General features: G+C 72.1%; 114 protein-coding genes, 2 tRNA genes and 1 riboswitch (2 of these 117 only partly in view). Of the genes, 85 read left to right on the top strand and 31 right to left on the bottom strand.

What is annotated here, in order from left to right; translation table 11 throughout:
- Positions 1-1674, bottom strand: the 5' portion of a protein-coding gene (locus WHN02_RS26480) for a hypothetical protein (RefSeq protein ID WP_434741345.1). The gene continues 240 nt to the left of window position 1, outside the view; only the first 1674 of its 1914 coding nucleotides appear in the window; it begins with the start codon at positions 1672-1674; the stop codon falls past the left edge of the window.
- 216 nt (positions 1675-1890) lie between these two features.
- Here WHN02_RS26480 and WHN02_RS26475 point away from each other — a divergent pair, with 216 nt between their 5' ends.
- The 8 genes from WHN02_RS26475 (at position 1891) to WHN02_RS26440 (ending at position 11709) form a co-directional block, all read left to right on the top strand.
- A complete protein-coding gene (locus tag WHN02_RS26475; protein WP_434741344.1) occupies positions 1891-3876 on the top strand; it encodes a TIGR03960 family B12-binding radical SAM protein in 1986 nt (661 codons plus the stop codon).
- Between the two features lie 205 nt (positions 3877-4081).
- Positions 4082-4777: a TIGR03936 family radical SAM-associated protein gene (locus tag WHN02_RS26470; protein ID WP_434744084.1), complete on the top strand. Its 696-nt coding sequence runs from the start codon at positions 4082-4084 to the stop codon at positions 4775-4777.
- A 130-nt stretch (positions 4778-4907) separates the two neighbouring features.
- A complete protein-coding gene (locus tag WHN02_RS26465; protein ID WP_434741343.1) occupies positions 4908-8174 on the top strand; it encodes an Rne/Rng family ribonuclease in 3267 nt (1088 codons plus the stop codon).
- 114 nt (positions 8175-8288) lie between these two features.
- Positions 8289-8756: a hypothetical protein gene (locus WHN02_RS26460; RefSeq protein WP_434741342.1), complete on the top strand. Its 468-nt coding sequence runs from the start codon at positions 8289-8291 to the stop codon at positions 8754-8756.
- Positions 8757-8976: 220 nt separating this feature from the next.
- A complete protein-coding gene (gene rplU / locus WHN02_RS26455; RefSeq protein ID WP_350898950.1) occupies positions 8977-9291 on the top strand; it encodes a 50S ribosomal protein L21 in 315 nt (104 codons plus the stop codon).
- A gap of 11 nt (positions 9292-9302) precedes the next feature.
- A complete protein-coding gene (rpmA, locus tag WHN02_RS26450; RefSeq protein WP_350898952.1) occupies positions 9303-9560 on the top strand; it encodes a 50S ribosomal protein L27 in 258 nt (85 codons plus the stop codon).
- Between the two features lie 127 nt (positions 9561-9687).
- A complete protein-coding gene (gene obgE / locus WHN02_RS26445) occupies positions 9688-11157 on the top strand; it encodes a GTPase ObgE (RefSeq protein ID WP_434741341.1) in 1470 nt (489 codons plus the stop codon).
- Positions 11158-11259: 102 nt separating this feature from the next.
- A complete protein-coding gene (locus tag WHN02_RS26440) occupies positions 11260-11709 on the top strand; it encodes a GNAT family N-acetyltransferase (RefSeq protein ID WP_434741340.1) in 450 nt (149 codons plus the stop codon).
- 51 nt (positions 11710-11760) lie between these two features.
- On the opposite strand, the gene WHN02_RS26435 is transcribed toward WHN02_RS26440, so the two are convergent.
- The 3 genes from WHN02_RS26435 to WHN02_RS26425 form a co-directional block, all read right to left on the bottom strand.
- Positions 11761-12252, bottom strand: coding sequence for a DUF4383 domain-containing protein (locus WHN02_RS26435; RefSeq protein ID WP_434741339.1), 492 nt, complete (start codon positions 12250-12252; stop codon positions 11761-11763).
- A 5-nt stretch (positions 12253-12257) separates the two neighbouring features.
- Entirely contained in the window at positions 12258-13568 is a 1311-nt protein-coding gene (locus WHN02_RS26430; RefSeq protein ID WP_434741338.1) for a cytochrome P450, read from the bottom strand.
- A gap of 102 nt (positions 13569-13670) precedes the next feature.
- Positions 13671-13889, bottom strand: a complete 219-nt coding sequence (locus WHN02_RS26425) for a DUF397 domain-containing protein (RefSeq protein ID WP_434741337.1) — start codon at positions 13887-13889, stop codon at positions 13671-13673.
- Between the two features lie 66 nt (positions 13890-13955).
- Between WHN02_RS26425 and pepN the strand changes: the two genes are divergently transcribed.
- From pepN to WHN02_RS26380, 9 genes are all read left to right on the top strand, one after another.
- A complete protein-coding gene (pepN, locus tag WHN02_RS26420; protein ID WP_434741336.1) occupies positions 13956-16475 on the top strand; it encodes an aminopeptidase N in 2520 nt (839 codons plus the stop codon).
- Positions 16476-16567: 92 nt separating this feature from the next.
- On the top strand, positions 16568-17167 hold the full coding sequence (gene nadD, locus WHN02_RS26415) for a nicotinate-nucleotide adenylyltransferase (RefSeq protein WP_434741335.1): 600 nt from the start codon (positions 16568-16570) through the stop codon (positions 17165-17167).
- Positions 17168-17273: 106 nt separating this feature from the next.
- Complete coding sequence (gene rsfS, locus WHN02_RS26410) at positions 17274-17681, top strand: ribosome silencing factor (protein ID WP_434741334.1); 408 nt, start codon at positions 17274-17276, stop codon at positions 17679-17681.
- Complete coding sequence (locus WHN02_RS26405; protein WP_434741333.1) at positions 17678-18313, top strand: histidine phosphatase family protein; 636 nt, start codon at positions 17678-17680, stop codon at positions 18311-18313. Before rsfS ends, WHN02_RS26405 begins: the two co-directional genes overlap by 4 nt.
- 81 nt (positions 18314-18394) lie before the next feature.
- Positions 18395-19288 carry a DegV family protein gene (locus WHN02_RS26400; protein ID WP_434741332.1) on the top strand — a complete coding sequence of 298 codons (894 nt, stop codon included), beginning with the start codon at positions 18395-18397 and terminating at the stop codon, positions 19286-19288.
- Between the two features lie 104 nt (positions 19289-19392).
- Positions 19393-20274 carry a helix-hairpin-helix domain-containing protein gene (locus WHN02_RS26395; protein WP_434741331.1) on the top strand — a complete coding sequence of 294 codons (882 nt, stop codon included), beginning with the start codon at positions 19393-19395 and terminating at the stop codon, positions 20272-20274.
- Entirely contained in the window at positions 20271-22640 is a 2370-nt protein-coding gene (locus tag WHN02_RS26390) for a ComEC/Rec2 family competence protein (protein ID WP_434741330.1), read from the top strand. The genes WHN02_RS26395 and WHN02_RS26390 overlap by 4 nt, the downstream gene beginning before the upstream one ends.
- A 111-nt stretch (positions 22641-22751) precedes the next feature.
- Positions 22752-23738: a DNA polymerase III subunit delta gene (holA, locus tag WHN02_RS26385; RefSeq protein ID WP_434741329.1), complete on the top strand. Its 987-nt coding sequence runs from the start codon at positions 22752-22754 to the stop codon at positions 23736-23738.
- Complete coding sequence (locus WHN02_RS26380) at positions 23735-24196, top strand: hypothetical protein (RefSeq protein ID WP_434741328.1); 462 nt, start codon at positions 23735-23737, stop codon at positions 24194-24196. The genes holA and WHN02_RS26380 overlap by 4 nt, the downstream gene beginning before the upstream one ends.
- 278 nt (positions 24197-24474) lie before the next feature.
- Here WHN02_RS26380 and rpsT read toward each other — a convergent pair whose 3' ends face one another.
- Positions 24475-24741 carry a 30S ribosomal protein S20 gene (gene rpsT, locus WHN02_RS26375; protein ID WP_350899953.1) on the bottom strand — a complete coding sequence of 89 codons (267 nt, stop codon included), beginning with the start codon at positions 24739-24741 and terminating at the stop codon, positions 24475-24477.
- A gap of 149 nt (positions 24742-24890) precedes the next feature.
- The gene (locus WHN02_RS26370) at positions 24891-25895 is read right to left on the bottom strand and encodes a phosphotransferase (protein ID WP_434741327.1); all 1005 of its coding nucleotides are present in this window, start codon (positions 25893-25895) and stop codon (positions 24891-24893) included.
- A gap of 90 nt (positions 25896-25985) precedes the next feature.
- Here WHN02_RS26370 and WHN02_RS26365 point away from each other — a divergent pair, with 90 nt between their 5' ends.
- The 4 genes from WHN02_RS26365 (at position 25986) to WHN02_RS26350 (ending at position 29886) form a co-directional block, all read left to right on the top strand.
- Positions 25986-26522 (top strand): DUF4240 domain-containing protein, encoded by a 537-nt coding sequence (locus tag WHN02_RS26365; protein ID WP_434741326.1) that lies wholly within the window; start codon positions 25986-25988, stop codon positions 26520-26522.
- 114 nt (positions 26523-26636) lie between these two features.
- Positions 26637-28514, top strand: coding sequence for a translation elongation factor 4 (gene lepA, locus WHN02_RS26360; protein WP_434741325.1), 1878 nt, complete (start codon positions 26637-26639; stop codon positions 28512-28514).
- A 206-nt stretch (positions 28515-28720) separates the two neighbouring features.
- Positions 28721-28999, top strand: coding sequence for a GlsB/YeaQ/YmgE family stress response membrane protein (locus tag WHN02_RS26355; protein WP_350895039.1), 279 nt, complete (start codon positions 28721-28723; stop codon positions 28997-28999).
- 245 nt (positions 29000-29244) lie between these two features.
- Positions 29245-29886: an MOSC domain-containing protein gene (locus WHN02_RS26350; RefSeq protein WP_434741324.1), complete on the top strand. Its 642-nt coding sequence runs from the start codon at positions 29245-29247 to the stop codon at positions 29884-29886.
- Between the two features lie 114 nt (positions 29887-30000).
- Here WHN02_RS26350 and WHN02_RS26345 read toward each other — a convergent pair whose 3' ends face one another.
- The 3 genes from WHN02_RS26345 to WHN02_RS26335 form a co-directional block, all read right to left on the bottom strand.
- A complete protein-coding gene (locus WHN02_RS26345) occupies positions 30001-30903 on the bottom strand; it encodes a phytanoyl-CoA dioxygenase family protein (RefSeq protein WP_434741323.1) in 903 nt (300 codons plus the stop codon).
- A 254-nt stretch (positions 30904-31157) separates the two neighbouring features.
- Positions 31158-32018, bottom strand: a complete 861-nt coding sequence (locus WHN02_RS26340; RefSeq protein WP_434741322.1) for a hypothetical protein — start codon at positions 32016-32018, stop codon at positions 31158-31160.
- Between the two features lie 172 nt (positions 32019-32190).
- Positions 32191-32988, bottom strand: coding sequence for an enoyl-CoA hydratase-related protein (locus WHN02_RS26335; RefSeq protein WP_434741321.1), 798 nt, complete (start codon positions 32986-32988; stop codon positions 32191-32193).
- 12 nt (positions 32989-33000) lie between these two features.
- On the opposite strand from WHN02_RS26335, the gene hemW reads away from it, so the two are divergent.
- Positions 33001-34230: a radical SAM family heme chaperone HemW gene (gene hemW, locus WHN02_RS26330; protein ID WP_434741320.1), complete on the top strand. Its 1230-nt coding sequence runs from the start codon at positions 33001-33003 to the stop codon at positions 34228-34230.
- 24 nt (positions 34231-34254) lie between these two features.
- On the opposite strand, the gene WHN02_RS26325 is transcribed toward hemW, so the two are convergent.
- Positions 34255-34989 (bottom strand): DUF4870 domain-containing protein, encoded by a 735-nt coding sequence (locus WHN02_RS26325; protein ID WP_434741319.1) that lies wholly within the window; start codon positions 34987-34989, stop codon positions 34255-34257.
- Between the two features lie 206 nt (positions 34990-35195).
- On the opposite strand from WHN02_RS26325, the gene hrcA reads away from it, so the two are divergent.
- From hrcA to ppk2, 4 genes are read left to right on the top strand one after another with little or no spacing between them, the layout of a single operon-like run.
- Positions 35196-36218, top strand: coding sequence for a heat-inducible transcriptional repressor HrcA (hrcA, locus tag WHN02_RS26320; RefSeq protein ID WP_434741318.1), 1023 nt, complete (start codon positions 35196-35198; stop codon positions 36216-36218).
- A gap of 56 nt (positions 36219-36274) precedes the next feature.
- Positions 36275-37414, top strand: a complete 1140-nt coding sequence (gene dnaJ / locus WHN02_RS26315; RefSeq protein ID WP_434744083.1) for a molecular chaperone DnaJ — start codon at positions 36275-36277, stop codon at positions 37412-37414.
- A gap of 1 nt (position 37415) precedes the next feature.
- Complete coding sequence (locus tag WHN02_RS26310) at positions 37416-38150, top strand: 16S rRNA (uracil(1498)-N(3))-methyltransferase (protein WP_434741317.1); 735 nt, start codon at positions 37416-37418, stop codon at positions 38148-38150.
- A gap of 51 nt (positions 38151-38201) precedes the next feature.
- A complete protein-coding gene (gene ppk2, locus WHN02_RS26305) occupies positions 38202-39113 on the top strand; it encodes a polyphosphate kinase 2 (RefSeq protein WP_434741316.1) in 912 nt (303 codons plus the stop codon).
- A gap of 81 nt (positions 39114-39194) precedes the next feature.
- Here the strand turns inward: ppk2 and WHN02_RS26300 are convergent, their stop codons facing one another.
- The gene (locus tag WHN02_RS26300) at positions 39195-39953 is read right to left on the bottom strand and encodes an SDR family NAD(P)-dependent oxidoreductase (protein ID WP_434741315.1); all 759 of its coding nucleotides are present in this window, start codon (positions 39951-39953) and stop codon (positions 39195-39197) included.
- 148 nt (positions 39954-40101) lie between these two features.
- Here WHN02_RS26300 and WHN02_RS26295 point away from each other — a divergent pair, with 148 nt between their 5' ends.
- The 10 genes from WHN02_RS26295 to WHN02_RS26250 all read left to right on the top strand — a co-directional run bounded on the left by WHN02_RS26295 (position 40102) and on the right by WHN02_RS26250 (position 48256).
- Positions 40102-40452, top strand: coding sequence for a histidine triad nucleotide-binding protein (locus WHN02_RS26295; protein ID WP_350895028.1), 351 nt, complete (start codon positions 40102-40104; stop codon positions 40450-40452).
- Positions 40453-40638: 186 nt separating this feature from the next.
- Complete coding sequence (locus tag WHN02_RS26290) at positions 40639-41697, top strand: PhoH family protein (RefSeq protein ID WP_434741314.1); 1059 nt, start codon at positions 40639-40641, stop codon at positions 41695-41697.
- A gap of 57 nt (positions 41698-41754) precedes the next feature.
- Positions 41755-42228: an rRNA maturation RNase YbeY gene (ybeY, locus tag WHN02_RS26285; protein WP_350895026.1), complete on the top strand. Its 474-nt coding sequence runs from the start codon at positions 41755-41757 to the stop codon at positions 42226-42228.
- A complete protein-coding gene (locus WHN02_RS26280; RefSeq protein WP_434744082.1) occupies positions 42204-43616 on the top strand; it encodes a hemolysin family protein in 1413 nt (470 codons plus the stop codon). Before ybeY ends, WHN02_RS26280 begins: the two co-directional genes overlap by 25 nt.
- Entirely contained in the window at positions 43609-43992 is a 384-nt protein-coding gene (locus WHN02_RS26275) for a cytidine deaminase (protein WP_434741313.1), read from the top strand. The genes WHN02_RS26280 and WHN02_RS26275 overlap by 8 nt, the downstream gene beginning before the upstream one ends.
- A gap of 46 nt (positions 43993-44038) precedes the next feature.
- Positions 44039-44938: a GTPase Era gene (gene era, locus WHN02_RS26270; RefSeq protein ID WP_434741312.1), complete on the top strand. Its 900-nt coding sequence runs from the start codon at positions 44039-44041 to the stop codon at positions 44936-44938.
- 168 nt (positions 44939-45106) lie between these two features.
- Entirely contained in the window at positions 45107-46222 is a 1116-nt protein-coding gene (locus WHN02_RS26265; protein WP_434741311.1) for an acyltransferase family protein, read from the top strand.
- Between the two features lie 54 nt (positions 46223-46276).
- Entirely contained in the window at positions 46277-47104 is an 828-nt protein-coding gene (recO, locus tag WHN02_RS26260) for a DNA repair protein RecO (RefSeq protein WP_434741310.1), read from the top strand.
- A 32-nt stretch (positions 47105-47136) separates the two neighbouring features.
- Complete coding sequence (locus WHN02_RS26255; protein ID WP_434744081.1) at positions 47137-47931, top strand: isoprenyl transferase; 795 nt, start codon at positions 47137-47139, stop codon at positions 47929-47931.
- 139 nt (positions 47932-48070) lie between these two features.
- Positions 48071-48256 carry a hypothetical protein gene (locus WHN02_RS26250; protein ID WP_350895020.1) on the top strand — a complete coding sequence of 62 codons (186 nt, stop codon included), beginning with the start codon at positions 48071-48073 and terminating at the stop codon, positions 48254-48256.
- A gap of 165 nt (positions 48257-48421) precedes the next feature.
- On the opposite strand, the gene gndA is transcribed toward WHN02_RS26250, so the two are convergent.
- On the bottom strand, positions 48422-49864 hold the full coding sequence (gene gndA, locus WHN02_RS26245) for an NADP-dependent phosphogluconate dehydrogenase (RefSeq protein ID WP_434741309.1): 1443 nt from the start codon (positions 49862-49864) through the stop codon (positions 48422-48424).
- Between the two features lie 350 nt (positions 49865-50214).
- On the opposite strand from gndA, the gene WHN02_RS26240 reads away from it, so the two are divergent.
- Positions 50215-50511 (top strand): hypothetical protein, encoded by a 297-nt coding sequence (locus WHN02_RS26240; protein WP_434741308.1) that lies wholly within the window; start codon positions 50215-50217, stop codon positions 50509-50511.
- 97 nt (positions 50512-50608) lie between these two features.
- Here WHN02_RS26240 and WHN02_RS26235 read toward each other — a convergent pair whose 3' ends face one another.
- The 3 genes from WHN02_RS26235 to WHN02_RS26225 form a co-directional block, all read right to left on the bottom strand.
- Positions 50609-51409, bottom strand: coding sequence for an energy-coupling factor transporter transmembrane component T family protein (locus tag WHN02_RS26235; RefSeq protein WP_434741307.1), 801 nt, complete (start codon positions 51407-51409; stop codon positions 50609-50611).
- Entirely contained in the window at positions 51396-52850 is a 1455-nt protein-coding gene (locus WHN02_RS26230; protein ID WP_434741306.1) for an ABC transporter ATP-binding protein, read from the bottom strand. Before WHN02_RS26230 ends, WHN02_RS26235 begins: the two co-directional genes overlap by 14 nt.
- Positions 52851-52930: 80 nt before the next feature.
- Positions 52931-53521, bottom strand: coding sequence for an ECF transporter S component (locus WHN02_RS26225; protein ID WP_434741305.1), 591 nt, complete (start codon positions 53519-53521; stop codon positions 52931-52933).
- Positions 53522-53594: 73 nt separating this feature from the next.
- Positions 53595-53701, bottom strand: a riboswitch (TPP riboswitch).
- Positions 53702-53935: 234 nt separating this feature from the next.
- Here WHN02_RS26225 and WHN02_RS26220 point away from each other — a divergent pair.
- The 4 genes from WHN02_RS26220 (at position 53936) to WHN02_RS26205 (ending at position 57316) form a co-directional block, all read left to right on the top strand.
- Positions 53936-55063 (top strand): permease, encoded by a 1128-nt coding sequence (locus tag WHN02_RS26220; protein WP_434741304.1) that lies wholly within the window; start codon positions 53936-53938, stop codon positions 55061-55063.
- Positions 55060-55824, top strand: coding sequence for a TIGR03943 family putative permease subunit (locus tag WHN02_RS26215; RefSeq protein WP_434741303.1), 765 nt, complete (start codon positions 55060-55062; stop codon positions 55822-55824). The genes WHN02_RS26220 and WHN02_RS26215 overlap by 4 nt, the downstream gene beginning before the upstream one ends.
- A gap of 28 nt (positions 55825-55852) precedes the next feature.
- A complete protein-coding gene (locus WHN02_RS26210) occupies positions 55853-56677 on the top strand; it encodes an alpha/beta fold hydrolase (protein ID WP_434741302.1) in 825 nt (274 codons plus the stop codon).
- 147 nt (positions 56678-56824) lie between these two features.
- On the top strand, positions 56825-57316 hold the full coding sequence (locus WHN02_RS26205) for a DUF6328 family protein (RefSeq protein WP_434741301.1): 492 nt from the start codon (positions 56825-56827) through the stop codon (positions 57314-57316).
- A 165-nt stretch (positions 57317-57481) separates the two neighbouring features.
- Here WHN02_RS26205 and WHN02_RS26200 read toward each other — a convergent pair whose 3' ends face one another.
- From WHN02_RS26200 to WHN02_RS26170, 7 genes are all read right to left on the bottom strand, one after another.
- On the bottom strand, positions 57482-58087 hold the full coding sequence (locus WHN02_RS26200) for a hypothetical protein (protein WP_434741300.1): 606 nt from the start codon (positions 58085-58087) through the stop codon (positions 57482-57484).
- 116 nt (positions 58088-58203) lie between these two features.
- Positions 58204-58605 (bottom strand): Fur family transcriptional regulator, encoded by a 402-nt coding sequence (locus WHN02_RS26195; RefSeq protein WP_434741299.1) that lies wholly within the window; start codon positions 58603-58605, stop codon positions 58204-58206.
- On the bottom strand, positions 58602-58901 hold the full coding sequence (locus WHN02_RS26190; protein ID WP_350895010.1) for an ArsR/SmtB family transcription factor: 300 nt from the start codon (positions 58899-58901) through the stop codon (positions 58602-58604). The genes WHN02_RS26195 and WHN02_RS26190 overlap by 4 nt, the downstream gene beginning before the upstream one ends.
- Before the next feature lie 42 nt (positions 58902-58943).
- A complete protein-coding gene (locus WHN02_RS26185) occupies positions 58944-59810 on the bottom strand; it encodes a metal ABC transporter permease (RefSeq protein WP_434744080.1) in 867 nt (288 codons plus the stop codon).
- Positions 59811-59812: 2 nt separating this feature from the next.
- A complete protein-coding gene (locus tag WHN02_RS26180; RefSeq protein ID WP_350895046.1) occupies positions 59813-60574 on the bottom strand; it encodes a metal ABC transporter ATP-binding protein in 762 nt (253 codons plus the stop codon).
- Positions 60571-61623, bottom strand: coding sequence for a metal ABC transporter substrate-binding protein (locus WHN02_RS26175; protein ID WP_434741298.1), 1053 nt, complete (start codon positions 61621-61623; stop codon positions 60571-60573). Before WHN02_RS26175 ends, WHN02_RS26180 begins: the two co-directional genes overlap by 4 nt.
- Positions 61624-61769: 146 nt before the next feature.
- Positions 61770-62027: a hypothetical protein gene (locus WHN02_RS26170; RefSeq protein WP_434741297.1), complete on the bottom strand. Its 258-nt coding sequence runs from the start codon at positions 62025-62027 to the stop codon at positions 61770-61772.
- Between the two features lie 56 nt (positions 62028-62083).
- On the opposite strand from WHN02_RS26170, the gene WHN02_RS26165 reads away from it, so the two are divergent.
- Positions 62084-62431 (top strand): antibiotic biosynthesis monooxygenase family protein, encoded by a 348-nt coding sequence (locus WHN02_RS26165; protein WP_350895007.1) that lies wholly within the window; start codon positions 62084-62086, stop codon positions 62429-62431.
- Positions 62432-62452: 21 nt separating this feature from the next.
- Here the strand turns inward: WHN02_RS26165 and WHN02_RS26160 are convergent, their stop codons facing one another.
- Positions 62453-62662 carry a hypothetical protein gene (locus WHN02_RS26160; RefSeq protein WP_434741296.1) on the bottom strand — a complete coding sequence of 70 codons (210 nt, stop codon included), beginning with the start codon at positions 62660-62662 and terminating at the stop codon, positions 62453-62455.
- A 47-nt stretch (positions 62663-62709) separates the two neighbouring features.
- Here WHN02_RS26160 and WHN02_RS26155 point away from each other — a divergent pair, with 47 nt between their 5' ends.
- The 3 genes from WHN02_RS26155 to dusB all read left to right on the top strand — a co-directional run bounded on the left by WHN02_RS26155 (position 62710) and on the right by dusB (position 66025).
- Positions 62710-63156, top strand: a complete 447-nt coding sequence (locus WHN02_RS26155; protein ID WP_434741295.1) for an Rv0361 family membrane protein — start codon at positions 62710-62712, stop codon at positions 63154-63156.
- A 116-nt stretch (positions 63157-63272) separates the two neighbouring features.
- Entirely contained in the window at positions 63273-64652 is a 1380-nt protein-coding gene (locus WHN02_RS26150; RefSeq protein WP_434741294.1) for a glycine--tRNA ligase, read from the top strand.
- A 281-nt stretch (positions 64653-64933) separates the two neighbouring features.
- Positions 64934-66025, top strand: a complete 1092-nt coding sequence (dusB, locus tag WHN02_RS26145; RefSeq protein WP_434744079.1) for a tRNA dihydrouridine synthase DusB — start codon at positions 64934-64936, stop codon at positions 66023-66025.
- Between the two features lie 15 nt (positions 66026-66040).
- Here dusB and WHN02_RS26140 read toward each other — a convergent pair whose 3' ends face one another.
- Positions 66041-66286, bottom strand: coding sequence for a GntR family transcriptional regulator (locus WHN02_RS26140; RefSeq protein WP_434741293.1), 246 nt, complete (start codon positions 66284-66286; stop codon positions 66041-66043).
- A 340-nt stretch (positions 66287-66626) separates the two neighbouring features.
- Here WHN02_RS26140 and WHN02_RS26135 point away from each other — a divergent pair, with 340 nt between their 5' ends.
- Both WHN02_RS26135 and WHN02_RS26130 read left to right on the top strand, forming a co-directional pair.
- The gene (locus WHN02_RS26135; RefSeq protein ID WP_434741292.1) at positions 66627-67151 is read left to right on the top strand and encodes a DivIVA domain-containing protein; all 525 of its coding nucleotides are present in this window, start codon (positions 66627-66629) and stop codon (positions 67149-67151) included.
- A 107-nt stretch (positions 67152-67258) separates the two neighbouring features.
- Positions 67259-67807 (top strand): GNAT family N-acetyltransferase, encoded by a 549-nt coding sequence (locus WHN02_RS26130; protein WP_434741291.1) that lies wholly within the window; start codon positions 67259-67261, stop codon positions 67805-67807.
- Here WHN02_RS26130 and WHN02_RS26125 read toward each other — a convergent pair.
- The gene (locus tag WHN02_RS26125; protein ID WP_434741290.1) at positions 67753-69498 is read right to left on the bottom strand and encodes a beta-N-acetylhexosaminidase; all 1746 of its coding nucleotides are present in this window, start codon (positions 69496-69498) and stop codon (positions 67753-67755) included. The two genes, WHN02_RS26130 and WHN02_RS26125, sit on opposite strands and share 55 nt — an antisense overlap.
- 302 nt (positions 69499-69800) lie before the next feature.
- Here WHN02_RS26125 and ppdK point away from each other — a divergent pair, with 302 nt between their 5' ends.
- Positions 69801-72536, top strand: a complete 2736-nt coding sequence (ppdK, locus tag WHN02_RS26120) for a pyruvate, phosphate dikinase (protein WP_434741289.1) — start codon at positions 69801-69803, stop codon at positions 72534-72536.
- A gap of 55 nt (positions 72537-72591) precedes the next feature.
- On the opposite strand, the gene WHN02_RS26115 is transcribed toward ppdK, so the two are convergent.
- Positions 72592-73089, bottom strand: coding sequence for a roadblock/LC7 domain-containing protein (locus tag WHN02_RS26115; RefSeq protein WP_434741288.1), 498 nt, complete (start codon positions 73087-73089; stop codon positions 72592-72594).
- A 694-nt stretch (positions 73090-73783) separates the two neighbouring features.
- Here WHN02_RS26115 and WHN02_RS26110 point away from each other — a divergent pair.
- From WHN02_RS26110 to WHN02_RS25960, 31 genes are all read left to right on the top strand, one after another.
- Positions 73784-74467 carry a GntR family transcriptional regulator gene (locus WHN02_RS26110; RefSeq protein ID WP_434741287.1) on the top strand — a complete coding sequence of 228 codons (684 nt, stop codon included), beginning with the start codon at positions 73784-73786 and terminating at the stop codon, positions 74465-74467.
- Complete coding sequence (locus WHN02_RS26105; RefSeq protein ID WP_434741286.1) at positions 74464-75426, top strand: tripartite tricarboxylate transporter substrate binding protein; 963 nt, start codon at positions 74464-74466, stop codon at positions 75424-75426. The genes WHN02_RS26110 and WHN02_RS26105 overlap by 4 nt, the downstream gene beginning before the upstream one ends.
- The gene (locus tag WHN02_RS26100; RefSeq protein ID WP_434741285.1) at positions 75426-75914 is read left to right on the top strand and encodes a tripartite tricarboxylate transporter TctB family protein; all 489 of its coding nucleotides are present in this window, start codon (positions 75426-75428) and stop codon (positions 75912-75914) included. The genes WHN02_RS26105 and WHN02_RS26100 overlap by 1 nt, the downstream gene beginning before the upstream one ends.
- Positions 75915-75919: 5 nt before the next feature.
- Positions 75920-77443: a tripartite tricarboxylate transporter permease gene (locus tag WHN02_RS26095; protein ID WP_434744078.1), complete on the top strand. Its 1524-nt coding sequence runs from the start codon at positions 75920-75922 to the stop codon at positions 77441-77443.
- Positions 77440-78462, top strand: coding sequence for an exo-alpha-sialidase (locus WHN02_RS26090; RefSeq protein WP_434741284.1), 1023 nt, complete (start codon positions 77440-77442; stop codon positions 78460-78462). Before WHN02_RS26095 ends, WHN02_RS26090 begins: the two co-directional genes overlap by 4 nt.
- Positions 78459-79337 (top strand): dihydrodipicolinate synthase family protein, encoded by an 879-nt coding sequence (locus WHN02_RS26085; RefSeq protein WP_434741283.1) that lies wholly within the window; start codon positions 78459-78461, stop codon positions 79335-79337. Before WHN02_RS26090 ends, WHN02_RS26085 begins: the two co-directional genes overlap by 4 nt.
- Before the next feature lie 34 nt (positions 79338-79371).
- Positions 79372-81006 carry a fucose isomerase gene (locus tag WHN02_RS26080; RefSeq protein WP_434741282.1) on the top strand — a complete coding sequence of 545 codons (1635 nt, stop codon included), beginning with the start codon at positions 79372-79374 and terminating at the stop codon, positions 81004-81006.
- On the top strand, positions 81006-82505 hold the full coding sequence (locus tag WHN02_RS26075) for an FGGY-family carbohydrate kinase (RefSeq protein WP_434741281.1): 1500 nt from the start codon (positions 81006-81008) through the stop codon (positions 82503-82505). The genes WHN02_RS26080 and WHN02_RS26075 overlap by 1 nt, the downstream gene beginning before the upstream one ends.
- A gap of 128 nt (positions 82506-82633) precedes the next feature.
- A complete protein-coding gene (locus WHN02_RS26070; RefSeq protein WP_434741280.1) occupies positions 82634-83878 on the top strand; it encodes a deoxyguanosinetriphosphate triphosphohydrolase in 1245 nt (414 codons plus the stop codon).
- Between the two features lie 60 nt (positions 83879-83938).
- Positions 83939-84796: a siderophore-interacting protein gene (locus tag WHN02_RS26065; protein WP_434741279.1), complete on the top strand. Its 858-nt coding sequence runs from the start codon at positions 83939-83941 to the stop codon at positions 84794-84796.
- 91 nt (positions 84797-84887) lie between these two features.
- Positions 84888-86561 (top strand): BCCT family transporter, encoded by a 1674-nt coding sequence (locus WHN02_RS26060; protein WP_434741278.1) that lies wholly within the window; start codon positions 84888-84890, stop codon positions 86559-86561.
- A 132-nt stretch (positions 86562-86693) separates the two neighbouring features.
- Positions 86694-88568, top strand: coding sequence for a DNA primase (gene dnaG / locus WHN02_RS26055; protein WP_434741277.1), 1875 nt, complete (start codon positions 86694-86696; stop codon positions 88566-88568).
- Between the two features lie 12 nt (positions 88569-88580).
- On the top strand, positions 88581-89117 hold the full coding sequence (locus WHN02_RS26050; RefSeq protein WP_434744077.1) for a hypothetical protein: 537 nt from the start codon (positions 88581-88583) through the stop codon (positions 89115-89117).
- Positions 89118-89184: 67 nt separating this feature from the next.
- A complete protein-coding gene (locus WHN02_RS26045) occupies positions 89185-90117 on the top strand; it encodes an ABC transporter ATP-binding protein (protein ID WP_434741276.1) in 933 nt (310 codons plus the stop codon).
- A gap of 3 nt (positions 90118-90120) precedes the next feature.
- The gene (locus tag WHN02_RS26040; RefSeq protein ID WP_434741275.1) at positions 90121-90918 is read left to right on the top strand and encodes an ABC transporter permease; all 798 of its coding nucleotides are present in this window, start codon (positions 90121-90123) and stop codon (positions 90916-90918) included.
- A 9-nt stretch (positions 90919-90927) separates the two neighbouring features.
- Positions 90928-91737 carry an ABC transporter permease gene (locus WHN02_RS26035; protein WP_434741274.1) on the top strand — a complete coding sequence of 270 codons (810 nt, stop codon included), beginning with the start codon at positions 90928-90930 and terminating at the stop codon, positions 91735-91737.
- An 85-nt stretch (positions 91738-91822) separates the two neighbouring features.
- On the top strand, positions 91823-93076 hold the full coding sequence (locus tag WHN02_RS26030) for a YihY/virulence factor BrkB family protein (protein WP_434741273.1): 1254 nt from the start codon (positions 91823-91825) through the stop codon (positions 93074-93076).
- Positions 93077-93436: 360 nt separating this feature from the next.
- Positions 93437-94615 (top strand): ROK family protein, encoded by a 1179-nt coding sequence (locus WHN02_RS26025; RefSeq protein WP_434744076.1) that lies wholly within the window; start codon positions 93437-93439, stop codon positions 94613-94615.
- Positions 94612-96180, top strand: coding sequence for a sugar ABC transporter ATP-binding protein (locus WHN02_RS26020; protein ID WP_434741272.1), 1569 nt, complete (start codon positions 94612-94614; stop codon positions 96178-96180). The genes WHN02_RS26025 and WHN02_RS26020 overlap by 4 nt, the downstream gene beginning before the upstream one ends.
- The gene (locus tag WHN02_RS26015) at positions 96177-97307 is read left to right on the top strand and encodes an ABC transporter permease (protein ID WP_434741271.1); all 1131 of its coding nucleotides are present in this window, start codon (positions 96177-96179) and stop codon (positions 97305-97307) included. The genes WHN02_RS26020 and WHN02_RS26015 overlap by 4 nt, the downstream gene beginning before the upstream one ends.
- A gap of 129 nt (positions 97308-97436) precedes the next feature.
- Complete coding sequence (locus tag WHN02_RS26010) at positions 97437-98480, top strand: substrate-binding domain-containing protein (protein ID WP_434741270.1); 1044 nt, start codon at positions 97437-97439, stop codon at positions 98478-98480.
- 53 nt (positions 98481-98533) lie between these two features.
- On the top strand, positions 98534-99715 hold the full coding sequence (locus WHN02_RS26005) for a Gfo/Idh/MocA family protein (protein WP_434744075.1): 1182 nt from the start codon (positions 98534-98536) through the stop codon (positions 99713-99715).
- Between the two features lie 419 nt (positions 99716-100134).
- Positions 100135-101301, top strand: coding sequence for an inositol-3-phosphate synthase (locus WHN02_RS26000; protein WP_434741269.1), 1167 nt, complete (start codon positions 100135-100137; stop codon positions 101299-101301).
- The gene (locus WHN02_RS25995) at positions 101285-102232 is read left to right on the top strand and encodes an SCO3242 family prenyltransferase (RefSeq protein WP_434741268.1); all 948 of its coding nucleotides are present in this window, start codon (positions 101285-101287) and stop codon (positions 102230-102232) included. The genes WHN02_RS26000 and WHN02_RS25995 overlap by 17 nt, the downstream gene beginning before the upstream one ends.
- A complete protein-coding gene (locus WHN02_RS25990) occupies positions 102229-103137 on the top strand; it encodes a sugar phosphate isomerase/epimerase family protein (protein WP_434741267.1) in 909 nt (302 codons plus the stop codon). Before WHN02_RS25995 ends, WHN02_RS25990 begins: the two co-directional genes overlap by 4 nt.
- On the top strand, positions 103134-103733 hold the full coding sequence (locus tag WHN02_RS25985) for an EboA domain-containing protein (RefSeq protein ID WP_434741266.1): 600 nt from the start codon (positions 103134-103136) through the stop codon (positions 103731-103733). Before WHN02_RS25990 ends, WHN02_RS25985 begins: the two co-directional genes overlap by 4 nt.
- Positions 103733-104584, top strand: a complete 852-nt coding sequence (locus WHN02_RS25980) for a TatD family hydrolase (protein ID WP_434741265.1) — start codon at positions 103733-103735, stop codon at positions 104582-104584. The genes WHN02_RS25985 and WHN02_RS25980 overlap by 1 nt, the downstream gene beginning before the upstream one ends.
- Complete coding sequence (eboE, locus tag WHN02_RS25975; RefSeq protein WP_434741264.1) at positions 104584-105771, top strand: metabolite traffic protein EboE; 1188 nt, start codon at positions 104584-104586, stop codon at positions 105769-105771. Before WHN02_RS25980 ends, eboE begins: the two co-directional genes overlap by 1 nt.
- Positions 105768-107183 carry an alkaline phosphatase family protein gene (locus WHN02_RS25970; RefSeq protein WP_434741263.1) on the top strand — a complete coding sequence of 472 codons (1416 nt, stop codon included), beginning with the start codon at positions 105768-105770 and terminating at the stop codon, positions 107181-107183. The genes eboE and WHN02_RS25970 overlap by 4 nt, the downstream gene beginning before the upstream one ends.
- Positions 107180-108250 carry a polyprenyl synthetase family protein gene (locus WHN02_RS25965; RefSeq protein WP_434741262.1) on the top strand — a complete coding sequence of 357 codons (1071 nt, stop codon included), beginning with the start codon at positions 107180-107182 and terminating at the stop codon, positions 108248-108250. The genes WHN02_RS25970 and WHN02_RS25965 overlap by 4 nt, the downstream gene beginning before the upstream one ends.
- Before the next feature lie 323 nt (positions 108251-108573).
- Entirely contained in the window at positions 108574-109584 is a 1011-nt protein-coding gene (locus WHN02_RS25960) for a sugar phosphate isomerase/epimerase family protein (RefSeq protein ID WP_434741261.1), read from the top strand.
- A 161-nt stretch (positions 109585-109745) separates the two neighbouring features.
- Here the strand turns inward: WHN02_RS25960 and WHN02_RS25955 are convergent, their stop codons facing one another.
- A complete protein-coding gene (locus WHN02_RS25955; RefSeq protein ID WP_434741260.1) occupies positions 109746-110138 on the bottom strand; it encodes a hypothetical protein in 393 nt (130 codons plus the stop codon).
- A 331-nt stretch (positions 110139-110469) separates the two neighbouring features.
- On the opposite strand from WHN02_RS25955, the gene WHN02_RS25950 reads away from it, so the two are divergent.
- The 3 genes from WHN02_RS25950 to WHN02_RS25940 all read left to right on the top strand — a co-directional run bounded on the left by WHN02_RS25950 (position 110470) and on the right by WHN02_RS25940 (position 112194).
- Positions 110470-110542: transfer RNA gene (locus WHN02_RS25950), tRNA-Asn, on the top strand.
- A 176-nt stretch (positions 110543-110718) separates the two neighbouring features.
- Entirely contained in the window at positions 110719-111957 is a 1239-nt protein-coding gene (locus WHN02_RS25945) for an NAD(P)/FAD-dependent oxidoreductase (protein WP_434741259.1), read from the top strand.
- 160 nt (positions 111958-112117) lie between these two features.
- Positions 112118-112194, top strand: a tRNA-Ile gene (locus WHN02_RS25940).
- Positions 112195-112322: 128 nt separating this feature from the next.
- Here WHN02_RS25940 and WHN02_RS25935 read toward each other — a convergent pair.
- The gene (locus tag WHN02_RS25935) at positions 112323-112697 is read right to left on the bottom strand and encodes a type II toxin-antitoxin system VapC family toxin (RefSeq protein ID WP_434741258.1); all 375 of its coding nucleotides are present in this window, start codon (positions 112695-112697) and stop codon (positions 112323-112325) included.
- A complete protein-coding gene (locus tag WHN02_RS25930; RefSeq protein WP_434741257.1) occupies positions 112694-112948 on the bottom strand; it encodes a type II toxin-antitoxin system Phd/YefM family antitoxin in 255 nt (84 codons plus the stop codon). The genes WHN02_RS25935 and WHN02_RS25930 overlap by 4 nt, the downstream gene beginning before the upstream one ends.
- Before the next feature lie 115 nt (positions 112949-113063).
- On the opposite strand from WHN02_RS25930, the gene WHN02_RS25925 reads away from it, so the two are divergent.
- Positions 113064-113318 carry a FitA-like ribbon-helix-helix domain-containing protein gene (locus WHN02_RS25925; protein WP_434741256.1) on the top strand — a complete coding sequence of 85 codons (255 nt, stop codon included), beginning with the start codon at positions 113064-113066 and terminating at the stop codon, positions 113316-113318.
- Positions 113300-113716 carry a type II toxin-antitoxin system VapC family toxin gene (locus WHN02_RS25920; protein ID WP_434741255.1) on the top strand — a complete coding sequence of 139 codons (417 nt, stop codon included), beginning with the start codon at positions 113300-113302 and terminating at the stop codon, positions 113714-113716. The genes WHN02_RS25925 and WHN02_RS25920 overlap by 19 nt, the downstream gene beginning before the upstream one ends.
- Before the next feature lie 17 nt (positions 113717-113733).
- Here WHN02_RS25920 and WHN02_RS25915 read toward each other — a convergent pair whose 3' ends face one another.
- Both WHN02_RS25915 and WHN02_RS25910 read right to left on the bottom strand, forming a co-directional pair.
- Positions 113734-114039 (bottom strand): MazG-like family protein, encoded by a 306-nt coding sequence (locus tag WHN02_RS25915; protein WP_434741254.1) that lies wholly within the window; start codon positions 114037-114039, stop codon positions 113734-113736.
- An 85-nt stretch (positions 114040-114124) separates the two neighbouring features.
- The gene (locus WHN02_RS25910; RefSeq protein WP_434741253.1) at positions 114125-114403 is read right to left on the bottom strand and encodes a hypothetical protein; all 279 of its coding nucleotides are present in this window, start codon (positions 114401-114403) and stop codon (positions 114125-114127) included.
- Positions 114404-115082: 679 nt separating this feature from the next.
- On the opposite strand from WHN02_RS25910, the gene WHN02_RS25905 reads away from it, so the two are divergent.
- Positions 115083-115343, top strand: the beginning of a protein-coding gene (locus WHN02_RS25905) for an ROK family protein (RefSeq protein WP_434741252.1). 828 nt of this gene lie beyond the right edge of the window; only the first 261 of its 1089 coding nucleotides appear in the window; the start codon lies at positions 115083-115085; its stop codon lies off the right edge, out of view.

Here is a 115343-nt window from a genome sequence, read left to right as displayed (position 1 = left end):
CCCTTCGGCGTCACTCTCCGGGGTCGGCCGGAAGCCGGTGCCCCCGATCACCGTCACCTGCTTGCCGGCCTGGTCGGTGTACCGGCCGCTGAAGGTGTCCTCGGTCAGCCAGTTGGCCCTGCTGATCTCGGCCTCCATCTCGCGCACCGAGTCGTCGGCGTCGCGCAGCCGCAGGTCGGCGACCTCGGCGGGCAGGTTGGCGTTGGCAGGGTACTGGTCCCAGGCGGGCTTGCCGAAGTAGAGCGGGCAGCCGCAGCAGCAGGCCACCGTCAGCAGGAACGTCGTCAGCATCCGCAGCGGCCACCGGCGTCGTCGGCGGCGCGGGGGAGGAGCGGGCGGGCCGGGTGGCCGGTGGTCGCCCCCGGGGTGCCTCGGTGGCGGTGGCGGGGGCGGTGGCGACACCGGACGCGGTGCGGGCGACACCGGCGGGGGTACGGAGACCGGCCGGGCGGCCGGCGGCGGGGACGACACCGGATGCACCGGGGCGGACCCCGTACGCGGTCGCGGCACCGCAGGGCCGCTCTGCGCCGGCGGGTAGGGCCAGGGCTCGGCGGGCCGGTACGGGTACTGCGGTTCGTCGGCCGCCCTCGTCGACGGGTGCCGGTCGGACCCGGTCGACGGGTACGGGTACGCCTCGGCACCGGTGTGCCGGTACGCCTCCGGCGGGGTGCGTGGGTAACCCTCCGGTGGGGTGCGCGGGTACGCCTCCGGCGGGGTGTGCGGCGGTGGGGACGGCGGCTCGGACCAGGACTGTTCCGGCGTCGCCGGGCGCTGCGGACCCGGATCCTGAGCGGCGGGGAAGTGGGTGGTCGGGGGCAGGGCGGGGTACCCGGTCGACGGCAACTGCCAGCCGCTGGTGTCCGCACCCGCCCACGGGTCCACCGGGGTCAGCTCCTCCACCGGGGTCTGCTCGGGCGGCGGGGCCTGCGGGCGCGGCGGGGTCGGGGGCGCAGGCGGCGGGGTCGGCCTGACGGACTCCCAGAACCGGCGTCGCGGGGTCGGCGGGGGGACGGCGGCGGAGCCGCTCACCCGGCCGCCGTGCAGTTCCTCGGGCGGCCCGTCCCACATCCGGGTCCGCGGCATCCCCGGGTCCTCGGTGGCACCGGCGTCGGGCGTCCCGGTCACGACGGTCCGGTCGGGTCCGGCACCGGACGTGCCGTCTGGAACGTTCCGGCCCGTTCCGGCATCGGAGGCGCCGGTTGGGGTGTTCTGGCCTGGTCCGACGCCTGATGGGCCGGTCGGGGGGGTCTGGTCCGGTCCGGCGTCGGCCACGCCGCCGTCGGTGGCGGGTGGTCCGGCCGGAGCGTCGACCTGCCGGGTCGCCTCGGGACCGACGTCCACCCGGGTCGCGTCGGCGACCGGCTCGGGACCGTCGGTCGGCGTTCGCGGCTCGGGACCTCCGTCGGGAGGCTCGGGCAGGTCGTCGGACGGCGTGGGCGGCTGGTCGGTGCGGTGCGCCGGACCGGCAGGCGGGACGTTCTCCTGCCCGGACGGGGTGGGGTGGGCGTCCACCGTCGGCAGTTCCCGGGTGCCCTGCGGCCCGGTACGGGAACCGTCGGTCGGTGGTACGGGGGTCGGCGGCGGACCGTCGGCGGCCGCAGGATCGCGGCCCGGACCCGTCACCGGGGTGGCCCCCTCCGCCGGCCGGTCGGATTCCGGCTGCGGCTGCGGCATCGCGGCAATCTCCTCTCGCGCCGGTTGCGAGGTTAGTACCGGCGTGCCAGAGCCACGAACCCGCCCGTCCGCCCGCCGGGCCGTACCCCTGCCGTCCAGGGCAACTGCATCCGACCGGCCCGCCGACGCCGGTCAGGGTCGCAGTCGGTGCCTCACCCGTCACGGGTCAGCGGTGCGGCGTGATGCCCGGTGGGTGGGCGCGTACCCTTGGGGTCCATGAGCGTCCCGTCGACCACGCCGCGCCCTGTCGCGACGAACTCCGTCTGGCCCCGTCTGGAGCCGCTGCTGCCCCAGGTGACCAAGCCCATCCAGTACGTCGGTGGCGAGTTGGGTGCGGTGGTCAAGGGCTGGGACGAGGCGACCGTCCGGTGGGCGTTGATGTATCCCGACGCCTACGAGGTGGGGCTGCCCAACCAGGGCGTGCAGATCCTCTACGAGGTGCTCAACGAGCTGCCCGACGTGCTGGCCGAGCGGACGTACGCGGTCTGGCCGGACCTGGAGGCGTTGATGCGCGCCCACGGGGTTCCGCAGTTCACCGTTGACGCGCACCGTTCGGTGCGGGACTTCGACGTGTTCGGTGTCTCGTTCGCCACGGAGCTGGGCTACACCAACCTGCTCACCGCCATCGACCTGGCCGGCGTACCGCTGCTGGCGGTCGACCGGACCGACGCCGACCCGGTGATCGTGGCCGGTGGGCACGCGGCGTTCAACCCGGAGCCGATCGCCGACTTCGTCGACGCCGCAGTCCTCGGTGACGGCGAGGAGGCGGTGCTGGAGATCACCGCGATCGTCCGGGAGTGGAAGGCGGAGGGGTCCCCGGGTGGCCGGGACGAGCTGCTGTTGCGGCTGGCCCGCACCGAGAGCGTCTACGTGCCCCGCTTCTACGACGTCGACTACCTCCCGGACGGCCGGATCCAGCGGGTGGTGCCGAACCGGGCGGACGTGCCGTTCCGGGTGCACAAGCGCACGACCATGGACCTGGACGCCTGGCCGTACCCGAAGAAGCCCCTGGTGCCGCTCGCCGAGACGGTGCACGAGCGGTACGCGGTGGAGATCTTCCGGGGCTGCACCCGGGGGTGCCGGTTCTGCCAGGCGGGCATGATCACCCGTCCGGTACGGGAGCGGTCGATCACCACCGTGGGCCAGATGGTGCAGCAGGGGCTGGAGTTCTCCGGCTTCCACGAGGTGGGCCTGCTGTCGTTGTCCTCGGCCGACCACTCCGAGATCGGTGACATGTGCTCGGGCCTGGCCCAGCAGTACGAGGGGACCAACGTCTCGCTGTCGTTGCCCTCGACCCGGGTGGACGCGTTCAACATCGACCTGGCCCAGGAGTTGTCCCGCAACGGTCGACGGACCGGCCTGACCTTCGCCCCGGAGGGCGGGTCGGAGCGGATCCGGCGTGTGATCAACAAGATGGTCTCGAAGGAGGACCTGATCCGGACGGTGGTCACCGCGTACACCAACGGATGGCGGCAGGTGAAGCTCTACTTCATGTGCGGCCTGCCCAGCGAGACCGACGAGGACGTCCTCGAGATCGCCGAGATGGCACACGAGGTGATCCGGGCCGGTCGGGCGGCGACCGGGTCGAAGGACATCCGCTGCACCGTCTCGATCGGCGGGTTCGTGCCGAAGCCGCACACCCCGTTCCAGTGGGCCCCGATGGACCGGCCGGAGGTGATCGACGGTCGACTCAGGCTGCTCAAGCAGGCGATCAACGCCGACCGGTCGCTGGGCCGGGCGATCGGCTTCAGGTACCACGACGGTGAGCCGTCCCTGATCGAGGGCCTGCTGTCGCGGGGGGACCGCCGGGTCGGGGCGGTCATCCGCCGGGTCTGGGAGAACGGCGGCCGGTTCGACGGCTGGAGCGAGCACTTCTCGTTCCGGCGGTGGGCCGACGCCGCCGACGAGGTGCTGCCCACCTTCGGCGTGGACCTGGACTGGTACACCACCCGGGAGCGGGAGGAACTGGAGGTCCTGCCCTGGGACCACCTGGACTCCGGCCTGGACAAGGACTGGCTCTGGCAGGACTGGCAGGACGCCATGAGCGAGTACGAGCAGGACGACTGCCGGTGGACCCCGTGTTTCGACTGCGGCGTCTGCCCGTCGATGGACACCGAGATCCAGATCGGCCCGACCGGCCAGAAGCTGTTGCCGCTGACCCCGGTCGACGGCAACGGTATGAAGGTTCCCAGTCACCCCTGACATCACCCACCAGCCACCGTCCCGTACCCCTCGCGGTCGGTCTTCGGGTGTGTGCGTCGGGCCGACGCGTGCGCCGACGCCGCCCGTGACGACCGGTGTGACGGGCCGAACGAGGAGCACGACGATCAGCAGGAAACCACAACCGGAGGGCGGCCAGGCACCGGTCGTCCAGAAGGTCCGGATCCGGTACGCCAAGCGGGGGCCGCTGCGCTTCACCTCGCACCGTGACTTCGCCCGGGCCTTCGAGCGGTCCCTGCGCCGGGCGGGTGTGCCGATCGCCTACTCCCAGGGGTTCACCCCGCACCCCAAGATCTCGTACGCGAGCGCGGCCCCCACGGGTGTGGCCAGCGAGGCCGAGTACCTGGAGATCGGACTCCGGGCGCCGGTGGAGCCGGAGGCGTTGTGTCGGGCGCTCGACGCGGCGCTCTCGCCGGGGCTCGACGTCCTGGAGGCCGTGGTGGCCGGCGGGGGCAGTCTTGCCGATCGGATCGAGGCGTCGCACTGGCGGATCGAGTTGCCGGGTGTCGACCCGCAGGTGTTGGAGAAGGCGGTGGCCGCCTTCACCGCCGCCGACGAGGTGCTGGTCGAGCGGATGACCAAGCAGGGACGCCGGACGTTCGACGCCCGGGGTGCGGTGATTCGGATGGATACGGCGGGTCCGGTGGCGACGCCTTCCGTGGACGCGGCCGTACCGTGTGCGATACTCGAACTGGTCGTACGGCAGGTCACCCCCTCCGTCCGACCCGATGACGTCCTTAGCGGCCTCCGCGTGGTGGCCGACCTGGAGCCGCCGGTGTCACCACGGGTGACCCGCCTGGCGCAGGGCACGCTGACCGCGCAGGGTGCGATCGTGGATCCGTTGGAAGCGGACCGCGACAGGGCAACCATCGGCGAGCACTGACCGACGGTCGGAGCTCGATGTAGGCAGACTTCGGCGGTCGTGCACGTTGCGCGCTCGCGGAAAACTTTTGCGGCGACCCTGCGTGGCAGCGCTCACCCGCGCCCGGGGTAGCCAGAACTGGAGAACGTCCATGCTCGAGAACGAGCCCGAGGGCAGCGAACGGACCGGTTCGGAGCCGGCCGACGAGCTCGCCGACGACCCCACCACCGACACCACCGACGGTTCCGCCGAGGCGGCCGTCCCGGCCGACGACGGTGACCCGTCGGGTGAAGCGGAGACCGAGAGTCGGACCCTGACCGGTGCGGCGGAGATCGGTGCACCGAGCGCCGCCGACGAACCCGCCCCACCCCGACGGACGCGGGCCACCCGACGCCGGGCCACCCCGGTCAGTCCGGCGGAGCAGACCGACGCCCCGGTGGAGGCCTCCACCGGGACCGGGTCACCCAGCGGCGAGTCCCCCCAGGCGGAGGTGTTCGCCCCGGTCACCGGTGACCTGGAGTCGATGCCGAAGACCCCGCGCCGCCGCCGCAAGACCACCACGACCCAGAAGGCCACCGAGGAGCCGCTGGTCGCCACCGGGGCGGAGGAGGCCTCCGCGGAGGTCGTACCGCCGGTGAAGGTGACCCGTACCCGTCGGAAGAAGGCCGCGGCGCCGGCCGAGACGCCGCCCGACCTGGACGTGACGCAGACCGGCACCGCATCGACCGAGCCGGCCGCCGCCCTCGCGCCGTCCGACGAGCCGTCGACCGTCGAGCAGCCCGTCGGCGAGACGCCGACCGAGGTGTCGACGGCCGAGCAGACCACCGGCGAGACGCCGGCCGAGGCGACCGCTGCGGTGACCCGGCCCCGGACCCGTCGGACGCGCACCACCGGCGCACAGAGCCGGGCCGGTGAGGTTTCCCCGGGCGCCGACGTCGCAGCCCCGGCCGAGGCGGCCCCCGCCGCCGTCGACGTGCCGACCGCTACCGGCCCCGCCGAGCCGCCGGCACCGGCCGGGGAGGCCGTGCCGCCGACCGGGACCGTCGAAGCAACACCCGAGCCCGAGCCGCGGGCCCGTCGACGCCGGGCCGCGCTCTCCGCCCCCACCGTCCTGTTCATGGCCCCGCAGCCGGAGGAGGTCCCCCCGCCGCGGGTGGTCGAACAGCCGCCGACGCCGGTCGAGCCGACGCCGGTCGCCGAGGAACCGGCCGAGCCGACCCGTCGCCGTCGCCGGGGTCGTCGTGACACCGAGCCTGCCGAGGCCGTGGAGACCGCCGAGGTCGTCGAGGAGCCGACCGAGGAGGAGTCCGAGGAGACCGACGAGGACGAGGACTTCGACGAGTCCGCCTCCGGTCGGCGTCGGCGTCGGCGTGGACGCCGGGGTCGGGGCCGGGGCAAGGGCGGGGCCGACGACAACGAGGACGAGGACTCCGACGAGCCGGCCCAGGCCGAGTCCACGGAGTCCACCGAGTCCGACGCCGAGGAGGGCGACGACGAGGAGGAGGACGGTGGCGACGGGCTGACCCGGCGCCGTCGTCGCCGTCGTCGCCGGGGCTCCGGCGAGGCGGAGGGGGTCAGCGACGACGGTGTGCCGACCGTGGTCAAGATCCGCGAGCCCCGCAAGGCCGTCGACGAGGTGCAGGGGGTCTCCGGATCCACCCGGCTGGAGGCCAAGCGCCAGCGTCGCCGGGACGGCCGGGAACAGCGCCGGACCCGTCCACCGATCCTGAGCGAGTCGGAGTTCCTGGCCCGCCGCGAGGCGGTGGACCGGCAGATGGCGGTACGCCAGCGCGGTGACCGGACCCAGATCGCCGTCCTGGAGGACGGGGTCCTGGTCGAGCACTACGTCACCCGGAACTCCTCCGGCACCATGGCCGGCAACGTCTACCTGGGCAAGGTGCAGAACGTCCTGCCCAGCATGGAGGCGGCCTTCGTCGACATCGGCCGGGGGCGCAACGCCGTCCTGTACGCCGGTGAGGTGAACTGGGACACCACCGGTCTGGAGGGTCGGGCCCGCTCGATCGAGCAGGCGCTGCGCTCCGGCGACTCGGTGCTGGTGCAGGTCACCAAGGACCCGATCGGGCACAAGGGTGCCCGGCTGACCAGCCACGTCGCGCTCTCCGGTCGGCACCTGGTCTACGTGCCGAACGGCAACGCCTCCGGGATCAGCCGCAAGCTGCCGGACACCGAGCGCAAGCGGCTGCGGGACGCGCTCAAGAAGCTGGTTCCCGACGGTGCCGGGGTGATCGTCCGTACCGCCGCCGAGGGGGCGAGCGAGGACGAGCTGGCCCGCGACGTCAAGCGCCTCCAGGCCCAGTGGGAGGACATCCAGGCCAAGGCGACCGAGGGCGGTGCCCCGGTGCTGCTGTACGAGGAGCCCGACCTGGTCATCCGGGTGGTCCGGGACCTGTTCAACGAGGACTTCCGTGAGCTGGTCATCGAGGGCGACGAGGCGTACGGCATGGTCGAGTCGTACCTGTCGCACGTCTCGCCGGACCTGGTGACGCGGCTGCGCCGGCACGCCGGGACGACCGACGTCTTCGCCGAGTACCGCATCGACGAGCAGATTCTCAAGGGGCTCGACCGCAAGGTCTTCCTGCCCTCCGGCGGTCACCTGGTGATCGACCGGACCGAGGCGATGACCGTCGTCGACGTCAACACCGGCAAGTACACCGGTGCGGGCGGCAACCTGGAGGAGACGGTCACCCGCAACAACCTGGAGGCCGCCGAGGAGATCGTCCGTCAGCTGCGGCTGCGGGACATCGGTGGCATCGTGGTGATCGACTTCATCGACATGGTCCTGGAGTCCAACCGCGAGCTGGTGCTGCGCCGGCTCACCGAGTGCCTGGGCCGGGACCGGACCAAGCACCAGGTCACCGAGATCACCTCGCTCGGGCTGGTCCAGATGACCCGTAAGCGGATCGGCGCGGGGCTGCTGGAGGCGTTCAGCGAGACCTGCGAGTGCTGCAAGGGCCGGGGCCTGATCATGCACACCGAGCCGGTGCCGGAGAAGCCCCGCTCGGGTGGGGGCGGCGGTGGTGGCGAACGCGACCGGGTGAAGGCCGTCGCGTCGACCGTCACCACCCCGGCCGAGTCGACGGGTGGTGGCTCGTCCCGCCGCAAGGGTCGGCGGGGTGCCCAGTCGGAGCGGACCGTGGTCGAGGTGGCCGAGCCCGCCGAGACGACCGAGGCCGTCGGCACCGACGCCGGGTACCACGACACCATGGGGTACGACCTGTCCCGCTACGAGACGGAGACCCCGGCGGCCGTCGACGTCGCGGACGCCCAGACCGGCGAGTCGGCCCGGCTCGCCGCCCCTGACGACCCGGACGCGCTCGGCGACGGCGAGGTCGAGTCGGACGGCAACGGTCGGCGTCGGTCGCGCCGGGGCGGCACCCGGCGGCGTACCCGCCCGTGACCGACGGTCGAAGATCGTGACAGGGCCCCTTCTCCGCTACCGCGGGGGAGGGGCCCTGTCGTATCGTCCAACCCCGTCCACCGGCCTGACCGGTCACCCCGGCTAGGAGAACTCATGCGTCGCCTGATCGCCACCACCGTTGCGCCCCTCGTCCTGCTCGCCGTGGCCGGCTGCACCGACTCCGGTTCCGGCCCGCCGGACTCCGCCGGTGCCTCCCCGGCCGCCCCGGCGGCGAGCCTGCCGTCGGTGGGAGCCAGCGCCTCCGAGGTCTGCACGGCCGCTCAGCGGGCCGGGTCGTCGGCGGTGCAGACGTACGTCGACGAGCTGGGCCTGATGATGGCCGCGACCGGTGCCGACGACACCTCCGGGGCGCAGGCCGCCCGGCAGCGGGCCGAGGAGGCCCTGACCGGCTGGCGGACCACGTTGCGGGAGCTGTCCACCAGGGCGACCGATCCGCCGCTGAAGACCCTGCTCACCGACATGGCCGACGAGGTCGAGGCGAAGGGTGCCGACGTCGACGAGCTGGACGAGACCGAGCTGGACCGGCTCCAGCAGCGCCTGGATCAGCTCTGCCGCAAGTAGGGCGGCCGGGCCGGAAACCGGCCGGGCCGAGCGCCGATCCGGGCCGCCGGGCCGACCAGGGGGTGGGCGGTTTGGGTGTCCGGCCACCGATGGCGTAGGCTATCTTGCGGCGCACTTTGGTGTGCCGAGTTCTCGCTGCCCGGGCCGCCGTGCCCACACCACCGGCGTGCCGTGGCGGGAACGACCGCCAGCAGCCTCAACGACAGGGAGTCCGCCTCCGATGTACGCGATCGTCAAGACCGGCGGCAAGCAGTACAAGGTCGCCGAGGGCGACGTGATCGAGGTCGAGAAGCTCGTCGGTGCCCCCGGCGACGCGGTGCAGCTCACCGCGGTGCTCCTCGTCGACGGTGACGACCTGGTGACCGACGCGACCAAGCTTGCCGAGGTCGCGGTGTCCGGCGAGATCGCGGCCCACACCAAGGGCCCGAAGATCCGGATCCACAAGTTCAAGAACAAGACCGGCTACCACAAGCGCCAGGGTCACCGCCAGCCGTTGACCCAGGTCAAGGTGACCGGCATCTCCAGCGGGAAGTAGGTCGTCCTCAGATGGCTCACAAAAAGGGTGCGTCCAGCTCGCGTAACGGCCGTGACTCAGCGGCTCAGCGGCTCGGCGTGAAGCGCTTCGGTGGTCAGGTGGTCAGCGCGGGTGAGATCCTCATCCGGCAGCGGGGCACCAAGTTCCACCCCGGTGACCTGGTCGGCCGTGGCGGCGACGACACGCTCTTCGCGCTGGCGCCGGGCTCGGTCCTGTTCGGTACCAAGCGCGGTCGCAAGACCGTCAGCATCGTACCGGCGCAGCAGTAGTTTTCCGGCGAAGCGGGCCGCGGACCTGGGGTCCCGGCCCGCTTCGGCATTTCCGGCGGTACGGCGGACTCCTCTGACCGGGCCGGTTCGCGCACGTGGGGCCTGACCCCGAGGAGAGGATTGCGACGTGACGACGTTCGTTGACCGGGTCGTCCTGCACCTGCAGGCCGGCGACGGCGGGCACGGTTGTGTCTCGGTCCACCGGGAGAAGTTCAAGCCCTTCGGCGGCCCGGACGGGGGCAACGGCGGGCACGGTGGCAGCGTCTCCCTCGTGGTCGACCCGCAGGTGCACACGCTGCTCGACTTCCACTTCAGGCCGCACGTCAAGGCCGAGAACGGCAAGGGTGGCGCGGGCTCGAACCGGGACGGCGGCAACGGCCGGGACCTGGTCATCAAGGTTCCCAACGGCACCGTGGTCCAGACCGCCGACGGGACCGTCCTGGCCGACCTGGTCGGCGTCGGCACCACCATCGAGGTGGCCCGGGGTGGCCGGGGTGGCCGGGGCAACGCCTCGCTCGCCAACGCCCGGCGCAAGGCACCCGGCTTCGCCGAACTGGGCGAGCCCGGGGACCGGCTCGACGTGGTGTTGGAGCTCAAGAGCGTCGCCGACGTGGGGCTCGTCGGGTTCCCGTCCGCCGGCAAGTCGTCGCTGATCTCCGTTCTGTCGGCGGCCAAGCCGAAGATCGCCGACTACCCGTTCACCACGCTGGTCCCCAACCTCGGGGTGGTCCGGATGGACAACCACACCTTCACCGTCGCCGACGTGCCGGGGCTGATCCCCGGTGCGGCCACCGGCAAGGGGCTGGGGTTGGAGTTCCTGCGGCACATCGAGCGGTGCGCGGTGCTGGTGCACGTGATCGACACCGCCACCCTGGAGCCCGGTCGGGACCCGGTCGCCGACATCGACGCCATCGAGGCCGAACTCGCCGAGTACGGCGGGCTCGACGACCGCCCCCGCCTGGTCGCCCTGAACAAGATCGACGTGCCGGACGGGCGGGACCTGGCCGACATCGTCCGACCCGACCTGGCCGCCCGTGGCCTGAAGATCTTCGAGGTATCCGCCGCCACCCGCGAAGGGCTCAAGGAGCTGACGTACGCGATGGCCGAACTGGTGGAGCAGTTCCGGTCGGCGACCCCGGTGGAGGAGCCGACCCGGATCGTGATCCGGCCCAGGGCGGTCGACGACGCCGGGTTCACCATCGAGGCCCAGGCGGACGGGTCGTTCACCGTACGGGGTGACCGGCCGGAGCGCTGGGTGCGGCAGACCATGTTCGACAACGACGAGGCGGTCGGATACCTGGCCGACCGGCTGGCCCGGCTCGGGGTGGAGGACCAGCTCAAGAAGGCCGGTGCCGAACCGGGCGACCTGGTCCGGATCGGGGACCGGGAGTTCGACTGGCAGCCGACGCTCTTCGCCGGCGAGGAGTTCGTGCCCGGCAACCGGGGCACCGACCGTCGACTGGAGGAGCAGCCGACCCGGCAGTCGGCAGCGGAGCGGTTGGCAGCCCGCAAGGCCCGTCGGCAGCGCCCCGCCGACGAGGCGGAGCCGACCGGGGACCCGGACGCGGAACCGACGTCTGACGACGACGGAGAGTGATCAACAAGCCGGTCGGGTGCGACCCCGGGTGGACCATTCGTCGCCGTTATGGGGACGGATGCCGGAAACCTTCGCGAAATCCACGCCACCTACCGTGACCGAATGCTGATCGAGTCCCGCCCCGCCACCGACCCGGAGATCCTGGCACTGGTCACCGCCCAGCAGTACGAGCTGCGAGTCGCCGACGGCGGGTTGGACGGCCAGGTCACTGTGACCCGTGACGACATCGACTACCTGGTCGCCGTGGTCGGTGGGCGGGTGGTCGCCTGCGGCGGGATCCAGCGGCTCGACGCGGTGACCGGGGAGCTGAAGCGGATGTACGTCCGACCGGCGTACCGGGGCCGGGGCGTGGCCCGGGCGCTGCTGGTCGCGGTGGAGGAACTGGCCTTCGGTCGGGGCTACCAGACCCTCTGCCTGGAGACCGGGACGTACCTGCCGGCAGCGATCGGGCTCTACACCTCCTGCGGGTACGAGCCGATCCCGGTCTACGGCGAGTACGTCGACAACCCGTACAGCGTCTGCTTCGCCAAGCGCCTGCCGGTGGCGGCCTGACAGCAGGCGGGGCGTCTGCGGTCGGGGGTGTGGTTCGGCCGTCGGCTGCCGTCAGGGGCGGTCGAGGGGCCGGTCGAGCGTCCCCCCGGTGGCACCGGCTCCGGCGGAGAGCAGCAGCCCCAGTAGCACCATGCCCAGGCCGAGCCCGAGGTGCAGGAAGTTGTCGGCACCGTTGACCGGCAGGAAGTTCGCCGGCTGGTCCGCGTCGTGCTCCACCACCAGCCCGTACAGCCAGAGCAGCAGGTAGACGGCACCACCGGCGGTCAGGTACACCCGGGATCCGGCCACGGTACGGGCGAACAACAGCCCCACCAGCCCGAAGACCAGGTGCACCGCGTTGTGCAGGATCGACACCTGGAACACCCCGAGCAGCTTCGCCCCGGACTCGTGCCCGGCGAAGGTCATCTCGTCGTACCCGGTGGTGACGCCGGGCACGAAGCCGAGGATGCCGACGAGCACGAAGACCCCGGCCACCGTGACGGCGGCGGCCCGAATCCGGGACCGACCCACTGTCGGGGAGTGCCCGCGCCTACCCCGCCCCATCGACGTCACCTCCGCGATCCATCCTGAACCTCGTCGACGTCGGGCGCAGAGGAACGGCGAACACGGGGCGTGCCGGTACCCCGTACGCCGGTGAGCACGAAGCCGCTCGGCGGCAGGGTCGGTACCCGGCGCAGGTTCACCCTCAGGTTCTGCGGCGGTACGTCGTACCGGATGGCCTCGGTCAGGGTGGTCACCGCCCGCTTCATCAGCTCGATGGTGATCCACTCACCGGCGCACCGGTGTCCGGCGAGGTGCTCCCCGCCGCCCTGGGCGACGAACGCGTACCTGTCGCCTCGCCAGTTGGCGAACCGGTCGGGTCGGAACCGGTCCGGCTCCGACCACAGATCCGGGTGGTGGTTCGTGCCGTACAGGTCGAGCAGGACCCGCCGACCCCGGGGGAAGTGGTAGCCCTGCCAGTCGAAGTCACGCCGGACCCGGGCGGCCACCACCGGGAAGAAGGGGTAGAAGCGGCGTACCTCCTGGACGAAGCACTCGGTGGCCTCCTCGCTCTCCCGGACCCGCTGCCGCCACTGCGGGTTCTCGTGCAGGGCGAGGGCCGCGAAGACGACGTACCGGTCCACCGCCACCGTGGGGCGCAGGAGGTTGAGCAGTTCGACGGCGGCGATCCGGCGGGGCAACAGGCGTCCGTGCCGGTCGCGGTGCGCGGCGACGGCGGCCAGGGCGCTGCCCGGCGGTGCCGGCAGCGCCCCGGTGCGGGTCCGCTCGACGACGTCGGCGAGCCACCGTTCGGCCCGGCGGCGGGCGACCAGGCCGCGCCAGTGCCGGGGTCCGAGCGCCGCCGGGGCGGCGATCATCGCGTGCAGGTCGGCGGTACGCCGGTCCACGGCCGACGGGGCCAGGGGGACGCCCACCCAGGCGTGGACCGCCCGGGTGAGCATCCGTGCCACCTCGTCGCGCAGCACCACCCGTCGGGTGCGTTCCCAGACCGGGATCCGGGCCTGCCACTCGTCGTCGAAGAGCTGACCCAGGTGCCGGAGCGCGGACGGGGTCATCAACGACATGAACATCGCCTTGCGGTTGCGGTGGGCCGGGCCGTCCAGCCCCTGCACCCCGCCGACGCCCAGCAGGGTCCGTTGGCCGCGTCTCGGGGTGGCACCGTGCCGCTCGAACCGGTCGGTGTCGTAGAACAACACGGCACCGGGGCGCCCGCGCAGGCAGATGGTCCGCTCCAGCAGCAACCGGGTCTGGAACACGTCGCTGCCGATCCGCTCGCAGCGGTCGCCGATGAACCGGTATCCCTCACGGAGGAACGCGAGGCTGCTCTCCGGGCTGGGATCCGCCGGGATCATGGCCATCCGATCCTCCTGACGCGCGGGTGACCGGAGTTCCGGCCGGCCGAGCGGCTCGGCCGCGGGGGTCTACCCCGGTCCGGGCCGGGCAATCCCCTTCGCGGTGATTCAGTCCAGGTCGAACTCGCCGTCCTGTGCCCCGGCGACGAAGGCGTCCCACTCGGCCTGGGTGAAGACCAGCACCGGGCCCTCCGGCTCGGCCGAGTTGCGCATCCCGATCAGGTCGTCGACGAAGGCCACCTCGACCGCGCTGTCGGAGTTGTCCCCCTCGGCGCGCTGCCAGACCGCCCGGGAGAGGTCGAAATCGCCCTTGGGGTGGTGACTCATCGTTCGTCCTCCATCATGAAGCGTGATGGGGAACGCGTTCGGTTCCCCATCGGGCAGGATAAGCGGATGTCGAGCCTGACCCGTGTAGAGGCGACCGCGCGTGGCGCGTTGATTACCGTCACGTCCTACCAGGTGGACATCGACCTCACCGGGGACGGGGACCGGTTCCGGTCCCGGGTGACCATCCGGTTCCGGGCGCGACCGCAGGCCGAGACCTTCGTCGAGGTCCGGCCCGCGAGACTGCTGACGGTACGCCTCAACGACACCGACCTCGATCCGGCGACGTTGACCGACAACCGGCTGCCCCTGCCCGGCCTGCAGGTCGAGAACACGCTCACCGTCGAGGCGGAGATGGCGTACTCGAACACCGGCGAGGGGATGCACCGGTTCGTCGATCCGGCCGACGGTGAGACGTACCTCTACGCGATGTCCTTCCTCGACGAGGTGCAGCGCATCTTCGCCGCCTTCGACCAGCCCGACCTCAAGGCACCTGTCACCCTGTCGGTCACCGCCCCGCCGAACTGGACCGTCGCGGCGAACGGGGCGCTCGCCGCCAACCCGTCCCCCGGGCGGTGGGAGTTCGCCCCGACCGAGCCGATCGCCACGTACCTGTTCTCCCTGGTGGCCGGGGCCTGGCACGTCCGGCGGGACAGCCACGACGGGATCCCCCTGGCGGTCTACTGCCGGCGTTCGCTCGCCGGGTACCTGGACGCCGACCTCGACGAGGTCCTCACCGTGACCCGGCAGTGCCTGGACCGGTTCCACCAGCTCTTCGCCGAGCGCTACCCGTTCGGCAAGTACGACCAGGCGTTCGTACCCGAGTTCAACGCCGGGGCCATGGAGAACCCGGGGCTGGTCACCTTCCGCGACGACTACGTGTTCCGGTCGGTGGTGACCGAGGCGGAGCGGGAACGCCGGGCGACCACGATCGCGCACGAGATGGCCCACATGTGGTTCGGTGACCTGGTCACCATGCGGTGGTGGGACGACCTGTGGCTGAACGAGTCGTTCGCCGAGTACCTCGGGACCCGGGTCACCGCCGAGGCGACCCGGTTCGACAGGGCCTGGACCACCTTCGCCCTGCGGCGCAAGGCCTGGGGTTACGCGGCCGACCAGCGCCCCTCCACCCATCCGGTGGCCCCGCAGGAGGTGACCGACGCGGCCGAGGGACTGCTCAACTTCGACGGCATCTCGTACGCCAAGGGCGCGGCCGTCCTGCGGCAACTGGTGGCCTGGCTCGGCGACGACGCCTTCCTCGCCGGGCTGAACGCGCACTTCGCGGCCCACCGCTTCGGCAACGCCACCCTCACCGACCTGCTGGCCAGCCTCGGTGGGGCGAGCGGGCGGGACCTGACCGGCTGGGCCGAGGTGTGGCTGCGTCGGGCGCAGGTCAACACCGTACGGGCCGTGGTCGCAGTGGACTCCGGGGGCCGGTACGTCGGGGCGAAGCTGGTGCAGACCGCCCCCGCCTCCCATCCGGTGCTGCGTCCGCACCGGATCCGGGTCGGTCGGCACCACGCCGACGGCACCGTGATCCAGGACGAACTGGATCTCGACCCGGCGGTCGACGGTGGGGAGACGGTCCTCACCGGCCTGGTCGGTGCCCCTGCGCCCCGGCTCCTGCTGCCCAACGACGGGGACCTCACCTTCGCCAAGGTCAGGCTCGACCCGGCCTCGGTGGACGCCCTGCCGTCGGTCCTGCCCACGCTGGCCGACCCGCTGAGCCGGGCGGTGGTGTGGGGGGCGGTGCTCGACGGGGTGATCGACGGCGAACTCCCCGTCGCCGACCTGGTCCGGCTGGTCGAGGTGGCGTTGCCCGCCGAGACGGAGGTGGCGATCGTCGAGGACGTCCTGAGGCTCGGTCGTTCGCTGCTGGACCGCCATCTGGAGCCCGACGCCCGGGACGCGGCGTCGGCGGTGACGGCGGGCACCTGCGAACGGATCATGTCGGACGCCCCGCCCGGCGGGTCCGTCCAGTTGGCCGCCGCGCACGGACTGATCGCCGTCGGCACCGACGCGGACCTGCTGGCCGGTTGGCTGGCCGGGCGGCAGGTGCCGGCGGGGCTGACCGTCGACGCGGAGCTGCGTTGGGCGGTGCTGCGTCGGCTGGTGGTCCTCGGCGCGGCGGGGGCGACCGAGATCGACCGGGAGGCGGCGGCCGATCCGAGCGCCAACGGTGCCGAGTGGGCGGCCCGGTGCCGGGCCACGCTGCCCGAGGTGGCGGCGAAGGAGACGGCGTGGGAGATCATCACCCGGGACACCGATCGGTCCAACCGTCTCGTGGAGGCCGCCGCCAAGGGTTTCTGGGCCCCCGAGCAGGCGGACCTGACCTCGGTCTACGTCGAGCGGTACTTCACCGACATGCCGGCTGCGGCGCGGCGGCGTACCCCGTGGGTGGCCGAGGAGGTCGCCCACCTCGCCTATCCCCGCTACGCGGTGGCGCAGAGCACCAGGGAGTCGGCCGCGGCGCTGCTGGCCCGCGACGACCTGACCCCCGGTCTGCGCCGGGTGGTGGTCGACGAGGACGACGACCTGCGCCGGGCGCTGCTGGCCCGGACCGCGTCGGCAACGATCGTGGCCGTCTGACGGGGGACCCTCGGGTGGGGCGCGGGTCACCGCGGGTGGCCGGTCCGGGTGCCCGGGGTCGGTACGCCGGACACGGCGCCTACGATCATCGGGTGGCGGAACACAACCGACGAGTCGGGATCATGGGCGGCACCTTCGACCCGATCCACCACGGTCACCTGGTGGCGGCCAGTGAGGTGGCGAACCGGTTCGGGCTCGACGAGGTGGTGTTCGTGCCCACCGGGCAGCCCTGGCAGAAGGCGGACACCCCGGTCAGTCCGGCCGAGGACCGGTACCTGATGACGGTGATCGCCACCGCCTCGAACCCGGACTTCCGGGTCAGCCGGGTCGACGTCGACCGGGACGGGCCGACGTACACCGTCGACACCCTGCGGGACCTCCAGGCCGAGTACGGGCCGGACGCCCAGTTGTTCTTCATCACCGGGGCGGACGCGTTGGGGCGGATCCTGTCCTGGAAGAACCTCTCGGAGATCTTCGAGCTGGCCCATTTCATCGGGGTGACCCGGCCCGGTTTCCAGCTCACCGACGACCACCTGCCGGCCGACACGGTCAGCCTGGTCCAGGTGCCCGCGATGGCCATCTCGTCGACCGACTGCCGCGCTCGGGTCACCCGGGGCGAACCGGTGTGGTACCTGGTCCCGGACGGTGTGGTGCAGTACATCGCCAAACGGGGCCTGTACCAGGAGAAATAGCTGCCCGTACGGGGCCTTCGCCCCGATATGTGGGTAAATCGGGCGCGTCGGTACGGCGCGGCGTGTGAGACGCTTGAAGCCTCGCACGGTTGATCGAAGGAGAACGGTGACAGTTTCCGAACGCGCTCACGAGCTGGCGATCGCCGCCGCCCAGGCCGCTGCCGACAAGAAGGCGCAGGACATCGTCATCATCGACGTGGGCGACCAGCTCGCCATCACCGACGCGTTCGTGCTCGCCGCCGCACCGAACGAGCGTCAGGTGCAGGCGATCGTCGACGCGATCGAGGAGCGCCTGCTCGGCCTGCCGGAGAAGGCCAAGCCGGTCCGGCGCGAGGGCGAGCGGGGCGGACGGTGGGTCCTCCTCGACTACGTCGACATCGTGGTGCACGTCCAGCACACCGAGGAGCGCGAGTTCTACGCCCTCGACCGGCTCTGGAAGGACTGCCCGACCATCCCGTTCGTCGACCGCGACCTGGTCGACGCGGAGGCGTCCGGCACCACCACCGGCGAATGACCCGGCTGATCGTCTGGCGGCACGGCAACACCGAGTGGAACGCCGCCGGACGGGTCCAGGGGCAGACCGACGTACCCCTCAACGACCGGGGCCGCGACCAGGCCCGCGCGGCTGCCCCGCTGCTCGCCGCGCTGCGCCCGGACGCCATCGTCTCCAGCGACCTCACCCGCGCCGCCGACACCGCCGCCGCCCTCGCCGCCCTCACCGGCCTGCCGGTTCGCGCCGACGCCCGGCTGCGCGAGCGGTGCTTCGGCCGGTGGCAGGGGCTGCTCCTGAGCGAGCTGGCCGAACACCACCCCGACGGGTACGCCCGTTGGCGGGCCGCCGACCCCGACCCCGACCCGGGGGCCGAGGTGGAGAGCCTCGACGACCTCGGCGCACGGGTCGGCGCGGCGCTCCGGGAGGCGGCCGACGCGGTGCCCGGCGGCACGATCGTGGTGGCCACCCACGGTGCCGCCGCCCGGCAGGGTTGTGGTCACCTGCTCGGCTGGGACCACGTGGTGCTCCGGGCGATGGGCTCCCTGCAGAACTGCCACTGGAGCGAGCTGCGTCGAAACGACCTGCGGGGGTGGCACCTGCGGGCCCACAACGTCGGGTCGGTCAACGCGACGGTCCCCGCCGAAGCCGTCTGAGTCGAGAAGTCGCGGCCGGCCCCCTCCGCCCGGGTCGGCCGCCCCCGGCGGGCCGTCGCCGCATCGACTAGCGTGCCGGTCATGCCCGTCGCGGTCGTCACCGACTCCACCGCCTGCCTCCCGCCCGAACTGGTCGAGGCCCACCGGATCACCGTCGTGCCGCTGACCGTGGTGCTCAACGGCGCCGAAGGGCTGGAGGGCGTCGAGACGTTCCCCGCCGACGCGGTCCGGGCACTCAGCGCCCGCCGGGTGTCGGTCAGCACCTCCCGGCCGTCGCCGGACCAGTTCGCCCGGGTCTACCGGGACCTGCTCGACGCCGGGGCGGACGCGGTGGTGTCGCTGCACCTGTCGGCCGGGCTCTCCGGCACCGTCGAGGCGGCCCGGCTCGCCGCCGCCGAGGTGGACCCGGACCGGGTCGTCGTGGCCGACTGTCGCTCCACCGGCATGGGCCTGGGCTTCCCGGTGCTGGCCGCCGCCGTCGCCGCCGAGAGGGGCGCCGACCCGACCGGGGTACGCCGGGCCGCCCTGGACACCGTCCAGCGGACCACCAGCTTCTTCTACGTCGACACCCTGGAGTTCCTCCGCCGGGGCGGGCGGATCAACGCCGCCGAGGCGCTGCTGGGCACCGCCCTGTCGGTGAAACCGATCATGCACCTCGTCGACGGGACGATCGCGGTCCGGGACAAGGTGCGTACCGGCAGCCGGGGGGTGACCCGACTCGTCGAGTTGGTGGCCGAGGCGGCCGGCGACGACGACGTGGACGTCGCCGTGCAGCACCTCGCCGCCGCACACCGGGCCGAGGTGCTGCTCGACGCGCTCAGGGTCCGCCTCGGCGACCGGGTGCGGCATGCGTACCTCGGTGAGGCGGGGGCGGTGCTCGCCGCGCACGCCGGACCGGGGATGGTCGGGGTGGCGGTCCTTCGGCTGGCGGCACCGACCGACGAGGCGGCTGAACTGCCCGTACCCGAGCCCTAGCACAGAACCGGCATGATCAGGCGGTTGTCCACAGCCGCCCGTTCGTCCACAGCCGACGACCGTCCGGTCCCCGGAATCCGCAGGGGGAACCTAGCGTCGCCGGCGTGACCGACGACGAGGACACGCGTACGCACCGGCGCCTGTGGCGACTGTTCGATCCGGTACGGGAGCCGTCGGATCCACCGGGCCACCACCGTCGGTTCCCCGACACCCGGCGGTGGGAGGTGGACTTTCCGGCGGCACCGGTGCCCGGGCCGGCGACGCGTCAGCCAGCCGACGAGCGGGGCGATCCGGACTCCGACGAACCGCCGCCGGTGCCGCCCGTTGCGCGGCTGCCCGGACCGGACGCCTTCGACCCGGGCCGACGCGGCGTGCGTGCGCTGGCCGTCGTCGCCGTCCTGGTGGTGCTCGGCGCCGGGTTCTGGACCTGGCGGTCCCGCCCGCAGGCCGAGCCGGTGCAGCCGGTGGTGAGCGCGGCGGTGCCCGAGGAGTCCCAGGTGGGCGCAGCGGAGGGGACGCCGGCCGGTGAACTGGTCGTCGCCGTCGCGGGCAAGGTACGCCGTCCCGGCCTGGTCCGGGTGCCCGCCGGGTCCCGGGTCGCCGACGTGGTGTCGGCGGCCGGTGGCGCCCTGCCGGGGGTGGACCTGTCCCTGCTCAACCCGGCTCGCAAGGTCACCGACGGGGAACTGCTCCTGGTCGGGGTCGTCCCGTCCCCGGGCCAGCCGGTGCCACCGGGGGTCGCCGGTCAGCCCGGCGGTGCCGCCCTGCCCGGCGGGGCGGTCGGCGCGCCCGGCGCTCCGGTCAACCTGAACACCGCCACCCTCGCCGAACTCGACGCGTTGCCCGGGGTCGGTCCGGTGCTCGCCCAGCGGATCCTCGCCCACCGAGAGCAGCAGGGCGGGTTCCGTTCGGTCGGTGACCTGCGTCAGGTCGACGGGATCGGGGACGCCCGGTACGAGCAGCTCAAGGAACTGGTGACGGTATGAGCGGCCCGGCCGATCCGGCGGCACCGGACCTGCGGCTGGCCGGACTGGCGGTGGCCGCCTGGCTGACCGCCCTGGCCGGGCTCCACCTCACCGCGACGACGATGCTGCTCGTCGCCGGGGCGGCGGCGGGGCTGGCCACCGTCACCGCGCTGCACCTCACCGGGTTCCTGGGGCGGCCGGGTCGGTCGCTGCGCCGGTACGGGTGGATCACCGTCGGCGTCCTGCTCGGCGTGCTCTGTGGGGCGACCGCCACCGCCGCCCGACTCGGGGTACGCGACGCCGAGGCGATCCGGTCCCTGGTCGACGAGCGTGCCAGGGTCACAGTCGAGCTGACCGTCCGCGACGATCCCCGTCCGGTCCGCAGCGTCCCCGGACGGCCGGTGACCCTGCTGGTGGCGGCCGATCTCGTCACGTTGACCGGCCCGGACGACAGGCGGGTGAGGGCGGCGGCCCGGCTGGTGCTGCTGGTCCCCGAGGACGGATGGCGAGGGTTGCTGCCGGGGCAGCGGGTGACCGCCGAGGGGAGGCTGGCCGAACCCCGGGGTGGCGACCTGACGGCGGCGGTGGTGATGGTGACCGGGCCGCCCCAGCGGGCACACGGGCCGCCCCCGTGGTTGCAACGCGCCGCCGGTGTCCTGCGGGCCGGGCTGCAACGGGCCTGTGAGCCGTTGCCGGACGAGCCGGGTGGGCTGTTGCCCGGCCTGGTGGTCGGGGACACCAGCCGGTTGCTGCCCACTGTCGAGGAGGACTTCCGCGCCACCGGCATGACCCACCTGAACGCGGTCTCCGGTTCCAACGTGGCGATCGTCGTCGGTGCGGTGCTGTTGCTGGCCCGGTGGAGCCGGGCCGGTCCGGTCCTGGCCACCGGGCTCTGCGCGGTCGCCCTGATCGGCTTCGTGATACTGGTCCGCCCCTCGCCGAGCGTGGTCCGCGCCGCCACGATGGGGGCGATCGGGCTGGCCGCGCTCGCCGCGGGACGGCCCCGGGCGGCGTTGCCCGCACTGGCGGCGGCGGTGACGGTCCTGGTGGTGGTCGATCCCGAGCTGGCCGGGGACGCCGGGTTCGCGCTCTCCGTGCTGGCCACCGGCGGGCTTCTGCTGCTCGCCCCGCGGTGGCGGGACGGGTTGCGTCGTCGGGGGGTGCCGGGCGGGCTGGCCGAGGCGCTGGCGGTGCCGGCGGCGGCGCAGTTGGCCTGCGGGCCGGTGGTGGCCGGACTGTCCGGCACGGTGAGCCTGGTGGCCGTGCCGGCGAACCTGCTCGTGGTGCCGGCCATCGCACCGGCCACCGTCCTCGGGGTGGTGGCCGCGATCGTGTCCCCGGTCTGGCCGGCCGGGGCGCAGTTCGCCGCCGGGCTGGCCGGTTGGCCCGCCTGGTGGATGGTGGTGGTGGCCCGGTACGGGGCACGCCTGCCCGGCGGGAACCTGCCCTGGCTCGGCGGGCCGGCCGGGGGCCTGCTCCTGGCGGTCCTGACGGTGGCCCTGCTGGTCGCCCTCCGGCGGCCGGTACTGCGTCGACTGGTGGCGGTGTCGACGGTGGCGGTGGTGGTGGGCACCCTGCCGGTCCGGCTGGTGCCCGGTGGGTGGCCCCCGCCGGGCTGGGTGGTGGTGGCCTGCGAGGTGGGGCAGGGGGATGCCCTGGTGTTGCCGGTCGCCCCCGGGCAGGCGGTGGTGGTCGACGCCGGCCCGGATCCCCGGGCGGTGGACGACTGTCTGCGCCGACTCGGCGTACGGGAGGTGGCCCTGCTGGTCGTCAGTCACTTCCACGTCGACCACACCGCAGGAGTCGGCGGGGTCTTCCGCAACCGCCGGGTCCACGCCGTCCGTACCCCGGCGTGGCCGGAGCCGGCGTCGGGTCGGGAACTGGTCCGGGCGGCGGTGGGCGGGGTGGGGATGCAACCGGCGACAGCGGGTTGGACCTGGCGGGCCGGGGCGGTGGAGCTGACGGTGGTCGGTCCGCCGTACCCGATGCGCGGCACCCGGTCGGACCCGAACAACAACTCGGTGGTCCTGCGGGCCGTGGTGGCCGGGGTGAGCATCCTGCTGGTCGGGGACGCCGAGACCGAGGTGCAGCGGGCCCTCCTGGAGCGTCCACCGCCGGGCGGGCTCCGGGCCGACGTGTTGAAGGTCGCCCACCACGGCTCGGCCTACCAGGAACCGGCCTTCCTGGACGCCGTCGACCCGAGGGTGGCGCTGGTGCCGGTGGGGGCGGGCAACGACTACGGCCATCCCAGCCCGGTGGTGCTCACCCGGCTCGGGCGGGGTGGGGCCCGAGTGATGCGGACCGACACCGACGGGGATGTGGCGGTGGTGGGGCGGGGCGGGATGTCGGTGGTGGCGCGGGGACCGGACACCCGGGAGCAGTCATGACTTGCGGGCTTTAATAGTCAGTCGAGTCAAATGTCTGGATTTGCGCTGAGTGCGGGGTCCACCGTGGTCGACCCGACGAGCAGGGTCGACCCACCCGTCGGGCGTGCGAATATGGGCGGCGTGACCGCCAGCCCCGCTCCCATTCTGCTCGTACTCGGCGACGAGGAGCTGCTCGCCACGCGCGCCGTCTCCGAAGCCGTCGCGTCGGCCCGCGACGCCGACCCCGACGTGGACGTCCGGGAGTACCAGGCCGGTGTGCTCACCCCCGGCGAGATCGCCGAGATGCTCAGCCCGTCGCTGTTCGGCGGTCGCCGGCTGCTCATCCTCCGCGCCGGTCAGGACGCCCGCAAGGACCTGGCCACCGCGCTGTTGGCGTACGCGAAGAACCCCGACCCCGAGGTCCAGCTCGTGGTGCAGCACCTCGGGGGGGCCAAGGGGAAGTCCTTCGCCGACGGTCTGCGCACCGCCGGTGCGACGGTAGTGCCCGCCGCGAAGCTCAAGGGGGTCAAGGGTGACCGGGAGCGGGTGGCCTTCGTCCGGGAGGAGATCCGCCGGGCCGGTGGCCGGTGCCTCCCGGAGGCCGCCGAGACCCTGATCGGTGCCGTCGGCAACGACCTTCGGGAACTCGCCGCCGCCTGCGCCCAGTTGATGGCCGACACCGACGGCACGATCGGGGTGGAGACGGTCTCCCGGTACTACCGGGGGCGGGCCGAGGTGAGCGGGTTCACCGTGGCCGACGCCATGATGGTCGGTGACGTGCCCGCCGCGCTGGAGGCGCTGCGCTGGGCACTGCACGTCGGGGTCGATCCGGTGCCGATCGCCGATGCCCTCGCCGACGGGGTGCGAACCGTCGCCCGGGTGGCCTCCGCCGGGCGGGGTAACTCGTACCAGCTGGCGAGCAGCCTGGGTATGCCCGCGTGGAAGATCGAGCGGGCGCAGCGGCAGAGCCGGGGGTGGACGCCCGAGGGGCTGGTCCTGGCGATGCAGGCCGCCGCCGAGGCGAACTCGGCAGTCAAGGGCGGCGCGGACGATCGGGCGTACGCGCTGGAACGGGCGGTCTTCGCGGTCGCCGCCGCCCGGCAGGACGGAGCCAGATGAGCGAGGCCACCCGTACGGACTGGACCGGCACGTCAGCCGACGAGGAGCAGCTCCGGCCCCTCTACGCCCGTCTACTCGGACTGCGCTTCGTCAACCCGGGTGGCGTGCTCTGCTTCCTGTTCTTCGAGGGCGCTGTCGCTCTCGCCGCCCTCCTGACCCTCGCCGAGCTGGTCGACTGGTGGTCCGTGCTGATCCTGCCCGCCGCTGTGGCGTTGATGGTCAAGCTCAACGACATGGTGGCCGAGGCGGTGGTCCGGTCGGCGGCGCTCGTCCCCGAGCAGGAGCGGGACCGGTTCCGTCGACAGATGCAGCCGGTGGTGGGCCGGATCCGGGTCGACTGCTCACCCAGGGTGGTGCCGGGCGTCGTCGTCGGGGCCGAGACGGCCCGCACCGACGAGCAGCGGCGGATCACCCACCGGCCATCGTCACCGACGGCGGAGAGCCACCCGGACCGGTAACCGTTCCCGGCGGTCTCGACCCGGTCTCGGCGGTATCAATCCGTTCCCGGCGGTCTCGACCGGTCCGGCGGTATCGGCCCGTTCCCGGCGGTCTCACCCCGGTCCGGCGGTTTCGGCCCGGTCTGGTCTCACCCCGGTCCGGCCGGTTTCGGCCCGGTCTGGTCTCACCCCGGTCCGGCGGTATCGACCCGGGGGAGCAGGCAGGGTCGTGGACGCCGAAAATCCCCGGGAGACATGCTCCTCGGGGACTCGGTCGGGTCTGTGGTCGAGTCGCCGACTCAGGCGGCGAGCGACTCCACGCGCTTCGCGATCGCGGACTTGCGGTTCGCGGCCTGGTTGGCGTGGATCACGCCCTTGCTGACGGCCTTGTCCAGCTTGCGCGAGGCGTCGCGCAAGAGGGTGTTGGCCTTCTCGACGTCACCGGTCTCCGCAGCCTCGTGGAACCTGCGAATGGCGGTCTTCAGCGACGACTTGACCGACTTGTTCCGCAGCCGGCGCTTCTCGTTCTGCCGGTTGCGCTTGATCTGGGACTTGATGTTCGCCACGCGACAGCCTCGTCTTGATAGCTCGGGTTGGTCTGTTTGCTGCGCGCGACGAGCATGCGTCATCGCTGCGCGAATGGTCAGGCTACCAGGTCGCCCCGGACGAGCCAAAACGGCTCGGCGTCGACCTCCTCGGGGGCGCCGTAAGTCGGCTACCAGCCCTGCCGGGCGGTCAGCCAACCGAGGGCCTGCTCGCCGCTGCGTCGTTTGTGCGCCACCAGGCCGGACGGGGCGGTCGGCGGCAGGGCGTCGGCCCCGGTGAGGAAGTATCCGGCCAGCGCGGCCAGGGTGACGTCCAGGGTGTCCGGGGCGGCCCCGACCGCCGCCGGATGGGTGGCGAAGAGGGTGTCGGCGTCCAGCCCTGCGGCGTACGCGCTGAGCAGGAGGGTCACCAGGTCGAACCAGGCGGGGCCGTGACAGAGCCAGGCCCAGTCGGCGAACCAGACCCGACCGTCCGCCCCCAGCAGGACGTTGTCCGGGCGGAGGTCGCCGTGGATCAGGCCGGTGGCCTCGGCGGCGTACCCGGGGAGCCGGGACTCCAGGGCCACCAGGTCGGCCAGGCGGCCCCGGGTCAGGGCGGGCGACCGGGGCATCGGCTCCCGGCCGGCGGCCACCTCGGCCCACCAGAGGATGTCCTCCCGAGCCAGGTCGGCCAGGTGCGGCAGGCCCAGCCCGGTCGGTTCGGCAGGTGGTGCGGCGAGGGCGGCGGCGACCGAGGCGTACCCGTCGAGGGTGGCGCGGAGTTCGGCCGGATCCCAGGGCTGCCGGGGGGACCGGCCGTCCACGGCGGCCAGGCAGATCGCGTACCACCCGGCCGCCTGGAGGGTCCAGCGCGGCCGGGGCACCGGCAGGCCGGGCGGGAGCCGGGCGGCGAGGTCGGCCTCGCGGGCGTACCCGATGGCGACGTGCCGGTCGCCGACCAGGTCGGCGGCCTTGACGAAGACCCGGTCGCCGGCGGCGGTGGTGAGCAGTCCGGCGAAACCCGTGGTGAAGCCCCCCTCGGCGGTACGGGCCTCGACCACCGGGGAACCGAGTCGGGCACCGATCGCCTCGCGCAGCGTCACCGGCAGCGCCGACCAGGGCGGCCGGGGCGGTGTCGACCAGGACGGCCGGGGACCGGGCGCGGCGTCCGGCGGGACCGAGGAGGTGGGGGGCACCGGTCCATGGTGCGCCGAACCACGACGTCGGGCACGTCGACACCGCGTGGCGGGGAAGCCTGTCGGACGGTTCTGTCAGACTGCCACCCCATGAGGACCGACGACTTCTGGCAGCTGATCGACGAGGCGCACGCGGCGGCCGGTGGGGAGGCCGAGGCGGTGGCGGCGGGTGTCCTCGCCCGGCTCGCCACCCGGACCCCGGAGGAGATCGTCGGGTACGCCCACCACCAGAAGCGGGTGCTCGCCGCCTCCTACCGGGTCGACCTGTGGGGTGCGGCGTACATGATCAACGGGGGTGCCTCGGACGACGGCTTCGAGTACTTCCGGGGCTGGCTGATGACCCAGGGGCGGGCGGTCTTCGCCCGGGCCGTCGGCGAACCGGACTCCCTGGCCGAGCTGCCGCAGGTCCGGGCCGCCGCGCTCAGCGGGGAGGAGTTCGAGTGCGAGACGATGCTCGGGGTGCCCTGGGACGCGTACCTGAAGGCCACCGCCACCGACATGCCGACGGACCCGGACCCCGTGCCGGTGCCCGACCTCAACGAGTTCTGGGACTTCGACGACGAGGAGGAGGCCCGCCGCCGGCTGCCGAAGCTGGCCGCGCTCTTCGCCGAGCCGCCTGCGGAGTGACCGCCGACCGGCGGGCGTGCGGAGCGCTCCGACCGCGCCCGCCGGAGCATGGGAGCATAGGGGGAGGCCGGTGTACGCCGGCCCGATCACGTCAGCCGACCAGAACGGACCGCTGTGCCACCGAAGCTCGATTCCGGCGCGAACGCTCCTGGTGCCACCGACCCGGGGCGCATCCGGAACTTCTGCATCATCGCCCACATCGACCACGGAAAGTCGACCCTGGCCGACCGGATGTTGCAGCTCACCGGTGTGGTCGACCCCCGGCAGATGCGCGCCCAGTATCTCGACCGAATGGACATCGAGCGCGAGCGCGGCATCACCATCAAGAGCCAGGCGGTCCGGATGCCGTGGACCATCAGGGAGGGCGACCGGGCCGGTGAGACGGCGGTCCTCAACATGATCGACACTCCGGGGCACGTCGACTTCACCTACGAGGTGTCCCGGTCGTTGGCGGCCTGTGAGGGTGCCGTCCTGCTCGTCGACGCGGCGCAGGGGATCGAGGCGCAGACCCTGGCGAATCTCTATCTGGCGATGGAGAACGACCTGCACGTGATCCCGGTGCTCAACAAGATCGACCTTCCGGCCGCCCAGCCGGAGAAGTACGCCGAGGAGTTGGCCCACCTGATCGGCGGTGACCCGGCCGACTGCATCCGGGTCTCGGGCAAGACCGGGGACGGCGTCCCGCACCTGTTGGACGAGATCGTCAGGCAGTTCGTCCCGCCGGTCGGCGAGGCGGAGGCCTCGGCCCGGGCGATGATCTTCGACTCGGTCTACGACGTGTACCGGGGCGTGGTCACCTACGTCCGGGTGGTCGACGGGCACATCAGCGCCCGGGACCGGATCAAGATGATGTCCACCGGGGCGGTGCACGAGCTGCTGGAGATCGGGGTGATCTCGCCGGAGATGGTGAAGGCCGACGCGCTCGGTGTCGGCGAGGTGGGTTACCTGATCACCGGGGTGAAGGACGTCCGGCAGTCCCGGGTCGGTGACACGATCACCATCAACACCCGACCGGCCACCGAGGCCCTGGGCGGGTACAAGGACCCGAAGCCGATGGTCTACTCGGGGCTCTACCCGATCGACGGCTCCGACTACCCGAACCTGCGGGACGCCCTCGACAAGCTCAAGCTCAACGACGCCGCCCTGACCTACGAGCCGGAGACGTCCGGGGCGCTCGGCTTCGGTTTCCGCTGCGGCTTCCTCGGCCTCCTGCACCTGGAGATCATCCGGGAGCGGCTGGAGCGGGAGTTCAACCTCGACCTGATCTCGACCGCGCCGAACGTGGTCTACCGGGCCGTCACCGAGGACGGTGAGGAGATCACCGTCACCAACCCCAGCGAGTACCCGACCGGCAAGATCGCCGAGGTGTACGAGCCGGTGGTCCGGGCCACCGTCCTCACCCCAAACGACTACGTGGGCGCGGTGATGGAGCTCTGCCAGGGGCGGCGGGGCAGCCTGCTCGGCATGGACTACCTCTCCGCCGACCGGGTCGAGCTGCGGTACACCCTGCCGTTGGCGGAGATCATCTTCGACTTCTTCGACCAGCTCAAGAGCCGGACCAAGGGGTACGCCTCGCTGGACTACGAGCCCTCCGGCGAGCAGTCCTCCGACCTGGTGAAGGTGGACATCCTTCTGCACGGCGACCCGGTCGACGCGTTCAGCGCCATCGTGCACAAGGACAAGGCGTACACCTACGGGACCACGATCGCCGCGAAGCTGCGCAGCCTCATTCCGCGCCAGCAGTTCGAGGTGCCGATCCAGGCCGCCATCGGCAGTCGGGTGATCGCCCGGGAGACCATTCGGGCGATCCGCAAGGACGTGCTCGCCAAGTGCTACGGCGGCGACATCAGCCGCAAGCGCAAGCTGCTGGAGAAGCAGAAGGAGGGCAAGAAGCGGATGAAGATGGTGGGCCGGGTGGAGGTTCCCCAGGAGGCCTTCATCGCCGCCCTCTCCTCCGACGGCGGCGACCAGAAGTCCACCGGCAAGAAGTGACCCGCCCGGGTCGATGACGAGTCCGACGGCCGGGGTCGCCCTCACCGAGGGGGTGACCCCGGCCGTCGCGTGTCCAACCACGAGCACGGGCCGGGTCGATGGGTTCCCGGTCACTTCCGTGTCGGACATCGGTTTGAGTTTTCGATGGGTCGGGAACTGTGGGGTCACGACAGCAAGCGACCCCCAAATACTGAAGGAGAACGGCCGTGACCGTCATCGGAATCATCACCGCGCTCATCGTCGGCCTGATCGTTGGTGCGCTGGGCCGTTTGGTCGTCCCGGGCCGCCAGAACATGCCGATCTGGCTGCACATGCTCATCGGTGTCGGTGCCGCACTTCTGGGCACCGTGCTCGCCCGGGCACTCGGCCTGGCCACCGGTAGCGCGTTCAACCTGGGTGAGTTCGTGGTCCAGGTACTGCTCGCCGCTGCCGCGGTGGCGCTGGTCGCCGGTGTCGGCGGTCGTCGTCGCGGGGTCACCCGGTAAGTAGTGGTAACGCCGAAGGGCGCCCGACCGGATCCGGTCGGGCGCCCTTCGGCGTGCTCGCCCCACAGACCACCGGTCCGCGTCCGTGGAGGCCGCCCACGGGGCCGACCCGGAGCCCGTCGGGGTGGAGGCCGTTCGTGGGGAACCGACCCGCGCCCGTCGGGGTGAGGCCGTTCGTGGGGAACCGACCCGCGCCCGTCGCGGTGGAGGTCGGCGCGGGTGGGCGTGCCGTTAGGCTGGCCCTCATGACGGGCACACTGGTGGCGGTGAACCTCGCGGTGGTGACCGAGGCGGCGTGGGCGGGGGACGCCAGTGGCCGTACCGGCATCGACAAACGGCCTGTCGGCGGGCGGGTGGCGCTGCACACCGAGGGCGTGATCGGGGACTTCATCGGCGAGCGGGCCCACCACGGCGGCCCCGAGCAGGCGGTGTACGCCTACGCCGAGGAGGACGCCGCCTGGTGGTCGGCCGACCTCGGCCGCGACCTGACTCCCGGCTGCTTCGGGGAGAACCTCACCACCTCCTCTGTCGACGTGACAGGGGCGGTGATCGGGGAGCAGTGGCTGATCGGTTCCGCGCTGCTGCAGGTCACCAAACCGCGTACGCCGTGCCGTACCTTCGCCGGGTTCTGGGGGGTGCCGGATCTGATCAAGCGGTTCACCGCACGGGCCACCCCGGGCGCGTACCTGCGGGTGCTGCGCGAGGGTGAGGTCGGTGCGGGCGACCCGGTGCAGGTCGTGGCCCGCCCCGACCACGGGGTGACGGTCGGGGAGGTGTTCCGGGCGGTCAGCGGTGAACCGGAGCTGCTGCCCCGGCTGCTCGACGCCCCGGAGCTGCCCGAATCGGTGGCGGCGAAGGTCCGTCGTCGACTGGGCCACCCCGGCTGACCGACGGCGGCGGCCTCCGCCATGCCGGCTGACCGACGGCGGCGGCCTCCGCCACCTACGAGGAAGGGCCCCGTCGTCGCAGGACGCGACTGGCAGGGGCCCCGACTCATCGGATCAGCGCAGCCAGGGGACGCTGCGGTCGAGCCGACCGCGCTCCTTGAGCTCCTTGCGCAGCGGGATCTCGTCGTCGACGTACCCGTTCCAGTTGATGCCCCAGTAGTTCGCGGTGTGCGTACCCTCGCCGCAGAGCTGACGCTGCACCGGCGACCGGTTGGCCCACCACTCGCCCTCGGTGTCGATGTGCAGCTCGTCGAGGGGTCGGATCCACCGGTAGGTGTAGCCGACGAAGAGCATCTTGCGGGTCACGTTCGACAGGTTCGTCGAGCGGGAGTGCCACTGTCGACGGTCGAAGATGAACGCGTCACCCGGGTTCGCGGTGATCTCCACCGTGCCCTCCGGGTCCGGGTTGTGCACGGTCAGGTCGTCCGGGCGGGGCAGCGAGTTCCACAGGTGACTGCCGGGGATGACCTTGGTGGCTCCCCGACCGGTCTCCGAGAGGTCGGACAGGACGTACGCGACCTTCAGCGAGAACATCGGCCGGGGCAGGTTCGGGTCCATCGTCTCCGGGTCGGAGTTCTGCCGGTACCCGTCCTGGTGCCAACCCCAGTACGGCTTCTCCGGCTCCGCCGCCGGCGGGGTGACGTCGAGGTGGTTGTGGTGGGTGTAGATGTTCCAGCCGGCCAGTCCCCACATGTAGGGGAAGGCGATCGGGTGGGTGAGCAGCTCGCCGAAGAGCTCGTCGCGCTCCAGGAAGCCCAGCAGGTGCAGGGTGCCGTCCTTGGTCGTGTTGCCCTTGGACTTCTCCTCGGCGTAGACCCGGTCGACGGCCTCTTCCAGAGCGGCCCGGTGGTCCTCCGTCAGCACGTTGCGCAGGAGCAGGAAGCCCTGGTCGTGGAACTCCTTGCGGTCGGTGTCGCTGATCGGTTCGTAGCCGGTCCGGCCCTCGTAATCGAACACCTCGTCGTACCCCTCCCCATGAGGTGAAACCATTTCTGGCACAGGCCGCCGATCGTAACTCGCGGTGGCGAGAGCGGGCCAAGGGCCGTAGGTCCCCTACCGAATCCGCCACTGACCAGCGGCGATCCCTCAACTGCGGTAGGTGAGGGGCCGAAACTGCGGCAGGTGCGGGGGAGAACCGAAATGCAACCTGTGCGCCAGGTGTCGGGTGTGCGCGGTTGTGCGGGTGCTGCGGAACCCCGGACGAGGGGGAATCAGACGTCGCCGAAAACCTCGGCGAGGACCCGACCCGCGGCGTCGCCGCCGTCGTCCACCGTCTTCCACCCGCCCTGCTTCGCGGTCCACTCCAGGCCGGCGAAGCGGACCCGCTTCACCCCGTGGTCGTTGGCGTGCGCGACCAGCCAGTGCGCGTACCGCCAGCCGTCGCGCTCGTCGTCGGCCGGCACGGCGAGCCCGGTCAGGTCGGCCGGGGACTCGGTGCCGGGCAGTCCCCAGTCGAGGTTGAGCCCCTCGGTGAGCGCCGCCGCCGCGGCCTGACCCCGCATCACCGGTTCCGTGCCGGTGGTGCAGGACACCGCCCCGGTCGCCTCGCCCAGCAGGGCGCGGGTGAGCACCTCCGAGTCACCGGCCCACTTCTCGTACGCCTCGGGGAAGGCCGACCGTTGGACGGCCTGGGCGGCGTCGGTGACCCGCATCTCCTCCCAGCCCCTGACCTTCTTCAGCGCGGCGTAGAACCGGCGGGCCGCGTACCGGGGATCCTGGATCTCGGTCGGGGTGCCCCAACCCTGGCTGGGACGCTGCTGGAACAGGCCCACCGAGTCCCGGTCCCCGCCGGTCAGGTTGCGCAGGCTGGACTCCTGGTAGGCGGTGGCCAGCGCGATCACCACGGCGCGTTCCGGCATCCCGCGCTGGGCGCCGATCGCGGCGATGGTGGCGGCGTTCGCCATCTGCTGCGAGTCGAGACCGACCTGTCCGTCGGCCTGCACCGTGCAGCTGCGGCCCGCGAACGTGACCCGCATCTGCCCGACCTGACGGGCCACGAACCAGATCCCGAGTACGGCGACGACGGCCAGGACGACTCCGCTTGCCACGACTGCCCGAGTTCGCACCCGCACCCCCTGTTCGACAGTTCGACAAGAGTACGTCGCCGTGAGCGAGGAACCGCCGGTTCAACCAGATCGTCACTTTCCGTGTTCATGTCGCAGTCACGGAGTTCCCGTCGGTGGGCAGCCGGAAACGTCGTCCCCTCGGTCAGACCCGGTGAACCAGGTCAGACGGGTGAACCGGTCAGGCCGGTGGGTCGGTCGAGGCGGGAACCCATTTCGCATCCCGCTTCTCCCGGAAGGCCCGCACCCCCTCGCGCCCCTCGGCCGAGAGGAAGTACCCGGTCGACAGCTCGGAGAGGGTGGTCAGCTCGGCCCGCAGGTCGGCCGGGGCCGGTCGGGACAGCAGCTGCTTCGTGCCGGCCAGCGCCCCGGGTGCCCCACGGACCAGCGAGGCGCAGAACCGGGCCACCGTCGCGTCCAGCTCCCCGGCCGGGACGGCGGTGGTGACCAGGCCGACCTCGGCGGCCCGCCGGCCGTCGAAGGTGTCCCCGGTCAGGTACAGCTCGGCGGCGGCACGGGGGGCCAGCCGGGGCAGCACCGTCGCGGAGATCACCGCCGGGATCACCCCGATCCGGACCTCGGTGAAGGCGAACGTGGCATCCTCGGCGCAGATCGCCAGGTCGGCGGCCGCGATGAGGCCCAACCCCCCGGCGCGGGCCGGTCCGGCGACCCGGGCCAGCACAGGCTTCGGGCACTCCCGGACGGCCGCCAGGACGTCGCCGAGGCGCCCGGCCGGCACGGTCCCCGCCACCGAGGCGGCAGCGGTCTCCTTCAGGTCGGCACCGGAGCAGAAGACCGGGCCGGTGTGGTCGAGTACCACCACCCGGACGGTGTCGTCGGCGACGGCGGCGTCCAGCCCGGCCAGCAGCTGGGTCATCAGCGGCGTGGAGAGGGCGTTGCGGTTGGGCGGGCTGTCCAGCGTGAGGGTGGTCACCCCACGGGACGTGGCGACCCGCACCAGAGGGTCGGGAGAGCTCATGCGGGCACACTAGTGGCTGTGCCCGGTCTCCTCCCAGATGGCGAAACCGTTCCGGTAGACGGAACCCTCCCCGACACCGCCACCGCCGCCGTCGGTGCGCGCGGGTTCGGGGTGTACCTCCACGTCCCGTTCTGCGCCAGCCGCTGCGGGTACTGCGACTTCAACACCTACACCGCCGCCGAGCTGGGGGGCGGTGGGAGCCGGGACGGTTACGCCGACACGGTGCTGGCCGAGGTGGAGCTGGCGCGGCGGGTGCTCGGCGACTCCCCGCCACCCCGGGTGGACACCGTCTTCGTCGGTGGCGGGACCCCGACCCTGCTGCCCGCCGACGATCTGGCCCGGCTGCTCGAAGCCGTCGACCGCACCTGGGGGCTCGCCGCCGACGCCGAGGTGACCACCGAGGCCAACCCCGAGTCGGTCACCCCCGCGTCGTTGAAGACCCTCCGGGCTGCCGGATACACCCGGATCTCACTGGGCATGCAGTCGGCATCTCCCGGGGTGCTGGCCGTCCTCGACCGGCGGCACAGCGCCGGCCGGGCCACCGCCGCCGCCCTGGAGGCCCGCGACGCCGGGTTCGACCACGTCAACCTGGACCTGATCTACGGCACCCCGGGGGAGCGGGCGGAGGACTTCGCGGCCAGCCTCGACGAGGTGGTGGCCGCCGGCGTGGACCACGTCAGCGCGTACGCCCTGATCGTGGAGGACGGCACCCGACTCGCCACCCGGATGCGTCGGGGTGAGCTGCCGTACCCCTCCGACGACGTCGCGGCGGACCGCTACCTGGCCGCCGACGCCGCCCTCGGCGCGGCCGGTTTCTCCTGGTACGAGGTCTCCAACTGGGCCCGTACGCCGGCCGCCCGGTGTCGGCACAACCTGCTCTACTGGACCGGCGGGGACTGGTGGGGCCTGGGGCCGGGGGCGCACAGCCACGTCGGCGGGGTCCGCTGGTGGAACGTCAAGCACCCCACCGCCTACGCCCGACGGCTCGCCGAGGGCGCCTCACCGGGGCAGGCCCGGGAGGTGCTCACCTCGGCCGAGGCGCACATGGAGGACGTGATGCTCCGGCTCCGCCTCGCCGACGGACTGCCGCTGGAGACCCTCGACGAGGCCGGTCGGGCCGGTGCCGACCGGGCCCTGGCCGGGGGGCTGCTCGACGGGTCGCGGTTCGCCGCCGGTCGGGCCGTGCTCACCCTGCGGGGGCGGCTGTTGGCCGACGCCGTCGTCCGCGACCTGCTGCCGTGAGCCGGTCGCGGACGACGCTGCGGGTCACTTCACGAAGGTGAACGTCATCGGGTAGCGGTACAGCTGGCCCTCGTTGGCCTTGAGCCCGCCGATGATCCCGAAGACCAGCGGGACCAGGCCGACGACGAACGGCAGGAAGCCGAGCAGGCCACAGGTGATGATGGCCAGGACGATGCTCACCGCGAGCGCGATCACCCAGGTGAGCTGGAAGTTCAGCGCGGCCACGGCGTGGGCCCGGGCGGTGGCCGACTGCGGTCCCCGGACCATCATCGCCACCAGCGGGGCCACCCAGCCGAGCAGACCGCCACCGACCACGACGCCCGCCGCCCCGCCGAAGTGGGCGATCAGCGACCAGGTCTTGTCGTCGTTGCTCAGACCGGACGGGGGGCCGTATCCGGGCGGCGGGGGGCCGTATCCGGCCGGGCCGGCACCGTAACCCCCGGGCGTGCCCGGGTCGTAGCCCCCACCGGGTGGGTACGACCCGCCCGGTGGGGGATAGCCGCCGGGCGGGGGACCCGGCGGTGGGTATCCGCCGCCTGAGTCCGGCTGCTCCGGTGAACCGAACCCACCGGGTGGGGGGTACCCACCGGGGCCGGACGTCCCGGACAGTGGTGCCGTGGGTGGTTCGTGACCGGCCGACCCCGTCGTGGGCGGCGGCTCGGCCGCAGACGAAGGCGGGGTGGGGGGCAGCGGAGCCGTCGGGTCTGGTGCCGGGCGGCCGGGATCGCCCGATCCGGGCGGGCGGGGCGGTTCGGTCATGACGGACACGGTAGGCCCCCCTGGCAACCGGCACCAGCGCAACACCGGCCGGGGGGCGTCGAGATCCACCAGGACATCGACGTACGGGTGGTCCGTCACTGATCATCGCGCCGGTGGGGGCAGCGGACGTAGACTGGCACTCGCTACAGTCGAGTGCCAGGGCGCGACGCGGTCGAGGTCGACCGGCGCGGGACGGGAGGTGGGAGATGGGTCTCGACGACCGCAAACTCGCCGTACTGCGCGCGATCGTCGAGGACTACGTCGCCACCCAGGAGCCGGTCGGCAGCCGGGCCCTGGTCGAGCGGCACCAGCTCGGGGTCTCCCCGGCCACGGTCCGCAACGACATGGCGGTCCTGGAGGAGGAGGGCTACATCCGGCAGCCGCACACCAGCGCCGGCCGGGTCCCCACCGACCGCGGCTACCGCCTCTTCGTCGACCGGTTGTCCCGGGTCAAGCCGTTGAGCCCGGCCGAGCGGCGGGCCATCGAGCGGTTCCTGGTCGGCGCGGTCGACCTCGACGACGTGGTGCACCGCACCGTGCGACTGCTGGCCCAGCTGACCCGCCAGGTGGCGGTGGTGCAGTATCCGAGCCTGGCCCGTTCCTCGGTCCGGCACCTGGAGCTGGTGCCGATCTCCACCACCCGGCTGATGCTGGTGATGATCGCCGACACCGGGCGGGTGGAGCAACGGCTGGTCGAGCTGCCCGCCCCGGTCCCCGCCGACGACGTCACCGACCTGCGTCGGCTGATGAACGAGAAGCTCGTCGGGACCCGGCTGTCGGAGACCCCGCCGCTGGTCCAGGTGCTCGTCGACGAGGCACCCACGCAGCTGAGGCCGGCCATGACCACCCTCTCCACCGTGCTGCTGGAGACGTTGGTCGAGCGCCACGAGGAGCGGCTCGCGCTGGCCGGCACCGCCAACCTCACCCGGGGCGGCCTGCTCGACTTCCAGGGGTCGCTGCGGCCGATCCTGGAGGCGCTCGAGGAGGAGGTCGTCCTGCTCAAGCTCATCGGTGAGGCCGAGCCGAGCACCACCCGGGTGCTGATCGGCGACGAGAACGAAGTGGACAATCTCCGGGCCGCCTCCGTGGTCAGCACCGGCTACGGGCCGGGTGCCACCATCGTGGGTGGGCTCGGTGTGCTGGGGCCGACCCGGATGGACTACCCCGGGACCATCGCCACGGTACGAGCCGTGGCACGCTACGTGGGCGAGTTGCTGGCCCAGAACTGATCCAGTCGGGCCGACGATCGGCGCAGAGCGAGACGAACATGAGGACACGGGACGCAGTGGCCAGGGACTACTATGGCATTCTCGGCGTGAGCCGGGAAGCCTCCGACGACGAGATCAAGCGCGCCTACCGCAAGCTGGCGCGGCAGTTCCATCCGGACGTGAATCCGGATCCGGAGGCCCAGGAGAAGTTCAAGGACATCAACGCCGCGTACGAGGTCCTCTCGGACGACCGGAAACGGCAGATCGTCGACCTGGGCGGGGACCCGCTGGCTCCGGGCGGCGGAGGTGCCGGCCCGGGTGGACCGGGAGCCGGTCCGTTCGCCGGGTTCCAGGACATCATGGACGCCTTCTTCGGTGGCGCCGGTGGCGCGACCCGGGGGCCGCGACCGCGTACCCGTCCGGGTGCCGACGCGATCCTGCGGCTGGAGCTCGACCTGAACGAGACGGCCTTCGGGGTGGAGGCCCCGATCACCGTCGACACCGCAGTGCTCTGCACCACCTGCTCCGGGGCGGCCACCGCCGCCGGAACCCACCTGGACACCTGCGAGGCGTGCGGTGGTCGGGGCGAGGTGCAGTCGGTGCAGCGGACCTTCCTCGGCCAGGTGGTCTCCGCCCGGCCCTGCACGGTCTGCCAGGGGTACGGCACCACCATCCCGCACCCCTGCCCCACCTGCGCCGGTGACGGGCGGGTCCGGACCCGCCGGTCGCTCACCGTCAAGATCCCGGCCGGGGTCGAGGACGGCATGCGGATCCGGCTGGCCCAGCAGGGCGAGGTCGGTCCGGGCGGTGGCACCCCCGGCGACCTGTACGTCGAGATCCACGAACGGCCGCACGACGTCTACTCCCGCAAGGGCGACGACCTGCACTGCCGGGTGACGGTGCCGATGACCGCCGCCGCCCTCGGCACCCGGCTGACCATCAAGACGCTCGACAGCGAGGAGACCGTCGACGTCAAGGCCGGCACCCAGCCGGGCAGCACCCTGCGGCTGCGGGCCCGGGGCGTACCGCACCTGCGCGGCACCGGCCGGGGTGACCTCTACGTCCACCTCGACGTGCGGACCCCGACCAAGCTCGACGCCGACCAGGAGCGGATGCTGCGCGACTTCGCCAAGACCCGGGGCGAGGAGGTCGCCGAGCTGAGCAAGCAGGGCGGCTTCTTCTCCCGGATGCGCGACGCCTTCAACGGGCACGCCTGACGTGTCGGCACCGCTGTTCCTGGTCGACGCGCTGCCGACCGGGGACCGGCTCACCCTGGACGGCCCGGAGGGGCACCACGCGGCCACCGTCCAACGGCTGCGCGTCGGCGAGGATCTTCTGCTCGCCGACGGTCGGGGCGGGACCGCCGCCGCGGTGGTCACCCTCGTCGGCCGGGGCAGCCTGGAGATCGAGGTCACCTCCCGGGGGTACGTCGACGCCGACGTCCCCCGGCTGGTGGTGGTGCAGGGCATCGCCAAGGGCGACCGGGGCGAGCTGGCAGTCCAGGCGATGACCGAGACCGGGGTGGACGAGATCGTGCCCTGGGCGGCGTCCCGTTCCGTGGTGCAGTGGCGCGGTGAGCGGGGCGTACGGGCCCGACAGAAGTGGGTGGCCACCGCCCGGGAGGCGGCCAAGCAGGCCCGCCGGGCGTGGCTGCCGGTGGTGGCCGGGGCGCCCGACGAGTCGACCTCGACGGTGGCCCGGCGGGTGGCCGGGGCCGCCGCCGCCTTCGTCCTGCACGAGGGCGCCCAGGAGCGGCTGAGCACCGCCGACCTGCCCGAGACCGGGGAGATCGTGCTGGTCGTCGGCCCCGAGGGCGGGGTGAGCGAGCACGAACTGACGACGTTCACCGAGGCCGGTGCCCGGACGGTACGCCTCGGCCCGACGGTGCTGCGTACCTCCACCGCCGGGGTGGCCGCCCTCGCCGTCCTCGCCACCCGACTCGCCCGTTGGTGACCCGCCCGGACCGGGTGGTTCGACGGCAGGTTCGGGGTAAGACACATCGACATGGCCGACATCTCGTTGCTGGACCTCGCCGACGACTACCGGGTGGCTGACGGCCACGACGACGACCCCGTTCTGCTGCGCCCCGACGGCAGCCCGGTGGACACCTGGCGCGAGGACTATCCGTACGACCACCGGATGGAGCGCGACGAGTACGACCGGGACAAGCGGCTGCTCCAGATCGAGTTGCTCAAGCTCCAAGAGTGGATCAAGGAGTCGGGCGAGCGGCTGGTGATCCTCTTCGAGGGGCGGGACGCGGCCGGCAAGGGCGGCACCATCAAGCGCTTCATGGAACACCTCAACCCGGACGGGGCCAAGGTGGTGGCGCTGACCAAGCCGAACGAGCGGGAGTCCACCCAGTGGTACTTCCAGCGGTGGATCGACCACCTGCCGGCGGCGGGCGAGATCGTGCTGTTCGACCGCTCCTGGTACAACCGGGCCGGGGTGGAACGGGTGATGGGGTTCTGCACCCGCAAGGAGTACCTGGAGTTCCTCCGCCAGGCCCCCGAACTGGAGCGGATGCTCACCCGCTCGGGGATCCGGCTGGTCAAGTTCTGGTTCTCGGTGTCCCAGAACGAGCAGCGGACCCGGTTCGCCATCCGGCAGGTCGACCCGGTACGCCAGTGGAAGCTCTCCCCGATGGACATCGCATCCCTCGACAGGTGGGACGAGTACACCGAGGCCAAGGAGGCGATGTTCTTCTACACCGACACCGCCGACGCGCCGTGGACGGTGGTGAAGAGCAACGACAAGAAGCGGGCCCGGCTGGAGGCGATCCGCCACGTCCTGCACCGCTTCGGGTACGCCGAGAAGGACCCCGAGGTGGTCGGCGCACCGGACCCGATGATCGTGGGTCCGGCCGGCCTGGACCTGCGCCCCGACGACCAGCCGGTCCACGTCTTCCCCCGCCTGTGACCGCCACCCCGGCGGATCGACGCCGGCAGGCACCGCCGTCGAGGTGCTCCGGGTTCGGTGGGAGCCCCGCGAGGCGACGGATCAGCGCAGGTAGGAGGCGCCGTTGAGGTCGACGATGGTGCCGGAGGCCCATTCGGCCTGCGGGGAGGCCAGCCAGTGCACCGCGGCGGCGATCTCCGCAGGCCGGGCGACCCGGTTGAAAGGGCTCTGTGCCCGTACCGCGTCGCCGCGCGGGGCCTTCAGGTGCTCGTTGGTCATGTCGGTGGCCACGAACCCGGGGGCGACGGTGGCCACGGCGATCCCGTACGGGGCCAGGGCCACCGCCAGGGACTGACCCATCGCGTTCAGCCCCGCCTTGCTCGCCCCGTACGCCGGGTTGGTCGGCTCTCCCCGGAACGCTCCCCGGGACGAGACGTTGACGATCCGGCCACCCCTGTCGCGCATGTGCTGGGCGGCGCACCAGGCGGCGTTCGCCGCCCCGATCAGGTTGGTGTCGACGAGTTGCCGCCACCGCTGTCGCCATGTGTCGTAGTCGTCGTCGAACACCGGATGCGGCGGGTCGGCCGGGCCGAACACCCCGGCGTTGTTGACCAGCACGTCCAGCCCACCGAGCAGGTCGGCGGCCCGATCCACCATGACCCGTACCGCGTCGGAGTCAGCCAGGTCGGCCTGGACCACGACGTGGCCGTCGCCGGGCAGGTCGGCCCGGAGCTGTTCGGCCAGGTCGGCGGAGTCCCGGTGGTGGACCGCGACCCGGTCGCCGCCGGCCGCGAAGGCCTCGGCCACCGCCCGCCCGACACCCCGCGACGCCCCGGTCACCAGTACCGCTCGTGAAGTCACCTCGACATCATGCCCGCTGCCCGGCCGACCTGCCCGGACCGCCCCCGAGCCGCCCACCGCACCACGATCCCGACCCCGCCGCGCCACGATCCGGGCCGCCCGGCACCACGGGCGCGCCCCGGTGCGCCGGACGGCTTAGCATGCCCGGATGGACGACGACTGCCTGTTCTGCCGGATCGTGGCCGGTGAGATCCCCGCCACGATCGTCCGGGAGACCGACACGACCCTGGCCTTCCGCGACATCTCGCCGAAGGCCCCGGTGCACGTGCTGGTCATCCCGAAGGAGCACTACGCCGACGTGGCGACGCTCGCCCAGGGCGACCCGGCGCTCGCCGGTGAGGTGCTCGCCACGGCCGCCCGGGTGGCCGAGGACGAGGGGCTGCTCGGCGACGGGTTCCGGCTGATGTTCAACACCGGGGCGTACGGCGGCCAGGAGGTCTTCCACGTCCACGCGCACGTGTTGGGCGGCACCCCGCTCGGCCCGATGCTCGCCATCTGAGACCGGGTACGACGTCCGGCCGGACGGGCTCCCGGGTGACGTCGACCGACCCGGGTGCCCGGCGGAAATGGGCGAGGTGCGACCGGGGTGGACCCGATACCATGGGAGACAACGTTCGTACGCCGTCGGTCAGCAGTGCCGGCGCAGAGTTCGAGAGCAGGTGGCGCAGGGCCGCTGGCCCGACCTATGACCGGTACCCCACCTCCCGGCCCGACCCGGGCACAGACCAGGATCACGGTCCCCGACTCGAAGATCATGGTCAACCTGCTCGGTGCGGGGGACGAGATCCTGCGCCTGGTCGAGCGCTCGGTCGACAGCGACGTGCACGTGCGCGGCAACGAGATCACCATCACCGGTGAACCCGCCGACAACGCCCTCGCCGAGCGTCTCTTCAGTGAGCTGCTCGAACTGATCGAGAAAGGCGAGACCCTGACCACTGACGCCGTCCGGCGTACCGTCGGCATGCTCGAGCAGGGCGGCTCCGAGCGGCCCGCCGAGGTCCTGACGCTCAACATCCTCTCCCGGCGGGGTCGCACCATCCGCCCCAAGACCCTGGGGCAGAAGCGGTACGTCGACTCCATCGACTCGCACACCATCGTCTTCGGCATCGGCCCGGCCGGTACCGGCAAGACCTACCTCGCCATGGCGAAGGCGGTCCAGGCGTTGCAGGCCAAGCAGGTCAACCGGATCATCCTGACCCGGCCGGCGGTCGAGGCCGGTGAGCGGCTGGGCTTCCTGCCCGGCACCCTCAACGAGAAGATCGACCCCTACCTGCGTCCGCTCTACGACGCCCTGCACGACATGCTCGACCCCGAGTCGATCCCGAAGCTGATGGCGGCGGGGACGATCGAGGTCGCTCCCCTGGCCTACATGCGCGGCCGGACGCTCAACGACGCCTTCATCATCCTGGACGAGGCGCAGAACACCACGCCCGAGCAGATGAAGATGTTCCTCACCCGGCTGGGCTTCAACTCCCGGATCGTGGTCACCGGTGACGTCACCCAGGTCGACCTGCCCGGCGGGACCACCAGCGGGCTGCGGGTGGTCCGGGACATCCTGTCCGCGGTGGAGGACGTGCACTTCGCCCAGTTGTCCAGCTCGGACGTGGTCCGGCACCGGCTGGTCGGGGAGATCGTCGACGCGTACGCCAGGTGGGACGCCGAGCAGGAGAACGAGCAGGCGCAGACCGTACGGGCCGTTCCGGGGCGGGCCGCCCAGGGCGGCCGGGCCGGCCGACGCCGCTGACGCGCCGGCACGTCCGCCGAGCCGTTCCCACCACAGTCATCGAAGCAGGGGAAACAGTTGTCCATCGAGATCGCGAACGAGTCCGGTGCCGAGGTCGACACCGACGCCGTGCTCGCCGTCGCCCGGCACGCCCTCGACGAGATGGGGGTGAACCCCCTCGCCGAGCTCTCCGTGCTGCTCGTCGACATCGACTACATGGCCGAGCTGAACCACCGTTGGATGGGCGGCGACGGGCCGACCGACGTGCTCGCCTTCCCGATGGACGAGGGAAGCGTCGACCACGGGCCGGGGGAGAACAGCAGCCCCGGCGGTGAGCCGGCGCTGCTGGGCGACATCGTGCTCTGCCCGGAGGTGGCCACCAAGCAGGCGGCCACCGCCGGGCACCCGACCGCCGACGAGCTGCACCTGCTCACCGTGCACGGTGTGCTGCACCTGCTCGGGTACGACCACGCCGAGCCGGAGGAGGAGCGGGAGATGTTCGCCCTCCAGGCCCGGCTGCTGTCGAGCTGGCGGTCGACCCGAGCCCGGTGATGGACACCCCGACACTCGCGGCCGAGGCCGGCACCGGCCTGCCCGACCTGCAACTGATCTTCTCGGCGGCGGGCCTGGTGGTGCTCGCCGGGCTGATCGCGATGACCGAGGCCGCGTTGAGTGCGGTCTCCCCGGCCCGCGCCGCCGAGCTGGCCCGGGACGGTTCGCGGGGGGCCCGGACCCTCCAGGTCGTCGCCGGGGACGTGGTCCGCCACCTCAACCTCCTGCTCCTGCTCCGGCTGCTCGCCGAGTTGACCGCCACCACGCTGGTGGCGCTGGTCGCGGTGGACACCTTCGGGGCGGGGTGGCGGGCGGCGTTGATCACCGCCGGGGCGATGACAGTGGTCAGCTTCGTGGTGGTCGGGGTCGGCCCGCGTACCCTCGGCCGACAGCACGCGTACGCGGTGGCTCGGGCCGCCGCCCCGCTGGTGCGGTGGCTGGGCCGGGTGCTCAACCCGTTGGCCTCGCTGCTGATCCTGATCGGCAACGCGGTCACCCCGGGGCGGGGTTTCCGGGAGGGACCGTTCGCCACCCAGGTGGAGCTGCGGGAGCTCGTCGACCTCGCCGAGGAGCGCGGGGTGGTCGAGCACGGCGAACGCCAGATGATCCACTCGGTCTTCGCCCTCGGTGACACCCTCGCCCGGGAGGTGATGGTGCCCCGTACCGACCTGGTCTGGATCGAGCGGGGCAAGACCCTCCAGCAGGCGTTGGCCCTCTTCCTCCGCTCGGGCTTCTCCCGGATCCCGGTGATCGGGGAGAACGTCGACGACGTGCTCGGGGTGCTCTACCTCAAGGACCTGATCCGGCGGACCCAGGGTGGGGCGGCGGAGGACCTGAGCTGCGAGGTCTCCGAGCTGATGCGCCCGGCCACCTTCGTGCCCGAGTCCAAGCCCGTCGACGACCTGCTGTCGGAGATGCAGGCGGCCCGCAACCACCTGGTCATCGTGGTCGACGAGTACGGCGGCACCGGCGGTCTGGTCACCATCGAGGACATCCTGGAGGAGATCGTCGGGGAGATCACCGACGAGTACGATGTCGAGAGTCCGCACGTCGAGCGGCTCGCCGACGGGGCGGTCCGGGTCACCGCCCGGCTCCCGGTCGAGGACCTCGGCGAACTGTTCGACACCGAGTTGCCCGCCGACGACGTGGAGACGGTCGGGGGGCTCCTCGCCCAGGCCCTGGGTCGGGTGCCGATCCCCGGGGCGGCGGCCGAGGTGGCCGGGCTCCGGTTGGTGGCCGAGGGCACCACCGGCCGGCGCAACCGGATCGACACCCTGGTGGTCACCCGGGTGACTGCCGCCGACGGACCCGAGCGGGGACACGGTCCGCAGGGCGACCCCCGTGACGACGACAACCACACCGAGAAGAGGCAATCCGCTGATGCCTGAGCCATCTGCTGCACCGGCCCGGCCCACCCCGTCCGATTCCGCCGTCCTGGGCGCCGAGGACACCAAGCTGGTGGTGCTGGCCCGGGGTGCACGGGGCCGGGTCGGGGCGGTCGAGGGCGCAGCGGTTCGTGACCAGGACGGGCGGACGTACGCCGGGGCGAGCGTGTCGCTTCCGTCGCTGACCCTCACCGCGCTCCAGCTCGCGGTCGCCGCAGCGGTCGCCGCCGGGGCCACCCGGTTGGAGGCCGCAGTGGTGGTGTCCGAGGCGTCGACGCTCGACGGTGCGGGACACGCGGCGGTGCGGGACCTCGCCGCCGACGCCCCGATCCACGTGGCGGCCCCGGACGGCACCCTCCTCGGCACGGTGAACGAATGAGCAGCAGGACCACGGTGGCAGGCGGCGTGACGGTGGGGGTACGACGGTGACCGAGGTTTCCGGGCAGCGGCCGTACCGGGCCGGTTTCGCCTGCTTCGTGGGTCGCCCGAACGCGGGGAAGTCGACGCTGACGAACGCGATCGTCGGCCAGAAGATCGCCATCACCTCGAACAAGCCGCAGACCACGAGGCACGTGATCCGGGCGGTGCTGCACCGGCCGGAGTCGCAGCTCGTCCTGGTCGACACCCCCGGTCTGCACCGTCCCCGTACGTTGTTGGGCGAGCGCCTCAACGACCTGGTCCGCACCACGTGGAGCGAGGTCGACGTGATCGGTCTCTGCATCCCGGCGAACGAGCCGGTGGGGCGGGGGGACCGGTTCATCAGCGGCGAGCTGGCCGAGTTGAAGGCCACCGTCCTGGCCGTGGTGACCAAGACCGACCTGGTGGACAAGAAGCGGTTGGCCGAGCAGTTGCTGGCGGTCAGCGAGTTGGGCGAGTTCGCCGCCGTGGTGCCGGTCAGCGCGGTCTCCGGGCACCAGGTGGACACCCTGGTCGACGTGATGACCGACTACCTTCCGCCGTCGCCGCAGCTCTATCCGGACGACATGCTCACCGACGACCCGGAGCAGGTCATGGTGGCGGAGCTGATCCGGGAGGCGGCGTTGGAGGGGGTCCGGGACGAGCTGCCGCACTCGATCGCGGTGGTCGTCGAGGAGATGATCCCCGAGGGTTCCCTGACCAAGATCTACGCCGACGTGTACGTGGAGCGGTCCAGCCAGAAGGCGATCGTGATCGGTCACCGGGCGAGCCGGCTCAAGGAGGTCGGTACGACCGCCCGGCGGCAGATCGAGGAGCTGCTCGGCACCCGGGTCTACCTGGACCTGCACGTACGGGTGGCCAAGGACTGGCAGCGCGACCCGAAGCAGCTGCGCAAGCTCGGCTTCTGAGGCTCCGAACCGTCGAGGAGCCTTGGTGTTCCGCCCGTTTGGCACTTTATGCGCGAGTCGCCTGGGTGGGATATGTCACGGGGAGGCGGGTTTGATGGCTGTTTCCCCGACCCACGCCACAGGGTAGAGGGGTTTGTGTCTTCCTGCCCCCGCCCCGGAAGCCGCCTGATGCGTAACCGCTACCTGGATCTTCTCCGTTTCCTGGCCATCGTCCGGGTCGTGGTCTACCACGTCACCGGGTGGGCCAGCCTGACGCTGATCTTCCCGGCCATGTCGGTGATGTTCGCCCTCGCCGGGTCCCTGATGGCCGCCTCGCTGAGCCGTACCGGGGCACCGGCGGTGGGCCGCCGACTCCGGCGGCTGCTGCCGTCCCTGTGGGTGGTGGCGCTGCTGTTCGTACCCGCGATGCTCTTCACCGGCCTGGAACCGACCTGGCGGGTGGTGCTCTGGCTCTTCCCGGTGGCCGACCCGCCGGCCAACGGCTGGGGTGCCCTCGCCCTGAGCCCCATCTGGTACCTGCGGGACTACCTCTGGTTCGTCCTCGCCTCCCCCGTGGCGCTCTGGCTGTTCCGTCGGGCACCGCTGCCCACCCTGCTCGCCCCGTACCTGGTGCTGGTGTCGATCGAGATGGGGGTGCTGGCCGAACCGTCACTGGTGGTCCGGGAGTTCGCCCTCTACTTCGGGGCCTGGATGCTCGGGTTCGCCCACCACGACGGCATGCTGCGTCGGCTGGCCAACCGGGTGTTCGTCCCGGTCGTGGTCCTGGTCGGCGGGGCGGGCGCGGCCTGGATCCTCACCCACCCGGGAAACCGGGGGTACGACATCAACGACATCCCCCTCGGCAACGCCCTCTGGTCGGCCGCCTTCATCCTGGTGGCGCTGGGTCGGGCGCCCTCCGGTGCCGCCTGGGTGGACCGCAACGCGGTCTTCGGCCGGACGGTGACAGTGTTCAACAGGCGGGCGCTGACCGTCTACCTCTGGCACATGCCCTTCGTCGTCGCACTCACCCCGCTGGTCGACGTGGTCGGCTGGTCCCACCAGGACCCGGTCGGTCTGGCCATCCGGGTGGCGCTGGTCTTCGCCCTGGTCGGCGTGGTCACCGCCCTGGTGGGCTGGGTGGAGGACGTGGCAGCCGGACGTCCACCGCAACTCCTGCCGGGCGGCCCCCGCCCGGCACCCCGCAGCACCCGAGCCGACGAGCCGTCGACGCGGGCCGAACCGCCCGGCCCGACGGAGCAGACCCCGGCCGTCGAGGAGGAGGGCGCGGCGGCGCGGACCCGGTGACCCCGGGTCGGGGGAGGTGCGCGTCGACGCCGGTCGGCAGGGGACAATGACCGGATGGCCGGATACCGTCGACAGCTCTACCGCGACGACGCGGTGGTCCTGCGGGTGCAGAAGCTCGGCGAGTCCGACCGGATCATCACCCTGCTGACCCGGCGGCACGGCCGGTTGCGGGCGGTCGCCCGGGGGGTCCGCCGGACCACCAGCAAGTTCGGTGCCCGGCTGGAGCCGTTCGGACACGTCGACCTGCAACTGGCCGGCGACCCGAAGGGGGAGCACGGCAGCTCCCTGCACAGCGTCAGCCAGGTCGAGGGGATCGACCTGTTCGGCAAGCGGTTCCTCGGTGACTACTCCCGCTACACGGCGGCCAGCGCCGTCGCCGAGACCGCCGAACGGCTCACCCCCGTCGAGCGGGAGCCGTCGTTGCGGTTGTTCCAGCTCACCCTCGGCGCGCTGCGGGCCCTGTCGGTGGGGGAGCACGCCACGACCCTGGTGCTCGACGCGTACCTGCTGCGGGCGATGTCCCTGGCCGGTTGGGCTCCGGCGCTGATCGCCTGCGCGGTCTGCGGCACCCCGGGGCGGCACCGGGCGTTCTCCGTACCGGCGGGGGGTGCGGTCTGTCCGGACTGCCGACCGCCCGGCGCGGCCCACCCCGCCCCGGCCACCGTCGACCTGATGTCCGCGCTGACCTCCGGGGACTGGCGGATCGCCGACGCCACCGACCAGGGGGTACGCCGGGAGTGCAGTGGACTGGTGGCGGCGCACCTCCAGTGGCACCTGGAACGCGCGCTACGCTCGCTGCCGCTGGTCGACCGGGGCGCCCCGACGGCCGGACCGACCCCGAAGGCCGCTGGGGGCGGCGTACCCAGGGAGATGACCGAGTGATCCGATCCAAGTCGACCCGTCGGCGCGAGCCGGTGCCCCCGACCCCGCATCCGTCCGGTGCCCGCCCTCCGGCGCTGCCGTCGGAGGCGCTGCCCAAGCACGTGGCGATCGTGATGGACGGCAACGGCCGATGGGCCAAGGAGCGTGGACTGCCCCGGACCAAGGGCCACGAGCAGGGGGAACACAGCCTCTTCGACACCGTCGAGGGCGCGATCGAGTTGGGCATCCCCTACCTGTCGGCGTACGCGTTCTCCACCGAGAACTGGCGGCGTTCGCCGGACGAGGTCCGGTTCTTGATGGGATTCAACCGGGACGTGATCCGCCGCCGTCGGGACCAGCTCGTCGAGCTGGGGGTGCGGGTGGTCTGGTCGGGGCGGGCCGGTCGGCTGTGGAAGAGCGTCATCTCCGAGTTGCAGACCGCCGAGGAGATGTCGAAGGACAACACCAGGTTGACCCTCCAGTTCTGCGTCAACTACGGCGGGCAGGCGGAGATCGCCGACGCCGCCGCCGCGATCGCCCGGGACGCCGCCGCCGGTCGACTGGACCCGGCCAAGGTCACCGAGAAGACGGTGGCGAAGTACCTCTACCACCCGGAGGTCCCCGAGGTGGACCTCTTCCTGCGCCCCTCCGGGGAGCAGCGGATCTCCAACTTCCTGCTCTGGCAGACCGCCTACGCCGAGCTGGTCTACCTCGACACCCTCTGGCCGGACTTCGACCGTCGGCACCTGTGGTACGCCTGCGAGTTGTACGCCCAGCGGGACCGCCGCTTCGGTGGGGCACTGCCCAACCCGGTCGCCCCGGTCGTCGCCGGTCCGTCACAGCCCTGACCCGTCGCGCAGGCCTGCCCATCGCGCAGGCCTGACCCGTCGCGCAGGACCTGGTGTGGCGCCCAGGCCGCAGGAGGCTTAGCGCGGGCGGTGACTGGGTACCACTGACGTCAGGAGCCACTGACGGAGGTGAACCAGGATGATCCGCAAACGTGTCGGCCAGTGGGCGGTGATGGCCGTGGCGGTGCCGTTGGCAGCCGCCGGGGCACGCCGACTCAGCCATTCGCTGGAGGCCCGTCGTGGCCCGTCGCGGGCGAGCCGCCTGCTCGGCAGGGGCGCCGACGTGCTGCGCCCGCAGCGGGCCAGGCGCCGCCGGTTCTGGTGACGAACCCGGACGGGTGACGCCGGGGGAACAGGGTCGGGGGACGACCCACACAGGGGAGAGGGCCGTCTCGTGCCGACGTGGTGAACGTCGGCACGAGACGGCCCTCGTGTGTCCCCGACCCGGCCGCTCCAGCGGTGACCGGGCCGGGGACGGTGTCGCCAGAGGTCAGCCGGTGACCTCGGTCCGACCGGCGGCCCACAGGGTGTGGAAGCTGCCCTCGCGGTCCACCCGCTGGTAGGTGTGGGCCCCGAAGTTGTCCCGCAGCCCCTGGATCAACGCGGCCGGCAGCCGCTCGGCCCGCAGCGCGTCGAAGTAGGACAGCGACGAGCCGAACGCCGGTGCCGGTACCCCGGCCCGGGCCGCGTCCGCCACCACCCGACGCCAACTCGGCACCCCGGCGCTGACCGCCTCGGCGAAGTAGGGCGCCACCAGCAGGCTCGGCAGGTCCGGCTGGTCGTCGTAGGCCTGCTTGATCCGGTCCAGGAAGCGGGCCCGGATGATGCAGCCGCCCCGCCAGATGGTGGCGGTGCTGCCCAGGTCGATGTTCCAGTCGTACTCGGTGCTCCCGGCCCGGATGTGGTCGAAGCCCTGCGCGTACGCGACGATCTTCGAGGCGAGCAGGGCCCGCCGGACGTCCTCGACGAACGCGTCCCGGTCGGTGACCTGCCACGGCTCACCCGCGTCGGGGAACGCCTGCCTGGCGGCCTCCCGCTGCCCGGCGTGCCCCGACAGCGACCTGGCGAACGTCGCCTCGGCGATGCCGGTGATCGGGATGCCGAGGTCCAGGGCGCTCTGCACCGTCCACCGGCCGGTGCCCTTCTGCTCGGCCCGGTCCAGCACCACGTCGACGAAGGGCGCACCCGTGTCGGCGTCGGTGTGGGCGAGCACGTCGGCGGTGATCTCGATGAGGAAGGACTCCAGCTCACCGGTGTTCCACTCGCGGAAGATCTCCGCGATCTCCGCCGGCTTCGCGCCCAGACCGGCCCGGAGCAGGTCGTACGCCTCGGCGATGAGCTGCATGTCGGCGTACTCGATGCCGTTGTGCACCATCTTGACGAAGTGCCCGGCACCGTCCGGCCCGACATGGGCGCAGCACGGGGTGCCGTCCACCTGAGCGGCGATCTTCTCGAAGATCGGGCCCAGCTTCGCGTACGACTCGGCGGAGCCGCCGGGCATGATGCTCGGCCCGAGCAGCGCTCCCTCCTCGCCACCGGAGACGCCGGTGCCGACGAAGTGCAGCCCGTGGCCGCGCAGCGACTCCTCTCGGCGTCGGGTGTCGGCGAAGTGGGCGTTGCCCGCGTCGATGACGATGTCGCCCTCTTCGAGGAGGGGTACCAGGTCGTCGATGACCGCGTCGGTGGGGGCACCCGCCTTGACCATGATGATGACCGCGCGTGGCCGCTCCAGTGCGGCGACGAAATCGGCCAGGGACTCGGCCGGCACGAACACGCCCTCGTCGGCGTGCTCGGCCACCAGCTTGCGGGTGCGCTCCGGGGAGCGGTTGTGCACCGCCACGGTGAACCCGTTGCGGGCCAGGTTGCGGGCCAGGTTGCGGCCCATCACCGCCAGCCCGGTCACGCCGATCTGCGCCGTCGGCTGTTCAGTCATCCGTTCCGCCACCTTCCACGTCGGCCTGCTGAAGGAGACCGTATCGTGGCCGCCGCGCAGGCCGGCGGGGAGATCGACGCCGTGTCAGCAGGTGGTCGCGTCGGGCCGGGGCGGTTAATTCGGGTGCGCGGTGACGCACCGACGGGTTACGGTCCACCCATGCGTATCTGACGCCCTGTTGTCGAGCCTGGCCCGCCGCCGTTGCCGTGGGCCTGTGTTCCCGGGCGTCCGCACCCCTTCACCGCCGTCTGTCGACGTCGCGGACCGGGTCCGGCCCGGGGCACCCGTTCCCCGCTCGCTGCGACCGTCCCGGTTCCTCCCGGACGGTCCCCCGCAGAAGGAGGCGCCCCTTGGCTGCCAAGCGCAAACCGAAGAAGTCGCGTACCCCGTCGCCGAACCCGTCACGGACCGTGGTGACGCCACCGGACCAGACCGGGCCGACGGTGGCCCCGACGACGGTGCCGGCCCTGCCGGTGTCGTCGACCCCGTCGGCCCCGACAGGGCCGGTGCTGCCGGTGTCGTCGGCTCCGTCCGTCCCGACCCCGCCGACCGCCGGACCGCCGGTGCGGGGTGCGTCGGGTGGCCGGGCCGGCGGGCGCGGTCGACAGGCCGCACAGAACCGCCGCTACGCCTTCCGGCGCAGCTGATCGGCGGGGGCGGCCGACGGTGTCGCCCCTCTCGGCGGTGTCGGCGGGCCGACGGTTCCCGGACGGGGACCGGGGTCGGTGCCGACACCGCCGGGGGTCAGCCGATCAGGGGGCGGAAGGTGCCCAGGGCGACGCTGACCGTGATCGCCCCACCGGCCAGCGCCGCAGCCCCGAGGACCAGGAGGGTGTCGGCGGTGGTGAACCGTTGCCGCCGGGCGACGGTACGCGGGGTGTCGGCGTCGAAGCCCCGGGCGTCCATCGCCACCGCCAGTCGGGTGCCCCGCCGGATCGCGCCGACGAGCAGGGTGAACGCGGTCGAGGCGAACAACCGGACCTTGGCCACCGGGTTACGTCCCGCGTCGACCCCACGGGCCCGGCGGGCCATGCTGATCATCTGCCACTCCTGCGTCAGCAGCGGCACCAGCCGAAACGCCGCCAGGGCCCCGATGGCGAACCGGGCGGGGGCCTTCGCGTTCTGGACCAGCGCGTCGGCCAGGTCGGTCGGGTCGGTGGTGGCGAAGACGATCACCCCGGGCAGCGCCACCGCGAACATCCGCAACACCAGTCCGAGGGCGGTGACCAGCACCCCCGAGGTGACCAGGACCGGACCCAGCTCGACAAGCGGTGGCCCGGACCGGTCGGCGGCGAAGAGCACCAACGTGACGAGGACGCCCACCGCGCCGATCAGCAGCGGCCACGCCCGTCGGGCCAGCACCCGGTACCGGACCCCGAACAGCGGCAGCACCGCCAGCTCGACGGCGATGGCGACGGCGGGGGCGACCGGGTCGAGGGTGGCGATCAGCACGATCGAGAAGACGAGCGCCGCCGCCAGCTTCGCCACCGGGTTGCGTCGGGCCAGCGGCGCCCCCGGTGCGGCCACCGGCTCAACCTGGAGCATCGACACCTCCGGCGTCCGCGACGTCGTCGGCGCGCCGCAGGGTGACGGTGCGGTCGGCGAGGGCGGCGACGAAGTCCGGGTCGTGGGTGACAGTGACGATCCCGTGTCCGGCGTCGCGCAGCTCGGCGAGGAGGTCCACCAGCTCCAGCCAGGTCCGCCGGTCCTGACCGAAGGTGGGCTCGTCGCAGATCAGCAGGCGGGGGGCGGTGGCCAGCGCTGTCGCCACGCTCAACCGCCGCGCCTCCCCACCGGAGAGGGTGTACGGGTTGGCGTCGGCCAGCCGGGTCAGCCGCAGCCGGTCCAGCAGGGCGTCCACCCGGACCCGGACCTGCTCCGGTGTCCGGCCGGTACGGCGGGGACCCAGGGCCAGCTCGTCCCGGACGGTGCTGGTGACGAACTGGTGCTCCGGGTCCTGGAACACCGACCCGATCCGCCCGGCCAGGGCCGGGGCACGCCACCGGTGCGGCGGTGTCCGGGCGTCCCGCCCGGCCAGGTCGACGGCGGCTGTCACCCGGCCGGTGCCGGGGCGCAGCAGTCCGCCGAGCAGGAGCGCCAGGGTGGACTTGCCGGCCCCGTTCGGGCCGCGTACGGCGAGCGCCTCACCGGCTCGTACCGTCAGGTCGGTGGCGGCCAGCCGGGGTGGCAGGCCGAGCCCGTCGGCGGTGAGCAACGCGGCACCCGCCGGGGTGCGCGCCCGACGCGGCGGGACCGGACGGCCCGGCACCCACACCCCCTCGGCGGCGAGGGCGTCGCCGTGCGCGGCGAAGACCGCCTCCGGCGTCCCGTCGGCCCGGACCCCACCCCCCGCTTCGAGGACCACCACCCGGTCGACGAGGCGCAGTGCCTCCGCGACCCGGTGCTCCACCAGGACGAGGGTGGTCTCCTCGTCCAGCGCGGTGTGGACCGCGTCGCGGACCAGTTCCGCCCCGGTCGGGTCGAGGTTCGCCGTCGGTTCGTCGAGGAGCAGGAGTTCGGGGCGCAGGGCGAGCGCCCCGGCCAGGGCCAGGCGTTGCTGCTCGCCGCCGGAGAGCGCCGCGGTGGGCCGGTCCCGGTGGTACGGGAAGCCGACCCGACGCAGCGCGGCGTCGACCCGGGGCCAGATCCGGTCGGCCGGCACCCCCCGGTTCTCCAGCCCGAACGCGACGTCGTCGCCGCTGCGGGCCATCACCAGTTGGGTCTGCGGATCCTGGAAGACGATGCCGACCCGCTCCCGGTCCTTGCGGGGGTCGATCCCGTCGATCTCGACGGTGCCCTCCTGCTCACCGGAGTCGTCCGGCAGCAGCCCGGCCAACGCCGCCAGGAGGGTGGACTTGCCCGCCCCGGACGGACCCAGCAGCAGGACCCGCTCGCCGCGCTCCACCCGCAGGTCCACCCCGCGTACCGCCCACCGCCTGCGCCCCGCGTGCCGCCACCCGAAGCCGCGTACCTGCACCATGCTCACGCGCCGGCTTCCTCCCGCTCGTCGACATCGGGCCGACCGGTCGGCCCGTCGACGGTGGGGCTGACCGGCCGGCGGTGGGGTCAGACCAGGGTACGGTCGCGGCCGGCCGGGAACCGGTCGAGCACACCGGTCCCGGCGAGGGCCCGGGTCAGGTAGTGCCCGCCGACCCCGGCGATCAGGGCGGCGCTGACAACGGTCAGGGCGGCGTACGGCAGACGGTAGCTGACCAGCGCGTACTCGACGTTCCAGGTGAAGAAGTCGAACAGGGCCGCACTGAGCCCGGTCAGCGCCCCGGCCAGCACCGCCACCGGCAGCCGGAAGGAGCGGTACCGGAACGCGGCGAACGCCAACTCGGCACCGAGTCCCTGGATCAGCCCCTGCACGATGGTGATCCCGCCCCACTCGGAACCGAGCAGCGCGGAGACCGTCGCGGCGACCGCCTCGCAGAACAGGGCGGCTCCGGGCTTGCGGATGACCAGCCCACCGAGGACGGCGGGCACCAGCCAGACGCCGTACATGATGGCCTGGCTCGCCGGGGCGGCGGCGAAGGCCGGGTCGACGGCCCGCCAGAGCAGGCCCCAGGCCCAGAAGATCACCCCGAAGGAGACGGCGATCACGGCGGCGACCACGATGTCGATCGTCCGCCAGCGGTTGTTGTCGGTGTGGCTCACGTGGATGCTCCCAGTTCCGGACACGAACCAGGAGAAGACGCACGCCGCGTCCGGGTCACCGGACGGCGACGCGGCTGAAGGTCGACCGAGCTCCCTGCGCTGGAATTACCCAGATCAGGTTCGAGGGTCTGCGGGTGGTGACCCGCACTCTCAGCGCTGTGCGCTCCCCTGTCGGAGTTGAAGTTGTCTCGTGACGCTAACACTGCGGAGTTTGGCCCGGCAAAGTGATCTTTTCGCTGCTCGTGACGGCGTTCACCATGCGGGTTGCCGACGTCGTCCACACCCCCGGCGTGGCCGTATCGACGCGACCCGTTGCGGAGAAGTACGCTCGGCCCGCCGTCGCCGTCGCCCGAGGCGGTCCGGTGGAGACCGGGGCGTCGACGAGGGCGCGCGTCGTGGGTGGAGGGACTGCTGATGAACGACGGCGACCCGACCACTGCCGACCGACCGGCCACCACTGTCGAGCGCCCGGCCGACGGTGAGCGGGCGACCACCACGGCCGAGGGGGCGGATCCGCCCGCAGGTCGACCGGATCCGTCGGGGACGCCGCCGGGTGGCTCCCCGGGCGGTGACGGGGGGCGACGCCTCCTCGGTGACCGGATCGGCTCCGTCGAGGTGCTCGCGGCCCTGCTGATCCTCCTGGTCTTCTTCCGGGACCCGATCGCCGGGGTGCTGTCGGACCCCCGGCTCCAGACCTGGACCACCGTCTTCGTCTCGATCATGGTCCAGGCGGCGCCGTTCCTGGTCTTCGGGGTGGTGCTCTCGGCGGTGATCGCGGTCTTCGTGCCCCGCTCGTTCTGGGCGCGGGCACTGCCCCGGCGACCCGGTCTCGCCGTACCGGTGGCGAGTGCTGCCGGATTCGTCCTCCCGGGGTGCGAGTGCGGGTCGGTGCCGGTCGCCGGTTCGCTGATCCGTCGTGGGGTCACCCCGGCCGCCGCCCTTGCCTTCCTGCTGGCCGCCCCGGCGATCAACCCGATCGTGCTGACCGCCACGGCGGTCGCCTTCCCGGGGAACCCCGAGATGGTCGTCGCCCGGGGACTGGCCAGCCTGGTCGTCGCCGTGATCATGGGGTGGCTCTGGCTGCGGCTGGGGCGGGCCGACTGGATCAAGCTGCCGCACCGGCCCGACCTGGACGGACTCTCCCGGGGCGCGGCCTTCTGGTCGGCCGTCCGACACGACGTCATGCACGCCGGTGGCTTCCTGGTGCTCGGGGCGATGGCGGCGGCCAGCATCAACGTCCTGGTCCCGGAGCGGTGGTTGCAGACCCTCGCCGACGACCCGGTCCTGTCGGTGATCGCCCTGGCCCTGCTCGCCGTCCTGCTCTCCCTCTGCTCGGAGGCGGACGCCTTCGTGGCGGCGTCGCTGTCCCAGTTCTCCCTCACGTCCCGGCTGGTGTTCCTGGTGGTGGGTCCGATGGTCGACCTCAAGCTCGTCGCGATGCAGTCCGGGGTCTTCGGCCGCCGGTTCGCCTACCGTTTCGCCCCGGCGACCTTCGTGGTGGCGGTGACGGTGGCCGTGGCCACCGGGGCGGTGCTGCTGTGAACCGGCAGGCCCAGGCGGTCATCCTGCTCCTGTTCGGCGGGGCGGTGGTCCGGGCCGGGGTCACCGACCTGCACCTGCGCTATGTGAAGGCGGGGCTGCAACCGTTCCTCGTCGCCGCCGGGCTCGCGCTGGTCGCCGCCGCCGTGATGACCCTCTGGTACGAACTGCGCCCCCTCCTGCCCCGACGGGTGTCCACCCCGGCCCGCAGCGCCACAGTGGTCTCCGCCGACGAACCGGCCCCCGCCGGCCACGGCCACACCCACCACGAGCCCCGGGTCGGCTGGCTGCTCCTGTTGCCGGTGCTCGGCCTGCTCCTCGTCGCTCCGCCGCCCCTGGGGTCGTACTCGGTCAGCCGGGCGGGCACCACGATCTCCGCCGACGGGCTCTCCGACTACCCGACCCTCCCGCCCGGCGACCCGGTGCGGATCACCGTCCTCGACTACGCCTCCCGGGCGCTGTTCGAGGCGGGGGAGTCCATCGGCGACCGGCGGGTCCAGTTGACCGGCTTCGTGGTCACCGGCCCCGACGGGCAGCCGATCCTGGCCCGGATGGTGCTCTCCTGCTGCGCCGCCGACGGACGTCCGGTGAAGCTGGGACTGACCGGTCAGGTACCCGCCGGGCTCCCCGACGACACCTGGGTGGAGGTGGTCGGCAGGTACACCGACCGGATCGGGCGGGACCCGGTCAACGACGCGGAGATCCCGTTCGTCGACGTGGAGACCTGGCGGGAGGTGCCGGCCCCGAAGCAGCCGTACGAGTAGGGCCGTTCTGGTGGGGTATTTTGCGATCATGCTGGTCGAAGCGCGAGATCTCACCTTCGAAGTCCGTACCGGCGGGCCCACCGACGGCGTACCGGTGCTCCTGCTGCACGGCTTCCCCCAGCACGGTGGGGAGTTCGACGAGGTCGTCCCGGCCCTGCACGCGGCCGGGCTGCGCACGTACGCGCCGGACCAGCGGGGGTACTCGCCGCAGGCCCGGCCGACCGAGGTGGCCGACTACCGGATCGGCGAGTGCGTCGCCGACGCGGTCGCCCTCCTCGACGCCCTCGACGCGCCGACCGCCCACGTCGTCGGTCACGACTGGGGTGCCCTGGTCGCCTGGCGTCTGGCCGCCGGGCACGCCGACCGGGTGCGGACCCTCACCGCCGTCTCGGTGCCGCACCCGACAGCCATGGCGTACGCCATGCGTGCGGACCCCGAGCAGAAGGACCGGTCGGCGTACATCGGACTGTTCCGGCAGACCGGTACGGCGGAGGATGTCCTGCTCGCCGACGACGCCACCGCCCTGCGGTCGCTGCTGTCCGGGGTCGGCGACGCCGATCGGGTGGCCCGCTATCTGGAGCCGATGCGTCGGCCGGGAGCGTTGACCGCCGCCCTGAACTGGTATCGGGCCATGTCTCCGGCCGATCTCGCCGAGGTCGGGCCGTCCCGGGTGCCGACCACGTACGTCTGGAGCGACGAGGACCCGGCGGTGGGACGGACCGCCGCCGAGGCGTGCGCCGGTCAGGTGACGGGGGAGTACCGCTTCGTCGAGTTGCCCGGGGTGAGCCACTGGATCCCCGACGAGAGGCCCGGGGCGTTGGCCGAGGCGATCCTCCACCGGATCGGCGCGTGACGATTTCCCAGGTGGACGGGGTGGGGCACCCGAGGGTGGCGACAGTGACAGATGTGAGTGGGTTTCGCGCTGTGGTGGTCGGGGCAAAGGCGTTGTCGCTCGACGGGGGTGGCCCCCGTGGGCGGTACGTCTTCCCGGAGGTAGCGCGTGTCCAAGGAAACCGAGAAGCAGCGCTGGCAGCGTAACTTCGCCGACCTGCTCCAGGAGTTGCGCGTCGCGCAGACCGGCGTGCAGATCCTCTTCGCCTTCCTGCTCACCCTGCCGTTCAGCGCCGGTTGGGACGGGACCACCGCCTTCCAGCGCGACGTCTACATCGTGGCGTTGCTGGCAGCGGCGGCGGCCACCGCGATGATCATCTCGCCGGTGGCGTTCCACCGGGCGCTGTTCCGCCAGGGTCGCAAGCCGGAGCTGGTGCGGTTCGCCCACCGGATGGCCAGCGGTGGCCTCTTCTTCATGCTGATCGCCATGGTCAGCGCGGTCATGCTGGTGACCGACTTCGTCCTGCCCTGGTGGGTGGCCCTGGTGCTCAGCGGCCTCACCGGCGTCTGGTTCCTGACGTTCTGGGTGGCGCTACCGTTCAGCAGGCGCAACTGGGGCGAGGCCGATCTGGACGACGACGACGACACTCCGAACCCCTGAGGTCCGACGCAACGGGGGCGAGACCGACCTCGACGACACTCCGAACCCCTGAGGTCCGACGCCCGTCGTCGCCGAGCCCGGACCCGGCCCGACCGCCACGGCTTCGGTCCGCTGCCCCCGGGAGGTCTCCCGGGGGCAGCGCCCGTCTGCGGACCCGCCCGCGCCTCAGCGACGGCTGCGGACGCCCAACCGGCGCAGCTCCAACTCGGCCAACGCGTTCACCGTGGCGTCGTCACCGCGTCGCCACGCCTGCGCCACGTCGGGGGAGACCCGGGTCAACCGCCGTACCGGCTGGTTGGTCAACGCCCGCAGGGCCAACAGGTCCCGTCCCGCCGGGACGGCGGCCAGCGCCGCCGCCGAGGCGGCCCTGCGCATCCAGCGCAACCGCAGCGGCAGCCAGCCGAACACCACCAGACCGATCGGGAAGACCAGCACCGCCACCGCCAGGGCCAGTGCCAGCTGGTCGACGAGTTCCTGCTGGTCGCGGCCGGCCTCGGCCATCGCCCGGGCGGCCCCGGCGGCCCGCTCGAAGGGGGCGGTCAGCTCGTCGCCGACGAGCGGCACCCGGCCGACCTTCCCGCCGGCGTCGGCCAGGTTGTCGGCCAGCCCGCCCCCGGCCCCCTCCAGCTTCTGCCCGGGTACGGCGAGTCTCTCGACCAGGTCGTGCAGCCAGAGCGCGCCCCGGATCGACACGTACACCCAGGCGACGACGAGGAGATCGGTGAGGAGTTGACGGACGGCGACGGGGGAACGGTCGGCGTAGATTTTCACGCCGGTCAGCGTGCCACGCACCCGCCCGCCCGTCGATGTCCCCGTTTTGCGGGGCAGACCGGCCTGGTCAGCCGGGTCGTCCTGGTCGCCCCGGTTGCCCGAAGGCGGCGGGGTGGTCAGCCGGAACAGGTCGGGCAGGTCCCGAAGATCTCCAGGGTGTGGCTGACGTCGGTGTAACCGTGCTGCGCCGCGACCCGCCCGGCCCAAGTCTCCACCGTCGGCCCGGCCACCTCCACGGTCCGGCCGCAGGAGCGGCAGACCAGGTGGTGGTGGTGTCCCTCGCTGCACCGCCGGTAGAGGTGGTCGCCGCCGGGCATCCGCATCACGTCGATCTCGCCCGAGTCGGCCAGCCCCTGCAACGTGCGGTAGACGGTGGTCAGCCCCACCCGCTCACCCCGCCCCCGCAGCATGGCGTGCAGGTCCTGGGCGCTGTGGAACCCGTCGACCTCGCTCAACAGGGCGCTGACCGCGGTGCGCTGTCTGGTGTTGCGGACGGTTCCGGTGCCTGCCTCGGTCATGATCCCTCCCCGGCGTGGCTGACCGCATCCGCCACGATGTGCGCGACGTGCTCGTCGACAAGCGCGTACGCGATCTCCCGACCGCGTCGCGAGCCGCGTACGACCCCGGCTCCGCGCAGCACCCGCAGGTGCTGGGAGACCAACGGTTGGGTCGTGCCGAGCTTCTCCACCAGCTCGTGAACGCAGCGTTCCCCCTCGGCCAGCTCGCTGACGATGGCCAACCGGATGGGCGCCGAGAGGGCGCGCAGCAGTTCGCTGGCGCCCTCGTACGCGTCGTACCCGGTCGTGCTGGTCACCGTGCAACGGTAACCGTTAGCACCAGCCGCCGGGCAACCGCCTCAACGCAGCACGACCTCGGAGGGTTCGGCGACCGGAATCGGGTCCGGGGTGTTGCGACGGCGTACGACCCGCCACAGGCCACCGAGCACCGCGACGACCAGGAAGGAGGCGATGGCCAGCAGGACCACCGAGGCGCCGGGGGCGGTGTCGGCGTTCGCAGCCACCCAGACCCCGCCACCGGCGGCGAACAGGCCGAGCGTCATCGCCGCACCCATGGTGCTGAGGAAACCCCGGGTGACCTGCTGCGCCGTCGCCACCGGAACCACCATCAGCGCACTGATCAGCAGCACCCCCACGGCCCGCATGGCGATCGTCACCGTCACCGCTGTGGCCACTGCGAGGAGCAGGTTGAGGGTCCGCACCGGCAGGCCGGAGACCCGGGCGTACTCCTCGTCGTGACAGACCGCGAAGAGGGCCGGGCGCAGCGCCAGCATCACCACGGTGATCGTCGCGCCGAGCACCGCGATGGTGGTCAGGTCGGTGGGGGAGATCGTGGTCAACGCCCCGAACAGGTACGTGTTGAGGTTGGCGCTGGTGCTGTCGGAGAGCCCGACCAGCATCACCCCGCCGGCGATTCCGCCGTAGAACAGCAGCGCCAGGGCCAGATCCCCGGAGGTGCGACCCCGCGCCCGGACCAGTTCGATGGTGACCGCCCCGAGCGTGGCCGCGATCACCGCCGCCAGCACCGGGGACTGGTTGAACAGCAGCCCGGCACCGACCCCGGTCAGCGCCACGTGCCCGACCCCGTCGCCGATCAGGGCCAGCCGCCGCTGCACCAGGTAGATCCCGAGGGCGGGGGCGGCCAGGCCGATCACCAGCGCGCCGATCAGGGCCCGCTGCATGTACGGGTACTGGAAGAGTTCGATGCTCATCTGCTCCACAGCCCCACGGGCTCGTCGGGACCGTGCGGGTGCACGTGGTCGTGGCCGGGCTCGGCGTGGTGGCCGGCGGGCTCGGGCACCGCGCCGTCGTGGGCGATGCCGCCCTGGTGCACCACCACCGCCCTGTTGATCACGGGCCGGAGGGGACCGAGTTCGTGGGCCACCAGCAGGACGGTTCCGCCGCCGTCGACGAAGCCGCGCAGCGCCCCGGCGAAGGCCTCCTGGCTGGCCGCGTCCACCCCGGCGGTCGGTTCGTCGAGGACCAGCAGGTCCGGTCGGCCGGCCAGGGCCCGGGCGATCAGGGTGCGCTGTTGTTGACCACCGGAGAGGGTGGCCACCGGGTCACCGGCCCGGTCGGCGAGGCCCACCGCGTCCAGGGCGTCGGCCACGGCGGCCCGGTCGGCGGCCCCGGGCGGGCGCAGGACGCCCCGACGGGCCAGCCGCCCCGAGGCGACCACCTCCCGGACGGTGGCCGGTACGCCGCTGCCCGCCCCGAGCCGCTGCGGCACATAGCCGAGCCGGTGCCACTGCCGGAACCGGCGCAGCGGGGTGCCGAACAGCTCCACGGTGCCGGCGGCGAGCGGCACCAGCCCGAGCACCGCCCGGATCAGTGTGGACTTGCCCGACCCGTTGGCCCCGAGCACGGCGACCACCTCGCCGGCGGTCACGGCGACCGAGACGTCACGCAGCACGGGGCGGCCGTCGTAGCCGACCACCCCGTGCGTGACGGTGATGACAGGTTCGTTCACGAACATCCCAACGCGGTACGGAGCGCCGCAAGGTTGGCGCGCATCACCGAAAAGTAGTCGCCATCGTTGTCGGCCGACAGTCCTTCCAGCGGATCGAGTACCGCGGTCTTCGCCCCGACCTCCGTGGCGATGGTCTCGGCGACCTTGGGGCTGACCAGCGTCTCGAAGAAGATGGTGGTGGCCTTGTGCTCCCGGGCGGACTCGGCGACCTCGGCCAGGCGGCGCGGGGACGGCTCGTTCTCCGGGGTCAGCCCGGTGATCCCGATCTGCTCCAGCTCGTACCGCTCGGTGAGGTACCCGAAGGCGGTGTGGCTGACCACGATCTCCCGGCGCTGGCAGGTCTTCAGGCCCTCGGTGAACTCGCCGTCGAGCTGCTCCAGCTCGGTCCGGAGCTGCTTGGCGCGGGCGGTGAAGTCGGCGGCCTGCTCCGGGGCGACCTGGCCGAGCCGCTCGGCGAGCTTGTCGCCGATGGTGGCCAGCCGGGTCGGGTCCAGCCAGACGTGCGGGTCCTTCGCCCCGTCGGAGTCGGCCGGCTGCTCGGCCTCCGGCTTCTTCTCCTCCTCGGGCTTCTTCTCGTCCTCGTGGTCATGGTCGTGGTCGTGGTCGTGACCGTCCTCGTCCTCGTGGTCGTGGCCGTCCTCGCCCTCGTGGCTGTGGCTGTGGCCACCGGGGGCGGCGTCGCGCAGCGGCTGCACGGTGGCGACGTCGAAGGCCCGGTCCTTGCTGTTCTGCTCGATCGCCTCGTCGACGGCGGGCTGGAACCCGTCGAGGTACACGATCAGGTCGGCCCGGCTGATCTCGCCCACCTGGCTCGGGTTCAACTCCAGGTCGTGGGCGTGGGCGCCCGGCTTGGCGAGGTTGGTCACCGTGACCGCCTCGCCACCGATCCGCTCGCTGACGAACTGCAACGGGTAGAACGCGGCCACCACGTCCACCCGGTCGGGGTCGCCGCCTGCGGTGTCGTCGGTGCCGCAGGCCGTCACGCTGGTCACGGTCAGTAGTGCGGCGGTCGCGGCGGCCAGGGTGCGAGAGGTGAAAGGCCTGTTCATGAGCCCTACTCTCCGCCTAGTGAAATTGATTGTCAAAGCCGCATGATTGCATGACACGACCACCGGTGCCGTGTCTGACCAGGGCGACCCGCCGACACCGTGGGGTGCCCAGGTGCGTCCGACGCCGACCGGGCGACCCCCCGGTGTCAGAGCAGCTTGGTCAGGGCGAGCGCGATCAACAGGGTGACGGCGACCAGGCGGATCACCCGGTTCGTGGCGGTCTGCACCGACCAGGTGAGCACCGACAGGGCGACCAGGGCGGCGGCGAGCAGCAGCGCCAGCGTCGCCCCCAGCAGGCCGGGGGCGAAGAGCGCCACCAGGATCAACACCAGGGTGGCCAGGAAGACCCCGGTCGGGTTCACCCGGGCCAGGCGGGCCGGCAGAGGGCGGGACGTACGCTGCATCCACCGATGCTACGAGGATCGACGACGATCCCACAGACTCCACGAGGAGGAGACCGGTGCTGGTCACCAACCGGTTCGTGGTGGACGTCGACACCGACGCCACCGACACGTTCACCGAACGGGCGCACGCCGCCCTCACCGCCCTCGCCGCCCGCCCCGGCTACCTCCGTGGACAACTGCTCCGGGCACTCGACGACCCGAGCCACTGGAGCATGGTCACCGAGTGGGAGTCGGTCGGGACGTACCGGCGGGCGCTGGGGGATTTCGACGTCAAGATCCACTCGATTCCGTTGCTCGCCGAGTCGATCGACGAGCCGTCCGCGTACGAGGTGCTGGCCGGTGCCGCACCCGGCGGGGCCGTGGTGGTGACCGCCAGCGATCGGGCCGCAGAGCCGTACCGCTGAACCCCGGGCACTACCCTGCACCTATGACCGATCCCGGACCGGCCAGCCCTCAGCAGTATCCGGTGCCGCCAGGCGACGGACCGGCCGACGGGGCGGACCCGGCACCACCGCCGCCCGCAATGCCGGCACCACCACCGGCCGGGTCGTCGGCACCGCCGCTGCCTGGGTCGCCGGCACCACCACCGGCCGGGTCGTCGGCACCGCCGCTGCCTGGGTCGTCGGCACCGCCACCGGCTGGGTCTCCGGCGACGGTCCCGCCCCCGCCTCCCGGCCCCGGAGTGAACCCCCCGTTCGCCGCGCCCCCCACCGAGGGGCGTAACCGTCGACTCTGGCTCGGCCTCGGCGTGGGCGCACTGATCGTGCTGCTCTGCTGCGGCGGGGGTGGTGCGGCGATCATCGGCCTGGGGGTGACCAACGTCCGGGCCGTCGACGAGCAGGGGCGGGCGGTCACCGACGACTACTACCAGGCGTTGGTGGAGAAGCGGTACGGCGAGGCGTACGACATGCTCTGTCCCTCCGAACGCGGCCGCGAGTCGAAGTCGGAGTTCGAGCAGCGGGTGGGCGCCGAACCGCAGGTCTCCTCCTTCCGGGTACGCGACGTCGACGAGGTCACCCTCACCGTCGCCGTCGACGTCACCTACGACGACGGCGACCGGGACACCCGACGGGTGGTCCTGGAACTGAACGACCAGACCGCCGGCATGGAGGTCTGCGGGGTGGAGTGAACGGTCCCCGGTAATGTGCGGGCGTCGGGACCGAATGTGGTCGTACCGTGGTCCCGAAGTGCCCGTACCGTCCACCGTCGTCCCCGCCGACCGCCAGTCGGCGTAGGAGGAGACACATGCCAGCCGACCGTATCGACGCCGTCGTCAGCCTCGCCAAGCGCCGGGGTTTCGTCTTTCCCTCCAGTGAGATCTACGGAGGCACCCGATCGGCGTGGGACTACGGTCCGCTCGGCGTGGAGCTGAAGGAGAACGTCCGCCGGCAGTGGTGGCGGACCATGGTCCAGCAGCGCGACGACGTCGTCGGGCTGGACTCGGCAGTCATCCTGGCCCGTCGGGTCTGGGAGGCCAGCGGCCACATCGCCGAGTTCGTCGACCCGCTCACCGAGTGCCAGTCCTGCCACAAGCGGTTCCGGGCCGACCATCTCGAAGAGGCGTACGAGGAGAAGCACGGCAAGCCGCTGACCTCGCTGACCGACCTGAACTGCCCCAACTGCGGCAACAAGGGCACCTTCACCGAGCCGAAGATGTTCAACGGCCTGATGAAGACCTACCTCGGCCCGGTGGAGAGCGACGAGGGGCTGCACTACCTGCGCCCCGAGACCGCGCAGGGCATCTTCGTCAACTACAAGAACGTGGAGACGGTCGCCCGGAAGAAGCCGCCGTTCGGCATCGCCCAGACCGGCAAGTCGTTCCGCAACGAGATCACCCCGGGCAACTTCATCTTCCGGACCCGCGAGTTCGAGCAGATGGAGATGGAGTTCTTCGTCGAGCCGGGCACCGACGAGACCTGGCACGAGTACTGGTTGCAGGAGCGCTGGAACTGGTACCTCGACCTGGGACTGACCGAGGAGAACCTGCGCTTCCACGAGCACCCCAAGGAGAAGCTCTCCCACTACTCCAAGCGGACCGTCGACATCGAGTACCGGTTCCGGTTCGGCGGCAGCGAGTTCGCCGAACTGGAGGGGATCGCCAACCGGACCGACTTCGACCTCTCCACCCACAGCAAGCACTCCGGGGTCGACCTGTCGTACTTCGACCAGACCAAGAGCGAGCGCTGGATCCCGTACGTCATCGAGCCCGCCGCCGGTCTGACCCGGGCGGTGCTGGCCTTCCTCCTGGAGGCGTACGACGAGGACGAGGCGCCGAACACCAAGGGTGGGGTGGACAAGCGCACCGTCATGCGGTTCGACCCCCGGCTGGCCCCGGTCAAGGTGGCGGTCCTGCCGCTGTCGCGTAACGAGGCGCTCTCCCCGAAGGCCAAGGGGCTCGCCGCCGACCTGCGCAAGCGCTGGGTGGTGGAGTTCGACGACTCGCAGGCCATCGGCCGCCGGTACCGCCGTCAGGACGAGATCGGCACCCCGTTCTGCGTCACCGTCGACTTCGACACCCTCGACGACAACGCGGTGACCATCCGCAACCGGGACACCATGACCCAGGAGCGGATCTCCCTCGACCAGGTCGAGCGCTACCTCATCGAGCGACTCCCCGGCTGCTGACCAAGAGAGGGCCTCTTCCTCGGCGTCGTGCGTCGTGCGTCGTGCGTCGAAGAAGAGGCCCTTTCTTCTGATCGTTTGCGGAATACCTACCTCTTTCCCGGCGTGTCGGGTGGGTCAACTGCAAAGGATCATGGTTCTGCCGGCAGAGGGGTGCCGAGCCATGCCGTCTGCGGGGGTGAGGGACGCTTCCTTACACTCGGGGGGTGAGTGAGAGGGTGGGCGGGGAGCGGGGGCTGGCCCTCGGGGGGCACCGGGTGTGGCCGCCGGTGGTGCTCGCGCCGATGGCCGGGATCACCAACGTCGGTTTCCGCCAGCTCTGTCGGGAACAGGGCGGCGGGATCTACGTCTGCGAGATGATCACGACGGTCGCCCTGGTCGAGCGGAACCCGAAGACCCTCCGGATGATCGCCTTCGGTGAGGGCGAACGACCGCGCAGCCTCCAGCTCTACGGCACCGACCCGGAGACCACCGCCGCCGCAGTGCGGATCGTCGTCGACAAGGGGCTAGCCGACCACATCGACCTCAACTTCGGCTGCCCCGTCCCGAAGGTCACCCGGCGCGGCGGCGGGGCGGCCCTACCCTGGCGTCGCCGACTCTTCGCCCGGCTGGTCACTGGCGCCGTTGAGGCCGCGTCACCCGCCGGGGTGCCGGTCACCGTCAAGATGCGCAAGGGCATCGACGACGACCACCTGACGTACGTCGAGGCGGGGCTGGCCGCCCAGGACGCCGGGGTCGCCTGGGTGGCGTTGCACGGGCGTACGGCCGCGCAGCGGTACTCGGGAACCGCCGACTGGGACGCCATCGCCACCCTGAAAGAGGCGCTCGACGTGCCGGTGCTCGGCAACGGCGACATCTGGGAGGCCGACGACGCCCTGCGGATGGTGGCGCACACCGGGGTGGACGGGGTGGTGGTGGGCCGGGGTTGTCTCGGTCGGCCGTGGCTCTTCGCCGACCTGGAGGCCGCCTTCGCCGGACGCCCGGAACGGCGGTTGCCCACCCTGGGCGAGGTGGCCCTGACCATGCGCCGGCACGCGGAGCTGCTCGTCGACCAGTTCACAGTCGGGTCCCGCAACCCGTCCCGGGGCGAGCGCGACGGCTGCACCGACTTCCGTAAGCACGTGGCCTGGTACCTCAAGGGTTTCCCGGTCGGCAGCGAACTGCGCCGGTCCCTGGCGATGATCGAGAGCCTGACCGAGCTGGACGACCTGCTCGGCAAGCTCGATCCGGCGGAGCCGTTCCCGGTGCAGACGTTGGGTCAGCCCCGGGGCCGGACCAACTCGCCCGGCAAGGTCTTCCTGCCCGACGGTTGGCTGGCCAGCCGGGACGACGACGCCGCCCCGGTCGGCGCCGAACTCGCCGACTCCGGCGGCTGACCCCGCCACCTCCGCTCAGGACGACGACGGCCCCTCCGCGACGAAGACTCCGAGGCCCTGGTGGCCGTAGAGTTCGCCGGTCTCGATGAGGATGGTGATCGCCTGTCGCACCGTGGACGGGCTGCCGACCTCGTAGAACTCGGCGAGCGCCTTGGTGGAGGGAAGCTTGTGTCCGGGCGGCCATTCGCCCGTGGCGATCTTCTGCCGGACGTCGGCGATGATGCGCCGGTAATGCGGTTCGAACCTTCGTGGTGCGGGCATGCGAATGACTCCCAGCTAGGCCCCACCATCTGATCACGGCAGCCGGGAGAACTTCAAGCGCATCGTTGACTTTACCAGTAATGACGATATGGTTCAGTCACGAGGGAAGGCCCCAGCTAGGCACTGCGGTCCAGACCTCGGTCGGAGCAACGACCGGCACGGGACACACCTCGTCCGACGGCCGCCCCGTTGCTCCGACCCCGATCACTGTCTGCCTCGGTCAGGGGCAGGGAGAAGACCCGGCCCGGGGTGGGTGCTGGGCTCCGGTCGATGCGGCGCGCGCGGTCGTACCGGTCGTCCCCGCCCGCCCCGGTGCCGCCGTGCTCAGGACAGGAGGGCCGTGACCGAGCCGACCGGTGACCGTCTGTACCCGTGCAACGTCCGCGCCGTCGCCTTCGACGTTCGACGTCGGGGGCTGGACCCGCAACGGGTCGGCGCGTACCTCGACCGGATCGCCGACGAACTCGACAGACTGAACCGCGACCGGATCACCGCCGAGTCCGAGGCCGAACGGATCCGCCGGACGGTACGCCGCTGGCAGCTTCGACAGGTTCGCCGAGTCGACGCGCTCGTCGTCGCCCCGCCCCGCCGACTGGCCCCGAGGCAGGGTACGGCGGCGACGGGGACCCGTTGGGTGGTGCACCTGCCGACCACCTCGACCAGCCGGGAGGCGGCAGCGGCCCTCGTCGGCGTCCTGCGCGGATCGTGGGGGCACCTGCCCATGGTCGACTTCGGGGAGGTCACCCTCAGTCCCGAGGACCATCAGTCGGCGCGTACCCGGGTCTGGTGTGACGCCCGGGTCGCGGGCTCCCGCCGGTGCCCCCGCGTCGCCGACCACCCCGGTCCCTGCGAGCCCGGCCCCTGACCGGGACCGGCGACACTCCGCCGATGTGACGGGGTGTCCGACGCGTCGTCGAAGGTGGCACTCTCGATCCGGCGATGTCGAGAAGGACAGTGCGACCGGGAGGCGAGATGTTCGCGGTGGACCTGGGTGACGGCGCTCAGCTGCGTCCGTTGGAGCCGTGGCGGGCCGGGGAGTTCCTCGCCCACATCGACCGGGGCCGGGAGTTCATCGGGCGGTACGTGGGCCTGCCGGACCTGGTCGTCGACCTGGAGTCGAGCCGGGCGTACCTGCTGTCCTACGCGGAGCGGGCGGCGGCCGACACCGGCCGGATCCACGGCATCTGGTCCGGGGGGCGGCTGGTCGGCGGGGTCCTGTTGCGGACCATGGACCTGCGCAACGGCTCCGCCGAGGCGGGTTGCTGGCTGGAGCCGTCGGCGGTGGGTCGGGGCCTGGTCACCCGGGCCTGCCGGGTCCTGATCGACTGGGCGGTCGGTGAGCGGGGCGTGCACCGGATCGAGTGGCGGGTCTCCTCGGGGAACGCGCCGAGCATCGCTGTGGCCCGGCGTCTCGGCATGACCCGGGAGGGCGTCCTGCGCGACAGCTACCTGTACCGGGGACAGCGTCAGGACATCGAGGTCTGGTCGGTGTTGGCCCCTGAGTGGGTCACCTCCTCCTGAATGTCCGTCCGAGGTGTCGGGACCGGCTCCTGAGCGTCCGTCCGGGGTGTCGGGACCGTGGCGGCGGTGGACCCGGGCAGCTCGGTGCCCCGGTGGTAGGTGATGCCGGCCCGGTCCCACCGGGGCAGGTGGGTGGCGAGCCGGTGGCGGAAGCCGGACCAGTCGTGGGTGGCCCGGGGCGACCAGGCGAGTTCGGCGATCGCGGGTAGGCGGGGGAAGAGCATGAACTCGATCTCCGTACGGGTGGTCACCGACTCGGTCCACAGGGGGGCCTCGACGCCCAGCACCGCCGACTCCGGCACGCCCGTCAGGTGCGTCCCCGGATCCCAGTCGTACGCCCGGTGCAGGTCGATCAGACCGGCCCAGTCGTGGCCGATCGGGGTGTCGGGGTCGTACTTCATGTCCAGGTAGGCGCGGTCGGCGGGGGAGAGGACCAGCCGGGCGCCCCGGCGTACCGCCTCGGCGGTGGTCGGGTCGTTCCCGTCGGTGCCCCACCACTGGACGATCCGCCGGTCGACGTGGTCGGTCGGGGCGATCTGGTGCCAGCCGATCACCGTCTTGCCCAGGTCGGAGACGATCCGCTGGACCCGTTCGACGAAGTGGGCGTACGCGTCGGCGGGCACCTTGAACGCCTCGTCCCCGCCGATGTGCAGGTACGGTCCGGGCGACGCCGCGGCCACCTCGCGCAGGACGTCGGTGACGAAGGCGTACGTCTGCTCGCTCGTGGGGTCGACGTAGCTGAACCCGACCTCGGTGCCGGTGTACGGCGGCGGCGCGACCCGGTCCGGGGCGAGCTGTGGGTACGCGGTCAGCGCTGCGTTGGTGTGCCCGGGCAGGTCGATCTCCGGTACGACCGTGACGTGCCGCCGTGCGGCGTGGTCGAGGATCAGTCGGTAGTCGTCGCGGGTGTAGTACCCGCCGGGGCCGCCGCCGACGGCTCCCGCCCCGCCGACGGTGGCAAGACGTGGCCAGGTGTCGACGGCGATCCGCCACCCCTGGTCGTCGGTGAGGTGCAGGTGCAGATGGTTGATCTTGTATCGGGCCAGGTGGTCGAGGACCCGCAGCACGTCCGGTACGGCGAAGAAGTGCCGGGCCACGTCGAGCATCGCCCCCCGGTAGGCGAACCGGGGCCGGTCCACGATCGTCCCGCCGGGCAGTACCCACGCGGCGGTGACCGGGGTGGGGCTCTCGATCGCGGCGGGGAGGAGTTGGCGCAGCGTCTGCACCCCGTGGAACAGGCCGGTGGCGGTGCCGGCGGTGAGCCGTACGCCGTCGGTGGCGACCTGGAGGCGGTACCCCTGCGGGCCGAGTCCGTCTGCGGCGTCGGCGTCCAGGGTCAGGGCGATCTCCCCGGGCGACGCGGCGGTGGCCGTCTCGGTCACCGGCAGCGGGTATCCGGTCGCCGGGCGGAGCAGGTCGGCGAGGTGGTCGGCGACGTCCCGGGCTCCTGCGCCGCCGTCGACCCGGACGACGGCGTCCTCCGGGAGGACGAAGTCCTGCTCCGGGGCGGGTTCCACCCGCTCGGGCGCCGGCACCACGTCGGTCAGCCGCGCCTCGGCCCGGGTGCCGGGGGCGGGGTGGGTCGGGCCCGCGCTCGTCGTCTCGACGGCCGGTCTCGGGGTCGGAACGGCGGGGCCCGGCCGGGCGTCGGGAAGCGGGGTGGGGGAGCCGGGGATGGGGGGCACTGGCAACTCCGAGGGGTATTCGCGTGGGAAATGGCAAACACGAATTTTGACGGTGGGTGCCGTCAAGGATACGAGGAGCAGCGAACATGCGTGAACGTGCGCGTGGGATCGTTCCCAGGGACCGGGGTGAAAGCGGATGGTCGTGACGACTGTGCACATGGTCACCAAATGGTCCCGCAGCAGGTCGGCGTCGCTTAACCTTCGCCCACCCGTCGATGTCGAACCCCCTCGAACTCCAGGTGGGCCGCGCTTCGGGCGGAAACTGAACCTTCGTTAAGTGTCGGGTCGACGTGCGTGGGAGGGCTCCGGTGGCAGCAGAGCGGACGACGGAACAATCGGGACACAAGTACGTCTACGGCTTCGACGAGGGCAACAAGGAACTCAAAGACCTCCTCGGCGGCAAGGGTGCCAACCTGGCCGAGATGACCAACCTGGGGCTCCCGGTGCCGCCCGGGTTCACCATCACCACCGAGGCGTGTCAGGCGTACCTCGCCGACGGGCGGGAGCCCGACGGGCTGGCCGATCAGATCGCCGCCCACCTCGCCGCCCTGGAACGGGCGATGGGCCGACGGCTCGGCGACCCGCACGACCCGCTCCTGGTCTCGGTCCGCTCCGGGGCGAAGTTCTCCATGCCGGGGATGATGGAGACCGTCCTCAACGTCGGTCTCAACGACCGGAGCGTGGTCGGGCTGGCCGCCCAGGCCGGGGGCGCCGGCAGCGCCGACGGCGGCGAACGGTTCGCCTGGGACTCGTACCGGCGGCTGATCCAGATGTTCGGCAAGACCGTCTGCGAGGTGCCGGGGGAGGAGTTCGAGCACGCCCTCGACGAGGTCAAGCGCGCCAAGGGGTGCACGAACGACCTCGACCTCGACGCCGCCGACCTGCGCCGGTTGGTCGACGCGTACAAGAAGATCTTCGCCGACCGGACCGGCCGGGACTTCCCGCAGGACCCCCGCGAGCAGCTCGACCTGGCCGTCCGGGCGGTCTTCGAGTCGTGGAACGCCGAACGGGCGGTGCTCTATCGCCGTCAGGAGCGGATCCCCGCCGACCTCGGCACCGCCGTCAACGTGGTCGCCATGGTCTTCGGCAACCTCGGCCCCGACTCCGGCACCGGAGTCGCCTTCACCCGCGACCCGGCAACCGGCGACCAGGGGATCTACGGCGACTACCTGGCCAACGCCCAGGGCGAGGACGTCGTCGCCGGGATCCGCAACACCGTCGCCCTCCAGGAGCTGGAGCGGATCGACAAGTCCTCCTACGACGAACTGCTCGACATCATGGCCCGGCTGGAACGGCACTACCGGGACCTGTGCGACATCGAGTTCACCATCGAACGCGGCAAGCTCTGGATGCTCCAGACCCGGGTCGGCAAGCGGACCGCCGCCGCCGCGTTCGTCATCGCGGGCCAGCTGGTCGACGAGGGGCTGATCAGCCTGGACGAGGCCCTGCACCGGGTCACCGGCGCCCAACTGGCGCAGCTGATGTTCCCCCGGTTCCAGCTCGACCACGGCATCGAACCGGTCGCCACCGGAGTCGGCGCGAGCCCCGGTGCGGCCTGCGGGAGGGTCGTCTTCACCTCGGCCCGCGCCGTGGAGCTGGCCGGCGAGGGCGAGGCGGTGATCCTGGTCCGCCGGGAGACCAACCCCGACGACCTGAACGGGATGATCGCGTCCCGGGGGATCCTCACCTCCCGGGGCGGCAAGACCAGCCACGCCGCAGTGGTGGCCCGGGGGATGGGCAAGACCTGCGTCTCCGGGGCCGACGGGATCGAGGTCGACGTCCCGCAGCGCCGGTTCACCGTCGCCGGGAGGACCGTCACCGAGGGGGAGGTGGTCTCCATCGACGGCACGACGGGCAATGTCTACCTGGGGGAGGTGCCTGTCACCCCCTCCGAGGTGGTCCGCTACTTCGAGGGCGACCTCGATCCCTCGGCGAGCGACGAGCCGCTGGTCCGGGCCGTACACCGGATCATGGGACACGCCGACGACCGGCGGAGGCTGGCGGTCCGCACGAACGCCGACACCGGGGCGGACGCCGCCCGGGCGCGTCGGTTCGGGGCCGAGGGCATCGGGCTGTGCCGGACCGAGCACATGTTCCTCGGTGACCGGCGGGAGCTGGTGGAGCGGCTCATCCTGGCCCGGACCGACACCGACCGGGTCGAGGCCCTCGCCGCCCTCCTGCCGTTGCAGCGCGCCGACTTCGTGGAGATCTTCCGGGAGATGGACGGGCTACCGGTGACCGTCCGACTGATCGACCCGCCGCTGCACGAGTTCCTGCCCCCGCTGGAGCAGCTCGCCGTGGACGTGGCTGTCGCCCAGGAGCGCGGCGAGGACGTGGCCCGGGAGGAGGCCCTGCTCGCGGCGGTGCGGCGGATGCACGAGGAGAACCCCATGCTCGGCCTGCGTGGGGTCCGGCTCGGCCTGGTCATCCCCGGCCTGTTCGCGATGCAGGTCCGGGCGATCACCGAGGCCGCCGTGACCGTCACCCGGGCCGGTTCGACGGCCCGGCCGGAGATCATGGTCCCGCTGGTCGGCGCGGTCCAGGAGCTGGAGACGGTACGCGCCGAGGCCGAGAAGATCATCGCGGAGGTGGTGGGTGACAGCGGGGTCGAGGTGCTGATCGGCACGATGATCGAGGTACCCCGGGCGGCGCTCACCGCCGGGCAGATCGCCGAGGCGGCCCAGTTCTTCTCCTTCGGCACCAACGACCTGACCCAGATGGGCTGGGGGTTCTCCCGGGACGACGTGGAGGGCGCGTTCTTCTGGCGCTACCTGGAGCTGGGCATCTTCGGCATCTCGCCGTTCGAGTCGATCGACCGGGACGGGGTCGGCCGACTGATCCGGATCGCCGCCGAGGAGGGCCGGGCCGCCCGGCCCGGCCTGAAGCTCGGGATCTGCGGCGAGCACGGCGGCGACCCCGACTCGGTGCACTTCTTCCACGACGTCGGCCTCGACTACGTCTCCTGCTCGCCGTTCCGGGTCCCGGTGGCCCGACTGGAGGCGGGACGGGCCGTGCTCGACGACCCCGGCTCCGACAGCCGCTGACCGACGACCCCGGCGGCGGTGACCGGTCGGCCTCGACCGGTCGGCGACGCCGGGGTCAGACGGGGGGACGCCGCCACGCCGGGGGGCGGGTGCGGCGCAGCTGGGTCGGCAGGGTGGCCATCGGGGTCCGCATGGCCAGCGGACCGTAGCCCTGGGTGAGCTGGACGGCGGCCACGCCGGTGCGGTGGGCGTCGAAGGCCGAACCGGCCCGGTCGGCCACCTCCCGGGCCTCGCCCCGTAGCCGGGGGAGGTCGTCGGTGGGGCCGGTGACCAGGGTGAACAGCGCGTGGAGCCCGGCGGGGCAGACCACCACCCACCCCTTCGAGGTGGCCAGGACGAGGTCCTGGAACTCGCTGCGGTCGACGGTGTCGGCCATCCGTTGACCGAGCCCGAAACTGGCTGCGGAGATCGCCGCGAGGTGGGTGGCGTCGGTGGTGGGCAGATCGCTGGCGACGAGGAGACCGTCGGTACCGGCCAGCACCCCGCCGTTGATCTCCGGCCGACGGCGGCGCAACGCCTGCAACTCCGTCACCAACACCGCGTCTGCTTTCACGATCGGCTCTCCTCGAGGTCGTGGTTCAGGCGTACCGGTCCACTGGTCACGTTCCGCTTCCGAAACGCTACCGGTGGCTGTGTGTCAAGCGCGATCCCCGGGTGCGTGTCGATCGGTCGACAAAGGCTGCCTGATCGGAGGTTGTCAGTATCACCTGGCGCGATTCCCACCGCGACGCACGGTCTGCGAACGCGTAACCTGGCTGGGCGCGAACGGGCGTTTTGGTCCGCTTGAGGGGGCTGGCCAGATGCGGCATCCGGTGGGACTGCGCCGGATCGCGCGTCCACCCCACCGCCTGTCGCGTGCCCACCCGTACCACCCTCACGTGCCCCCGCTGCCCCGTCCGGTGCCCTCCTGCGCGCGCCGACCCGTCTCGGCACCGCTCCCCAGCACTGTCGCACGACTGCCCGTCTCGCGCCGGACGCCCCCGTGCCGCGCGGTCTCCCGCCGGGCGTCCCCGCGCTGCCCCCTTCGCCGCCGGACGACTGTCCGTTCCCGGTGTCGGATCGCCCGGTCGCGGGCGCCGCCCGTCCGCCGGGTCCGCTGCTCCCACTGGGTCCCTCGCAACCCGACACAGCCGGGTTGACCTGGGATGACATCGGTACGAAACCTCGAGAAACTCGCTCGTCATCAACCGTTGACCGACGAAAGAGTCGAGTGTTAACTGTTAACAGTTACCAGGAGGGCTTTAAACGTGTTGGACGTCAGGCCGATCAGGGTGGAATCCCTCGGCGAGAGGCTGGCCACCGAGCTGCGCCGCCGGATCATCGTGGGCGACGTGACCTCGGGGACCCGACTCGTCGAGGAGGAGCTGGCTGATTCGTTCCGGGTCAGCCGGGGACCCGTCCGGGACGCCATCCGGATCCTGCGGTCGGAGGGCCTGGTCACGGGCTCCGGCCGCAACGTCGTCACCCGCTCGTTGAGCGATGCCGACATCGAGGAGCTGATGGCGCTGCGGGAGGCCTTCGAGCTGCTGGCGGTGGAACGAGCCATCGCCGTACGGCGGGAGGCCCTCGCCGTCGCGTTGCAGGCCGCCCTGGTCGACATGGACGCGGCCCTGGCCGATCGTGACTCGTCCGCCTTCACCACCGCCGACATCCGGTTCCACAGTGCGTTCTTCGAGTCCGCCGGGCTGACCCGGCTCAGCGTCCTGTGGAACCAGTTCCGACCCACCATCGAGGGCCTGCTGCACGCCTCCGGCAAGCGGCTGGCCGACCTCGCGCCCTCGGCGCGGGAGCACCACGACCTCGCCGGGCTGATCGTGGCCGGCAAGGTTCCCGAGGTCAAGGCCGAACTTCATCGCCACCTGCAGACCACCTGCTCACGGCTGCGTTCCTCGATTCCCCCCACCCCCGTCCAGAGAGAGAACGATCAATGAGATCACGTGTGTTGCGTTTCGCCGCTCTCGCCGTCGCCGGCACCCTCGTGTTGTCCGGCTGCGCCGACCGGGGCGGCAGCGAGGCGTCCTCCGACAACTACCCGGACAAGGACCTCACCCTCGTCGTGCACGCCGGTGCCGGCGGCGGCTCCGACCTGACCGCCCGGACCCTGGCCAAGGAGCTGGAGGCGGACCTCGGTCGGTCGATCGTGGTGGAGAACCGGACCGGTGGTGGAGGACGGGTCGGCCTGACCTACCTCAAGAACCGTCCGGCCGACGGCTACTCCATCGGGTTCATCCCGGTCGAGGTGGCCATGCTCGGTCACCAGGGCGCCGACATCAAGCCCGAGCAGTACACCATCCTCGGGCAGGTCATGAACGCCCCGGCGACCCTGTCGGTGCCGGCCAACAGCCCGTACCAGACCCTCGACCAGCTGATCGCCGCAGCGAAGGAGAACCCGGACACGATCACCGTGTCGAACTCCGGGGCCGGCGCGATCTGGGAGGCCGCCACCCTGGCCCTCGGCGAGGCGGCCGGCGCCACCTTCAAGCCGGTGCCGTACGACGGCGGTGCCCCCGCCGTGGCCGCCGGGGTCTCCGGCGAGGTCCAGGCCGTGATGGCCGGGGTCAGCGAGTCCGCCTCGGCGGCGAACAACAACCAGCTGCGCATCCTGGCCGTCCTGGCCCCCGAGCGGGTCGCCTCGCTCCCCGAGGCCCCCACCGCCAAGGAGCAGGGCATCGACGTGGTCATCGGTGGTTGGGGCCTGATGGGCGCCCCCGCCGGGCTGCCCGACGACGTCAAGCAGCGCCTCGCCGACGCCGTCCAGAAGGCCGCCTCCTCGGAGACCTTCAAGGACGTCATGACCAAGGCCGGCAACACCCCGCTGGCCACCTCGCCGGACGAGGCCACCCAGTTCACCCAGGCCGAGTTCGACCGCTTCGGTGAGATCTACGGCTGATGGCTGCCATCCACCCGACGACCAAGGGTGACCACGGTGCCGCCTCGCGATGGCGCGAGGCGGCACTGGGGGCGGTCTTCCTGGTGCTGGGCGCCGTACTGCTCGGGTTGGCCCGCTCGATCGAGCTGCCGACCCGGGCGATGGCGGTGAGCCCCCGTATCTGGCCCGAGGCCCTGGCCTTCGGGATCATGGGCCTGTCGGTCCTCCAGATCGTCTCGGCCTTCGTCAAGACGCCGAAGGTCGACGACGAGGAGGACGGCCCGGTCGTCCGCTCGGGGATCGTACGGGTGGCCGGTTTCGTCGTGGCCAGTGTGGCCTTCGGCCTGCTCTGGTACTACCTGCACTTCCTGGTCTCCGGGCTGGTGTACGTCGCCGCCCTCACCTGGATCGCGGGTGGCCGGGGCATCAAGGACCTGGTCTTCTTCCCCGCCGGGGTGACGGTCCTCATCTATGTCCTGTTCGGCCTGCTGCTGAGGGTTCCGCTGTGAACGCGATGGTCGAGGGCTTCGGTGCCCTCCTCTCCGTAGAGATGATGCTCTGCGTCCTTGCGGGCGCGGCGATCGGCATGCTGGTCGGCGCCTTCCCGGGCATCACCGCCACCATGGCGGTCGCCCTGGCGAGCGCCTTCACCCTGACCATGGACCCGCTGCCCGGCCTGGCCGTGCTGCTGACCATCCTGATCGGGGCGCAGTTCGGTGACCGGGTCCCGGCCATCCTGATCAACACTCCGGGTACGCCGGCGTCGATCGCCACCACCTTCGACGGCTACTCGATGGCCAAACAGGGCAAGGCCGGACTGGCGTTGACAGCGTCGGCCTTCGCCTCGGCGGTGGGCGGCTTCGTCGGCATCGCGGTGCTGATGGTGGCCGCGATCCCGCTGAGCACGGTGGCCATGCAGTTCGGCTCGCCGGAGATGTTCGCCCTGGTCATCTTCGGGTTGACGATGATGGTCGAGGTCTCCGGGAAGCAGCTTCTCAAGGGCCTCATCGCCGGGCTGTTCGGCCTGGCCCTGGGCACCGTGGGCCGGGACCCGATGGACGGGTCGGACCGGTTCACCTTCGGCATCCCGCAGCTGGTCGAGGGGGTCCCCTTCATCGCGGTGATCATCGGTCTCTTCGGCATCGCCGAGGTGTTCAGCCAGATGATCTCCCGGCGGCACACCTCCCAGAAGCCGATCACCGACTTCGGTCGGTGGTGGCCGAACAAGCGGGAGGCCCGGCAGATGGTCAAGCCGATGGCCGTCGGCTCCGGCGTCGGTACCGTGGTCGGCGTCCTGCCCGCCGTCGGCGGGGACATCGGCGGAATCGTCGCCTGGAACCAGGCCAAGCGGCTCTCCAAGGAGCCGGAGAAGTTCGGCAAGGGCTCCCTGGAGGGACTCACCGCCGCCGACGGCTCCTCGAACGCCGGTGTCGGGGGATCCGTACTGACCACCCTCGCCCTCGGCGTCCCCGGTGACTCGGTGATGGCGGTCATGCTCGGCTCGATGATCATTTGGGGCATCCAGCCCGGTCCGGGCCTGTTCACCAACCAGCCGGACCTGGTCTACTCCATCGCCGGCATCATGTTCGTCGCCACCGTCCTGACGCTGGGACTGAGCCTGCTGCGGATGCGCGGCGTCGCCAAGCTGCTCGACCTGCCCAGCCGGTTCCTGTGGACGGTGATCCTGACCTTCTGCGTCGTCGGCACGTACGCGGTGAACAACAGCGTCTTCGACGTCGGCGTGATGCTGATGTTCGGCGTCCTCGGACTGATGTTGCGCCGGTACGGCTTCCCGGCCGGGCCGATCGTCCTCGGCCTGATCCTCGGCCCCCTCGCCGAGCGGAACTTCCGCCGGTCGATGGAGCTGGGCGGACTGGAGACGATCTACACCAGCCCGATCGCGGTGGGGCTGCTCCTGCTGGCGGTGCTCGCCGTCGCGGTGCCCCGGATCCGGGCCCGGATCAAGGCCCGCAAGCAGACCCCCGGGGACGACGACACCCCGGCCGACCCGCCGCTGGGCGTCGAGGCGAGCCGGTGACGGCGAAGCACTTCGTCGTACGGGACGTGTCGGGGCAGTGCCACGGCAGCACCGTCTGCCCGGTCGGGGACACCTTCGTGGTCGCCTGGTTCGTCGGCGAGCACGAGGGGGCACCCGACTCCCGGATCCAGCTCACCGTCGGGGCGGAGGACCACTGGTCCACCCCCGTCGTGGTCAGCGGGGACGTCGGTCCCTGCTGGAACCCGGTGCTGCACCTGCGTACCGACGGGGAACTGGTCTGCTGGTTCAAGGTCGGCACGACCATCTCCGCCTGGGTGACGTACCAGGTGGTCTCGGGAGACGGGGGTCGGACCTGGTCCCCGCCACGGCCGGTGGGGGAGGCGGATCGGGGCGGACGGGGGCCGGTCCGCACCCCGCCGCTCCGGCTGCCCTCCGGGCGGCTGCTCGCCGGTGCCTCCACCGAGACGTGGGGCGACCGGCCCCGCTGGGACTGCTTCGTCGACGTCAGCGACGACGACGGCCGGACCTGGCGGCGGACTCCCGACATCGCCCTCGACCACGACACCTTCCCCGGCGCCGGGGCCATCCAACCGGCCCTGTGGCGCAACCCGACCGGCGAGGTGCGACTGCTGGCCCGCAGCACCGCCGGTCGGCTCGTCACCGCCACCAGCGCCGACGACGGTGAGACCTGGTCACCGGGGACGCTGCACACGGTGCCGAACAACAACTCCGGCGTCGCCGTGGCCCGCCTCGGCGACACCGTCCACCTGGCCCACAACCCGACGGTCGGGGACTGGGCCAGCCGGGCACCCCTTGTCGTCTCCGCCTCCACCGACGGCGGGGAGACCTTCCACCCCTGGACGACCCTGGAGGAGTCCCTCGACTCCACTGCGGGCGAGGGCTACCGCCCCGCCGACTCCGGGGTGACGACCACCGGGGTGAACGAGTTCTCGTACCCCTGTCTGGTCCCCGTCGGGGACCGGCTGGCCGTGTCCTACACCTGGCAGCGGCGCGGCATCGTGCTCGCCCTGCTCGACCCCTCGGAGCGCACCCCATGACGGCCCACCCCGCCGCGAACCTGATCAGCGCCGTGCCGACCCTCTTCGCCGGGGACGGCACCGTCGACCGCTCGGCCACCCGGGCCGCCTACGACCAGCTCGCCCGGCACCCCCTGGACGGGGTCTTCGTGGGCGGCACGACGGGTGAGTTCACCACCCTCACCGACGACGAGCGCCTCGACGTCAGCACCGCCGCCGCCGAGGCGTTCGGCGCCGACCGGACCTACTGGCACGTCGGGCACGCCTCCACCCACCAGGCGGTACGCCTCACCCGGGCGGCGGTCGACCGGGGGGCGGCCCGGTTCGCGGCGCTGACCCCGCACTACTTCCCGGCCACCGAGTCGGCCCTGCTCGCCTACTACGAGGCGGTCGTGGCCGCCGCCGACGGCCGTCCGGTGTACGGGTACCTCTTCGCGGCCCGGACCACCACCCCGGTCTCGCCGGACCTGCTCGCCCGACTGGTCGGGACCGGGCTGGCCGGGGTCAAGATCAGTGGCGAGTCGACGGCGGCGCTGACCGGCTACCTGAGCGCGTTGGGCGACCCGACGCTGCCCGTCTACTCCGGTGCCGACGCGGAGTTCACCGAGGTCGTCACGGCCGGTGCCGCCGGAGTGGTGTCCGGGGTCAGTTCGGTGCTGCCCGAGCCCTTCCTCGCCGTCCGGGACGCCCTGCGCACCGGCGACACCGAGGCCCTCGTGGCGGCCCGGGAACGGTCCCTGCGCGCGGTGGCCGCCACCCGACACGGCGACCTGGCCCACCTCAAGGCGGTCCTGGAACTGCGTGGCCTGCCCGCCGGTGGCCTGCGGGCCCCGCTCGACCCGATCGACCCCGACGACCGGCGGGCGCTGGAGAGCGCCGTCGCCGACCTGCTCTGACATTGCCGACCGACCCGTCCCCGAGGAGCCTCTCGTGAGCAGCTACGCCTTTCCCGAGTTGACCGAACAGCCCCAGGCCGAGGCCGGGGTGGTCTGGACCGTCGCCAGCGGCGACCTGCGGCTGAGCGCCAACGTCACCTGTTGGCCCACCCAGCGGCAGTTCGAGGCCGACCTGGAACGGGCCGTCACCTCGCTGGGCCACCGGGTCCACCGGGCCCACCCGGTCGACGAGGAGGCCGGCCACGGCTTCATCGCCAGCCAGCGCCAGGGCATCGAGGTGTTCAAGTCGATCCCGCCGGACGCCCCGCTGATCGTCGCCGAGGCGGTCTGGCAGTACAGCCACCACGTGCTGGCCGGTCTGCGTACCCACCGGGGGCCGATCCTGGTGGTGGCGAACTGGAGCGGCGAGTTCCCCGGCCTGGTCGGCCTGCTCGGGCTGACCGCCAGCCTCACCAAGGCGGGGGTCGAGCACTCCATCCTGTGGAGCGAGAAGTTCACCGACGACTGGGCGCTGTCCCGGCTGCGTACCTGGCTGGAGACCGGGAAGCTGGAGCACGACCAGAGCCACGTACGGGACCTGCCCGCCCTGCCGGACACCGACGAGGTACGCCTCGGTCGGGCCCTGGCCACCCAGCTCAAGCGGGACAAGGCCATCATCGGGGTCTTCGACGAGGGCTGCATGGGCATGTACAACGCCATCATCGACGACGAGCTGCTCAACCCGCTGGGCATCTTCAAGGAGCGGCTGTCGCAGAGCGCCCTGGTCGCCGAGATGAACAAGGTCACCGACGCCGAGGCCCAGGCCGTCCGGGACTGGCTGGACGCCGCCGGGCTGACCTTCCACACCGGCACCGACGAGGCCACCGAGCTGACCGACGCCCAGCTGCACAGCCAGTTCAAGATGTACGTCGCCGCACTGCGGATCTCCGACGACTTCGGCCTGGACGCCGTGGGTATCCAGTACCAGCAGGGCCTCAAGGACGTGGTCCCCGCCAGCGACCTGGTCGAGGGGCTGCTCAACAACGTCTCCCGGCCGCCGGTGCGCAGCCGTGACGGGGCCCGGGAGCTCTACGCCGACCAGCCGTTGCCGCACTTCAACGAGGTCGACGAGGGGGTGGCCGTGGACTCGCTGGTCACCAACCGGATCTGGACCGCGATGGGGCTCGACCCGGCGACCACCCTGCACGACATCAGGTGGGGCGAGGAGTACGACGGTCGGTTCGTCTGGGTCATGGAGATCTCCGGTTCCGTACCGGCCTCGCACAACGGCGGCTACGACAAGAGCTGGAGCATGCGGCAGCCGCCGATGTTCTTCCCGCTCGGCGGCGGCACCCTCAGCGGGGTGTCCAAGCCGGGGGAGATCGTCTGGTCCCGGGTCTTCATCGCCGACGGTGTCCTCCACGTCGACCTGGGCCGGGGCACCGCCGTCGAGCTGCCCGCCGAGGAGACCCAGCGTCGCCTCGACGCCACCAACCCGCAGTGGCCGATCATGCACGCGGTCCTGCACGGCGTGGACCGGGACCAGCTGATGGGCAGGCACAAGGCCAACCACCTCAACGTGGTGTACGCCCCGGACGCCGCCACCGCCGACAAGGCCCTCGCCGCGAAGGCCGCCCTCTTCGCCGAGCTGGGCCTGGTGGTGCACCTCTGCGGCGAGGTGGACCTGTAGTGGAACCGCTGCTGATCGGCATCGACCTGGGGACGGGGAGCAGCAAGGGGGTGCTCACCGACGCGCAGGGCACCGTGGTGGCCACCGCCGTACGCCCCCGGCCCCGGTCGATGTCGCTGCCCCGACCCGGGTGGGCGGAGGTCGACGCCGAGGCGGTCTGGTGGGGCGACGTGACGTCCATCGCCGTCGAGCTGAGCGCCGCCGCCCAGGGCGCCCCGATCGCCGCTGCCTGTGTCAGCGGGGTCGGCCCCTGCCTGGTCCTCTGCGACGAGCAGGACACCCCGGTCCGACCGGCGATCCTCTACGGCATCGACATGCGGGCCACCGCCGAGATCGACGAGCTGACCGACAGGTACGGCGCCGACGAGGTGCTGCGCCGTGGCGGCACCCCGATCACCAGCCAGGCGGTCGGCCCGAAGGCGCTGTGGGTCCGCCGCCACGAACCGCAGGTGTGGGCGAACGCCCGCCGGTGGTACAACTCCAGCTCGTACGTGGTGCGCAAGCTGACCGGGGAGTACGTCCTCGACCACCACACCGCCAGCCAGTCGGTCCCCCTCTACGACATCGAGGCCCGGGACTGGCACCGGCCCTGGTACGACGAGATCATGGCGGACCTGCCGGCACCGAGGCTGGCCTGGTCGGCCGAGGTGGTCGGCGCGGTGACCCCGGCGGCTGCCGAGGCGACCGGACTGCCGGTGGGCACCCCGGTCTGCGCCGGGACCGTCGACGCCTGGGCGGAGTCGGTCAGCGTCGGGGTCCGCCGTCCCGGCGACCTGATGCTGATGTACGGCTCCACGATGTTCTTCGTCCAACAGTTGGAGGGCGTCGCCCGGCACCCGCAGCTGTGGAACACCGCCGGGGTGGCCCCGGACACCTACTGCTTGGCCGCCGGGATGGCCACCTCGGGCAGTCTGACCAGTTGGCTGCGGGACCTGGTCGGGGAGGTGCCGTTCGAGACCCTGGTCGCCGAGGCGGCGCAGGTGCCGGCCGGCGCCGACGGGCTGCTGATGTTGCCGTACTTCGCCGGGGAGCGCAGCCCGATCTTCGACCCGGACGCCCGGGGGGTGATCGCCGGGCTGACCCTCCGGCACGGCCGGGGTCACCTGTTCCGGGCCGTCTACGAGGGCATCGCCTTCGGGATCCGACAGATCCTGGAACTGCTGGACACCCCGGAGAACCCGGTGCGTCGGCTGGTCGCCGTGGGCGGCGGCACCCAGGGTGGACTCTGGACGAAGATCGTCAGCGACGTCACGGGTCGGGAGCAGGAGGTGCCGACGGTGACCATCGGGGCCGCCTACGGCGACGCCCTGCTGGCCGCGGTGGGGGCCGGGCTGGTCGCCCCGGACACCGACTGGACCCGCCCCGGGCAGGTGGTCCGACCCGACCCCTCCGTCCGGGACACCTACGACACCCTCTACGCCGGCTACACCAGCCTCTACACCGACACCCGGTCCCAGGTGCACACCCTCGCCCGCCTGCAGGGAAGGGACCCCTCCTAGCGGGGAATGACCGCAGCCGGCCCCTCGGGACGTGCCCCGACGGCGCGAACCCCCGGGGGCGGCTGCGGTACGGTGCACCTCGAAGCGCCCTCGGGCGGTACCGCCGACGAGGCCGAGGGGTGATCATCGTGACCCGTCCGGCCGATCCGCCGGAGGCGCAGCGGTGGGTCGTCGAGCCGCCCAAGGACAGCGGTCACGGCCGGTCGGCGTACGAACGGGACCGGGCCAGGGTGCTGCACTCGGCGGCGTTCCGCAGGCTCGCCGCCAAGACCCAGGTGCACACCGCCGGCACCGACGACTTCCTGCGTACCCGGCTGACCCACTCGCTGGAGGTGGCGCAGATCGCCCGGGAGATGGGGGCCCGGCTGGGCTGCGACCCGGACGTGGTGGACACCGCCGGACTGGCCCACGACCTGGGGCACCCGCCGTTCGGGCACAACGGGGAGACCGCCCTCGACCTGTTGGCCGCCGGGTGCGGCGGGTTCGAGGGCAACGCCCAGACACTGCGGGTGCTGACCCGGCTGGAGGCCAAGGTCCTCGCCCCGGACGGCAGGTCCGCCGGGCTCAACCTGACCCGGGCCGCCCTCGACGCGACAGGCAAGTACCCCTGGCCGCGCCGACCCGGCGAGCGCAAGTTCGGGGTGTACGCCGACGACCGCCCCGCCTTCGACTGGCTGCGCGAGGGGGTCCCCGACCCGACCCGGCGCTGCCTGGAGGCGCAGGTGATGGACTGGGCCGACGACGTGGCGTACTCGGTGCACGACGTGGAGGACGGTGTGCACGGCGGGTACGTCACGCTGCGTCCGCTGCTCGTCGACCCCGTCGAGCGGGCCGCGCTCTGCGCCGACGTCGCCGCCGTGTACTCCGGGGAGAGCGTCGACGACCTGGCGGCGATCCTGGTCGACCTGCTGGCCGACCCGGCCCTGTCCCGGCTGGCCGACTACGACGGCAGCCACCGGGCGCAGGTGGCACTCAAGGACACCACGAGCCTGCTGACCGGCCGGTTCGTGGCGGCGGCGGTGGCCGCCACCCAGGACCGGTACGGCCCCGGCCCGCACCGCCGGTACGCCGCCGACCTGGTCGTGCCGAATCCGGTACGCGCCCAGTGTGCCCTGTTGAAGGGGATCGCCCTGCGGTACGTGATGCGTCGTCCCGGTGCCGACGCCAGGTACGCCCGTCAGCGGGAGGTGCTCACCGAACTGGTGGCCGCGCTGGTGCGGGACGCCCCGGAGGCGTTGGACCCGGTCTTCGCCCCGCTGTGGCGGGCCGCCCCCGACGACGCGGCCCGGCTCCGGGTGGTGATCGACCAGGTGGCCTCACTGACCGACCGGGCCGCCGTGGCGTGGCACGACCGGCTCGTCGTCGGCCGCTGACCCGCCTCCAGCAGCGGACACGCACTCGGCGGGGCTGGGCGGTTAGGCTAGCCTAACCGCATGACGGAGCGCCTGATCCCCATCACGACCGCCCGGGTGGTACGCACCGAGCGGCCCACCCCCCATCTGGTCCGGCTGGTGCTGGGCGGCGAGGAGCTGGTCGGCCTGCCGGTCGGCGAGTACACCGACCACTACGTCAAGTTGGTGTTCCCGGTGCCGGGGGTGACCTACCCGGACCCGATGGAGTTGAGCGCCGTCAAGCGCGACCTGCCCCGGGAGCACTGGCCCCGGCTGCGGGCGTACACGGTGCGGGCGTACGACCCGGTGGCCGTGGAGTTGACCATCGACGTGGTGCACCACGGCGACGAGGGGCTGGCCGGTCCGTGGGTGGACGCACTGCGCCCCGGTGACCCGGTGTACATGACAGCCCCCGGTGGGGCGTACGCGCCGAGCCCGGAGGCCGACTGGCACCTGCTCGTCGGGGACGAGAGCGCCCTGCCGGCGATCGCCGCGTCGTTGGAGCGGCTGCCCGCCGGTGCCCCCGCCAGGGTCTTCGTGGAGGTCGCCGAGGCGGCCGACGAGCAGCAGTTGACCAGCCCGGGTGCGGTGGAGGTGACCTGGCTGCACCGGGGGGACCGGCCGGTCGGTGAGGCGTTGGTGGCCGCCGTGCGGGCGCTGGACTTCCCGCCGGGGACCGTGCACGCGTTCGTCCACGGCGAGGCCGCCTTCGTCAAGGAGCTGCGTCGACTGCTGCGCGTCGAACGGGGCGTACCGGCGCGGTGGCTGTCCATCTCCGGGTACTGGCGGCGTGGTCTGAACGACGAGGGGTGGCGTTCGACGAAGGCGGACTGGAACCGTCAGGTCGAGGCCGAGGAGGCCGGGGTCCTGGCCGGTGGGGCGTCCACGGCGGGGGTGTAGCCGCAGGTCAGGTTCGGCAATTCTCGACCTGACCCGTTCGAATCTCGATCACGATGGGTATGGGGCGTGCCCATGAGTGAGACGAGTAAACATGACTGAGTCGACAGAGACTGCGGAGCCGACGGAGCCGACCGACTCGGCGGCCCGACCGGGGACGGACCGGCGGCCCGACCCGGTATTGCTGACGCTGAGCATCGTCGGGGTCCTCGCCGTGGTGGCCTGGGGTTTCCTCGGCCGGGACTCCCTGGCGAGCTTCGGCGAGGCCGGGCTGAACTGGGTGATCGACACCTTCGGGTGGTTCTTCGTGGTCTCGGCGAACGTCTTCGTGGTGCTCGCCGTGGTGGTGGCGGCCTCCCGGTTCGGTCGGATCCGGCTCGGCCGCGACGACGAGGAACCGGAGTTCAGCACCCTGGCCTGGATCTCCATGATGTTCGCCGCCGGGATGGGGATCGGCCTGGTCTTCTTCGCCGTCGCCGAACCGATCCAGCACTACGCCGAGCCGCCGCCGTCGGCCGGGGTGGAGCCGCAGACCGGGGGTGCCGCGTCGGCGGCGATGCAGTACACCCTGTTCCACTGGACCCTGCACCCGTGGGCGATCTACGCGGTGGTCGGACTGGCGCTGGCGTACTCGCTGTTCCGCAAGGGGCGGGACAACCGGATCTCGTCGGCCTTCCAGCCGCTGATCGGCGACCGGGTGGAGGGGCCGATCGGCAAGGGCATCGACCTGCTCGCGGTCTTCGCCACCGTCTTCGGCACCGCCACCAGCCTGGGACTGGGGTCGTTGCAGATCGCCGCCGGCCTGAACCTGGTCGCCGGGGTCGAGGAGAGCGACGTGGTCGAGCTGGTGATCATCGCAGCGCTCACCCTCGCCTTCGTCCTCTCGGCCTTCTCCGGACTGCACAAGGGCATCAAGTGGCTCTCCACCATCAACGTGGTGCTCGCCATCGCCGTCATGATCTTCGTCTTCGTCGTCGGGCCGACGGTGTACGTCCTGGAGGTGCTTCCGGCCAGCATCGGCGACTACCTGAGCAACCTGGTCAGCATGTCCACCCGGACCGGGGCCTTCACCGACCACGCCTGGCTCGGCGGGTGGACGATCTTCTACTGGGCGTGGTGGATCTCCTGGGCGCCGTTCGTCGGCACCTTCATCGCCCGGATCTCGCGGGGGCGGACGGTGCGGCAGTTCGTCGTCGGCGTCCTCCTGGTGCCCAGTGGGGCCAGCGCCATCTGGTTCGCGGTGATGGGCGGCAGCGCCCTGCGGGCCCAGGCCACCGGCGCCCGGGACCTGGTCGCCGACGCGGCGGACGGCTCCGAGCAGGCTCTCTTCGGGTTGCTGGAGGTGCTGCCGCTGACCGCTGTCACCAGCGTCCTGGCGATGGTGCTGATCGGGCTCTACTTCGTCACCAGCGCCGATTCGGCCTCCCTGGTGGTCGGCTCGCTGACCTCCCGTGGGGCGTTGCGCCCGCACCGGGTGGTGGTGGTCGTCTGGGGTGTCCTGATCGGGGCGGTGGCGGCGGCGCTGCTGCTCGCCGGTGGGCTGGACGCCCTCCAACAGGCGACGATCATGGTGGCGCTCCCGTTCGTCCTGGCGATGCTCGGACTCGCCGCCGCCATGCTGCGGGACATGTCCCGGGATCCGGCGGTGAACCCGCCGCCGTCGGGGATCCGGCGACGCGGCGTGGGTGAGGCGTTGCGCACCGCCCGCTCCTACGACGAGGAGGACTCCCCTCCGGTCCGTCGCTACCTGCGTAAACGCGACCGCTGACGGCTGTCGATGGTGGGCCCACCCTCGGTGTTCGCAGGGTCGGGCCCGCCCGCGCGTCCGGGGTCGGGGCCCACCCGAGGCGAGCACGATCACCCGAGCAGGGCAGGATGGGGGCCGAGGGGGTGGGGTGCGATGGCTGGGCGGATTCGGGACGAGGACATCGCGCTGGTCCGGGAACGTACCGCGATCGACGACGTGATCTCCGAGACCGTGACCCTACGGTCGGCCGGGGGTGGCAACCTCAAGGGGCTGTGCCCGTTCCACGACGAGAAGAGCCCGTCGTTCAACGTCTCACCCGCCCGTAACGTCTGGTACTGCTTCGGCTGCGGGGCCGGCGGGGACGCGATCAAGTTCCTGATGGACGCCGAGCACCTCAGTTTCGTCGAGTCCGTCGAGCGGCTCGCCGCCCGCTCCGGGATCCAGCTCCGCTACGTGGAGAACGAGCCCGGTTCCGGTCCCGCCCGGCCCCGCGCCCCGCACGGGCAGAAGCAGCGGTTGGTCGCCGCGCACGCCGCCGCCGTCGAGTTCTACCGGGGGCAGCTCACCACCGCCGGGGCCCGTCCCGCGCGGGAGTTCCTGGCCCAGCGCGGCTTCGACCGGGCCGCCGCCGAGCGGTACGGGTGCGGGTTCGCCCCGGACGCCTGGGACCTGCTCACCAAGCACCTGCGCCAGCAGGGCTTCACCCACGACGAGTTGGTCACCGCCGGGCTGTCCCGGCCGTCCCGGTCCGGGTCGCTGATCGACCGGTTCCGCCGTCGGCTGCTCTGGCCGATCCGGGACCTCGCCGGGGACGTGATCGGGTTCGGGGCGCGCAGACTCTTCGACGACGACGACGGCCCGAAGTACCTCAACACCCCCGAGACCCCGATCTACAAGAAGTCCCACGTCCTGTACGGCGTCGACCAGGCCAAGCGGGAGATCGCCAAGCAGGGTCGGGTGGTGGTCGTCGAGGGCTACACCGACGTGATGGCCTGCCACCTGGCCGGGGTGTCGACGGCGGTGGCCACCTGCGGGACCTCGTTCGGCGGGGACCACATCGGGGTGCTCCGTCGACTGCTGCTGGACACCGACGACGTGGCTGGCGAGATCATCTTCACCTTCGACGGGGACGCCGCCGGACAGAAGGCCGCCCTGCGGGCGTTCGAGGACGACCAACGGTTCGTCGGGCGTACCTTCATCGCCGTCAGCCCGGACGGCATGGACCCCTGCGACCTGCGCCTGGCAAAGGGCGACCTGGCCGTCCGCGACCTGGTGGCCCGCCGGGAACCCCTCGTCGACTTCGCACTGCGGCACGTCACCGACCGGTACGACCTGGACACCGTCGACGGCCGGGTGGAGGCGATGCGCCGGGCCGCCCCCCTGGTCGCCATGATCAAGGACCGGGAGAAGCGCGAGGGGTACGGGCGCAGGCTCGCCGAGGAGCTGCTCGGGATGGAGATCGACACCGTGCAGCGGGCGGTCCGGGCCGCCGCCGGTGACTCCCGTGCCGCCCCCGCCCCACCTGCGGACCGCCGCCCGCCGGCGGTGGCGGTCGTGGACAGCCCCCAGTCCCGCATCGAGCGGGAGGCGTTGAAGCTGGCCCTGCAGTATCCGGCGCTGGCCGGGCCGATGTTCGACGCGGTGGAGGCCGGCGACTACCGGCACCCCGTCCACGCGGCGGTCCGGGCCGCCGTCGCCGACGCGGGTGGCACCTCGTCGGCCGCCGCCGGAGCCGTGTGGATCGAGAAGGTCCGCGACGCCTGTACGGACCTGGGCGCTCAGGCGTTGGTGGGTGAGCTGGCGGTGGAGCCGCTGCGCCTCGACGGCGAACCCGATCCCCGCTACGTCGCCATCCAGCTGGCCGGGTTGCAGCGGGGCTCGGTCAACGGGCGGATCCAGGAGCTGAAGTCCAAGCTCCAGCGGATCAATCCGGTCAACAACAAGGACGAGTACTTCGCCCTCTTCGGCGAACTCCTCTCCCTGGAGCAGCACGCCCGTGCCCTCAACGAACAAGCTGCGGGAGGCTGACCTCCGATGGTGCTGGGACTGTTCCGACGCAGGCCGAAGCTCCCCGCCGCCGACCGGCCGCCGCTGGTGACCGACGAGCGGGTGCTGGCCTGGGCGGCGACCGGGGAGGGTCCGGACGGCGGCGTCGTGGTCGCCACCAACCTGGGGCTCTGGCTGCCCGGACGCGAGGAGCGGATGGGCTGGCACGAGATCCTCAAGGCCGCCTGGTCGGGGCGGGAACTGCGGATCACCGCCGCCGACCGGGTCGGGGAACGCGACGGCTACCTGGTGGTGGCCGACCTGCCGATCCAGAGGTTCCTCCTGCTCAGCCCGGGGGAGCTGCCCCACCAGGTCCGGGCCAGGGTGACCAAGTCGGTGGCGTACACCGAACACCACGCGCTGCCCGGCGGCGCGGGCCGGATCGCTGCCCGGCGGGTGCCCGGCGTCGACGGCCTGACCTGGACGGTCCGGTTCGATCCGGGCACCCCCGGTGACGACGAGGCGGTGCTCGCCGAGACCGACCGGCTGGTGGCCGCCGCCCGGGTCGCCACCACCCCCGCCGACCTGTGATCGACCTCGCGGTTTTGCCTGGTCTCCGCCGGGTCGCAGGCGTCCGGGAAGTGACTATGGTCGGGCGGTGACCGACGCACCCCCTCTCATCCACGCCCGGGGCCTGGTGAAGCGGTTCGGCGACTTCACCGCCGTCGACGGCATCGACGTCGAGGTACGCGCCGGGGAGGCGTTCGGCTTCCTGGGACCCAACGGGGCGGGCAAGTCCTCGACCATGCGGATGATCGGGTGCATCTCCCCGCCCAGCGGTGGTGAGCTGCGCATCCTCGGTCAGGACCCGGTCCGGGACGGGGCCGCGATCCGGGCCCGGCTGGGGGTCTGCCCGCAACTGGACAACCTGGACCCGGAGCTGACGGTCCGGGAGAACCTCGTGGTGTACGCCGGTTACTTCGGCGTCTCCCGTCGGGCGGCCCGGGCCCGCGCCGCCGAACTCCTGGACTTCGTCCAGCTGACCGAGCGGGCGGACAGCCTGGTGGAGCCGCTGTCCGGGGGGATGAAGCGGCGACTGACCATCGCTCGGGCGCTCGTCAACGAGCCCGAGATCGTCCTGCTCGACGAGCCGACCACGGGGTTGGACCCCCAGGCGCGACACCTGGTGTGGGAGCGGCTGTTCCGGCTCAAGCAGCAGGGGGTCACCCTGGTCCTCACCACCCACTACATGGACGAGGCCGAGCAGCTCTGCGACCGGCTCGTGGTGATGGACGGCGGCCGGATCGTGGCCGAGGGTGCGCCCCGGGCGCTGATCGAGCAGTACTCCACCCGGGAGGTGGTGGAGCTCCGGTTCGCCGCCGAGTCGCAGGAGGAGTACGCGCAGCGGTTGGCCGGGCTGGGGGACCGGGTCGAGGTGCTTCCCGACCGGGTCCTGCTCTACGTCCACGACGGCGACGCCGCGGTGGCCGAGGTCGAGGCGGCAGGCCTGCGACCGGCCGCCGTCCTGGTCCGCCGCAGCAGCCTGGAGGACGTCTTCCTGCTGCTCACCGGCCGTACGTTGGTGGACTGACAGGTGGACGCCACGAAGTCCCGTACCGGACCGGCCCTGCCCCGGGTGCCGGCGTCGACAGTGCTCGCCTACTACCTGACCAGCTACCGGCGGACCTGGCGGGCCGGGCTGTTCTCCTCGTTCTTCCTGCCGACGCTGATGGTGGTCGGATTCGGGCTGGGGGTCGGCTCCTACGTCGACCAGGGGGTGGACGGGGTGAGCTACCTGCACTGGCTCGTCCCGGGGCTGCTCGCCTCCACCGCCGTGCAGGTGGCGGCCCTGGAGTCGACGTTCCCGGTGTTCAGCGGGTTCCAGTGGTCCAAGATCTATTTCGGTCAGTACGCGGCCCCGCTGCGCGTAGGCGACATCGTCACCGGCCACCTGGCCTTCGTCCTGTTCCGGGTGCTCACCGCCGGGACGGCGTTCCTGCTGGTGACCGCCGCTTTCGGGGCGTTGCGTTCGGTCTGGGCGTTGGCGGTCCTGCCGGTCCTGGCCCTGCTCACCCTCGCCCTGGCCGCGCCGATCTTCGCGTACAGCGCCTGGGCTCCCACCGACACCTACCTGACCATCCTGTCCCGGCTCGCGGTGCTGCCGATGATGCTCTTCGCCGGGGTCTTCTTCCCGGTCGAGTCGTTGCCGGTGGTGCTGCGTCAGTTGGCGTACCTCAGCCCGCTCTGGCACGCGGTGGACCTCTGCCGGGCGGCCACGCTGGGCATCGCCCCGCAGTGGTCGATCCCCGGTCACCTGCTCTATCTCGCCGGGTGGGGGCTGGGCGGCTGGTTCCTGGCCTGCCGGGCGTTCCGCCGTCGACTCGTCATCTAGGAGGCGGTCATGGTCGCTCTCGTGCTGCCCCGGCTGGTGGCCGCCCAGGCCGTGGCCCGCCGGTCGGCCTCGGTCGCCGGACGCAACGTCGCGGCGTTCAAGCCGGTCTACTGGGTGCTGGTCGCCGCCGGACTCGTCGAGCCGATGCTCTACCTCTTCTCCATCGGTGTCGGGGTGGGGAACCTGATCGGGGATCTCACCCTGCCGGGCGGGCAGGTCGTCGCGTACGCCACCTTCGTCGCACCGGCGATGTTGGCCGCGTCGGCGATGGCCGGGGCGCTGGCCGAGACGACCTTCACCTTCTTCGGCAAGATCAAATACCTGAAGCTGTACGACGGGATGATCGCCACCCCGATCCGCCCCTTCGAGATCGCCCTCGGCGAGCTGGGCTGGGCGATGCTGCGCGGGACGGTCTACTCGGCGGCCTTCCTGGTGGTGATGGTGGCGATGGACCTGACCACCGTGCCGCGGGCCCTGGTCGCCCTGCCGGCCGCGGTCCTCGTCGGTTTCGCCTTCGGTGCGCTCGGCCTGGCCGTCTCGACGTTCCTGCGAAGTTGGCAGGACCTGGACCTGCTCGGGTCGGCCCAGTTCGCCCTGTTCCTCTTCTCCGGCACGTTCGTGCCCGCCCAGGCGTACCCGACGGTGCTGCACTGGCTGGTCGAGGTGACCCCGCTCTACCGCGCCGTGCACCTGATCCGGGACATCTCGATCGGCACCACCGGGTGGGGTTCGCTGCTCGACGTGGCCTACCTGGTGGCGGTCACGGCGGTGGGGCTGCTCGTCGCGTCCCGCCGAATGGGTGCGGTGCTCTACCGCTAGCGGGTCACCTCCGACCGTCGGAGGGTTACCAGGCCAGGCCCGGGGGCACATCGGGGTTGAGAACCGCGATACCCAGGGAGGACCGATGGCTGCCGACGAGTCTGCCGCCCGTGACCGGGCCGGCGCGTCCGCCGACCCGTCCGCCGACGAGTCGGTCATCCGTGACCGGGCCGACGCCGACGAGGGCGGGTCGGTCGATCGTGACCGGGCCACCGCCGACGAGGGCGGGTCGCACGTCCGCGACCGGGCCGCCGCCGATGACCTGTCGCACGTCCGGGACGGGTCCGGCGGCACCGCCGCCGGGTCGGCGGTCCGCGACCGGGACGCCGCCGACTCGTCGGCCGGGACGGGGCACGGGAGGACGAACCGTCCGGTCGGCCCGGACGACGGTCCGGACAGTCCGACAGACCTGTCGGGGACCGGCTGGAAGGCCACCCTGCGCCGGACCGTCAAGGAGTTCTCCGAGGACGGGCTGACCGACTGGGCGGCGGCGCTGACCTACTACGGGGTGCTCAGCATCTTTCCCGGCATGCTGGTGCTGGTGTCGCTGCTCGGCCTGCTCGGGCCCGGTGCCACCCAGGGGGTCCGGGACACCGTGGAACAGGCCGTCCCGGAGGAGAACATCCGGCAGATCATCGACGCCGCCATCAGCCAGGCCCAGCAGAACGGCGGGCTGGCCGGTGTCGCCGCGGTGATCGGTCTGGTCGGTGCCTTCTGGTCCGCCTCGGGGTACATCGCCGCCTTCATGCGGGCCTCGAACGCGATCTACGACGTGCCGGAGGGGCGGCCGATCTGGAAGACCCTGCCCATCCGGGTCGGGGTCACCGCGATCATCGGCGCCCTGCTGCTGGCCAGCGCGGTGATCGTGGTCTTCACCGGGCGCTTCGCCGAGCAGGTCGGGTCGGCGATCGGCCTCGGTTCGACGGCCGTGGCGGTCTGGGACGTCGCCAAGTGGCCGGTGCTCCTGGTGCTGGTCAGCCTGATGTTCGCGATCCTCTACTGGGCGTCGCCGAACGCCCGGCACGGTGGGTTCCGGTGGGTCAGCCCCGGCGGGGTCCTGGCTGTGGTGATCTGGCTGGCGATCTCCGGGCTCTTCGCCCTCTACGTGAGCAACTTCGGGTCCTACAACAAGACGTACGGTGCCCTGGCCGGTGTGATCATCTTCCTGGTCTGGCTCTGGCTGAGCAACATCGCGATCCTGCTCGGTGCGGAGTTCGACGCCGAACTGGAACGCAGTCGGGCCATCGCCGCCGGACACGACCCCGACACCGAGCCGTACGTCGAGCTGCGCGACGACCGCAAGTTGCGCAAGAAGCGCAACACCCCGCCCCGCCGGTAGGGGAGCGACGGTCGTCTCCGCCGGCGGGCGCGAGGGCACCTCGCCCCGGCCGGTAGGCGCGGCGGTCGCCGTCGAGGGTCCGGCGCGAACCCTGGCAGATGCCGACATCCCGGGTACGCGCCGGGCCCATCAACCCCACCAGATGCCGCAAAACGCGTTGATCATGTACCCCTTGCAGGGAAAACCTGACGGGCCGCAACTCTTTCCTTGATCCACTTTTAGCTTTTGCTTGTTCGGACAAAAGTTTGGATCAGATTGGTCGAAGCTCTGGACAGGGCTCACCGAAGGCTCCTACTGTGTCGAGCACAACACGTCGACGTTTCGTCGATGTGACAGGCACATGGTGTGGAGGTGAGCCCGGTGCGGTCGGAGGATCCTCTGCACGTACGGCTTCTGCGGTTGCTTCGCGACGAGGGTGCGGTGTCCCGGGCCGAGCTGGGGGACCGGCTGTCGATGCCCCGCCCCCGACTCCTGGCCGAGCTGGAACGACTCGTCGCCCTCGGATACGTCGCCGAGGCCGGACTCGCCGCCTCCCGGGGCGGCCGACGCTCCACTCTCGTCGAGTTGAACCCGCAACTGCGGTTCGCCGCCGTGGACCTGGGGGCCAGCTCCATCGACGTCGAGGTGGTGGACGGTCGACTGGAGACGGTCGCCGCGTACGCCGAGACCGCCGACATCCGCTCCGGCCCGAAGGTGACCCTCCAGCGGGTCAACGAGCTGCTGCACAAGGCCCGGGTCGACGGGGCGTACGAGCGGCTGCACGCCGTCGGCGTCGGGGTCCCCGGACCGGTGAGCTTCCGCGACGGCGTCCCGGTCTCCCCACCGATCATGCCCGGCTGGGACCGGTTCCCGGTCCGGGAGCTGCTGACCCGGGAGCACGGGTGCCCCGCAGTCGTCGACAACGACGTCAACATCATGGCCGTCGGGGAGCGGCACGGCGGGGTCGCCCACTCCGTCGACGACTTCCTCTTCGTGAAGATCGGCACCGGAATAGGGTGTGGCATCTTCCTCAGCGGTGAGGTGTACCGGGGCACCGACGGATGCGCCGGCGACATCGGGCACATCCAGGTCGACTCCCACGGCCCCACCTGCTCCTGCGGGAACGTCGGCTGCCTGGAGGCGCTGTTCAGCGGTGCCGCGATGGCCAAGGACGCGACGATGGCCGCCCGCAGCGGCACCTCACCCGCGCTGGCCGAGCGGCTCCAGCTGCGCGGCGTGGTGACCGCCCTCGACGTCGCGGAGGGCGCCGTCGAGGGGGACGTGACCTGCATCAACCTGATCCGGGACGGGGGTCGACGGGTCGGCGGGGTGCTCGCCGGCCTGGTCAGTTTCGTCAACCCCTCGATGATCGTGATCGGCGGTGGTCTCGCCCAGCTCGGCCACATCCTGCTGGCCGAGATCCGCAGCGTGGTCTACCGCCGGTCGCTGCCCCTGGCCACCGGCAACCTCCCGGTGGTCCTGTCCGAACTCGGCCCACGGGCCGGTGTCGCGGGAGCAGCGGTGCTCGCCAGTGACGTCGCCTTCGGGGAGGCATCATGAGTCAACCTTCCGAACCCCTGGTCGAGGCCCCCGCCGACGTCGTCGACGGCGAGGTGGTCCTGCGACTGACCGACGTGGTCAAGACCTTCCCCGGCGTACGGGCGCTCGACGGTGTGCAGTTGGAGGTACGCGCCGGTGAGGTGCACTGCCTGCTCGGGCAGAACGGTGCCGGCAAGTCCACCCTGATCAAGGTGCTCGCCGGGGTGCACCGCCCCGACTCCGGGCAGGTCGAGTGGCGCGGCGAGCCGGTCGCCTTCGCCAACCCCCAGGCCGCCATGCGGGCCGGGATCGCCACCATCTACCAGGAACTCGACCTGGTGGAGGACCTGTCGGTGGCGGAGAACGCCTTCCTCGGCCACGAACCGAAGGTCGCCGGTTTCGTCCGCCGGGGGCACATGGCGGGGCGCACCCGGGAGATCCTCACCCGGTTGGGGCACGGGGAGATCCCGCCGGGCCGGATGGTGCGGGCGCTGCCCGCCGCCGGTAAGCAGGTGGTCAGCATGGCCCGGGCGCTCTCCCACGAGGCCCGACTGATCATCATGGACGAACCCAGCGCGGTGCTGGCCCACGACGAGGTCGGCAACCTGTTCCGGATCATCCGGGAGCTGACCGCCCAGGGGATCGCCGTCATCTACATCTCCCACCGGATGGAGGAGATCAGGGAGATCGGCGACCGGGTCACCGTCCTCAAGGACGGCCGGACCACGGCGGCGAACCTCCCGGCCCGGGACACCCCCACCCGGGACCTGGTCAGTCGGATGACCGGCCGGACCATCGAGTACGTCTTCCCCGAGCGCCCGGCCGCCGAACCGGCGGCCGAGGAGCTGCTCACCGTGGACGGCCTCACCCGCGACGGCGAGTTCCACGACGTCTCGCTCAGCGTCCGGGCCGGGGAGATCGTCGGCATCGCCGGCCTGGTCGGGTCCGGCCGGTCGGAGCTGATGGAGACCATCTTCGGTGCCCGACGGGCCGACGCCGGCACGATCCGGATGGACGGCCGGGCACTGCGCCCGGGCAGCGTCGGCGCGGCGGTGAAGGCCGGGATGGGCATGGCCCCGGAGGAGCGCAAGAGCCAGGCGCTGCTGCTCGGCGAGCCGATCTACCGCAACGTCACCCTCGCCACCTTCAGCCGGTACGCCCGCCTCGGGTTCACCGACGTCGGCAGGGAGCGGGCGGAGGCCGACCGGATCGCCGACAACCTGGAACTGCGGCCCCTGGACGTCAACCGGGCCGTCCGCACCCTCTCCGGCGGCAACCAGCAGAAGGTGGTGGTCGGGCGTTGGCTGCTCGGCGGCACCAGACTGCTGCTGCTCGACGAACCGACCCGGGGTGTGGACGTCGGTGCCCGCGCCGAGCTGTACCAGGTGATCCGGGAACTGGCCGCCCAGGGCGTCGGGGTGCTGCTGGTCTCCAGCGAGGTTCCCGAGGTGCTGGGCCTCGCCGACCGGGTGCTGGTCATGCGGGAAGGCCGCATGATCCGCGAGGCCCCGGCCGGCGAACTGGACGAAGACACAGTGCTCGACCTCGTCATGGCGGGGTCCTTGATGGAAGGCGTACGAACATGAGTGAGGAGGCCCCCACCTCCACAGCCACATCGTCGCGTTCGGCCGACCTGCCGGCGCAGTCCCCACCCGTCGACCCGGCCGAGACCCACGCGGCGGCCGGCAAGGCCGCCACCGCCCCCCGCCTGTCCTGGTGGAGCGGGGACGGGGGCGAGGGTGCCAAGCGCAACCTCGGCCTGATCGGGGTGCTGGTGGTGCTGGTCATCATCGGTGTCGCCACCCGCCCCGACCTCTACTCCGACTCCACCTGGGTGTGGGGGAACTTCCTCACCATCCTCAAACTCGCCTCGGTCGTCGGCGTGGTCACGGTGGGCATGACCTTCGTGATCATCGGCGGGGGGATCGACCTCTCCGTCGGTGCGATCATCGCGCTGTCCGGGGTGTGGGCCACCACCCTCGCCACCCAGAGCTTCGGCGCCGGCGGCATGATCTTCACCGCGGTCACCGTCGGTGTGGCGGTCGGCCTGGTCAACGGCATCCTGATCTCGTACGGCCGGCTGGTGCCGTTCATCGCGACACTGGCCATGCTGGTCGCCGCCCGAGGTCTGGCCGCCGAGATCTCCGGCAAGCAGACCCAGGTCTCCAACAACACCTTCATCAACGACATCGCGGCGAACAGCCTGCTCGGCATCCCGCTGCTGGTCTACATCCTGGTCGCGGTGGTCCTCGGCGGCTGGATCCTGCTCAACCGGACCACCTTCGGCCGTCGTACCGTGGCGGTCGGGGGCAACCCGGAGGCCGCCCGGCTCGCCGGCATCAACGTCAAGCGGCACACGGTCCTGCTCTACGCCCTCTCCGGCCTCTGCTGCGGCATCGCCGCCATCATGCTCACCGCCCAGGCCACCTCGGCCCAGGCGGCGATGGCCAACCTCTACGAACTCGACGCGATCGCCGCGGCGATCATCGGCGGCACGCTGCTCAGCGGCGGCCGGGGCACCATCGTCGGCTCGCTGCTCGGCGTGCTGATCTTCTCCACCATCACCAACCTGTTCGCCATCAACGGACTCTCCACCGAGGCGCAGAACATGGTCAAGGGCGGCATCATCGTCGCCGCGGTGCTGATCCAGCAGGTGCAGTTCGGCAGCCTGGGCAAGTTCCTCGCCCGCAACCGCGGCACGCAGACCTCCTGACCATCCCCCTCGCCCCGTCCCCACCCACGCTTCCCCCGACGGCCACCCTGCCGGTGGCCGGGCCCGGTGCACCCTCGGCCGGGTCGGCTCCTCCCTCCCCCACCCCCACCACCTCAACTGGAGGTCGTCATGACCCAGCACAGTCGTCGCCGGTTGCTCTTCGGCGGTGCCGCAGTCGGCGCCGGTGTCCTGCTCGCCGGCTGCACCAGCAACGAGGCCGCCCCCAACGAGGCACAGATCAACACCAGTGACGGCGGCAACGCCAACAGCGAGCCCGGCCAGGCGGTGACCATCGGGTTCTCCGCCCCGGCCGCCGACCACGGCTGGCTGGCCGCCATCACCACCAACGCGAAGGCCCAGGCCGACGCGTACTCGGACGTCACGTTCAACATGGTGGAGGCGGGAGCGGACGCGGCGGCCCAGCGGGCGGCCCTGTCCACCCTCATCTCACAGAAGCCCAACGTGATCGTGATGCTCCCGCACGACGGCAAGGAGCTCAACGCCGCCGGTCTGGAGGCGATGCAGGCCGGCATCCCCGTGGTCAACCTGGACCGGGCGTTCCCGGACGCCAAGGCGTACCGGACCCAGATCCTGGGCGACAACTACGGCATGGGCGTCTCCGCCGCCAACTACATCATCGAGCAGATGAAGGCCAAGGGGGTCAGCGCCCCGATCATCGGCGAGATCCCGGGCATCGACTCGCTGGAGCTGACCCAGGAGCGGTCCCGGGGCTTCAGCGAGACCCTGGCCCAGGCCGGGTTCCGGGTCGCCAACCGTCGGCCGGCGGAGTTCACCGCCGACTCCGGGCAGCAGGCCGCCACCGGGTTGTTCCAGGCCGTACCGAAGCTCGACGCGGTCTGGAACCACGACGACGACCAGGGCATCGGGGTCCTCGCGGCGATCAACCAGACCAACCGCAACGAGTTCGTCATGGTCGGCGGTGCCGGATCGCGCAAGGCCATGGAGGACATCCAGGCCGACAACACCCCGCTGAAGGCGACCGTCACCTACAGCCCCTCGATGGCCTCGTCGGCGGTCAGCCTGGCCCGCCTGATCGGCCAGAACCGGGGCATGTCCGACCTGGTGGAGCTCCAGGTGCCGAAGACGATCGTGCTCGCCTCCGAGACGATCACCAAGGAGAACGCGAGCAACTACCTCAAGCTCGGGTTCTGACGTACGGGGGGAGACCCACCTTGTCCACGAAAGACAGAGAACTGCGAGTCGGCATGGTCGGCTACGCGTTCATGGGCGCCGCGCACTCCCAGGCGTGGCGGACCGTGAACCGCGTCTACGACCTGCCGGCGCGGGTCCGGATGGCAGCGATCTGCGGCCGCGACCCGGAGAAGGTCGCCGACGCGGCCGACCGGCTCGGCTGGGAGTCGGCGATGACGGACTGGCGGGAGCTGATCGCCCGCGACGACATCGACCTCGTCGACGTCTGCACACCCGGGGACAGCCACGCGGAGATCACCCTCGCCGCGCTGGCCGCCGGTAAGCACGTGCTCTGCGAGAAGCCGCTGGCCAACACGGTCGCCGAGGCCAGGGCGATGACCGCTGCGGCGGCCGTCGCCCAGGCCGCCGGGGTCCGGTCGATGTGCGGCTTCAACTACCGCCGGGTGCCCGCCGTGACGATGATGCAGCAGTTGGTGGCCGACGGGCGGCTCGGCACGATCCGGCACGTCCGGGCGGTGTACCTCCAGGACTGGATCGTCGATCCGCAGTTCCCCCTGGTGTGGCGGTTGCAGAAGGACAAGGCGGGCTCCGGTGCGCTCGGTGACATCGGGGCGCACATCATCGACCTGACCCAGTTCGTCACCGGACAGCGGATCGCCGGGGTCAGTGCGGTGACCGAGACCTTCGTCAAGGAACGGCCGCTGACGGCCGGGTCCACCGGCCTCGCCGCCGGTGGCCCGACGGGTGACACCGAGGTGGCGACCGGGCCGGTCACCGTCGACGACGCGGCGGTCTTCGTCGCCCGACTCGACGGGGGAGCGGTGGCGACGTACGAGGCGAGCCGGTTCGCCACCGGTCGTAAGAACGCCCTGCGGGTCGAGGTCAACGGCTCACTGGGCACCCTGGTCTTCGACCTGGAACGCCTCAACGAACTGGAGTACTACGACGCGACGCGACCCGCCGCGGAGCAGGGCTTCAGCCGGATCCTGGTCACCGAGGGCGACCACCCGTACATGTCGGCCTGGTGGCCGCCGGGGCACCTGATCGGGTACGAGCACTCCTTCACCCACCAGATGCGGGACCTCGTCGAGGCGATCGCCCTCGGCGTCGACCCGGCCCCGTCCTTCGCCGACGCCCTCCAGGTCCAGCTGGTGCTGGAGGCCGTGGAACGGTCGGCCCGACTCGGCTCGTCCTGGGCGGAGGTGGAGCCGGCACTGGCCTCGGTGGCCGTCTGACCCACCGGTGGTGGCGGCAAGACCGCCGCCACCGCCCGGGAAGATCCGGACCGACCGGCGAGGAACCGACCGTGGTTGCGCCCCACGGCCGGGACGAGGCTCGGACCGGATGGTGCCTCCCCACGCGGGGGCGCACCGGCACGACGGTCGTCCGGTGTGGTCGGAACGGGATTCCCCGACCGCACCGGAGGACCGCGTACGTCCCAGACGTCCGGCCGTCGACGCACCCGCGTCGGTGGCCGGGCGGATGCGGGGGAGGCAGGGACGAGACGCCGACCGGCCCTGCCTGCCAGCCCCGTCCGTTCCCACCCCCGGGACCCGGCCGGTGCCGAAGCCGCCGACTTCGGCACCACCCACCGGGGCCCGTGGATCCGTGGGTGACGGGCGGGGCCCATCCGCACCCGATCGGAAGGAGCACCATGCGTACGGGTGTCTGGCTGGTGGGGGCGCGCGGTTCCGTCGCGACCACCAGCATCGTCGGGGCGCGAGCCCTGCAGAGCAATCTCACCGCGCCGACCGGGTGCGTCACCGAGCTGCCTCAGCTGAGTGGACCCGCCCTGCCGGCCTTCACCGACCTGGTGTTCGGCGGTCACGACCCGGTCCTCACCCCCCTGGCGAAGCGGGCCGAGGCGCTCGCCACCGCCGGGGTGGTGCCCGGTCGACTCGTCGCCGCACTCGCCGACGACCTGGCCGAGGTGGAGCAGGAGATCCGACCCGCCCCCACCGGGGGCACCCAGGCCGAACGGGTCGCCACAGTGGTCGCCGACCTCGACGCATTCCGCCGTCGGCACCACCTCGACCGGATCGTGATGGTCAACGTCTCGGCCACCGAACCGCAGGTCACCCCGCATCCGGGTCACGCCGACCCGGCCCGGCTCGCCGAGGCGCTGCACGGTGACGACGAGGTGCTCCCGCCCAGCTCCCTCTACGCGTACGCGGCGTTCACCGCCGGCTGCCCGTACGTGGACTTCACCCCGTCGACCGGGGCCCGGCTGCCCGCCCTGGCCGCCCTCGCCGCCGAGCGGGGGCTGCCGTACGCCGGCCACGACGGCAAGACCGGGGAGACACTGGTCAAGTCGGTGCTGGCCCCGATGTTCGCGATGCGCAACCTTCAGGTCCGGTCGTGGTCGGGGATGAACCTGCTCGGTGGTGGGGACGGGGCCAACCTCGCCGAACCGGCAGCCAACGCGGCGAAGGTGGAGAGCAAGCAGCGGGTCCTCGCCGAGACCCTCGGCTACCAACCGCAGGGCGACACCCGCATCGACTACGTCGAGGAGTTGGGCGACTTCAAGACCGCCTGGGACCTCGTCACCTTCGCCGGGTTCCTGGGCGCCGGGATGCGGCTGGAGTTCACCTGGCACGGCTGTGACTCCGCCCTGGCCGCCCCGCTGGTGCTGGACCTGGCCCGGATCACCGCCGCCGCGCACGCCGCCGGGCACGTCGGCCCCCTGGCCGACCTGGCGTTCTTCTTCAAGGACCCGGTGGGCGCGAGTACCCACTCGCTGGCCGAACAGTGGGTCCGGCTGCGGGAGTTCGTCACCGGGCTGCACGCCACCGCCGGAGGTGCCGATGCCCAGGCTCGCTGATCTCGTGGAACTGGTCCGGGCCCCCGCCGCACTGTCGGTGCCCGGAGACGTCATCGCCGGGGCGGCGGCTGCGGGTGGCCTGGACCGGCGTACCCCCGCCCTGGCCGGGGCGTCGGTGTTGCTCTACTGGGCGGGGATGGCTGCCAACGACTGGGCCGACCGGGACCTCGACGCCGTGGAGCGCCCGGAACGTCCCATCCCCAGCGGCCGGGTCAGTCCGACCGCCGCACTCGGGGTGGCCGCCGGGTTGACCGCCGCCGGGCTCGCCCTGGCCGGGGCCGCCGGGGGACGTCGGGCCGCCGCCGTCGCCGTGCCGCTCGCCGCGGCCGTCTGGGCGTACGACCTCAAGGCGAAGAACAGCCCGGCCGGGCCGCCGATGATGGCGCTGTGCCGGGGGCTGGACGTCCTGCTCGGGGCCGGCGACGGACGGACCGTCCGGGCGGTTCCGGCGGCGCTGACAGTGGCAGCGCACACCTGGACCGTCACCGCCCTGTCCCGCCGGGAGGTGACCGGGACCGACGTCGCCCTGCCGTTGGGGACCCTCACCGCCACCACGCTGATCGCCGCCGGTGCCGCAGTCGGTCGAACCCGCCGGACCGGGCCGACCCCGACTGCCGGGACCGCTGCCGGGTCGACGGTCCGCACCGCTGTCTCGGCGGTGACCCGGTCCGAGGTCGCCGGACTGGCCCGGGCGGCGCTGCCCGCCGGACTGGCCGTCTGGTACGCCCTGCGCTACGGCACCGCCCAGGCCCGGGTGGTCGCCGAACCCACCGCCGGTCGGGTCCGGGCGGCGGTGGGCGCCGGCATCACCGGTCTCCCCCCGTTGCAGGGGGCGTTGACGGCCCGCGCCGGGTCGGGGCTGCTCGGCCTCGCGGTGGCCGCCGCCGCGCCGCTGGCCCGTCGGCTGGCCCGCAGGGTGTCCCCGACGTGACCGCCGCCGCCGACCCCGACCCGGCCCGACTCCGTTTCGGGTACGGCACCAACGGCTTCGCCAACCACCGTCTCGACGACGCCCTCGCCGTCCTGGCCGACCTCGGCTACCAGGGCGTCGCCCTGACCCTGGACACCGACCACCTCGACCCGTTCGCCCCCGACCTGCCCGCCCGGGTGGCCGCCGTGCACCGCCGACTGGCCGGACTCGGGCTCGCCGTGGTGATCGAGACCGGCGCCCGGTACCTGCTCGACCCGTGGCACAAGCACGCCCCGACGCTGCTGCACGACGACCCGGCCCGGCGGATCGAGTTCCTCCACCGGGCCGTCCGGATCGGTGCCGACCTCGGCGCGGAGGCGGTGTCGTTCTGGGCCGGGGTACGGCCGTCCCACGTCGACCCGCAGGTCGCCTGGGACCGGCTGGTCGCCGGCTGCGCGGACGTGGTCCGGGCCGCCGACGCCGCCGGGGTGACCCTCGGATTCGAGCCGGAGCCGGGGATGCTCGTAGAGGGGATCGCCGACTGGCGGCGGCTCCGGGCCGACCTGGGCGAACCACCCGGGTTCGGCCTCACCCTCGACATCGGACACTGCCGGTGCCTGGAGCCGGTGCCCGTCGCCCAGTGCGTGTACGACGTCGGCGAGCACCTGGTCAACGTGCAGATCGACGACATGCGGCGGGGTGTCCACGAGCACCTGGAGTTCGGCACCGGCGAGATCGACTTCCCGCCGGTGCTGCGGGCCCTCGCCGACGTCGACTACCGGGGTCTGGTGGCCGTGGAACTGCCCCGGCACTCGCACGCCGCCCCGACCGTCGCCGCCGCCTCACTCGACTTCCTCCACGCCGCCGCCGGGACCCGGCCCACCGGCCCGGACCAGCACACCAGCACGAGGGGAGAGACCGGATGACCCCGGAACAGCTCCGCACCGCCCTACGTGACGTACCCGATCCGGCCTGGCTGGACGCGGCGTGCGGCCGGGTGGCCGCCGAACCGTCGAGCATCGACCGCTTCTTCCCGGCCGTCGGGCGACGGTGCGGCAGGGGTCCCCTCCCGGACCTGCCCGGCTGGACCGCCGACGAGGCGGCCCGGGCGCTGCTGCTGGTCGCGCTGCCCCGTCGGCACGCCGAGTACGCCGAGAACCTCTACCGACACGGTGACGCCGCCGAGCGTCGGGCCGTCCTGCGAACTCTCCCGCTGCTGCCGATCGGTGCGGCCGGGGTGCCACTGGTGCTGGACGCGATCCGGACCAACGACACCCGGCTTGTCGCCGCCGCACTCGGCCCGTACGCCGGGCACCTCGACACCGCCTCGTGGCGACAGGCGGTCCTCAAGTGCGTCTTCATGGGCGTACCGCTGAGCGTCGTCGCGGACCTCGACGAACGCGCCGACGCCGAGCTGGCCGCGATGCTCGCCGGGCTGGCCGCCGAACGGCACGCCGCCGGACGGAGCATGCCCACCGACGCCGTCGACCTGCTCGACCAGCTCAGCGCCAGGGAGGCGTGATGCGAATCTTCGACCCGCACATCCACATGACCTCGCGGACCACCGACGACTACGAGCGGATGGCCGCCGCCGGGATCCGGGCCGTCGTCGAGCCGGCGTTCTGGCTGGGCCAACCCCGCACCAGCCCCGCCTCGTTCGCCGACTACTTCGACTCCCTGATCGGCTGGGAGCCGTTCCGGGCGTCGCAGTTCGGGGTCCGCCACCACGCCACCGTCGCGCTCAACCCGAAGGAGGCGAACGACCCCCGCTGCCGACCGGTCCTCGACCTGCTGCCCCGCTACCTCGACAAGGACGGGGTGGTGGCGGTCGGCGAGATCGGGTACGACTCGATGACCCCGGAGGAGGACGCCGCCTTCGCCGGTCAGCTCGCGCTGGCGGTCGCGTACGACCTGCCGGCCATGGTGCACACCCCGCACCGGGACAAGGTCCGGGGCGTCGAGCGGAGCCTCGCCGTGGTGGCCGAGTCCGGCATCGAACCCGGCCGGGTGGTGGTCGACCACCTCAACGAGGTGACTGTCAAGCTGGTCAGGGACACCGGCTGCTGGATGGGGTTCTCCATCTACCCCGACACCAAGATGTCCCCGCCCCGGATGGTGGAGCTGCTGAGGACGTACGGCACCGAACGGGTGCTGGTCAACTCGGCAGCCGACTGGGGGCGCTCCGACCCGCTGCTCACCCGGGCCACCGGGGAGGCGATGCTCCTCGCCGGGTTCACCGACGACGACGTCGACCGGGTGCTCTGGCGCAACCCGGTGGAGTTCTACGGGCAGTCCGGGCGGCTGGACCTGACCGACGTGGACGCCCCCGCACCCACCTTCGAGGGCAACTCGATCCTGCGCGGGGGCAGCTGATGCGGCTGCGTCACGCCGACGGGACCACAGTCCACCTGGGCTACTGCACGAACGTGCACCCCGCCGAGGAGCTCGCCGGAATCCTCGCCCAGCTCGACACGTACGCGGTGCCGGCGCGGGAACGCCTCGGCGGTGACCTGCTGGGGCTGGGGCTCTGGCTGGCCGCCCCGGTCGCCGCCGAACTGGCCGCCGACGCGGGGCTGCGCCGTCGGCTGCGCACCGAGTTGACGGTACGCGGGCTGGAGGTGGTCACCCTCAACGGATTCCCGTACGCCGCTTTCCAGGCCCCCGTCGTCAAGGGCGCGGTGTACCAGCCGGACTGGACCACCGCCCGACGTACCGCGTACACACTCGATCTGGCCCGGGTCCTGGCCGACCTGCTGCCCGACGACGCGGCCCACGGCTCGGTCTCCACCCTGCCGCTGGCCTGGCGTACCCCCTGGGACCCCGGCCGGGCCGACGCGGCCCGACGCCGCCTCGACCAGCTGGCCGACGGGCTCACCGCGCTGCACGAACAGACCGGGCGGCGGGTGCGGGTCGGATTCGAGCCGGAGCCGGGGTGTGTCGTCGAGACCACCCACCAGGCCGCCGCGCTGCTCGCCGGCACGGACCCGGCCCGGCTGGGCGTCTGCCTGGACCTGGCACACCTGGCCTGCGCCTGGGAGGAACCGACCGAAGCCCTGGCCCGACTGGACGCCGCCGGCCTCCCGGTGGTGAAGGTGCAGGTCTCCGCCGCGCTGGAGGCGGCCGACCCGACCGCCGGGGCGGACCCGCTGCGCCAGTGGGTGGAGCCGAGGTTCCTGCACCAGACCCGGGGTCCCGGCTGCGCCCACGGCCCCGACCCGGCCGACCCGGCGTACGCCGCCGACGACCTCGACGCGGCACTCGACGCCCGGCTGCCCGGCCCCTGGCGGGTGCACTACCACGTGCCGCTGCACGCCCCGCCGGAGCCGCCGCTGACCTCCACCCTGCCGGTGCTGCGCGCCGCCCTGGCCGGACTCTTCGCCGGGCCCACCGCCCGCGCCGACCACCTGGACGTGGAGACGTACACCTGGGGGGTGCTGCCGGAGTCGCGTCGTCCGCGCACCGACCCGGAGCTCGCCGCCGGGATCGCCGCCGAGCTGGCCTTCGCCCGCGACGAGCTGACCACGATCGGCCTACGACCCCTCAATGAGGTGATGGTGTGACCCGGAGACTGGTGGTGCTGGACGTGGTCGGGTTGACCCCCCGGCTGTTGGCACACATGCCGAAGCTGCGCGCCGTCGCCGACGGGGGGTTCACCGCCCAGCTCGGGACGGTGCTGCCGGCGGTGACCTGCGCGGTGCAGTCGACGTTCCTCACCGGGGAGCTGCCCCGGGGGCACGGCGTCGTCGGCAACGGCTGGTACTTCCGCGACCTGGGGGAGGTGCTGCTCTGGCGGCAGCACAACGCCCTCGTGCAGGGGGAGAAGATCTGGCACGCGGCCCGCCGGGTCGACCCCGACTACACGGTGGCGAACGTGTGCTGGTGGTACGCCATGGGCGCGGACGCCGACTGGACCGTCACCCCCCGCCCGGTCTACCGGGCGGACGGCCGCAAGGAGCCCGACTGCTACACCGACCCGCCGGAGCTGCACGACGCACTCACCGACCGGCTGGGCACCTTCCCGCTGTTCACCTACTGGGGACCGGGGGCCGGGATCGCCTCGTCGCGGTGGATCTGTCGGGCCGCCGAGCAGATCCTCGCCGACCACGCCCCGGACCTGACCCTGGTCTACGTCCCGCACCTCGACTACGACCTGCAGCGGTACGGGGCCTCCTCGCTCCAGGCGGCGGTGGCCGCCAAGGAACTCGACGACGTGCTCGCCCCGCTGCTGGACGCCGCCCGGACGACGGGCGCGACGGTGGTGGCCCTCTCCGAGTACGGCATCACCGACGTCTCCCGTCCGGTGGACGTCAACCGGATGCTGCGCGCCGAGGGGCTCCTGCGGGTGCACACCCAGGACGGCATGGAGTACCTGGACCCGTGGACCTCCCGGGCGTTCGCCGTCGCGGACCACCAGATCGCCCACGTCTACGTGCGCGACCCGGCGGACGTACCGGCGGTGGCGAAGCTCTGCGCGGGGTTGCCCGGGGTGGCCGAGGTCCTCGACGCCGACGGCAAGGCCGCCCACGGGCTGGACCACGAGCGCGCCGGTGAACTGGTCCTGGTCGCCGACCCGCAGGCCTGGTTCACGTACTACTACTGGCTCGACGACGCCCACGCCCCGGACTTCGCCCGGGTGGTGGAGATCCACCGCAAGCCCGGGTACGACCCGGCGGAGCTGTTCTTCGACCCGGCGGCCCCGGCGGCGGCGAAACGGCGGGCCGCGATCGCCCTGGCCCGCAAGAAGGCCGGGATGCGGTACCTGATGAGTGTGGTCGGTCTGGACGACGGGGCCCGAGCGGTACGCGGGTCGCACGGTCGGCTCCCCACCGACCCCGCCGACGGTCCGGTCCTGCTCTGCTCCGACCCGTCCGCCGCCCGGGACTCCCTGGCCGCGACCGAGGTCAAGGGTCTGCTGCTGGAACTGGCCGGGTTGCAGGCACCGTCGGGGACGCCACCGGGGGAGGGGTCGTGACTCTCACCGTCCCCGCCCCCACCGACGCCGGGCGGTTACGGGCCCGGGTCGACGCGGAGCTGGCCGCCTTCATCGACAGGCAGGGGCCGCGGTGGCCCGACGGTGCCCCCCGGGGACTCTTCACCGCCCTGCACCGGTTCGTCCTGGCCGGGGGGAAGCGGCTACGTCCGCTGTTCTGCTACTGGGGATGGCGGGGGGCCGGCGGCGACGACGGCGACGAGATCGTGGTCGCCGCAGCGGCACTGGAACTCTTCCACGCCTTCGCCCTGATCCACGACGACATCCTCGACGGCAGCGACCAGCGCCGGGGTGAACCCTCGGTGCACCGGCTCTTCGCCGACCTGCACACCCGGTCGGCGTGGCGGGGGGACCCGGAGGCGTACGGGCGCAACACCGCCCTGCTCTGCGGGGACCTCTGCGCCGCCTGGGCGGACCAGATGTTCCACGAGTGCGGGCTGACGGTGGAGCAGGTGCACCGGGGGTACGGCACGTTCTCGCTGATGCGGACCGAGGTGATCGCCGGGGAGTACCTGGATCTCGTCTCCGGGGTCGGTGACGGCTCGGTGGCCAGCGCCCTCACCGTGATCCGGATGAAGGCCGCCCGGTACACGGTGACCCGCCCGTTGCAGATCGGGGCGACCCTGGCCGGTGCCGACGCCGCCCTCCTGGCGGCGTTGGCCGACTTCGGGGATCCGCTCGGTGACGCGTTCCAGCTCCGCGACGACGTCCTCGGGGTCTTCGGTGACCCGTCGCTGACCGGGAAGTCCGTCCTGGACGACCTGCGGGAGGGCAAGCCGACGGTGATGATGGCCCTGGCCCGCAGCTCCGCCGACAGGGTGCAGAGCGGCCGGCTGCGGGAGCTGTTCGGCAACCCGGAACTCGACGCCACGGGGGCGACCGAGCTGCGGGACATCATCGAGTCCACCGGCGCCCGCGAGAAGATCGAGCAGATGATCAGGGTCCGTACCGAGGCGGCGCTCGCCGCCCTGGAGACCGCCACCCTGCGCGACGACGCCCGCGCCGCCCTGGCCGCGCTCGCCGCCCACGCCACCCACCGCTACACCTGACCGCCCCGCTCTGCCCCGGAAGGAGGGGTCCCCTCTTCACGCCTACGCGAAGAGGGGCACCCCTCCCACTCCGTCCGCGCGGTCGCGAAGGGTCCCGTACCGCCGGGGTCGGTGGTCTTCCGCGACGGTGACGGGGGACCTAGAGTGGGGGTCGGTGACCCGTCCGGGTGACCGGTGACCGGCGGGAGGCGCAACCCGCCGGGCTCGGGTGCGTGTCGCACCCACCGGTTCCCCGGAGACGATCACCTGTCACAACCGGCCGACCACCGGTCACCTCGCCCCGGTCCGTTGAGGAATCCCCATCACCCAAGGGGAGAAGGACAATGGCGCGACCCATCACGCTCTTCACCGGCCAGTGGGCCGACCTGCCGTTCGAGGAGGTCTGTCGGCTCGCCTCCGAGTGGGGCTACGACGGCCTGGAGATCGCCTGCTGGGGCGACCACTTCGAGGTCGACAAGGCCCTCGCCGACGACACCTACGTCGACCGGAAGAAGGAGACCCTGGCCACGTACAACCTCCAGGTGTTCGCCATCTCCAACCACCTGGTCGGTCAGGCCGTCTGCGACCACCCCATCGACGAGCGCCACCAGGACATCCTGCCCGCCGAGGTCTGGGGCGACGGCGACCCCGAAGGCGTACGCCAGCGGGCCGCCGAGCGGATCAAGGACACCGCCCGGGCTGCCGCGCGGCTCGGCGTGAACACCGTCGTCGGGTTCACCGGGTCGTCGATCTGGCACACCCTGGCGATGTTCCCCCCGGTTCCGCCGGCCATGATCGAGCGCGGCTACCAGGACTTCGCCGACCGGTGGAACCCGATCCTGGACGTCTTCGACTCGGTCGGGGTCCGCTTCGCCCACGAGGTGCACCCCAGTGAGATCGCCTACGACTACTACACGACCAAACGGACCCTGGAGGCGATCGGCCACCGGCCGGCGTTCGGGCTGAACTGGGACCCGTCGCACTTCGTCTGGCAGGAGCTGGACCCGGTCAACTTCCTCTTCGACTTCGCCGACCGGATCTACCACGTCGACTGCAAGGACGCCAAGGTACGCACCGGTGACGGCCGACGGGGTCGGCTCTCCTCGCACCTGCCCTGGGCGGACCTGCGCAGGGGCTGGGACTTCGTCTCCACCGGGCACGGCGACGTGCCGTGGGAGGACTGCTTCCGGGCGTTGAACGCGATCGGCTACGACGGTCCGATCTCCATCGAGTGGGAGGACGCGGGGATGGACCGTCTCGTCGGTGCGCCCGAGGCGGTGCAGTTCGTCAGGCGGCTCGCCTTCGACGCCCCGTCGGCGGCCTTCGACGCGGCTTTCAGCAGCAACCGGGACTGAACCGGACGGCCGGGACTGAACCGGACGGCCGGGGCCGAACCGGGTAGCCGGGACCGAACCGGGTAGCCGGGACCGAACCGGGCAGGCGGTACTCACCGCCGGGACGAACGAACGGGCCGGGTGCCCCCGAAGGGGTGCCCGGCCCGGCGCGTACGACTCGGTCAGATGGTGCTGCCGTTGGTGCCCGTACCACCGGACGGCTTGGTCCGGGCCGTGGTGCTGGGGGTGCTGGTGGTGGTGGACGAGCCCGACTTGGCCCCGACGGTGGCCGGGGTGCCGGCGAACGCGTCGTCGGCGGAGGTCAGCTCGTGCTTGTCGCCGCCGTTGCCGGAGTGCAGCTTCTCGCCCAGCTTGGAGTGGTTCAGCCGGTCCTTGCCCTCGCTGTAGAGCCGGTTGGCCTGAGCCTGCGCAACGCCCGCCGCCTCCTGCACGGTCGGGTGGTCGAGCACCTTGCGGCCCTGCACGACCAACTCCTCGTACTTCTCCCGGCCGGCACGGGCGCCCAGGACGAATCCCGCAGCCAGCCCGCCAAGGAACAAGATCTTTCCGCGCATGGCGGCTCCTTTCGTACCTGACGCACCAGGGGCCGGTCCGCCGGAAGGCTCCGGCGGCAGCGCCCCTTTCGCGCCTACATCCTCTGTCGGCAGCTAACTACCCATCCTCCTGCACAGTCATACCTCCAGGCGCAAGGATGGCGATTTGTCTGGTACGCACCGGTCCCGTGTCGGCTTCTCCGCGGTCCCGTGCGTGTCGTCGCCGGTCCCGGGTCGGCCGGGAGATCGGCGGAACCGGTGCGGCAACCCCCTGGACCGCCGCCCGGGGAAGTCCTGTATTCTTTTGCCGTCACAGGGCGATCGGAGCGATCCGTGAGCCGACTGACGACGGTCCCCCGTAGCTCAATTGGCAGAGCAGCCGGCTGTTAACCGGCAGGTTTTTGGTTCGAGTCCAAACGGGGGAGCCTCTTCCACCACATGCCCGTCGGCCCGCTGCCGACGGGCATCGTCGTTCCCGCACTCTCGTCGTTTCCGCTTTCTCGTCGTTTCCGCACTCCCGGTCGGGGGTAGATCATCAGTTCGTCGTCTCCTGAGGTCCGCCGACCGCCAGGATGGTCGGTGTGGGGAAGGCGGAAGACACATGATCGCTGAGACGGACGTCGTCATCGTCGGCGGCGGACTCGCCGGACTCGCCGCCGCCCGCCGCCTGCACCGGGCCGGTACGCCGTGGCGGATCCTGGAGGCCGGCGACGTCGTCGGCGGCCGGGTCGCCACCGACGAGGTCGACGGATACCTGCTGGACCGGGGCTTCCAGGTGCTCAACACCGCGTACCCGAAGCTCGGCACCCTGCTCGACACCGACCGTCTGGACCTGGGCTGGTTCACCCCCGGGGTGCTGGTCCGCCGGGGCGAGCAGCTGCACCGGCTGGTCAACCCGCTGCGCGAGCCGACCGGCGCGGCGAGCACCGCCCTGGCCGGCATCGGCTCGCTCACCGACCGGATCCGGTTGGCCGCCCTCGCCACCGGCTGCGCCACCCTGCCGCCGAGCCGACTGCTCTCCGCCCCGGAGACCACCTCCGAGCAGGCGCTGCGTCGGGCCGGTCTCTCCGACGAGATCATCGAGGAACTGCTCCGGCCGTTCCTGTCCGGTGTCCTCGTCGACGCCGAACTCGCCACCTCCAGCCGATTCCTGGCCATGGTGCTGCGGACCTTCGTCCGGGGCCGGATCGGGGTGCCCGCCGACGGGATGCGCGCCCTGCCCCGGGCGATCGCCGCCCCGCTGCCCGCCGAGCTGATCGACACCGGGATGCCGGTCGCCGAGATCGTCCCCGGCCGGGTCCGGACCCAGGCCGGTGACATCGGCTGCCGGGCCGTCGTGGTCGCCGTCGACCCGACCACCGCCGGTACGCTCCTGCCGGAACTGCCGACGGTACGCATGAACGCGTACACCACCTACTACCACAGCACCGAGTCGGCACCCCTCGACGAGCCGATCCTGCTCCTCGACGGCGACCGCCGCGAGACCGTCGCGAACACCGTGGTGATCAGTCAGGCCGCCCCCACGTACGCCCCGGCCGGACGACACCTGGTGGCCACGTCGGTGGTCGGTCCGTCGGCCCCACCCGAGTCGGCCGTACGGGCGGAACTGACCCGGCTCTACGGACGGTCCACGGCGGACTGGACGCACCTCACCACCGTCTCGATTCCCGCCGCCCTCCCGGCCGCCCCGCCCCCGCAGGGCCGACTGCGCAAGCCGGTCTCCCTCGGCGACGGCCGGTACGTCGCCGGCGACCACCGGGCCAGCCCGTCGATCCAAGGGGCGCTGGCCAGCGGCTGGGAGGCGGCCGGTGCCGTCCTGGCCGACCTGCGCGCCGCCTGAGCGCCACCCACGGCCCGAGTCGACGCCGTTGCGGGGGCACCCGACCCCGGATGCGCGCTGTTATTCTCGCGTTGCTCATCGTGTAGCCGGGGGTGTTCCACGCCGCTGCCGACATGCTGGCTGTGATCGACTGAGCGGGTTAGTATCCGGCGCACACGTCGGGGCGGTAGCTCAGCAGGTTAGAGCAGGGGACTCATAATCCCTCGGTCGCGGGTTCGAGCCCCGCCCGCCCCACCAGGCAAACGCAGGTCGGCTGATGAGGGTGTACCCATCACATCCGACCCCCGGGCCGCAACGTTCGAGCCGCGGCTGGTGCCCAGGGGATCGCGACGGGCATTCGGGCACGCCAGGACGAGTTCGTCCGATCACACCTTGAGGACGTCCACGTCGTACAGCGCTATCGACGCGTCGCGGGTGGCCAGGGTCAAATTCTCGGTGATCGCCTGCGCCACCAGCATGCGGTCGAAGGGGTCGCGGTGGTGGGGTGGCAGGCGGCCGGCGGCGATGGCATGGGTATGGGTTACCGGGAGCTGGCGGAAGCCCATCTCCCTGACCCGCTCGGCGAGGTCAGGGGGGCCTGCGAGCTTTCCTGCGCGCTGCTTGATGGTGATCTCCCACAGGGTGACGGGAGAGAGGAAGATGTCTGGCTCGTGGCGTAGTTGGTCGAGGAACTCGACGCCGAGGGTCGCATCGCCGGTGATGGCCCAGAGCGCGACGTGGGTGTCCAGCAGCAGGGTCATGCGCCGATGCCGAAGTCGGCGGCGATCTCGGCGTTGGTCTGGGGGGAGTCCCAGTCGCCTGAGAGGTCCAGTTGTCCGGCGAGGGAGCCGACCGCCGTGCGGTTGGCCCGTCGTACAAGCGGCACCACCTTCGCCACCGGGGTGCCTGCACGATCGATGATGATCTCTTCGCCGCGTTCCACCCGTTCGATGATGCGTGACAGGTGGGTCTTGGCTTCATGCATGTTGTAGTGCACGGCTTCAGCCGACATCCTTCGACCTCCTCGTCTAGCTAACAGCTTAGTCGACTCAACCCGATGGTGTCGCCGGTGTGCCGGATGGGCTGCGCAGACTGACAGGTGAACGTGCTGCATGCATGATGAATGCATGGTGGCTCTCCAGATCCGAGACGTGCCGGAAGAAGTGCGAGACGCCTTGGCGGCCCAGGCCAAGGCGCGCGGGCAGTCACTCCAGGCGTACCTCCTGGATCTGGTGGAGACGCAGGCTCGACGGCTGCGCAACACCGCCGCCCTTGATCGCTTCGTCGGCCGATCGGACGGCACCCGCTCGCTGCCGGGGGAGAGCGCCGCAGAGTTGAGCGACCAGCGTGGGCAGCGCGGACCGTGGGACAGTGCCGCGTGATCGTCGTGGACGCGTCGGTCCTGGCCGATGCCCTGGTCGACGACGGGCCGGTCGGCGACGCGGCGCGGACGGAACTGACCGGGGATCCGCACTGGGTCGCTCCAGGCCATCTTCTGGGCGAGGTCGTGTCCGTGATCAGAGGCAAGGTCCTCGGTGGGAAGCTCGGCCTTCCGCGGGCACAGGAGGTGATCGACACCCTGCCCTCGTTGGTGATCGACGAGGTCGGCGTCTCGTTGCTGGTCGACCGGATGTGGCAGCTGCGGGGCAATGTCACGGCGTACGACGCGGCCTACGTCGCGGCGGCGGAGCTGATGGCCTGTCCGCTCGTGACCGGTGATGGTCGGCTCGCCGAGGCAAGCGGCCTACGCTGCGAGATCCGACTGCTCGCGGCTCCCTGACGGCGGTTGCCCGACGATCATCGGCATCGATCCGCGACCTTGCGGGAGCAGTCGTCCATCACCTGCTCGGGGTCGCGCCCGAGGCCGGCGATGGCGACGAGGGCGGTGAAGGCGACGTCGGCGAGTTCGGCGGCGACGTCGTCCACGGTGTGGGTGACGCCCTTGCGGGGGTTCTGGCCGACGGTGCCGATCCAGGCGGCGGCGACCTCGCCCGCCTCCTCGACGATCTTGAGGATCTGGAGGGTCTGCTGTTCTCTGTCGTCGCCGTTGGTGTGGGCGAGGTGGGCGGCGAAGCGGCGGACGACGTCGTAGGTGTCTGTCATCGGTTCTCCTCGGTGTCGTCGCCGTCGAGTCGTCCACTCGTCGGTGGTGGTCCCGGGGCGCGCTGCCGCACCCCGGGGCGGCGGGTCAGGCGGGTTCGTGGGTGGCCTCGAAGACGTCGGGCTTGCAGAAGTAGAACTCGCCCCTGACCCCCTTGATCAGCCAGTCGCCGGGGGTCGCGACGTGCTCGCCTTCCAGGGTGGTGACGGTGAGTCGCCCCCAGTCCTCACCGGCGGGGCCGGTGGGTCCGCTGGTGTGCGGGTCGTAGGCCACGGCTCCGTCGGCCCATTCGACCAGGTCGTGGGCGTCTTCGGGCGCTGCCCAGAGGACGGCGTCGACCTCGACGGGCTTCTTGCGGAACTTCATGGTCTTCTCCTTCTCGTCGGTCGTCTTCGTGCGCCGCCTCGTATCGTCGTTCGGCGATCGGCAGGGCGTTTCCCCGGGCTTGCTGTCGTGGGACGGGAACGTGTCGTGACCGGCCGGGGCAGGCGGTCCGCCAGTGGTCTCATTCGGTCACCGGTTTCGGTGGGGCGGTGGGAGACCGCTGCCGCTGCTGGGCGATCCACGCCGTGCCGTCGGCCCTCGGGCGTTGCGGCCGATGTTCGCGGTCGATGCGTCCCGGCCGTATCCCGTGCCGTGTGGCGGGTGGTGTCGGCCCGCATGTCCACAGCCGTTGACAAGGATTATCGCGCTGCGCCGGAAAGGCCCCGGTGGACCGTACCGAAGAATGGTTTTCGATGTTGTCCCTCACCCCTGTGGGGCTCGGTTCGGCGGGGTCCGGGTGGTCCCTCGGGGTCGCTGTGGGAGGGGTGATGACGGATGGGTGGGCTGGTCGGACCGGGTCCGAAGGGCGGGTGCGGGGTCAGGTAACGACTTGGCAACAAGCCGAACGGGGTCCTTGTGAGAAGGTTTGTTAGCCCCCTGTACTAACCGGGTGAAGCGCATTGATACGGCGGGGTCCTCCTCGCCAGTTCCGTCGGGTCGAGCGGCGGGAGCCCCACGGCGGGACGGGGTTCCGGCCCGGGTCCGCACGGGCGAGAAGGTGTTGCCGGAGCAGGCCCGGGTGCACAACCGCGAGCTGCTGCTGCGCATGCTGTACCGGGAGGGGCCGCGCAGTCGGGCGGACCTGGCGCGACGGACCGGGCTGACGCGGGTGTCGGTCTCGGACGTGGTCAGCGATCTCCTCTCGGATCACCTCGTCCGCGAGGTGGGCATGCGGGCGGGGAGCCGACCGGGCAAGCCGGCCATGATGCTGGAGTTCAACGAGCACGCCTACCGGACCGTCGCCGTGGACCTCAGTCACTCG

Source organism: Micromonospora sp. SH-82 (genome assembly GCF_051132485.1).
GTDB lineage: Bacteria > Actinomycetota > Actinomycetes > Mycobacteriales > Micromonosporaceae > Micromonospora.
This window is presented reverse-complemented; position numbering and strand designations above follow the sequence as displayed.

Coding starts and splice junctions, on each gene's coding strand:
- WHN02_RS26475 (WP_434741344.1), top strand. CDS start 1,891: ATGAGCGTCCCGTCGACCACGCCGCGCCCTGTCGCGACGAACTCCGTC.
- WHN02_RS26465 (WP_434741343.1), top strand. CDS start 4,908: ATGCTCGAGAACGAGCCCGAGGGCAGCGAACGGACCGGTTCGGAGCCG.
- WHN02_RS26460 (WP_434741342.1), top strand. CDS start 8,289: ATGCGTCGCCTGATCGCCACCACCGTTGCGCCCCTCGTCCTGCTCGCC.
- rplU (WP_350898950.1), top strand. CDS start 8,977: ATGTACGCGATCGTCAAGACCGGCGGCAAGCAGTACAAGGTCGCCGAG.
- rpmA (WP_350898952.1), top strand. CDS start 9,303: ATGGCTCACAAAAAGGGTGCGTCCAGCTCGCGTAACGGCCGTGACTCA.
- WHN02_RS26440 (WP_434741340.1), top strand. CDS start 11,260: ATGCTGATCGAGTCCCGCCCCGCCACCGACCCGGAGATCCTGGCACTG.
- WHN02_RS26435 (WP_434741339.1), bottom strand. CDS start 12,252: ATGGGGCGGGGTAGGCGCGGGCACTCCCCGACAGTGGGTCGGTCCCGG.
- WHN02_RS26430 (WP_434741338.1), bottom strand. CDS start 13,568: ATGGCCATGATCCCGGCGGATCCCAGCCCGGAGAGCAGCCTCGCGTTC.
- WHN02_RS26425 (WP_434741337.1), bottom strand. CDS start 13,889: ATGAGTCACCACCCCAAGGGCGATTTCGACCTCTCCCGGGCGGTCTGG.
- pepN (WP_434741336.1), top strand. CDS start 13,956: ATGTCGAGCCTGACCCGTGTAGAGGCGACCGCGCGTGGCGCGTTGATT.
- WHN02_RS26405 (WP_434741333.1), top strand. CDS start 17,678: ATGACCCGGCTGATCGTCTGGCGGCACGGCAACACCGAGTGGAACGCC.
- WHN02_RS26400 (WP_434741332.1), top strand. CDS start 18,395: ATGCCCGTCGCGGTCGTCACCGACTCCACCGCCTGCCTCCCGCCCGAA.
- WHN02_RS26390 (WP_434741330.1), top strand. CDS start 20,271: ATGAGCGGCCCGGCCGATCCGGCGGCACCGGACCTGCGGCTGGCCGGA.
- holA (WP_434741329.1), top strand. CDS start 22,752: ATGGGCGGCGTGACCGCCAGCCCCGCTCCCATTCTGCTCGTACTCGGC.
- WHN02_RS26380 (WP_434741328.1), top strand. CDS start 23,735: ATGAGCGAGGCCACCCGTACGGACTGGACCGGCACGTCAGCCGACGAG.
- WHN02_RS26365 (WP_434741326.1), top strand. CDS start 25,986: ATGAGGACCGACGACTTCTGGCAGCTGATCGACGAGGCGCACGCGGCG.
- WHN02_RS26350 (WP_434741324.1), top strand. CDS start 29,245: ATGACGGGCACACTGGTGGCGGTGAACCTCGCGGTGGTGACCGAGGCG.
- WHN02_RS26335 (WP_434741321.1), bottom strand. CDS start 32,988: ATGAGCTCTCCCGACCCTCTGGTGCGGGTCGCCACGTCCCGTGGGGTG.
- WHN02_RS26325 (WP_434741319.1), bottom strand. CDS start 34,989: ATGACCGAACCGCCCCGCCCGCCCGGATCGGGCGATCCCGGCCGCCCG.
- hrcA (WP_434741318.1), top strand. CDS start 35,196: ATGGGTCTCGACGACCGCAAACTCGCCGTACTGCGCGCGATCGTCGAG.
- ppk2 (WP_434741316.1), top strand. CDS start 38,202: ATGGCCGACATCTCGTTGCTGGACCTCGCCGACGACTACCGGGTGGCT.
- WHN02_RS26295 (WP_350895028.1), top strand. CDS start 40,102: ATGGACGACGACTGCCTGTTCTGCCGGATCGTGGCCGGTGAGATCCCC.
- WHN02_RS26290 (WP_434741314.1), top strand. CDS start 40,639: ATGACCGGTACCCCACCTCCCGGCCCGACCCGGGCACAGACCAGGATC.
- WHN02_RS26275 (WP_434741313.1), top strand. CDS start 43,609: ATGCCTGAGCCATCTGCTGCACCGGCCCGGCCCACCCCGTCCGATTCC.
- WHN02_RS26265 (WP_434741311.1), top strand. CDS start 45,107: ATGCGTAACCGCTACCTGGATCTTCTCCGTTTCCTGGCCATCGTCCGG.
- recO (WP_434741310.1), top strand. CDS start 46,277: ATGGCCGGATACCGTCGACAGCTCTACCGCGACGACGCGGTGGTCCTG.
- WHN02_RS26250 (WP_350895020.1), top strand. CDS start 48,071: ATGATCCGCAAACGTGTCGGCCAGTGGGCGGTGATGGCCGTGGCGGTG.
- gndA (WP_434741309.1), bottom strand. CDS start 49,864: ATGACTGAACAGCCGACGGCGCAGATCGGCGTGACCGGGCTGGCGGTG.
- WHN02_RS26235 (WP_434741307.1), bottom strand. CDS start 51,409: ATGCTCCAGGTTGAGCCGGTGGCCGCACCGGGGGCGCCGCTGGCCCGA.
- WHN02_RS26220 (WP_434741304.1), top strand. CDS start 53,936: ATGAACGACGGCGACCCGACCACTGCCGACCGACCGGCCACCACTGTC.
- WHN02_RS26210 (WP_434741302.1), top strand. CDS start 55,853: ATGCTGGTCGAAGCGCGAGATCTCACCTTCGAAGTCCGTACCGGCGGG.
- WHN02_RS26195 (WP_434741299.1), bottom strand. CDS start 58,605: ATGACCGAGGCAGGCACCGGAACCGTCCGCAACACCAGACAGCGCACC.
- WHN02_RS26175 (WP_434741298.1), bottom strand. CDS start 61,623: ATGAACAGGCCTTTCACCTCTCGCACCCTGGCCGCCGCGACCGCCGCA.
- WHN02_RS26170 (WP_434741297.1), bottom strand. CDS start 62,027: ATGCAGCGTACGTCCCGCCCTCTGCCGGCCCGCCTGGCCCGGGTGAAC.
- WHN02_RS26150 (WP_434741294.1), top strand. CDS start 63,273: ATGCCAGCCGACCGTATCGACGCCGTCGTCAGCCTCGCCAAGCGCCGG.
- dusB (WP_434744079.1), top strand. CDS start 64,934: ATGGCCGGGATCACCAACGTCGGTTTCCGCCAGCTCTGTCGGGAACAG.
- WHN02_RS26140 (WP_434741293.1), bottom strand. CDS start 66,286: ATGCCCGCACCACGAAGGTTCGAACCGCATTACCGGCGCATCATCGCC.
- WHN02_RS26130 (WP_434741291.1), top strand. CDS start 67,259: ATGTTCGCGGTGGACCTGGGTGACGGCGCTCAGCTGCGTCCGTTGGAG.
- WHN02_RS26105 (WP_434741286.1), top strand. CDS start 74,464: ATGAGATCACGTGTGTTGCGTTTCGCCGCTCTCGCCGTCGCCGGCACC.
- WHN02_RS26100 (WP_434741285.1), top strand. CDS start 75,426: ATGGCTGCCATCCACCCGACGACCAAGGGTGACCACGGTGCCGCCTCG.
- WHN02_RS26095 (WP_434744078.1), top strand. CDS start 75,920: ATGGTCGAGGGCTTCGGTGCCCTCCTCTCCGTAGAGATGATGCTCTGC.
- WHN02_RS26085 (WP_434741283.1), top strand. CDS start 78,459: ATGACGGCCCACCCCGCCGCGAACCTGATCAGCGCCGTGCCGACCCTC.
- WHN02_RS26065 (WP_434741279.1), top strand. CDS start 83,939: ATGACGGAGCGCCTGATCCCCATCACGACCGCCCGGGTGGTACGCACC.
- WHN02_RS26060 (WP_434741278.1), top strand. CDS start 84,888: ATGACTGAGTCGACAGAGACTGCGGAGCCGACGGAGCCGACCGACTCG.
- dnaG (WP_434741277.1), top strand. CDS start 86,694: ATGGCTGGGCGGATTCGGGACGAGGACATCGCGCTGGTCCGGGAACGT.
- WHN02_RS26035 (WP_434741274.1), top strand. CDS start 90,928: ATGGTCGCTCTCGTGCTGCCCCGGCTGGTGGCCGCCCAGGCCGTGGCC.
- WHN02_RS26030 (WP_434741273.1), top strand. CDS start 91,823: ATGGCTGCCGACGAGTCTGCCGCCCGTGACCGGGCCGGCGCGTCCGCC.
- WHN02_RS26020 (WP_434741272.1), top strand. CDS start 94,612: ATGAGTCAACCTTCCGAACCCCTGGTCGAGGCCCCCGCCGACGTCGTC.
- WHN02_RS26015 (WP_434741271.1), top strand. CDS start 96,177: ATGAGTGAGGAGGCCCCCACCTCCACAGCCACATCGTCGCGTTCGGCC.
- WHN02_RS26010 (WP_434741270.1), top strand. CDS start 97,437: ATGACCCAGCACAGTCGTCGCCGGTTGCTCTTCGGCGGTGCCGCAGTC.
- WHN02_RS26005 (WP_434744075.1), top strand. CDS start 98,534: ATGGTCGGCTACGCGTTCATGGGCGCCGCGCACTCCCAGGCGTGGCGG.
- WHN02_RS26000 (WP_434741269.1), top strand. CDS start 100,135: ATGCGTACGGGTGTCTGGCTGGTGGGGGCGCGCGGTTCCGTCGCGACC.
- WHN02_RS25995 (WP_434741268.1), top strand. CDS start 101,285: ATGCCCAGGCTCGCTGATCTCGTGGAACTGGTCCGGGCCCCCGCCGCA.
- WHN02_RS25985 (WP_434741266.1), top strand. CDS start 103,134: ATGACCCCGGAACAGCTCCGCACCGCCCTACGTGACGTACCCGATCCG.
- WHN02_RS25980 (WP_434741265.1), top strand. CDS start 103,733: ATGCGAATCTTCGACCCGCACATCCACATGACCTCGCGGACCACCGAC.
- eboE (WP_434741264.1), top strand. CDS start 104,584: ATGCGGCTGCGTCACGCCGACGGGACCACAGTCCACCTGGGCTACTGC.
- WHN02_RS25960 (WP_434741261.1), top strand. CDS start 108,574: ATGGCGCGACCCATCACGCTCTTCACCGGCCAGTGGGCCGACCTGCCG.
- WHN02_RS25955 (WP_434741260.1), bottom strand. CDS start 110,138: ATGCGCGGAAAGATCTTGTTCCTTGGCGGGCTGGCTGCGGGATTCGTC.
- WHN02_RS25945 (WP_434741259.1), top strand. CDS start 110,719: ATGATCGCTGAGACGGACGTCGTCATCGTCGGCGGCGGACTCGCCGGA.
- WHN02_RS25935 (WP_434741258.1), bottom strand. CDS start 112,697: ATGACCCTGCTGCTGGACACCCACGTCGCGCTCTGGGCCATCACCGGC.
- WHN02_RS25930 (WP_434741257.1), bottom strand. CDS start 112,948: ATGTCGGCTGAAGCCGTGCACTACAACATGCATGAAGCCAAGACCCAC.
- WHN02_RS25925 (WP_434741256.1), top strand. CDS start 113,064: ATGGTGGCTCTCCAGATCCGAGACGTGCCGGAAGAAGTGCGAGACGCC.
- WHN02_RS25915 (WP_434741254.1), bottom strand. CDS start 114,039: ATGACAGACACCTACGACGTCGTCCGCCGCTTCGCCGCCCACCTCGCC.
- WHN02_RS25910 (WP_434741253.1), bottom strand. CDS start 114,403: ATGAAGTTCCGCAAGAAGCCCGTCGAGGTCGACGCCGTCCTCTGGGCA.